Genomic DNA, 114,885 nt, shown 5'->3' on the forward strand with positions numbered 1-114,885 from the left:
TGTGGAGTTTGCGCGTCTTGCCGCTCTTTGCCGTCTCGACGATTTCCGAATCCTCGGTCACCTTGGCCAGCGGGTTGCGGCGCGAGTGGTACATCGTCGTGGCCATCGCCATCGGGGTCGGCGTGAACGTCTGCACCTGGTCGAGCTTGAAGTTGTTTTTCTTCAGCCACAGCGCCAGGTTCAGCATGTCTTCGTCGGTCGAGCCCGGGTGGGCCGCGATGAAGTACGGGATCAGGTACTGCTTCTTGCCGGCTTCGAGCGAGTACTTGTCGAACATGCGCTTGAACTCGTCATAGGCGCCGATGCCCGGCTTCATCATCTTCGACAGCGTGCCCGCTTCGGTGTGCTCCGGTGCGATCTTCAACAGGCCGCCGACGTGGTGCGTGACCAGCTCTTTCACGTATTCGGGCGAGCGCACGGCCAGGTCGTAGCGCAGGCCCGAACCGATCAGGATCTTCTTGATGCCGGGGATCGCGCGCGCCTTGCGGTACAGCGAGATCAGCTTGCTGTGGTCGGTGCCCAGGTTGCTGCAGATGGTCGGGTACACGCACGACAGGCGGCGGCAGCTTTCCTCGATCGTCTTTTCCTTGCACGCCAGGCGGTACATGTTCGCGGTGGGGCCACCGAGGTCGGTGATCGTGCCGGCGAAGTTCTTGGTCGTGTCGCGGATCAGTTCGATTTCGCGCAGGATCGACGGCTCGGAACGGCTCTGGATGATGCGCCCTTCGTGCTCGGTGATCGAGCAGAAGGTGCAGCCGCCGAAGCAGCCGCGCATGATGTTGACCGAGTAGCGGATCATTTCCCAGGCCGGGATGTGCGCCTTGCCGTAGCTCGGGTGCGGCGCGCGGGCGTAGGCCATGTCGTAGACATTGTCCATCTCGTCCATCGCCAGCGGCAGCGGCGGCGGATTCAGCCAGACGTCACGGTCGCCGTGCGCCTGTACCAGCGCACGTGCATTGCCCGGGTTCGATTCGAGGTGGAACACGCGCGACGTGTGCGCGTACATGACCGGGTCGGCGCTGACGGTTTCAAAGCTCGGCAGGCGCACGACGGTCTTGGCCGCTTTTTCGCGGGCCGCGGCCTGGCGCTGCTCGCGCGTCATGATCATGATCGGCTTGACCTCGGGCTCGGGCGCGGCGTTGTCGAGCGCGCAGGCCTTCGGGTCTTCCAGTGCCATCGCGTACGGGTTCGGCTGCTTGTCGATGCGGCCCGGCACGTCCACGCGGGTGGAATTGTGCACGCTCCACTCTTCGTCCGGCAGCCAGCCCAGCGGCACCAGGAAGGCGGTGCCGCGCAGATCGCGGATCGTCTTGATGTTTTCGCCCGCAGCGATGCGGCGCGTCAGGTCGACCAGCGCGCGCTCGGCGTTGCCGAAGATGAGCAGGTCGGCCTTCGATTCGAACAGCACCGAGCGGCGCACTTTATCGGACCAGTAATCGTAGTGGGCGATGCGGCGCAGCGAGGCTTCGATGCTGCCGGCGATCACCGGCACGCCGGGAAATGCTTCACGGGCGCGCTGGCAATACACGGTCACGGCGCGGTCGGGGCGCTTGTTCGGCGCGCCTTCGGGCGTATAGGCATCGTCGGAGCGGATCTTGCGGTCGGCCGTGTAGCGGTTGACCATCGAGTCCATATTGCCGGCGGTGACGCCCCAGTACAGATTGGGTTTGCCCAGTGCGCGGAACGGCTCGACCGAGGTCCAGTCGGGCTGGCTGATGATGCCGACCCGGTACCCCTGCGCTTCGAGCAGCCGGCCGACCAGCGCCATGCCGAAGCTCGGGTGGTCGATGTAGGCGTCACCCGTGATCAGGATGATGTCGCACGAATCCCAGCCCAATGCGTCCATTTCGGCGCGGGACATCGGGAGGAAGGGTGCGGTCGGGGCGCGGCTGGAGCGCTTGGCGACCGTCGCAAAGAGATTGGCAGGGGAGTTCATTGCCCGGCATTGTACCGGAAAACCATTTACGGAGCATGGAAGGCCCCGAAAAATGGCTTAAAATCAATGACTTGTGGCTATTAGCCTACTATTTCAGCAGCGCAGGTCAAATGCCCATGTTCGACAGGATCTGGCCCAGTTCGCGCAAGCCGTGCTCGACGCGCGGGTGGCGGGCGGCAAAACTGGCTGCCAGCTCCTGCGTGCGCGAGCCCAGGCCATAGGTATTTGCATCGAGCTGCTGCTCGGCGCGGCGTTCGAGGACTTTCTCGATGTCGCCATCGAGCTGGCGCAGCAGCGTTTCCAGTTCGACATCGGTGTCACCGGTTTCCTGCAGTTCGCGGTGCAGGGCTTTCAGGCGTGCCTTCAGGTCGGCATCGTGTTCGGGTTGCATCGTGGTCTCCGTGGATTGGTCGATTTCATTGTAAGGCATGGAGGGCGTAGGAGAGAACACGGCCGTGCGGGGAGCGAAATGAACAGGGGCCCCCGCCTGCGCGGGAGCCCCTGTTGTTCGGCAACGCGCGATGCCGTTAATTACCCGTCAACCCACGACGCTCCAGCAGCGGCTTGATATCCGCATCCTTGCCGCGGAAATTACGGTACATCTGCATCGCGTCCAGCGTGCCGCCACGCGACAGCAGCGTCTTGCGGAAATGGTCGCCGTTCTTGCGCGTCAGGCCGCCGTTGGCTTTGAACCACTCGACCGTGTCGGCGTCGAGCTTCTCGGCCCACAGGTAGCCGTAGTAACCGGCCGAGTAACCGCCCGAGAACGTGTGCGAGAAGTACGTGCTGCGATAACGCGGCGGCACCAGGGCGAAGTCAACGCCGGCCTTCTTGAGTGCCTGCGCTTCGAACGCCAGCACGTCGGTCGGGATCTGGTTCGGCGCCAGCTGGTGCCAGGCCTGGTCCAGCAGCGCAGCGGCCAGGTACTCGGTGGTGCGGAAGCCTTCGTTGAACTGCGACGACGCCTGCACCTTGTCCAGCAGTGCTTTCGGCATCGGCTCGCCGGTCTGGTAATGCTTGGCGTAGTTGGCCAGCACTTCCGGCCAGGCCATCCACATCTCGTTGACCTGCGACGGGAACTCGACGTAGTCACGCGGCACGCGCGAACCCGAGAAGCGCGGGTACTGCACGTCCGAGAACATGCCGTGCAGCGCGTGGCCGAATTCGTGGAACGTGGTACGCACTTCGTCGTAGGTCAAGAGCGTCGGCTCGCCGGCGGCCGGCTTCGGGATGTTCAGGTTGTTGGCAATGACAGGTTTGGTGCCCAGCAGCTTGCTCTGGCCGACCCAGGCGTTGGCCCAGGCGCCGCCACGCTTGTTGGAGCGGGCGTACGGGTCGAACGTGAAGATCGCCAGTTGCTTGCCATCGACGTCGAACACGTCGAACACGCGCACGTCTTCGTTGTAGCCCGGCAGGTCCTTGCGTTCCTTGAACGTGATGCCGAATTCCTTGGTCGCGGCAAAGAACACGCCATCGACCAGCACGCGGTTCAGTTCGAAGTACGGACGCAGCTGGCTGGCGTCGAACGCGTAACGCTCGGCGCGTACCTTGTCGCTGTAGAAGCTCCAGTCATACGCGGCGGCCTTGAAGCCACCCTTCTCCGCATCGATCACCTTCTGGATGTCGGCCGCTTCCTTCTTCGCGTTGTTCACGGCAGGCGTGGCCAGTTCGGCCAGCAGGCTGTTGACGGCGTCGGTGGTCTTGGCAGTCTGCTCTTCCAGGTTGTAGGCGGCGTGGTTCGGGAAGCCCAGCAGCACGGCGCGTTCGGCGCGCAGCTTGGCGATCTGCAGCACGGTGTTGCGGGTGTCGAATTCACCGCCACGGCTGCCGCGCGCCATCGAGGCGGCCAGCAGTTTTTCGCGCGTGGCGCGGTTGGTCAGCACCGACAGCGATGCCTGCTGCGTGGTGTTCACGACCGGCAGGACGAACTTGCCATCCATGCCGCGTTTTTTTGCTTCGGCGGCGGCGGCGTCGATGGCCTTGTCGCTCATGCCCGCCAGTTCGGCGCGCGAATCGACCACCAGTGCCGACGCGTTGGCTTCTTTCAGCGTGTCTTGTGCGAACTTGGTCTGCAGGGCGGCCAGCTGGCTGTTGAAGGCCTTCAGCTTTTCCTTGTCGGCGTCCGACAGCTTGGCGCCGGCGCGCTCGAAGTCATTGTTGTAGCGGTCCAGCAGGTAGGCCGATTCGCTGTCGAGCTTCAGGCTGGCGCGCTTGTCGTACAGCGCCTTGATGCGGGCGTACAGCTTGCCGTTCAGGCGGATTGCATCGCTGTGCTGCGACAGCTTCGGCGCGATGTCGCGGCCCAGCGCGATCAGCGTGTCGTTGGTGTAGGAACCCGACAGCGTGCCGAAGGCGGTGCTGACGCGGTTCAGCATGCGGCCCGAGCGCTCCATCGCCACGATGGTGTTCTCGAAGGTTGGCGCAGCCTTGTTGTTGGCGATCTTCTCGATCTCCGCCGCGTGCTGGCGCATCGCTTCGGCGTAGGCCGGGGCGAAATGCTCGTCCTTGATCTTGTCCCAGGCCGGGTAGTTGTATTGCAGGCTGCTCTCTTTGGCGAACGGGTTGCTCGCGTCGAACGGCGCCGCGGCGGTCATGGGTGCGGCAGTCGCCGGCGCAGGCGCGGCCAACGCGACATTGGCAAAGGCAGCGCTGATGGCAGCGGCCAGGATGATATGGGTACGTTTCATGTTCTTGTGCTTTTCACGGTAAGGATTAGGTCCTGCTGGCAGCCGGCGCAGGCCGGCTGCCCCGGCATCAATTCAGGCCACGGCGTTCCAGCAGCGGCTCGATGACCGGATCGCGGCCACGGAAGGCGCGGTACATCTCGACCGCATCGACCGTACCGCCCTTCGACAGCACCATATTGCGGAAGCGGTCGCCGTTCTTGCGTTGCAGGCCGCCGTTTTCCTTGAACCACTCGCCGGCATCGGCGTCGAGGCGCTCGGCCCACAGGTAGCTGTAGTAGCCGGCCGAATAGCCGCCGCCCATCGCGTGCGAGAAGTACGTGCTGCTGTAGCGCGGCGGGACCGGTGCGAAGTCCAGGCCCGCATCCTTGAGTGCCTGCTGCTCGAACGTCTTCACGTCGGTCGGGATGGCCTTGGAGCCAAGCTGGTGCCAGCGCTGGTCGAGCACCGCAGCAGCCAGGTACTCGGTGGTGCGGTAGCCTTCATTGAACTTCTGCGACGCGCGCAGCTTGTCGAGCAGTTCCTTCGGCATCACGGCGCCGGTCTGGTAATGCTTGGCATAGCTGGCCATCACTTCGGGCCAGGCCATCCACATCTCGTAGACCTGCGATGGCAGCTCGACGTAGTCGCGTGGCACGCTGGTGCCCGAGAAGCGCGGGTACTTGACCTTCGAGAACCAGCCGTGGGTTGCGTGGCCAAATTCGTGGAACGTCGTGCGCACTTCGTCCCAGGTCAGCAGGGTCGGCTCGCCTGCGGCCGGCTTGGTCAGGTTCAGGTTGTTGGTGATGACGGGCTTCTTGTCGAGCAGGAAGCTCTGGTCGACCAGCGAACTCATCCATGCGCCGCCGCGCTTGTTCGGGCGCGCATACGGGTCGACCACGAAGATGGCCAGGTGGGCACCGTTTTCTTCGAACACGTCATACACGCGCACATCGGCGTCATAGGTTGGCAGGTCAGTGCGGCGCTTGAAGGTGATGCCCCAGAGTTTGGTCGCAGCGAAGAACGTGCCTTTCTCCAGCACGTTGTCGAATTCGAAGTACGGCTTGAGCTGGTTGGCGTCAAAGGCGTACTTGGCGGTGCGCACCTTGTCGCTGTAGATCGCCCAGTCCTGCGCGGCCAGCTTGAAGCCGCCCTTCTCTGCATCGATCACGGCCTGGATCTCGGCCGCTTCTTTCTTTGCGTTGCGCACGGCCGGCGCGGTCAGGTCGCCCAGCAGCTTGTTGACCGACGTGGTGTTCTTCGCGGTCTGGTCTTCGAGCGAGTAGGCGGCGTAGTTTTCATAGCCCAGCAGCTCGGCGCGTTCGGCGCGCAATTTCGCCAGTTGCAGCACGACGTCGCGGTTGTCGAATTCGCCGCCGCGGCTGCCGCGGATCATCGACGTGGTGAGCAGTTTTTCGCGCGTGGCGCGGTTGGTCAGCACGGCCAGCGGCGCTTGCTGCGTGGTGTTGACAACCGGGATGACGAACTTGCCATCCAGGCCGCGCTTTTTCGCTTCGGCGGCGGCCGCATCGATCGCCTTCTCGGGCAGGCCGGCCAGTTCGGCGCGGGTGTCGACGACGAAGGCCGAGGCGTTGACTTCCTTCAGCACGTTCTGGCTGAACTGGGTCTGCAGTGCGGCCAGCTTGCCGTTGTAGTCCTTCAGCTTGACCTTGTCGGCAGCGGACAGGTTAGCGCCGGCGCGCACGAAGTCCTTGTAGTAGCGCTCGAGCAGGAACGCCGATTCGGCATCCAGGCCAAGCGTGGCGCGCTTGTCGTGCAGCGTCTTGATGCGGGCAAACAGGGCCGGGTTCAGGCGGATCGCGTCGCTGTGGGCGGCGAATTTCGGCGCCAGGTCCTTGTCCAGTGCCTGCAGCGTGTCGTTGGTGTACGAACCGGTCAGCGTGTAGAACACGGCGCGTACGCGGCCCAGCAGCTGGCCCGAACGCTCCATCGCCACGATCGTGTTGTCGAACGTCGGCGCAGCCTTGTTGTTGGCGATCTTGGCGATTTCAGCAGCCTGCTCGCGCATGCCTTCGTCGAACGCCGGCGCGAAGTGCTCGTTCTTGATCTTGTCGAAGGCCGGGTAGCCGTACTGCAGGGTGCTCGGCTTGGCGAACGGATTCGAGGCTGGCAGCGCAGCGCTGGCCGACTTGGAAAACGCGAGGGTGGCAAGGGCAACGCCGGCTGCGATCAGCAGCAGTTTTGGACGGTTCATGGTATCTCTTGTGCGATGGGAGAAAAAGGGTAGGTCAATGGCGCAGCGCGCCGCCTGCACCGCTCGTGACGGCGCAGGCGGCGTGCAGGCATCAGTCGTTCGACGGCGTCGCGGTCAGGCCGCGGCGTTCCAGCAGTGGGCCGATCACCGGATCGCGGCCACGGAAGTTGCGGAACAGGTCCATCGCTTCTTGCGTGCCGCCGCGCGACAGCAGCGTCTTGCGGAAATGGTCGCCGTTCTTGCGCGTCAGGCCACCGCTTTCGGTGAACCACTTGACCGTCTCGGCGTCCAGGCGCTCGCTCCACAGGTAGGCGTAATAGCCGGCCGAATAGCCGCCGCCCATCGAGTGCGAGAAGTACGCGCTGCGGTAGCGCGGCGGCACCGGGGCGTACGCCACGCCTGCATCGGCCAGCGCCTTCGCTTCGAAGCTCAGCACGTCGGTAGGCACCTGGTTTGGCGTGATCTGGTGCCAGCGCTGGTCGAGCAGCGCCGCCGCCAGGTACGCGGTGGTGGTGTAGCCCTGGCCGAACTTCTTCGACGCGACGACCTTGTCCAGCAAGTCCTTCGGCATCGGCGCGCCGGTCTTGTAATGCTTGGCGTAGTTGGCCAGCACTTCAGGCCAGGTCACCCACATTTCGTTGACCTGCGACGGATACTCGACGAAGTCGCGCGGCACGTTCGTGCCCGAGAATTTCGGGTACTTCACGTCCGAGAACATGCCGTGCAGCGCGTGGCCGAATTCGTGGAACGTGGTGACCACTTCGTCGTACGTCAGCAGCGTCGGCTCGCCGGCTGGCGGCTTCGGAATGTTCAGGTGGTTGCCGATGACGGGCTTCTGATTCAGCAGGTGCGACTGGGAAACGTACTCGTTCATCCAGGCGCCGCCCTGCTTGTTGCTGCGTGCGTACGGATCGAAGATGAAGATCGTCAGCAGCTTGCCGTCGACGTCGTACACGTCGAAGGTGCGCACGTCGGGGTCATACGTCGGCAGGTCCTTGCGTTCCTTGAACGTGATGCCGTATTCCTTGGTCGCGGCAAAGAACACGCCATCGACCAGCACGCGGTTCAGTTCAAAATACGGGCGCAGCTGGCTGTCGTCGAAATTGAATTTCTCGGCGCGCACCTTGTCGGCATACAGCGGCCAGTCCCAGCTTGCCACCTCGAATTTGCCGCCGTCTTTATTGATCGCGGCCTGGATCTCGACAGCTTCCTTCTTCGCGTTGTTGACGGCCGGCTTGGCCAGGTCGCCCAGCAGCTTGTTGACAGCGGCCGGATTGCGCGCGGTTTCCAGCTCTTGCGAGTAGGCCGCGAAGTTCGGGTAACCCAGCAGCACGGCGCGTTCGGCGCGCAGCTTGGCCAGGCGCAGCACCTGCTTGGTCGTGTCGAATTCGCCGCTCTTGGTGCCGCGCTCGAGCGAGGCTTTCATCAGGCGCTCGCGCGTGGCGCGGTGCGTCAGCACCGACAGGCCAGGCTGGATCGACGTGTTGACGATCGGGATCGCGAACTTGCCCTTCTGGCCGCGTTTGGTCGCTTCAGCAGCGGCCGCATTGATCTCGGCATCGGACAGGCCCGCCAGTTCAGCGCGGGTATTCACGATCAGGGCGGCGGCATTCGCGCCCTTGAGCACGCGCTGCTGGAAGTCCGACTGCAGCGAAGCGATCTCGCCGTTGTAGGCCTTCAGCTTGGCCTGGTTGGCCGCCGACAGGTTGGCGCCGGCGCGCACGAATTCCTTGTAGTAGCGCTCGAGCAGGTGCGTCGATTCGGCATCCAGGCCGAGCGAAGCGCGCTTGTCGTGCAGCGCCTTGACGCGCGCGAACAGCTTCGCGTTCAGGTGGATTGCATCGGTGTGCGCCGCCAGCTTGGGCGACATCTCGCGATCGACTGCGTCGAGCGTGTCGTTGGTGTTGGCGCCGTGCAGATTGCCGAAGGTCGCGTTTACGCGTGCCAGCAACTGGCCGGATTTTTCCAGCGCCACGATCGTGTTGTCGAACGTCGGCGCCGCCTTGTCATTGGCGATCGCCTCGACTTCGCGCAGTTCTTCGCGCATGCCGGCAGCGAACGCAGGCAGGTAGTGCGCATCCTTGATCTTGTCGAACGCCGGGTATTGCAGCGGCAGGCTGCTGGGCTTGGCGAACGGGTTGGATGCGTCGAGGGCGGGTGCGGCAGGCGCTGCGATGGCGGAACACGCCAGCGCGACGCCGGCTGCCACGATGAGCAGTTGAGGACGGATCATGAGGTCTTTCGCTAACACTGAGGAAGGGCGCTGTCGCCAGTGGCTCGACAGCAGTGCGCTGAAGATCATAGCAGGCTTGCATGGCGCTTGTAACAATTAAAAAGTACCGCAATGTATCAATCCGCGGGTGCTGTATTGACGAAGATTCGTGGCGACCGTGCTAGCATCGGGGCCCCTTTGCCGCCCCCTTTCCATGACCCTTTCTTCCTCTTCCTTCGACGCCATCGTGGTCGGCACCGGCCCGGGCGGGGCCAGCGTCGCGCGTGAACTGGCGCGCGCCGGCAGCCGGGTCCTGCTGCTCGAACAGGGCGGCGCGGCGCCCCTCGCCGGCACGGTCACGCAGATGGCATCGATGGCGGCCGTGCCCGGGCGCGGCGCCTTCATCCACCGCGATGCATCGCTGCTGGTGGCCGGCACGACGCTGGGCGGCAGCTCGGCCGTCAACTTCGCCACTGCGGCCGCGCCGCCGGCGGCCTACTTCGCCGCATTCGGTATCGACCTGGCCCCGAGCCTGGCCGAGCTGCGCGCGGAATTGCCGCTCGCGCCCCTGCCCGATGCGCTGGTCGGCCCGATGGCCACGCGCATCATGACGGCGGCGCATGCGGCCGGCATCGACTGGAAAAAACTCGACAAGATGATCCGGCCGGCGCTGTGCCGCAGCGGTTGCTGGCGCTGCACCTACGGCTGCCCGTTCGGCGCCAAGTGGAGTGCCCGTGATTTCGTCGAACAGGCGGTCGGATTTGGCGCCGTGCTGCAGGCGGCCAGCCGCGTCACGCGCGTGCTGCTGGAGGGAGGCCGGGCCAGCGGTGTCGAGGTGCGGCATGGTGGCCAGCTGCAGACGATCCACGCGCCGCTGGTGATCCTCAGTGGCGGCGGGATCGGCAGCCCGCGCATCCTGCATGCATCAGGGCTGGGGCCGCGCGATGCGCCGTTCTTCAGCGATCCGGTGGTGGCCGTGATGGGCAGCGTGACCGACATCGATGGCGGCGCCGAAGTCCCGATGGCGGCCGGCTGGCACGACCCGGAGGCCGGCATCGCGCTGGCCGACCTGACCTTGCCGCGCCCGATGTACCATGCCTTTGCGACGCAGGTCGGGCGCGTGGACCGCTTGTTCGCACACCGGCGCACCCTGAGCATCATGGTCAAGATTCGTGACGACATCAGCGGGCGCGTCGGACCGCGCTGGGCCGACAAGCGCCTGAGCGCTGGCGACCGCGCGCGCCTGCAAAAGGGCGAACAGATGGCGCGCACGATCCTGCAGGCAGCCGGTGCGCGGCACGTGTTCAAGAGCTGGCATTTCGCGGCGCACCCGGGCGGCAGCGTGCGGATCGGCGCCGGCGTCGACGCCGATCTGCGCACGCGTGCGCCGGGTGTCTATGTGTGCGATGCGTCGGTGATCCCGCAGCCATGGGGCTTGCCGCCGACACTCACCCTGCTGTGCCTGGGCAAGCGCCTGGGGCAGCACCTGGCGCGAGTCGGATGACTCAATAGTGCGGGGGACGTTCGTTGAGTGGCGCCTGGCCGGCGTCGCGCAGGGAGCGCAGGTGGTCGGCCAGCTTGCCGACCATTGCCTCGAGCTCGTCGATGCGGCGCTCCTGGCGGTAGATGGTCTTGTTCAGCTCATCGAGCAGGTCTTCCTGCTGCGAGAGCTTGATTTCAAGATTGACGAAACGTTCTTCCTGGTCCACGGCGCACTCCGGTAAAGCCGGCATTATGCCAGCATGACCGGGTGCGCCGCGCGCCTTGCAGGTCAGGCGTAAGGAATGAAGTCCAGGCCCTTGCCAACCGTCTCGATGACGAGCGCCTGGTTTTCCGGGCTTTCGCTGAACTCGATCACCAGCTGTTCCCGGCCAAGGCGACCGATTTCCGCCGTCCAGTACAGCAGACCGCCGGCATCGGGCTCGCGATTGAGCACGTTGTCGTACAGCTTGTAGATGAATTCTTCGTTGCTTGGCGCGGCGCCATACAGCGTGTCGAATTCGGGCGCTTCCATGAAGCCGGCAGCGATCGTGGTCAGCAGCGTGCCGTTATCGAGGTGCTTGGTCCAGAAGCCCAGGCCACCTTCGTCCGACTCGCGGCCCATGATGGCCTGGTAGAGGCGGAAGATCTTGGCCGAATTGTCGTCGATCGCCTTCCAGCCATCGTTGAACTGGATGCGCTCGACGTTGAACAGGCCGTCGACTTCGCCATTGGCGCCCGTCACCGAGTAACCCCAGGTTTCCTTCTTGACGGCGAAGTCGGCGCGTGCGCCGCCAAACACCACGGTATCGATGCCGACGCCCGCGTCCACGGCAGTGCTGCCCGCATTCATGACGATGGTGTCCGCGTTCGCGGTGCCGGCCTGGTAGCCTGGGTGCGAGATCGATACGGCGGCCGTGACCTGGCCGGCGCGCGCATTGCCGGCCAGGTCCAGCGACGTCACGATCACGTTGTAGTTACCGTTTGGCAGCGGTTGCGACGTCAGCGACCATGCGCCATTCGCGCCGACCACGGCGGTGCCGATCTTGGTGAAGTCGCCGTCGCGGTACAGTTCGATCGTGGTGCCGGCTTCGCCGTTGCCGCTGAAGACCGGCTTGTTGCCGCCTGCTGCCATGGCAATATTCACGGTCGGGATCGTCGGCGGGGTGGCGTCGATGTGGAACGTGACGCCGCTGCTGCCCGTCGAGACGTTGCCGGCCGCATCGGTGGCGGTGGCGTAGGCGCGGTAGTTCAGGCCATCGGCCAGCGCCACGGTCGAACGGGCACTCCACAGGCCATTCGCGTCCGCCGTGGCGGTGGCAATGACCTTCTCGTTGAGATAGACCTTGACCGTCGCATTCGCTTCCGCCGTGCCATTCATGCCCGGCTGGCTGCCACGCGCATACAGGTAGCCATTCTGCGTCACGGCCATCACTGGCGGCGGTGGCGCCACAGTATCGGTCGCCACGTTGGCGCGCTCGACACGCATGTCGGCAAACTGCAGCCATTCGACATTGCGCAGCGTATCGGTGCCATCGGCCCCCGTCACCGCCAGCGCGCCATCGGCCAGTGTGGAAAATGCATACCCACCGCGGTTGCCATTGAAAATTACCGTGTCCATGCCTTCCCCGCCGTCAATCATGTCGTTCCCTCCGTTGCCCTGCAATGTGTCGTTGAATTGGGTGCCGGTCAGGACATCGTCCTTGTAGCTGCCCGTCAGATAGCGTGCGCCCGTCGTGCTGTTGATGCCGAGCTCGCCGCGCAGGCCATCGCCGCCATACAGCCAGTTCAGTGCCGCGATGTCGTAGGGCTGGTAAGTGCTGTGCCAGCCGCCGGCGCTGGTGTACGACATGATCGTATTGCTCGTGTTGTCTTCGCTGTCGGGCAGCACGGCCAGGTTGTCATCACCGGGTTCCGGGAACGGGTGCTTCAGGCCAAGGGCATGGCCCAGTTCGTGCAGCAGGGTCTCGTAACCCTGACCGCCGACCGTCAGGTCCTGGGTCATCGCGCGCCACTCGGTGTTGTCCAGGTAGACGTAGGCATTGGCGTTGTACGCGGTCAGCGTGGTCTCGGTGCCGCTACGCTGCGACAACCAGCTGTTCAGGCCCGTCGTGTAGGCGCCATCCAGGTTTAGATTGGCCAGATGAAACTGGGCGCTCGCGCCGGACATCGTTTCCTGAAACTGGATCCCCGTCACTTGCTGCAGATAATTGAACGCCGTCCGTGCATTGGCTTGCTGGGAGACGCTGAACGTTTCCTGGCCCGTCCGGCCGCTTTCATTGCCCGAAGTGGTCGAGAACGTGTAGAACAGCAAGTTGGCGTTGTTATTGCTGAGAAAGTTCCAGTCGGGTCCCTTGTCCAGCAAGGCGTCGATATGGTTCAGTCCGGTAAGCGGGGTGACGGTAATGTCGGAAGGAGTTGCCATGAATCAGTCAATAATCGTTGCAGCAAGGTAAATGCCGTGGGAATTTAGATATCAAAATCTCGTTATTCCGGCAAGTATTTCTTGCTCGACACTTGAAGTCAAATAGCATTTCAATCGTGCGCACGACTTGCCGATCCATCAAGGCTTGCGCACAACGGTTTACTCCGGAACCGGCCTCGGCGTTGCCAACAAGGCTTTCAAACTTGCCAATCTTGCCTTTGGACTCAGGATTTCCGATTCCATCGGCGCGGCCTCGCCAACGTCCAGCGCCATTTCCTTGATGAAGCGCGACGGGTCGCAATTGACCAGCTCGCCTGCGCGTTTGCGCCGCTTGCACCAGCTCACGTGCAGCGTGCGCTGGGCGCGCGTGATGCCCACGTACATCAGGCGCCGCTCTTCCTGGATACGCGCCGAGATCGTTTCGATGGAGGCGTCCGGGTCGCCCTTGTGCGGCAGGATGCCCTCTTCCACGCCGACCAGGTACACGTGCGGATACTCCAGCCCTTTTGACGCGTGCAGCGTCGACATGCGCACGGCATCCTGCTCCTCGTCCTGGCCTTCGAGCATCGACATCAGCGCCACCATCTGCGTCAGTTCGAGCAGGTTCTTTTCTTCGCCATCGCGGTCACGTCCGCCACGGCCGCGGTCTTTGAGCCAATTGGTAAATTCAAGCACGTTCTGCCACTTGGCCTGGGCTGCGCGGTCGTCGAAGCCCTCGTACAGGTAATGCTCGTAATTCATTTCCTTCATCATGTCGTCGAGCACCTCGGCCGCATGGTCGCCGGCGCCCAGCGGGCCGGGCCGCGTCGCGCGGTCTTCCAGCTCGCTGATGAAGTGGCAAAAGTTGCGCACCGATCCCAGTTGCCGCTCGGCCAGCTTGGCCTCGATGCCGCCCTTGCGCGCTGCCTCGAACAGCGAACAATTCCACTGCTTCGAGAATTCGCCCAGCACTTCCAGCGTGGCCATGCCGACACCGCGTTTGGGCGTCGTGATGGCGCGGATGAAGGCCGGGTCGTCGTCCTGGTTGGCGATCAGACGCAGGTAGGCAATGATGTCCTTGATCTCGGCCTTGTCGAAGAAACTCTGGCCGCCCGACATCGTGTACGGGATGCGCTCCTTGCGCAGCGCCTGCTCCATCACGCGCGCCTGGTGGTTGCCGCGGTACAGGATGGCGAAATCGGACCAGTTGTTCTTGCGCTGAAAGTGCTCGGACGAAATCAGCATCGCGATCTGGTCGGCTTCCTGGTCGTCGTTCTGCATGCCCATCACCTTGATCGGCTCGCCCAGGCCGTGCTCGGACCAGAGCGACTTCTCGAAGATTTTCGGGTTGTTGCCGATCACGGCATTGGCTGCCTGCAGGATGCGGGTAGTGGAGCGGTAGTTCTGCTCGAGCTTGATCACGCGCAGGTCGGGGAAATCGACCTGCAGCGTTTTCAGGTTCTCGACCGAGGCGCCACGCCAGGCATAGATCGCCTGGTCATCGTCGCCCACGGCGGTAAACATCGGCTTCTTGCCCAGGCCCGTCACCAGGAGCTTGACCAGCTCGTACTGGCAGGTATTGGTGTCCTGGTATTCGTCCATCAACAGGTAGCGCAGGCGGCGCTGCCAGCGGTCGCGGATCGGCTCGTTGTTGCGGAACAGTTCCACCGGCAAGCGGATCAGGTCGTCGAAGTCGACCGCCTGGTAGGCCTGCAGCGTGGCCACATAGCTGCGGTACACGCGCCCGGCCTGGGCCTCGTCTTCATCGCGCGCGGCCTTGATCGCGTCTTCCGGGTCGACCAGGCCGTTCTTCCACAGCGAAATCGTGTTCTGGATGCGGCGGATTTCCTGTTTGTCGGTACTCAGCGCCAGGTCGGACACGATCGTGTAGCAGTCGTCGCTGTCCATGATCGAAAACTTGTCTTTCAGCCCCACGCCAGCCGCTTCCTGGCGCAGGATGCGCACGCCCAGCGAGTGGAACGTCGACACGGTCAGTTGCTTGGCCTGCTTCGGCTGCTTGAGCAGCTTGGCGATGCGCTCCTGCATCTCGAGCGCCGCCTTGTTGGTAAAGGTCAGGGCGGCAATCGTGCGTGGATCGTAGCCGCAGTGCTCGATCATGTAGGCGATCTTCTGCGTGATCACGCGCGTCTTGCCGGACCCGGCGCCAGCGAGCACCAGGCAAGGGCCGTCCAGATACAGCGCGGCTTCGCTCTGCGGCCCGTTGAGGCCGAACTTTGGTGCGTTTGACATGGGGAAGTTTTCGGTGGGACAGAGAGCGATTGTAACAATCTGGCGGGCGCAGCGGGCGATGGCGCGTTGCAGGCCAGGCCGGATTGCAACAAGCCGCTGTCCGGCTTTGCTGCCCGGCATCCTCCTGCGAGTCAGCCGGGGATCGGGTACCATGCGACCTTTGCCAGCGAGACGCCAAACGCGACGCTGCAGCCCCATTTTTCTGGAAATCTGCCCTATGAAATTCGAACATCTCGTCGAAATCAACGATCCGATGAACCCGCTGCTCGACACGCTCACCCGCGAGCAGCTCTGGCACGGCCTGGTGCTGCGCGCCGAGCAGCCAAAATTGTTCATTCCGCACCTGGACGCCTGCGACATCCTCGAGCGCGACGCCGGCGTCATGCGCCGCCGCCTGACGTTCGGTCCGCTGGTGATCGAAGACAAGGTCACCCTGACCCCGCTGCAGGAAGTGCATTACGACGTGCCGGCCCAGGGCGACATCGCCGCCTCGACGCTGCGCATGGTGATCGAGGCGCCCACCAGCGCCATGCTGCTGGTGCGCTTCTGCTACGACGACGGCATGGGCGAACACGTCGACCAGGCCAATGCGATGTACGACGAATTCAAGAAGTCGGCGTACGAAGAAGCCGACATCGACACCGTGCGTGTCCTGCGCCAGCTGGCCGGCCAGGGCAAGCTGGCCACCACACTGCTCAACTGATCCGGCGGTCCGGCGATCCGGCGGCGCGGTCTACAGACCCGGCTGGGAGTCGGCTGCGAGGGTGCTGCTCTCGCCCTGCGCCAGGTTGGTGGCCAGGTCGCGCAGTGCAGTGCGTACGCCTTCTTCGATGACCGGATGGTAGAACGGCATCTCCAGCATCTGGTCGACCGTCATGCGCATCTGGCATGCCCATGACAGCAGGTGGGCCAGGTGTTCGGCGCGCGGCGCGATCATCTCGGCGCCCAGGAACAGGCGCGAGCCGTACTCGGCATACACCCGCAGCATCCCCTTGTTCTGCAACATGACGCGGCTGCGGCCCTGGTTCTCGAACGACACGCTGCCCATCGCGAACTTGGGTTGGCCGCTCGCGCACAGGGCCCGGTAACTCTTGCCCAGCGTGGCGATATTCGGCTCGGTGAACGCCACCGCGATCGGCGTGCGGCGCAGGCCCGGGCGCACGTCGGGGTAACGGCCCGCATTGTCGCCGGCGATCTTGCCGTGATCGGCCGCGTCGTGCAGCAGCGGGCGCTCATTGTTGGCGTCGCCCGCGATGAAAATCGGACTGGTGCCGCACTGCATCGTGCGCACGTCGAAGGTCGGGATGCCGTCGGCGCCCCGCTCCAGGCCAGTCAGCTCGAGGCCCAGGTCATGCACGTTCGGCGTGCGCCCGGCCGCCATCAGCACGTACTGGAAGCGTTCGCTGCTTTCCTTGCCCAGCGCGTCGCGCACGCGCAGGACGACCTCGTCGCCCTCCTGCACCGCACCCATGATTTCGCTCTGGAACGCGATGTCGACTTCCTCGCCCAGCACGCGCGCAGCGCAGCGCAGTACTTCGGGGTCGCTGATGTTGGCGATGGAGCCGCCGCGCGCGTAGAAACGCACACGCACGCCGAGGCGGCTCAGCGCCTGACCCAGTTCGAGGCCGATCACGCCGGTGCCGATCACGGCCACCGAAGCGGGCAGGTCGTTCCAGTAGAACACGTCGTCGCTGGTGACGATGCCGGGACCGACGTTCTCGAGCTGCGGCAGGCGCAGCGGCGTCGAACCGGTGGCGATGACGACGCGCCCGGCGTGGATCTCGGTATGGTCGTCGACTTGCAGCGTGCACGGGCCGGTAAACCGCGCGTGGCCTTGCAGGCGGTCCTGGACGGGGATGGCTTCCACGGCCTCGAGCACGAAACCGACGAAGCGGTCGCGTTCGCGCTGGACGCGCGCCATCACGGCCGGGCCATCGATCCGCACCTCGCCGGCATGCACGCCGAACGGACCGGACGTGTGCAGCGCATGCGCCGCCTCTGCCGCGGCAATCAGGAGCTTGCTTGGCATGCAGCCGACCCGGGCGCAGGTGGTGCCGTAATGCGCACCCTCGATGACTACGGTGCGCGCGCCCTGCGCCCTGGCGGCACGATAGGCCGTCATGCCGGCGGTGCCCGTGCCGATGACGGCAACATCCACGTTCAGTTGTTTCATGGTGCTCTTTCGCTGTTGACAGGCAAAACCATACGCTATTTCACGCCACTGGGGGCAGCACGAACCGATTCAGGATGCCATTGAGCACCAGGGTTTTTCACATCCATGCTAAGTATATGTCGATAAATATTACATACTTTGAGTTAACAATTTTACTTCGGAAATTTTAGGTATAAGAATCAACTACCTACAATGATCTGTAAATACGGCACGATACTTGCTGCTCCTTCAGGTTCACCCACCAAGGAGATCCCATGTCACTTGCTTCCTTCAGCAAACTGCTTGTTAGCCTGTCGCTGTTCGCTTGCGCTTCCGTGTTCGCCGCGCCGCTGGTTGTAAATGTTGCCGGAATCCAGAGCCAGGGTGAGATCGGCGATTCCGGCAATACCGTATTGACGTATAACGTTGGCGCCAATTCGGTCATTACCAGCGTCGCCTACTCGTTCAATCTGACGGCGTTCTCGCCGAGCTGGCTCACCGAAATCGGCCTGGCGTTCACCGATTCGGACAGCCTTGACGGCGTCGCCTTCAACCCGGGTCTCGGCAATAACAGTCCTGGCACTGCGAGCTACGCCGGCTTTGGCGATCTGGTCGACCTTGGCCTGGATTTCGCGGTCGGCACCGACGGCATCCTGCGCCTGGAATTCTATGAAGACTTTGATGACTTCGCTGGCGTCGATGGCGTCTGGAACTTCGGCACCATCACGTTTGGCATCGAACCCGTCAACGTGGAAGTGCCGGAACCGGCCAGCGGCCTGCTGCTGGGCGCAGGCCTGGCCATGATGGGCTACGCAAACCGTCGCCGCCAGGCGGCGCGCAAGGCTGCCAGCGCGGCTTAAATATCGAGCGGGTCGACTTCAAGCGACCACTTCACGCGGGCCTTCATGGCCCGCAACGCTTCCATCCACTCGCGCAGGAATGCCTGCAAGGCCGGGCGCGAGCTGGACTCCACCAGCAGCTGGGCGCGGTCCATATTGTGCACGCGCGTCATCGTCATCGGGATCGGGTCGTTGATCAGGATCCCATCGTGCGCCAGGCAGTCGCGCGCGCTTTCCAGAAACGCAATCGCGATCGGCAGCTCGCGCGCTTCGGCCCGCAGCAAGGCCTGGTACATGTACGGCGGCAGGCCCGCTTCGCGCCGTTCATCGAGCAACTGGCCGGCAAAGCGCTCGTAATCGTGGCGCATCACCGCGCCGTACAGCGGATGCTGCACGTAGCGCGTCTGCACCAGCACCTCGGACGGCGCGCCGGCCCGCCCTGCCCGCCCCGCCACCTGCATCAGCTGCGCGAACAGGCGCTCGCTGGCGCGGTAGTCCTGCGAGAACAGCGCCGTATCCGGGTTCAGGATGCCCACCAGCGTGAGCTTCTTGAAGTCGTGGCCCTTGGCGACCATCTGGGTGCCGATCAGGATATCGACCTCGCCCCGGTGCACGCTGTCGAACGCCGCCTGCGCGCTGCCCTTCAGGCGCGTGGAGTCGGCATCGATGCGCAGGATGCGCGCCTCGGGGAACATCGCCCGCAAACCCTCTTCGACACGCTGCGTGCCGCGTCCCAGCGGCTGGATGTCGACGTTGCCGCAGGTGGGGCACGAACGCGGGATGCGCAGCTCCAGGCTGCAGTGGTGGCAGCGCAGCCGGTTCTCGGGCTTGTGCAGCACCATGAAGGCGGTGCAGCGCGTGCAGTCGCTGATCCAGCCGCAGGCGTCGCAGGAGATCACCGGGGCGTAGCCGCGCCGATTCAAAAACAGCAGTGATTGCTCACCGCGCTCCAGACGCAGGCGCAGCGCCGCGACCATCTCGGCGGTGAGGCCGTCGCGCCCGCGGTCGCGCTCCATGTCGATCAGACGCACGCGCGGCAGCACCGCATCCTGCACGGCGCGCTCGCGCAGGTCGAGCCGCGTGTAGCGCCCCGAGCGCGCGTGGTGCCACGATTCGAGCGACGGCGTGGCCGAGCCGAGCACGATCGGAATCCCCAGCTGGTGCGCGCGCCAGACGGCCAGGTCGCGCGCCGAATAGCGCAGGCCTTCCTGCTGCTTGTACGACGGGTCGTGCTCTTCGTCGATCACGATCAGTTGCAAGTGCGGCAGCGACGCCAGCAGCGACAGCCGCGTGCCGAGCACGATGCGCGCCTGGCCCAGGTGCGCGGCCAGCCAGTGCAGCATGCGCTCGCCTTCGGACAGGCTGCTGTGCAGCGTAGCGAGCATCATGCCCGGGAAGCGCGCCCGGATATTGCCTTCGAGCTGCGGCGTGAGGTTGATCTCGGGAACCATGATCAGGATCTGCGCCTGCGGATCGCGCGCCAGGACCTGGGCACAGGCTTGCAGATAGACCTCGGTCTTGCCGCTGCCCGTGACGCCCCACAACAGGAACGGTTTGAAACCGGTGGCGCCGCCGATGGCGTCGGCCGCCTCCTGCTGCGCCGTGTTCAGCACCGGCATGCCCACGGCAGTGGCGTCCTGCCCGGCGTCGAGCTTGGCCAGCTTTTTCAGCGCGCGCCCCAGCGCCACCGTTTTCGGCACCCGCAGGTTCTTCGGCAAGCCGGGCAACGCGACTTCGCCGAGCGGGCGCTGGTAGTACTCGGCGGCAAACCGCGCCAGCGCGAGCCAGCGCGCGGACAGCGGCGCCAGCTCGCTGCGCACGGCCAGCGCATCCTTGAGTTTTTCGGGCGGCACGTCGCTGGTGAACTTGACCGCGACGATCAGGGCCATCACCTCGCGCCGCGCAAACGACACCAGCGCCAGCTGGCCGGGCAGCGGCTCGTCGCCCGGCTGGCAGGGCCAGCGGTAGTCGAAACTGCTGTTGAGCGGCGTATCGATCACGACTTCGAGGAAACAGTGCGGTGTGACCGGTGCTTGGTTGCTGGTTGACAATCTGGACCCTGTGCAAATCTGTGGAGAACTTTGTGAATAGCCGGGGACTTGACCCCATCAAAGGTTTACGTTAGATCAAGTCTGGAACGATAATTCCCCAATTCAAGACAATTTTAGTCTTTGTAATCAATGACTTGAAAAACCGTGCGAAAACCTGTTTACAACCTTGACCCCATTCGGTCGCTTGTGCATAACTCTGCAATTTTCCGTGGAAAACTCGCTGCGTTGCGTCATACAGTTAAGGCAATACATGAAGTTTCACGCTAAGTCCCGGTAAACCAAGTACTTTTCCCCACGCTGGCAGCGCCTGTTGATAACTTTGTGAACAAGGCCCCGAATCGCGCTGAATTCTCTTGAACAACGTTCATAAGCAAGACAGCCAGATTGCATAACGTCGGTAAAAAACGCTTATGAATCATTTACTTACGAGTAAACGTGAAAAGCCGAGATGTCCACAGGAAGGTTTATCGGATTTGCGGAAGTTGTGAACAAGTGATGATGTTGGCTTGCAATCGTGCTCTCGCGAAACGAGTGCAAGCCATGACGGGATTACTGAGCGCGCTGCTTGCGGCTGAAGCTGTGCACCGCCTCGACCATCGCAGTGACCGATTCCGGCGGGGTAAATTGCGAGATGCCATGGCCCAGGTTGAACACGTGACCGTGGCCATTCGATGGCGTGCCATAGGCCGTCAGCGAGCGCTCGACTTCCGCTGCGATCTGCTCCGGGGCGGCAAACAGGATCGCCGGGTCGAGGTTGCCCTGCAGCGCCACGCGGTCGCCGACCAGCGCACGGGCAGTGCCCAGATTCACGGTCCAGTCCAGCCCCAGCGCATCGGCGCCGATATCGGCCATCTGGTCGAGCCAGATGCCGCCACCCTTGGTGAACACGACGGCCGGGATGCGCACGCCATCCTTTTCGCGCTGCAGGCCGGCCAGGATCTGCTGCATGTATTGCAGCGAGAAGGTCTGGTAGGCGCCATCGGCCAGCGCCCCGCCCCACGAATCGAAGATCATCACGGCTTGCGCGCCGGCGTCGATCTGCGCGTTCAGGTAGGCGGTGACGGCCTTGGCATTGATGTCGAGGATGCGGTGCATCAGGTCCGGCCGGCTGTACAGCATCTTTTTGACCGTGTGGAACTCGCGCGAACCGGCGCCTTCGACCATATAGCAGGCCAGCGTCCACGGGCTGCCCGAGAAACCGATCAGCGGCACGCGGCCATTGATGGCACCGCGGATCTGCGTGACGGCCTTGAACACGTAATCGAGCGAGGCCATGTCGGGCACTTCCAGCGCATGGACCTGCTCTTCGGTGCGCAGCGGACGCTCGAACTTCGGCCCCTCGCCATCGGCGAAATACAGGCCCAGGCCCATCGCGTCAGGAACGGTCAGGATGTCCGAGAACAGGATCGACGCGTCCAGCGGGAAGCGGTCGAGCGGCTGCAGCGTGACTTCGGTGGCGTAATCGGGATTTTTTGCCAGGCCCAGGAACGAGCCGGCGCGCGCGCGGGTGGCGCGGTATTCCGGCAGATAGCGGCCCGCCTGGCGCATCAGCCAGACCGGGGTATAGTCGGTCGGCTGGCGCAGCAGCGCACGCAGGAAGGTGTCGTTCTGGAGCGGGGCAAATTGTGGCATGGGTGGCATCGGTTTGATAGGCAGACGCCTATTATCGCATTCTTGGGGGCGCACTATAATGCTCGTCCACCCTTCGAAAAAGCCCCTCTATGACCGTTGCCACCAGCAAACAAGCCACGCCATGCGGCGCCTGGACTTCCCCGATCACTGCTGCCGTCGTTGCTGCCGGCGCCGTGCCACTGGCGCAGCCGATGCCCGACGGCGCCGCCATCGGCTGGCTCGAGGGACGCACCAGCGAAGGCGGGCGGATGACGCTGATGGTGCACGATGCCGACGGCACGCGCGAGCTGACGCCGGCGCCGTTCAACGTGCGCAGCCGCGTGCATGAATACGGTGGCGGCGCGTACCTGCTGAGCGGCGGCGGCGCCTGGTTCTCGCACCATGCGGACAATCGCCTGTACCGGGTCGAGAACGATGGACAGCCGGTCGCCGTCACGGCCGCCGACACCGGCCACCGCTTCGCCGACTTCGTACTCGACGCCGGGCGACGTCGCTTGGTGGCGGTGCGCGAAGACCATTCGCTGGGCGCGACCTACCCCGTCAACACGCTGTGCGCGGTAGGCTTCGATGGCGCCGAGACCGTGCTGGTCGACGGCAGCGACTTCTACGCCGCGCCGCGCCTGTCGCCCGATGGGCGCCAGCTGGCCTGGCTGTGCTGGGAGCTGCCGCACATGCCGTGGGAAGGCACGGCACTGTGGCTGGGCGACGTGGCCGCCGATGGGGCGATCGTCAACCGGCGCCTGATCGCCGGCGGGGCGGATGAAGCGATCTGCCAGCCCGAATGGTCGCCTGGCGGCGTGCTGCACTTCGTGTCCGATCGCAGCGGCTGGTGGAATCTGTACCGTTACGCCGCTGACGTTGTCGACGCCCTGTGCGAACGCGCGGCCGAATTCGGCGTCCCGCAGTGGAACTTTGGCGGGTCGCAGTACGCTTTCCGCTCGGAAGAACAGATCGTCTGCGCGTATATCGAGGCGGGCGTGAGCCACCTGGGCATCGTCTCCACCCACGACGGCAGCCTGACGCCGCTGGAAACGCCGTATGAAGACATCCGCGACGTGAAAATCAGCGGCGACATCGTTACGCTGCTGGGCGGCGCGCCGACCATTGCACCCGAACTGGCCCGCATCGACCTGGCCGGCGCACCGCTTGAAGTGCTGGCGCACTCGATCCCGCAACTGCCGGCCACGTCGTACCTGGCCGTGCCGCTGGCGATCAGCTATCCAAGCGCGAACGGCCGCACCGCGTACGCGTTCTACTACGCACCGGCCAATCCCGACCATGCGCCGTTGCCGGATGAACTGCCACCGCTGATCGTGATCGGCCACGGCGGCCCGACCAGCATGGCGACCAGCACGCTCAAGCTCTCCACCCAATACTGGACCAGCCGCGGTTTCGCGGTGCTGGACGTGAACTATGGCGGCAGCACCGGCTTCGGGCGCGATTACCGCAACCTGCTCCAGCACCAGTGGGGCGTGGTCGATGTCGAGGATTGCGTGGCCGGTGCACGCCACCTGGCGGCCATCGGGGCGGTCGACCCGGAACGCCTGCTCATTCGCGGCAGCAGCGCCGGCGGCCTGACGGTACTGTCGGCACTGGCCTTCCACGACGTGTTCAAGGCCGGCGCCAGCTATTACGGCGTGTCCGACCTGGCCGGGCTGGATGCGGATTCGCACAAGTTCGAGTCGCGCTACAACGCCTACCTGACCGCGCCGCCCGAGCGCGCCCAGGCCGTGTACCGCGAACGCTCGCCGATCCACCACAGCGACAAATTGCGCAGCCCGATGATCTTCTTCCAGGGCCTGGACGACAAGGTCGTGCCGCCGCAGCAGTCCGAAAGCATGGTCGACGCGCTGCGCGCGCAAAAGCTGCCGGTGGCCTACCTGACGCTCGAAGGCGAAGGCCATGGCTTCCGCAAGGCCGACAGCGTGGTGCGCACGCTCGAAGCCGAGCTGTATTTCTACCTGCGCGTGTTCGGCATTGCCGTGCCAGCCGACCTGCCCGCGATCGAGATCGAGAATCTCGACGCATGAAGGGTGGCCTGCTGCTTGATGACGTGCGGGCGCAGCTGGCCGCCTGCAGCGCCGAAGAACACGCGATCCTGACGCTGCTGGCGATCGCCGGCGAGCCGATGGGCCGCCAGCGCATCCTCGAACACATGCGGGCGCTCAATGCCCCGCTGCCGGCCGCGCAGTGGGCCGACGAACTGGCGCGCCTGAAAGGCGAAGGCCTGCTGGTCGACGCGAACGAACGCGGGCTGGCGCTGGCCCCGGTGGCCAGCTGGCCCGTGCTCGACTTTGCCCTCGACAGTGGTTTGTTCGATGTGGTGGCCGGTGCGTATGGCGCGGTATCGACCGTGCGCCGCGACTGGCAGGGCCACCTGATGCTGCGCAGCTACCGCCAGGGCCTGGCCCTGCTGCGCATCGCGCTGCTGACGCGGCAGGACATCGACGTCGTCACGCCGCTGCTCGACGCCTGCCTGGCCTGCCATGAAGCGAGCTACCTGCATCCGCTGGTCGACGTCTGCGCGCGCCCGTTCACGCCGGCGCTGATCGAGCGCATCCACCCGCGCCTGCTTGAGACCGTGCTGCACGTGCTGGTCGTGCATGTGCGCAGCGAGCCGGCGCTGGCCCCGGCGGTGCGCGCCTGCGCTGAGAGCTACATCACGCGCAGCAGCCCGGAAAGCCTGCTGCGCCGCGCGCTGGGCGAGCACTACATCCTGTGCAGCCGCCTGGACGATGCGCTTGAGCTGGTGGCCGAGATGACCGATTCACCGGGCCTGTTCCTGCGCAGCGTCGTGCAGCTCTTGCGCGACGATGTGGACGGCGGCCTGGCGGGCGTCGAAGCGGCCCTGAAGCAGTTGCGGCGTGAGACCGGCAAGCGCAAGGCCACCTTCAGCGGCCACTGCGCGCACATTGCGGTCGCCGCCCTGTTGCGCAGCACCGAACCGGCGCACCGCAAGCTGGCCGATGCCTGGCTCGAGATCGAAACCCGCGCCGTGCAGCGGCCCGACAACGCAGTCTGGTTCCAGCTCGGCATGCTGCACGAAATCCGGCGCGGCACCGTCGACGCCGGGCTGTTTGCCACCCGCAGCTGGGAACTGTCGCTGGAACCGACCGTATTCCGCGCGCTGATCCATTACTGGCTGGCGCTGCCCGCATTGAACAGCCAGCGGGCGCGCCTGGAAGACATGCTGGCGCAATCCGAGCTGGCCGGGTTCGACCTGTGGTCGGCGCAGCTGGCCGGCGTGCTGGCGCAGATGGGCCAGGCCGATTATCTGATTCACGAGGCGCGCGCGGGCGAACTGCGCCAGCGCCACCGCTTGCCCGACATGGCGCTCTGGTTCACGCGCGAAGAGCCGTGGGAGCGCCAGCTCAACGCGCTGATCAACCTGCAGCCCGCCCTCACGGTGGAGCAGGTCAAGGAATCGCGACTGGTCTGGCTGATCCGCCACGACCCGCACCTGGGCGTGCAGGAAATCGAGCCGCGCGAGCAGAAGCGCGATGCGCAAGGCGCCTGGAGCCGCGGCCGCGCGCTGGGCCTGAAACGCCTGGCCGAAGAAGGCGCGCAGCTCGAGTTCCTCACCGCGCAGGACCTGCAGGCGATCAATGCGATTGCCGGGCGCCGTTACTACGCCGGCAGCGGCATCCGCTTCGAGCTCGAAGTGCACAAGGCGCTGGCCGCGCTGGTCGGCCACCCGCTGCTGTTCTGGATGGCCTCGCCCGGCACGCGCGTCGAACTGCTGCCGGGCGAGCCGGAACTGCTGGTGAAAAAACAGGGCGACAAGGTGTCGATTGCGCTGCACCCGCCGATCGACAACGAAGACGGCGACGTGGTCATCACGCTCGAGACGCCCACGCGCCTGCGCCTGGTGCGCATCAATGACGAACACCGCCGCATCGCCGCCATCGTCGGCGCCGGGCTGGACGTGCCGCTGTCGGCCGAGCGGCGCGTGCTGCGCGCCATCGGCGCGGTGGCGTCCAGCGTCACCGTGCAGTCGGACATTGGCGCGAGCAGCGCCGACATCGACACCGTGCCGGCCGACGCGCGCATGCACATTCACCTTCGGCCCTACCAGCAGGGTTTGCGCATGCAGTTGCTGGTGCGCCCGCTGCCCGGCGGCGCCCACTATGGCCCCGGCGAAGGCGCGGCCAGCGTGATCGCCGATGTCGACGGCATCCGCACCGAAGCGCAGCGCGACATGAACGCCGAGCGCGAGGCCGAACGTCAGCTCGTCGGTGCCTGCCTCGTGCTCGAACAGGGCGAGCAGGAACACGGCGAATGGCTGCTCGGGCAGCCGATGCTGGCACTCGAACTGGTTGAAGAACTCAGGGCATTGGACCCGGCCTCGATCGTCGTGGCCTGGCCCGAGGGCGAATCGTTCCGCGTCACCAAAAAAGCGACCTCGAAATCGGTGCGGGTCCAGATCCGGCGCGAGCGCGACTGGTTTGCTGCCAGCGGCGATATCGTCATCGACGAAGGCCGCGTGATGAGCCTGCGCACGCTGCTGGAAAAGCTGCGCGAGAGCGGCAGCCGGTTTGTCGCGCTGGGCGAGAACGATTACCTGGCCCTGTCCGACGAACTGCACCGGCGCCTGATGGAGCTGGGCGCGTATGGCGAACTGCATGGTGACGGCATCCGCACCCACGCGCTGGCCAGCTTCGCGCTGGGCGAACTGGCGAGCGAGGCCGGCAGCGTCGACGGGGACAAGGCCTGGCAGGCGCACCTGACGCGCATGGCCGACAGCGCCGCCTTCACGCCCACGCTGCCCTCGACCTTGCAGGCCGAGTTGCGCGACTATCAGCTCGACGGCTTCGAGTGGCTGGCACGCCTGGCCCACTGGGGCGTGGGCGCCTGCCTGGCCGACGACATGGGCCTGGGTAAAACGCTGCAGGCGCTGGCGCTGCTGCTCACGCGCGCCAAGGACGGCCCGGCGCTGGTGGTCGCGCCGACGACCGTGTGCCTGAACTGGATCGACGAAGCGGCGCGCTTTGCGCCGACCCTGAACCTGAAACTGTTCGGCCCCGGCGAGCGCGCCGCAACCGTGGACGATGCCGGGCCATTCGACGTCGTCATCGTCAGCTACGGCCTGCTGCAGCAGGAGGCGGCGCGCTTCAAGGGCCGCCGCTGGCACAGCATCGTGCTGGACGAGGCACAGGCGATCAAGAATATGCACACCAAGCGCTCGCAGGCCGTGATGGCGCTGCAGGGCGACTTCCGGATGGCGGCCACCGGCACGCCGCTGGAAAACCACCTGGGCGAGTTGTGGAACCTGTTCCGCTTCATCAATCCGGGTTTGTTGGGCAGCGCCGAGCAGTTCCAGCTGCGCTTTGCCGGCCCCATTGAAAAAGCCCAGTCCGAGAAAGTGAAGGACCGGCGGGCCGAAGTCGCCGCCCGCGCGCGCCTGCGGCGCCTGACCGCGCCGTTCATCCTGCGGCGCACGAAGGCGCAGGTGCTGGCCGAACTGCCGCCGCGCACCGAGATCGTGATCCCGGTCGAACTGAGCGCCGAGGAAAGCGCGCTGTACGAATCGTTGCGGCGCCAGGCGCTCGACAAGCTGGCTGCACTGGAAGCGCCGGAAGGTCAGAAGTCGATCGAGATCCTGGCCGAGATGATGCGGCTGCGCCGCGCCTGCTGCAATCCCGAGCTGGTCGCGCCTGGCGCCGGCATCATCAGCAGCAAGCTGGCCGCATTCGCGCGCCTCACGGCCGACCTGATCGAGAACCGCCACAAGGTGCTGGTGTTCAGCCAGTTTGTTGATCACCTGAGCCTGATCCGCCAATATCTCGACGCGCAGGGCGTGCGCTACCAGTACCTCGACGGGTCCACGCCGATGCAGGAGCGCAAGAAGCGGGTCGACGCGTTCCAGGCCGGCGACGGCGACATGTTCCTGATCAGCCTGAAGGCGGGCGGCGTGGGCATCAACCTGACAGCGGCCGACTACGTGATCCACATGGACCCGTGGTGGAACCCGGCGGTGGAAGACCAGGCCTCGGACCGCGCGCACCGCATGGGGCAGCAGCGCCCGGTGACGATCTACCGGCTGGTCGCGCGCGGCACGATCGAAGAAGGCATCGTCGACCTGCACCGCCACAAGCGCGACCTGGCCGACAGCCTGCTGGAAGGCACCGAGATGGCCGCGCGCATGTCACCAGCGGATATGCTCGACATGCTGCGCACGGGACTGGGCAGATAGCGCTGCCTTGATAGAACAGTAATATTGCACTTTGTCCCGTTCGTGTCGGAATGTTTCATCCGTCCGCAAACGGCGGGTTTGGTGCTAACCTGCACGCGATTCGCGCCGTTGCGGATCACGAATTCACACTTGTTACAGGGCCGAATACGATGATAAAAACGAAAATCGCGCTGGCAGCCGTGCTGGCCTGCTTCGCACTGGCGCCGGCCAGCGCCGTCGCTGCCAAGCCAGCCAAGAGCAAGGCCAAATCGACCAAGGTCGTCAAGAAGTCGACCAAGGCCAAGAAGGCCGTCGTTGGCGCCGCCGCCATTGGTGCGACCGCCGCTGTTGCCAGCAAGAGTGCAAGCGCCAGTGACAGCGCCGCGCCGGCGAAGGCCAGCGAAGGCCGCCTCGATCGCCGCATGGCCACGCTGAGCATGCAGTACCTGACCGCGCTGTGGCGCGTCGACCCGGAAGGCGGCATCTATGTCGGCAAGTTCGACCAGGCCGCAAACCTGACGCTGCCCGATCCTGCCACCCGCGCCAGCAAGCTGGCCTTTGCCAACGAATGGCTGGAAAAATTCGGCAAGCTCGATCCGAAGCAGCTCTCGCCGCGCTACCGCACCGACCTGGTGCTGTTGCTCAACAAGCTGGAAAAGGACCGCTGGGCCTTGACCACCTGGCGCGAGTTCGAGTGGAACCCGTCGGCCTACAACATCGCCGCGCCGCTCGACCTGATCCTCAATACCGAGTACGCGGCCAAGCCACAGCGCCTGCGCACGATCCTCAAGCGCCTGACCGACGTGCCGGCCTATTACGCGGCCGCGCAGGCGTCGATCAAGACGCCGACCCGCGAGCACACCCAGCTGGCGATCAGCCAGGCGCCGGGCACGCTGGCGGTGCTGGCCGACCTGGGCAAGGCGGCCCAGGAATCGATCCTGACCACGCAGGAAAAGACCATCTTCGCGCAGCGCATCGCCAACGCCGGGACCGCAGTGCTGGGCTACGTCGACTTCTTGACCGACATGGAAAAGCGCCAGGCTGCCAATGGCCAGGCGCGTCCGTTCCGCATCGGCAAGGCGCTGTACGAGCAGAAGTTCGCGCTCGACATCCAGTCGTCGAGCAGCGCCGAGCAGACCTACCGCAAGGCTCTTGCGACGCGCGAAGAACTGCTCACGCACATGGACAAGATCTCGGATGAACTCTGGCCGCGCTACATGGCCGGCGTGACCAAGCCAGCGGAGCGCTTCCAGAAGATCGGCATGATGATCGACAAGCTGTCCGCCCGGCACGTCAAGCGCCAGGACTTCTTTACCGAGATCCGGCGCCAGATTCCACTGCTGCAGGACTGGGTCATCAAGCATGACCTGCTGACGCTCGACCCGAGCAAACCCCTCGAAGTGCGCGAAACGCCGATGTACCAGCGTGGCGTCGCCGGCGCGAGCATCGATGCGCCGGGTCCGTACCGCTCGAAGGACAAGACGTACTACAACGTCACGCCGATGGACAGCCTGACGGATGCCCAGGCCGAGAGCAGCCTGCGCGAGTACAACGAATGGATCCTGCAGATCCTGAACATCCACGAAGCGATTCCGGGCCACTATGCGCAGCTGGTGCACGCGAACCGCTCGCCGTCGCTGATCAAGTCACTGTTCGGCAATGGCGCAATGGTCGAAGGCTGGGCGGTCTACGGCGAGCGCATGATGCTCGAATCGGGCTATGGCGACAACGCGCCCGAGATGTGGCTGATGTACTCGAAGTGGAACCTGCGCAGCGTGACCAACACGATCCTCGACTACAGCGTGCACGTGAACGGCATGAACCAGGCGCAGGCGATCGACCTGCTGACGCGCCAGGCCTTCCAGACGCGCCAGGAAGCCGATGAAAAATGGCGCCGCGCCACGCTGACATCGGTCCAGCTGACCAGCTACTACAGCGGCTACGAGCAGATCATGGAACTGCGCGAGCGTCGCAAGGCGCAACTGGGCGAGCGTTTCAACCTGAAGGCGTTCCACGATCAGTTCTTGAGCTACGGCAATGCGCCGGTCAAGATGATTTCGGAACTGATGCAGTAAAAGTACGAAGGGGGCGGCACCTCAAGGTGCCGCCCCCCGGATCGGAACGGGCGTTTGTTACGCCGTTTCTTCGGGTGCGCGCGTGGCGCGGGCGAACATCGGTGCGACCATCAGGCCCAGCTCATACAGCAGGCACATCGGGATGGCCAGCGCCAGCTGGCTGACCACGTCCGGCGGCGTCACGATCGCCGAGATGACGAACGCGCCGACGATGACATACGAGCGCACTTCGCGCAGCTTCTCGATCGGCACGATGCCCATGCGCACCAGGATCACGACGACCACCGGCACTTCGAACGAGGCGCCGAACGCCAGGCACATCGACATCACGAAATCGAGGTAGTTTTCAATATCCGGTGTGACGGCAATCGACGTCGGCGCAAACGCGCTGATGAAGTGGAACACACGGCCAAACACGAAGAAGTAACAGAACGCCACGCCGCCGATGAACAGCAGCGACGACGAAATCACGAGCGGCATCACGAGGCGCTTTTCGTGGGCGTACAGGCCGGGCGCAATGAAGGCCCAGGCCTGGTAGAACACCCAGGGCAGCGCCAGGATGAAGGACAGCAGCAGCGTGACCTTCATCGGCACGAGAAACGGCGAAATCACACCGGTGGCGATCATGGTCGAGCCTGGCGGCAGCGACGCGATCATTGGTGCGGCGATCAGGTCGTAGATCTGGGACGGGCCAGGCCACGCCATCAGTGCGGCGCACACGATCGCAATGCCGATCGAGGCCTTGACCAGGCGGTCACGCAGCTCGACAAGGTGCGAGATGAAGGTATCTTCGCCGGCGGCTTGGTCAGTCATCAGCTAGGCGATCAGAAAAAAGAGGAAGTGGAGTTCGTGCCGGCACCGGGACGGTACTTGCGCACGCGGGCCGCGCCCGACATCACATGGCGCTTGGTGCCATGGCGGTTCTTGTACCAGGCCGGCACGCTCGAAGTGCGCACCAGCTTCTTGCGGCGAAAGTCCTTGGCCTTGCGGTCGATGTCGGCCACGGTAGGCGTGATCACGTGCGCAGTCGCATCCGAGCCGCGCTCGTCCCACAATGCCTCGACTTCATCGACGTGGCTGGTCACGGACGAGCCGAATTCGCTCGTTGCCGATTCGACGTCGTTCTTGAACGACTGCGCGCGGTCCTGCACTTCCTTGTGCAGGTTGCGCAGTTCGTCGAGTTCGATTTCACGGCTGACCTCGGACTTGATGTCATGCAGGTAACGCTGGGCACGCCCATAGAGCGTGCCAGCCATGCGCGCCACCTTGGGCAGCTTTTGCGGCCCGATCACGATCAGCGCGACAACGCCGATGATCGCGATTTTCGACAGTCCAAGATCGATCATGAGGACGCCGGATTACAGGCGGGTCTTGTCGCGGGCTTCCACGTCGATGGTCGACTTGTCGGCCACCTGCTGCGTTGCCTGGACACGGGCGGCTTCTGCTTCGGCAGCGCGCTCTTCGTCACCCTTGACGCCATCCTTGAAGCCCTTGACGGCCTTGCCCAGATCAGAACCCATATTGCTGATCTTCTTGGTGCCGAAAATCAGCATCACGACCACCAGCACGATGACCCAGTGCCAAATACTCAATCCACCCATGTTGTTCTCCTGATGGCGCCTGGCGCCTGAAAAATTAGTGATGCGCAAACTGCATATACACCGAGTATATGCGATGCGGGAGCCCATTGCTCCCAATCGAACTTAGGCCAAACTTAGACGCATCTTACAGCCCCAGCCCGCGCCATGGACGCGGCCCGCCGTACATGTGCAGATGCAGGTGATACACCTCTTGCCCGCCATCCGGACCGGCATTGATCAGCGTCTTGAAGCCGCCAACAGGCTTGCCAGCGGCGTCCATCTTGACCGCAATACCATTTTGCTCGGCAAGTTTCGGCGCCAGCGCCAGCATCTTGCCCAGCAACGCCGCATGCTCGTCGGTGCAATCGGACAACGTGGCCACGTGCACCTTCGGAATCACCAGCAAGTGCACGGGCGCTGCCGGATTGATGTCCTTGAACGCCAGCACGTCATCATCTTCATAGACGATGGCAGCCGGAATTTGCTTGGCAACGATCTTGCAAAAAATGCAGTTATCCATTCGGTCTCCAGATGATTACATTGCATGACACGCAAGCGAGCACGGGCATCCTACCAAGGCTCCATGACATCGGCATGACGATGAGGGACTGATTATGACACCGGTTCGATCGGTTGGCACGCCAGCCATGCGCGCGGGCCGGCGTGCAGGCTCAGGCGTCGGTGCGCGCGGCTTTCTCGTCCAGCCCCGAGACGCCTTCGCGCCGCGCCAGCTCGTCGAGTACCTGCTGCGGCGTGAGGTCGAACTTGGCCAGCAGCACCAGCGAGTGGAACCACAGGTCGGCGCATTCATACAGCACCTTGGCGGCATCGCCATCGACGCGGGCGTCCTTGGCGGCCATCACCAGTTCGGTGGCTTCCTCGCCGATCTTTTTCAGGATGGCGTCGTCGCCCTTGGCGAACAGCTTGGCGACATACGATGCGGCCGGGTCGCCGCCATTGGCGGGTTTGCGCGATTCGATCACGGCCGCGACGCGGGCCAGGGTAACGCTCATGGGGTCTTCTTGTCTTTTGAATAAATCGTGTCGGGATCCTGCAGCACCGGCTCGACGCTGTGCCAGTCGCCGTTGTCGTATTTCTGGAAGAAGCACGAGTGGCGTCCGGTATGGCAGGCAATCCCGCCGATCTGCTCGATCTTGAGCAGGACGACGTCTTCGTCGCAGTCCAGGCGGATCTCGCTCACCTTCTGGATGTGGCCGGACTCTTCACCCTTGTGCCACAGCTTCTTGCGCGAGCGGCTCCAGTACACCGCTTCGCCCGATTCGACGGTGCGGGTCAGCGCTTCGCGGTTCATCCAGGCGAACATCAGTACGTCGCCGCTGGTCGCCTCTTGTGCGATGACGGGCACCAGGCCCTGTTCATCCCAGCGCACCTTGTTGAGCCATTTGGCATTCGTTGTCATTGCGTTACTCCAGGCGCATCGGGATGCCGCGGTCATGCATGAAGCGCTTGGCTTCCCCGACCGTGTGCTGCCCATAGTGGAAAATGCTGGCCGCCAGCACCGCGTCGGCGTGGCCCTGCAGGATGCCGTTGGCCAGGTCTTCCAGGCCACCGACGCCGCCCGAGGCAATCACGGGGATGCCCACGGCGTCGGACACGGCGCGCGTCAAACCCAGATCGAAGCCCGACTTGGTGCCGTCGCGGTCCATCGACGTGAGCAGCAGCTCGCCGGCGCCCAGGCTTTCCATCTTGCGCGCCCATTCGACGGCGTCCAGCCCCGTCGCATTGCGCCCGCCGTGGGTAAAGACTTCCCAGCGGCCGGGGGCGATCTGCTTGGCGTCGATCGCCACCACGATGCACTGCGAACCGTGCTTGTGGGCGCAGTCGAACACCAGTTGCGGGTTGGTGACGGCCGACGTGTTCATGCTGACCTTGTCGGCGCCGGCATTGAGCAGCCGGCGCACGTCTTCCACCTTGCGCACGCCGCCACCGACGGTGAGCGGAATGAACACGGTCGAGGCAACGGCTTCGATGATCGGCAGGATCAGGTCGCGGCCATCGCTCGAGGCGGTGATGTCGAGGAACGTGATTTCGTCGGCGCCTTGCGCGTCATAGCGGCGCGCGATTTCGACCGGGTCGCCGGCGTCGCGCAACTCGTTGAAGTTGACGCCCTTGACGACCCGGCCGCCGGTGACGTCCAGGCAGGGGATGATGCGTTTTGCGAGCATGGAATCAGGCGCCAGCGCCTTCGGTCAGTTCATCGGCGCGATCCTGGGCCGAGGCCAGGTCGAGCGTGCCTTCATAGATCGAGCGGCCGCAGATCACGCCCTCGATGCCTTCATCCTGCACCGCGCACAGCGCTTCGACGTCGGCCAGCACGTGCACGCCGCCCGAGGCGATCACGGGGATCTTCACCGCGCGCGCCAGCTTGACGGTCGCGTCGATGTTCACGCCGCCCATCATGCCGTCGCGGCCGATGTCGGTGTAGACGATCGATTCGACGCCGTAGCCTTCGAATTTCTTGGCCAGGTCGATCACTTCGTGGCCCGACATCTTGCTCCAGCCGTCAGTAGCGACCTTGCCGTCGCGCGCGTCCAGGCCAACGATGATGTGGCCCGGGAAGGCGCCGCAGGCATCGTGCAGGAAGCCCGGGTTCTTCACCGCGGCAGTGCCGACGATGATGTAGCTGATGCCGTCATCCAGGTAGCGCTCGATCGTGTCGAGGTCGCGGATGCCGCCGCCCAGCTGGACCGGGATCTCGTCGATGCCGTTGTCTTCAGCGTATTCCTGCACGATCTGCAGGATCGACTTGATGGCCGATTCGTTCTTCGGTTTGCCCGCGAATGCGCCGTTCAGGTCGACCAGGTGCAGGCGCCGCGCGCCTTGCTTCAACCAATGCAGCGCCATTTCGGCAGGATCTTCGGAAAACACGGTGGCGAGTTCCATATCGCCTTGTTGGAGGCGAACGCAGTGACCGTCTTTCAGGTCGATGGCGGGGATCAGCAGCATGGTCGTTGTCGGTAGAGTTAACGGGGGGTTGAACAGAACGAATTTAACGCAAATGCGTCAAGGATTCCAGTGAATGAAATTGCGGTACAGGCGCAAGCCCGCTGCCGCACTTTTCTCCGGGTGGAACTGGGTGGCGACGATATTATCGCGGCCGACAGCGCAGCAGAACGGGCCGCCGTAATCGGCTTCGCCGATCACATCATGCGCGTTTTCGGGCGCTGCGTAATAACTGTGCACGAAATAGAAGTAGCTGTTGTCATCGACGCCGTCCCACAGCGGGTGGGCGCGCGACTGGCGCACGCGGTTCCAGCCCATTTGCGGGACCTTGAAGCGCGAGCCGTCGTTCTGCAGCTTGCCATCGAGCTGAAACCGGACGACCTTGCCCGGCAACAGGCCCAGGCCGGGCGTGCCGCCGTTTTCTTCGCTGGCGTCGAACAGCATCTGCTCGCCCACGCACACGCCCATGATCGGGCGCGTTTTGGCGGCGCGCAGCAATGCGTCTTCGAGGCCCGATTCGCGCAGGCTGCTCATGCAGTCGCGCATGGCGCCCTGCCCCGGCAGCACGATACGGTCGGCCGCATCGAGGTCGGCGGCCGAGCTGGAAACGAGGACGTCGGCTTCAGGCGCGGCGGCGCGCAGCGCCTGAACGACCGAGCGCAGGTTGCCCAGTCCATCGACCACAACAATTTTATTGGCCATGTCGCGTCTCGCCTTACAGGCTGCCCTTGGTCGACGGGATGATGCCGGCGGCGCGTTCATCGAGCTCGCTGGCCATGCGCAGCGCGCGGCCGAAGGCCTTGAACACGGTTTCGCACTGGTGGTGCGCGTTCACGCCGCGCAGGTTATCGATGTGCAGCGTCACGCCGGCGTGGTTGACGAAACCGCGGAAGAATTCGCCGGTCAGGTCGACGTCGAACGTGCCGATCATGGCGCGCGTGAACGGGATGTGCATTTCCAGGCCCGGGCGGCCCGAGAAGTCGATCACGACGCGCGACAGCGCTTCGTCCAACGGCACGTAGGCGTGGCCATAGCGGCGGATGCCCTTGCGGTCGCCAATGGCCTTGGCCACGGCCATGCCGAGCGTGATGCCGGTGTCTTCGACCGTGTGGTGCGCGTCGATGTGCAGGTCGCCCACGGCCTCGACTTCGAGGTCGAACATGCCGTGACGTGCGATCTGGTCGAGCATGTGGTCGAGGAACGGCACGCCCGTGTTGAGCTTCTGGCGGCCGGTGCCGTCCAGGTTGATCGAGACGCGGATCTGCGTTTCGTTGGTATTGCGGGTAATGTCGGCGGTACGGGTCATTGCTCGGGCGCTTTTCAAGGTACGTAACTACGGGACGCTACTACAGGGAAGCCTTCAGGGCGGTCAGGAACTGGTCGTTTTCTTGCGGCGTGCTGACCGTGACGCGGATGCAGTTGGCCAGCAATGTATGCATTTTACTCAAATTTTTGATCAGGACCTTCTCGCCGTGGAGAAGCTTGCAGGCGCGCTCGGCATCGGGCACGCGCAGCGCGATGAAATTGGCGGCCGACGGGAACACTTCCACGCCCGGCAGGCCAGCCAGTTCCGCGGCCAGGCGGGTGCGCTCGACGTTGAGCAGCTCGGCCTGGCGATCCAGCACATCCAGATGCTCGAGGGCGAATTCAGCCGCCACCTGGGTCAGGATATTCACATTGTACGGTGGACGCACCTTCTCGAATTCGGCCAGCAGCGGCGCGGCCGCCGTCATGTACCCAAGGCGGATGCCGGCCAGGCCGAGCTTTGACAGCGTGCGCATCACGACCAGGTTCGGGTGCTGCGGCAGGCGGTCCATGAAGCTGACCTTGGCGAACGGCTGGTAGGCTTCGTCGACCACGACTACGCCCGATTCGCCGAGCGCGTTAATGATCGCTTCCATGTCGGCCGCGTCGTACAGGTTGCCGGTCGGGTTGTTCGGGTAGGCGAGGAAGACCAGCGACGGCTTGTGCTCGTCGATGGCTGCCAGCATCGCCGGCAGGTCCAGCGAAAAGTCGGGCTTGATCGGCACGCCGACAAAATCGGCACCAGCAAACTGCGCCGAACGCGAAAACATCACGAACGCCGGCACCGGCGCCATGACAACGGCACGCTTCGAACCGTCGCGTTCCTGACGCGCGATGGTGGTCGCCAGGATCGTGATCAGCTCATCCGAGCCATTGCCGAGCAGGACGTCGTAGCCGGCCGGGATGCCCAGCTTGGCGCAGATGGCGTCTTTCAGCGTGCGGTACGACGGCACCGGATAACGGTTCAGCGCCGCGTCGGCCAGACGCGCGCCGAGTTGCGTGCGCAGCGCGTCCGGCAGCTGGTACGGGTTTTCCATCGCATCGAGCTTGACGTAGCCGATCGAGTCCGGCACGTGGTACCCCCCCACGGCGCGCACGTCGGCGCGAATGGTGTTCTCGATCAGTTTGGCGATGTCGGTCATGAAGTTTCTTCCGTGGAGAGTGTGGCCATGGCGGCCTTGGCCGCCTTGCGTTTTTTTGCCCCGGTCAGCGGTACCTCGGGCGCCGCCAGGCGCTCGTGGATGATGGCGCAATACGCGGGATTGAGTTCGAAGCCGGTGAACTGGCGCCCCAGGCGCTTGGCGGCGATGGCCGTCGTGCCGCTGCCCATGAACGGGTCGAGCACGATGCCGCCCGGCGGGCACGAGGCCTTGACCATGCGCTCGATGATCTCGAGGGGCTTTTGCGTCGGGTGGTCGGCGCGCTCCGGATGCTCGCGGTGCAGGCGCGACACGCTCCAGACGTCCTTCGGGTTGTAGCCCACTTCGAGCCACTTGGCGCCGATAAAGATCGAGCGCGAGCGGGCCTTCTTGGTCGCGGCGTCATACGGGATGCGCACGGCGTCCAGGTCGAAGTAGTAGTCCTTGCGATTGGCGAAAAAGCCGATCGTGTCGTGCACCGACGAGAAGCTGCGCACGCTGCCGCCCATCGACGGCACGCGGCGGTCCCAGATGATCTCGTTCATCATCGTCATGCGCTTTTTGAGCATCACGAAGATCTCGGGCGTGAAGCGCCACGTCAGAAAAATGTACAGGCTGCCGTTGGGCTTGAGCTTCGGCACCGCCGCGTCGATCCACTGCTCGGTCCAGGCCAGGTAGGCCTCGACGCTTTGCTGGTCCGACGCGTTGCCGTAGTCCTTGCCCAGGTTGTACGGCGGGTCAGTCAGGATCAGGTCGATGGACCCGTCCGGGATGCGCGCCAATCCTGACAGCGCATCCTCGCAGAATACCTGGTTGACCCAGTCGCTCATGATGCCTGGGGTGGGACTGGATCGAGCCGTAGTTCCGCGCTGCGCGCGTGCGCCTGCAGGCCTTCGCCATACGCCAGCGTGGCCGCAACCTTGCCCAGCGTTTGCGCGCCCGCTTCGCTGACCTGGATGATCGACGAGCGTTTCTGGAAATCGTACACGCCCAGCGGCGACGAGAAGCGCGCCGTGCGCGAGGTCGGCAGCACGTGGTTCGGACCGCAGCAATAGTCGCCCAACGACTCGGACGAATAACGGCCAAGGAACATCGCACCGGCGTGGCGGATTTTATCGGCCCACTGTTGTGGATCTTCAGCCGAGATCTCGAGGTGTTCAGCAGCGATGCTGCTCGCGATCTCGCATGCCTCATCCATGCTGCGCACCTTGATCAACGCGCCGCGGTCGCCCAGCGACGTGGTGATGGTGGCCGCGCGCGGCATCGTCGGCAGCAGCTTCTGGATGCTGGCTTCGACCCTGGCGATATAGTCGGCGTCGGGGCACAGCAGGATGGCCTGCGCCAGTTCGTCGTGCTCGGCCTGCGAAAACAGGTCCATCGCGATCCAGTCCGGATCGGTCGTGCCGTCGCACAGCACGAGGATTTCGGACGGGCCCGCGATCATGTCGATGCCGACCGTGCCGAACACACGGCGCTTGGCGGCGGCGACATACGCGTTGCCGGGGCCGACGATCTTGTCGACGGCCTGGATGGTCTCGGTGCCATACGCCAGCGCACCGACGGCCTGCGCGCCGCCAATGGTGATCACGCGCGTGACGCCGGCGATTGCCGCCGCGGCCAGCACCATCTGGTTCTTCACGCCGTCCGGGGTCGGCACGACCATGATGATTTCCTTGACGCCCGCCACGTGGGCTGGAATCGCGTTCATCAGGACCGACGACGGATACGCCGCCTTGCCGCCCGGGACATAGATGCCGACCCGGTCCAGGGGCGTCACGCGCTGGCCCAGCACGGTGCCGTCAGGCTCGGTGAAGGTGAAGCCCGTCGACGATTCTTTCTGGCGCTCGTGGTACACGCGCACGCGGTCGGCCGCCACCTGCAGCGCAGCGCGCTGGTCGTCGGGCAGCGCAGCCAGCGCTGCTTCGAGCTCGGCCTGGCCAATGTCGAACTGCGCCATCGAGGTCGCGCCGCCGTTCGGGATGCGGTCGAATTTGTTCGTGTATTCCAGCACGGCGGCGTCGCCCCGCGCTTTTACATCGCGCAGGATGCCGGCCACGGCCAGTTCGATGGCATCGTCGGTTTCGGCTTCAAACGCGAGCAGCGCGCTCAGCGTGGTGGCGAAGTCGGGTGCGGTCGAATCGAGCTTGCGGATTTGTACTGCCATTTTGCGTCTAGCCTTTTGCTTTGGAGGCGCGTTCGAACGCGTCCAGGATCGGTTGCAGGCGCTCGCGCTTGAGCTTGAGCGCAGCCTGGTTGACCACCAGGCGCGAGGAGATGTCCATGATCTTTTCGACTTCGACCAGGTTGTTGGCGCGCAGCGTGCCGCCGGTCGAGACCACGTCGACGATGGCGTCGGACAGGCCCACCAGCGGCGCCAGTTCCATCGAGCCATACAGCTTGATCAGGTCGACGTGCACGCCCTTGCGGGCAAAGTGCTCGCGCGCCGTATTGACGAACTTGGTCGCCACGCGCAGGCGCGCGCCCTGGCGCACGGCGCTTTCGTAGTCGAAGCCCGCGTTGACGGCCACTGACATGCGGCATTCGGCGATGCGCAGGTCGATCGGCTGGTACAGCCCTTCGCCGCCATGCTCGAGCAGCACGTCCTTGCCGGCCACGCCGAAATCGGCGGCGCCGTACTGGACATAGGTCGGCACGTCGGAGGCGCGCACGATCAGCACGCGCACGCCCGGGTCATTGGTCGGCAGGATCAGCTTGCGCGAGGTCTCGGGGTTTTCCAGCACCTCGATCCCGGCCGCCGACAACAGCGGCAGGGTGTCTTCGAAGATGCGGCCCTTGGACAGCGCCAGGATCAGCTGGGTCTCGTCCGTATTGCTGGTAAAAGTCATTATGAGTCGATGTAATTACTTGATGCGGACGATGTCGGCGCCCACCGCCGACAGCTTCACTTCCATGCGGTCGTAGCCGCGATCGAGGTGGTAGATGCGGTCGATCAGCGTGGTGCCTTCGGCGGCCATGCCGGCAATGACGAGCGAAGCCGAGGCGCGCAGGTCGGTTGCCATGACCGGTGCACCGATCAGGCGCGTGACGCCGTCGATGAACGCGGTATTGCCGTCGGTCGTGATCTGCGCGCCGAGACGGTTCATCTCTTGCACGTGCATGAAGCGGTTCTCGAAGATCGTCTCGGTCACGCGCGAGGCGCCGCCGGCGATCGTGTTGACGGCCATGAACTGCGCCTGCATGTCGGTCGGGAAGCCCGGATACTCGGTCGTGCGGAACGACACCGGCTGCGGGCGACCGTCCATCTTCGCGCGGATGGTATCCGCGCCGACGGTCAGTTGCAGCCCGATTTCGCGCAGTTTGTCGAGCGCCACGTCGAAGATGTCGGTGCGGGTGTTGGTCAGCTGGACGTCGCCGCCGGTGGCCGCAACGGCGCACAGGAAGGTCGCCGCTTCGATGCGGTCCGAGATCACCGCGTGGCTGGCGCCATGCAGTTCCGGCACGCCCTGGATCACCAGGCGGTCGGTGCCGATGCCCTCGATCTTCGCGCCCATGGCCACCAGCAGATTGGCCAGGTCGGTCACTTCCGGCTCGCGCGCGGCGTTTTCCAGCACCGTCTCGCCGTCGGCCAGCGTTGCGGCCATGAGCAGGTTCTCGGTGCCGGTCACGGTGATCATGTCGGTGCGGATGCGTGCGCCCTTGAGCTTCGTGGCCTTGGCGTGGATGTAGCCGCCTTCGATCGTGATCTCGGCGCCCATCGCGCGCAGGCCCTGGATGTGCTGATCGACCGGGCGCGAGCCGATGGCGCAGCCGCCCGGCAGCGAGACCTTGGCTTCGCCGAAGCGCGCCAGCAGAGGGCCCAGCACCAGGATCGAGGCGCGCATGGTTTTCACCAGTTCGTACGGCGCGACCAGATTGTTGATCGCGCTGCCGTTCATGGTGACGTTTTCGTCGTCCAGATCGATTTTGAGGCCAGTGGTTTCCAGCAGCTTGAGCATCGTGCGCACGTCATGCAGGCGCGGCACGTTGGACAGGTGCAGGTCACCTGCGGTGAGCAGGCCAGCGCACAGGATGGGCAGCGCCGCATTCTTGGCGCCGGAAATCGCGATGTCACCTTGCAGGCGTTTGCCGCCGACGATCTGGAGCTTGTCCATGATTAGCCTTTGAATTCTTCAGGGGTCAGTGTTTTCATCGACAGCGCGTGGATTTCCTCGCGCATGCGGTCGCCCAGCGCGGCGTACACGATCTGGTGGCGCTGGATCGAGCGCTTGCCGACAAACGCCGGCGAGACGATCACCGCCTCGAAGTGCTGGCCGTCGCCGTTGACGGTCAGGTGGGTGCATTCAAGGCCGGCGCTGAGATAGCCGTGTATCAGTTCGGGTGTGGTGGCCACGATAACTCCAAAAATTTTTAGTGGCGCAGCTTGTAGCCGCGCTTGAGCAGGTTGATCGCCATGGCCGTCAGCACCGCGAAGAACACGGACACGATGGCCAGGCTGGTCCACGGCGACACGTCGGACTGGCCGAAGAACCCGTAACGGAACCCGTCAATCATATAAAAGAACGGGTTGAAATGCGAGACGGCCAGCCAGAATGGCGGCAGTTTTTGTACCGAATAGAACACCCCGGCCAGGAACGTGGCCGGCATGATCAGGAAGTTCTGGAACGCGGCCAGCTGGTCGAATTTTTCGGCCCAGATACCGGCGATGACGCCCATCGTGCCGAGAATCGCGGCGCCCAGAATCGCGAATACGACGATCCACACGGGTGCCACGAACGTCAGGTGCGCAAACCAGGCGGTAATCGCAAACACGCCGGCGCCGACCGCGATCCCGCGCAGCACCGCCGCGCCGACATACGCCGCCAGGATCTCGGCGTGCGACAGCGGCGCGAGCAGAATGAAGACCAGGTTGCCACTGATCTTGGACTGGATCAGCGACGACGACGAATTGGCGAACGCGTTTTGCAGCACGCTCATCATGACCAGGCCAGGAATCAGGAACGACGTGTAGGCCACGCCTTCGAGCATCTCGACCCGGCCATCGAGCACGTGGCCGAAGATGACGAGGTACAGCATGGCGGTGACGACCGGCGCGGCGACGGTCTGCGTGGCTACCTTCCAGAAGCGCAGCGACTCTTTGTAGAACAGGGTGCGGAACCCGATGGAGAACAGATTCATTGCTTACCCTCTTCCATGATCTGGATGAAGATGTCTTCCAGGTCGGCCTGCTGCAGCTGCATCTCGTCGATCACGGCGCCCGCTTCGCGCAGGCGCGCCAGGATCGGTTCGACGTCGGCGTAGTCGTTCACGCGCAGCGTGTATTTGTTGTTGTTGGCAGGTTCGTCGTGCGACACGAGCGGGCGCAGTTCGGCCGGCAGTGCGCCGGACTTCAGATGCACGACCAGCTGCGAGCCCGAGACGCGGCGCAGCAGAGTGCTCATCGTGTCGAGCGCCACCACATTGCCCTGCTTGAGCATCGCCACGCGCTGGCACATGGCCTGCGCTTCTTCGAGATAGTGGGTGGTGAGCACCACCGTGTGACCGCCTTCGCGGTTCAGGCGCGCGATGAACTTCCACAGCGTCTGGCGCAGTTCGACGTCGACGCCGGCGGTCGGCTCGTCCAGCACGATCACCGGCGGGCGGTGCACGAGGGCCTGCGCCACCAGCACGCGCCGCTTCATGCCGCCCGACAGCGCGCGCATGTTGACGTCGGCCTTGTCGGTCAGATCGAGGTTGTGCATCACTTCGTCGATCCAGCCATCGTTGTTGCGGATGTCGAAATAGCCCGACTGCAGGCGCAGCGTTTCGCGCACCGTGAAGAACGGATCGAACACCAGCTCCTGCGGCACGACGCCCAGGCGCTTGCGCGCTTCGCGAAAATCGGTGACGACATCGTGGCCGTGGATTTTCACGCTGCCGGCGTCGGGCCGGATCAGGCCCGCGATGGTGGAAATGAGGGTGGTCTTACCGGCGCCATTCGGGCCCAGCAGGCCAAAGAACTCGCCCTCTTCGATGGAAAGGGACACGCCCTTGAGCGCCTTGAAGCCTTTGTAGCTCTTCTCGACACGGTCAATCTGGATTGCAGTCATGCGAAATGGGAGGCGCGACGCGCGATAGTCAAAACAAAACGGAGGCCGGCTGGGGAACGCACCAGGACCGTGCAGGGAAACAGTCCATTATAGGTGAAATTGCCATGTCAAGCGGGCCAGGCGGAGAAACCCGGCGGACGCCGTGGGAGCAGATGTGAAACGCGGAAGAAAAAAAACGGGCAGCCGAAGCTGCCCGTATTCATGCTGGTGCGACCAGCGTGTCGACCCCGTACAGGGCCGCCAGCTTGCGCACGTTGTCCGGCACGTTGATGAACGTGAGCCGGTGCCCGGCGCTCAGCGCGCGGCGCTGCCAGGCCAGCAGCAGGGCCACACCCGACGAATCGGCCGACTTCACGCCGGCCAGGTCGAACACGGTCTCACCAAGACCGATCGCCGCCTCACCCTGCGCCAGTGCCAGGCGGGCGCTGTCGAAGGTCATGGCGTCGATCGTCAGCATGGGATTTGCCTCAGCCATTACTTGCCCGGCGCTGCCAGCGGCTTGGACGCCAGTTGCGCATTGCGGTCGGCCAGGCGCTTGATCAGGCCATCGACGCCGCTCTTGCTGATCTCGCTGTTGAAGGTGCTCTTGTAGGTCTCGACCAGCCAGGCGCCCAGGATGTTCACGTCATAGATCTTCCAGCCATTGCCGTTCTTGGCCAGGCGGTAGTTCAGCGTGATCGGCTCACCGCGCGCGACGTTGACCTGCGAGCGCACTTCGACATCGGTATCGGTGGCGGCGGCGCGCATCGGTTTGAACTCGACGGTTTCGTTCTTGATGGTCGACAGCGCACCGGAGTACGTGTAGACCAGCAGGTTACGGAACTCGGTGGTCAGGCGTTTTTGCTGATCCGGCGTGGCGGTGCGCCAGTGACGGCCAGCGGCTTGCTGGGTCATTTTCTCGGCATCGACGTACGGCAGGATCTTGGTATTGACCAGACCCATGATCTTGCTGCGGTCGCCCGACTGGATCGCCGTGTCGTTCTTGACACTGTCGATCACTTCGGCGCTGATGCGCTTGACCAGCACGTCCGGCGCTTCGGCGCTGGCGGCAGGCTGGGCGATCACGCTCGTGGAAAAGGCAGCGGTAACTGCGGCGGCGGCGATCAGGTGCATGAATGGCTTCATCGTATTCCTTTCAACTTACTTCGTTTCGGAAGGTGCTGGCTCGGCGACGTCATCGGCCTGACGCGGCACATTGCCGTCGTAGACCTGGCTCTGGCGGCGCTGCAGATAGCCGTCGCGAAGGAACTCATAGCGGTCCAGTGCGGCGTCTTCCATCAGGCCCGAGGCGTCGAGCAGCGTGGCGCGCTTGTCGATCAGGTTGACACCGGTGCCGACGTTGCGCCAGTTGACCGGCGTCTTGTAGCGCCAGATGTTGCCGGCACTGTCGGCCGGCAGCGCTGCGGTGTCACGCACCGTAGATGGGCCCAGTAGCGGCAACATCAAGTACGGACCGCTCGGTACGCCCCATTTGCCCAGCGTCTGGCCGAAATCTTCGTTGTGCTTCTGCATGCCGGCTTCGGATGCGATGTCCAGCAGACCGAAAATGCCGAAGGTCGAATTGACCGCCACGCGGCCGAAATCGGTCGCGCCGGCTTCGCCCTTGCCCTGCAGGAAGTTATTGATCGAGCTCCAGGCATCCGACAGGTTGCCAAAGAAATTGTTCACGCCCGTTTGGGCAAAGCCCGGTACGACCTTCTTGTAGGCGGTCGCGGTGGGCTTGAGCACGGTGCGGTCAACGGCATCGTTGAACGAATAGACGGCGCGGTTATAGCCTTCGAGCGGATCCTGCGGATTGTTCGCGGTCGTCGCGCAACCGGTCAGGACCAGGACAGCAGCGGCGGCGGCACAGAGACGCACGTGCGAAAGCGAGTTGGTGTAGTTCATTAACTACCTTCCTTTCCATCAGCAGCCTTGCTGTAGATAAATTGATTGATCAAGTCTTCGAGGACTGTCGCCGACTGGGTGCGAATGATGCGATCACCCTCGGCCAGATTGTTCGTGTCGCCACCGGCTTCAATGCCGATGTATTGCTCGCCAAGCAGGCCCGCGGTCAGGATCTTCAACGAACTATCTTTTGGGAATTTATAGTCGGTGTCCAAATCGAGGCGCACAGATGCCTGGAAACTCTTGTCATCAAAGGCAATCTCGCCCACGCGACCGACCACCACACCGGCGCTCTTGACGGGTGCCTGCGGCTTGAGGCCGCCGATATTGTCAAAGCGGCCGCTGACGGAATACGTCTGCCCGAACGACATGGACTTCAAATTGCCGGCCTGGAAAGCCAGGAACAGCAGTGCAGCCAAGCCCAGCAGCACGAACAGGCCAACCCAGACGTCGATAGTTTTGCGATGCATTTTATTACCCTAAAACCGTGTTAGTTATTTATTGAACATCAGGGCGGTCATGACGAAGTTCAGCCCCCAGACCAGCAGCGATGCAATCACGACAGTACGCGTGGTCGCACGCGAGACGTCTTCCGGCGTCGGCTGGGCCTGGTACCCCTGGAACAGGGCAGTAAAGGTCACGGCGATGCCAAAGATAAAGCTTTTAATCACGCCGTTCAGTACGTCAGCGCGCACATCGACGCCAGATTGCATCTGGGCCCAGAAAGAACCTTCGTCCACGCCAATTAATTTCACGCCGACAAGGTAGCCGCCCATCACGCCAACGGCCGAAAACACCGTCGCCAGCACTGGCATGGCGATCACGCCTGCCCAAAAACGCGGCGCCAGCACCCGTTGGACCGGATTAATCGCCATCATTTCCATGGCCGACAATTGCTCGCCTGCTTTCATGAGGCCGATCTGCGCCGTCAGCGACGTACCGGCGCGGCCAGCAAACAGCAGCGCGGTGACGACCGGACCCAGTTCGCGCACGAGCGACAGCGCAACGACCTGGCCCAGCATCTGCTCGGCGCCGTACTGGTTCAGCGTGTAATAGCCCTGCAGGCCCAGCACCATGCCGACGAACAGGCCGGACACGGCAATGATCACCAGCGAGTAGTTACCGATGAAGTGGATCTGCTCGGAAATCAAACCCGGGCGGCGGAATGCGCCTGGCGACACGCGCAGGATGCTGAGGAACGAGCGGATGGCAAAGCCGAGACCGGCCAGCCCTTCGCGCACGGTACAACCGATGTAACCGAGGAAACGGGCGATCATGTGCGCGCTCCCAGGCCCAGGTCGTCGGCCAGCGTCTTGCCGGGATAATGGAACGGCACCGGACCGTCCGGTTCGGCGTTGACGAACTGGCGCACGTACGGGTCAGTCGACACGCGCAGTTCGGTCGGCGTGCCTTCTGCAACGATCTTGCCAGCGGACATGAAGTAGACGTAATCGGCAATCGCGAAGCACTCTTTCACATCGTGCGAGACGAGGATCGAGGTCGAGCCGAGGGCGTCGTTCAGGTTGCGGATCAGATTGGCGGTCACGCCCATCGAGATCGGGTCGAGGCCGGCGAACGGCTCGTCGTACATGATCAGTTCAGGGTCGAGCGCCACCGCGCGCGCCACGGCCACGCGACGCGCCATGCCGCCCGAAATCTCGGCCGGCTTGAGGCGGTGCGCATTGCGCAGGCCCACGGCGTTGAGCTTCATGAGCACGAGGTCGCGGATGAGTTCTTCGGGCAGGTCGGTGTGCTCGCGCAGCGGAAACGCCACGTTATCGAACACCGACAGGTCGGTAAACAGTGCGCCAAACTGGAACAGCATGCCCATGCGCCGGCGCAGGCGGTACAGCCCCTGCGTATCGAGGCTGTGCACGACTTCGCCGCCAATGCGGACTTCGCCACGCTGGGGGCGAATCTGGCCACCGATGAGGCGCAACACCGTCGTCTTGCCGCAACCGGACCCGCCCATGACAGCAATGAGCTTGCCACGTGGGAAATCCATGCGCAGATTCGACAGAATGGAACGCTCACCGTAAGCAAAATGCAGATCGCGGATTTCGACTAGGTTCGACACAGCATCATTTGAGGTTAGGGAATCCGGTATTGTAGTGCAGAAAGCTATTTACCCGCTTGAGGGACCCGATTTTACCCCCGGCTGGCGACGTGACATTACAACACTAATAACTGTTCAGTCAGCTATTTAACGTTGTAAGCGATTGTTTTCATTGGATTATGCATACATGACAATATTGCGATTCCTTGTTAGGAATCAATATAATTGAAACATATTTACATAAACCGTACGATGCAGCCCGCTTCATCTGGCAACAGCGTGCCAGGCTATTTTGCATCGCAGCATCAATTGGGGCTGGCTTTGCGAATTAGCAAGTGACAGTTTATAAATAGTTTGTCATGCATTTGTCGCCAGGCTATTTGCAAGCTGGCGAACATGGCGGTCGCATTGCACGACCGCCATTCAACCTATGTCTTAGCGCGGCAAGACAGACGAGCCCATCAGGAACTCATCGACCGCGCGCGCGCATTGACGGCCTTCGCGGATCGCCCACACCACCAGCGACTGGCCACGCCGCATGTCGCCCGCCGTAAATACTTTCGGGTTCGACGTCTGGTAAGCCAGGTCGCCCTCGGTGGTGGCACGCGCATTGCCGCGCGGGTCTTTCTGCACGCCGAACGCATCGAGCACCTGCTGCACCGGCGAAACAAAGCCCATCGCCAGCAGCACCAGGTCGGCTTTCAGTTCGAATTCCGAATCCGGCACTTCTGTCATCTTGCCGTCCTTCCATTCGACGCGGCAGGCGATCAGCTTCTCGACTTTGCCGCCCTTGCCTTCCAGGCGCTTGGTCGCCACCGCCCAGTCGCGCTCGCAACCTTCTTCGTGCGACGACGAGGTGCGCAGGCGCGTTGGCCAGTAGGGCCAGACCAGTGGCTTGTTTTCGTGCTCCGGTGGTTGCGGCAGCAGTTCGAATTGCGTCACCGACGCCGCGCCGTGGCGGTTCGAGGTGCCGACGCAGTCCGAGCCGGTGTCGCCGCCGCCGATGACGATCACGTGCTTGCCGGTGGCTTTCAGCTGGTCCTTCAGCTTGTCGCCGGCATTGACGCGGTTTTGCTGCGGCAGGAAGTCCATCGCGAAGTGCACACCCTTGAGCTGGCGGCCCGGCACCGGCAGGTCACGCGGCTGCTCGGCGCCGCCAGCCATGATGACGGCGTCGAATTCTTTTTCCAGGTCTTCCGGGAAGATGGTGTCGCGCGCCATATTGCTCACGCTCGCCGGGAAGTCCTTGCCGATCAGGACACCGGTGCGGAACGTGACGCCCTCGGCCTGCATCTGTTCGACGCGGCGGTCGATCAGGTCCTTCTCCATCTTGAAGTCGGGGATTCCGTAGCGCAGCAGGCCGCCCAGGCGATCGCTCTTTTCAAACACCGTCACATCGTGGCCGACGCGCGCCAGTTGCTGGGCCGCGGCCAGGCCGGCAGGCCCGGAACCGACGACGGCGACCTTGCGGCCCGTGCGCTGTTCGGGCGGCTGCGGCACCACCCAGCCGTGCTCCCAGCCCGTATCGATGATCTTGCGCTCGATCGACTTGATGCCGACCGGGTCGTCATTGATCCCGAGCGTGCAGGCCGACTCGCACGGCGCCGGGCAGATGCGACCGGTGAACTCGGGGAAGTTGTTCGTCGAGTGCAGGTTTTCCAGCGCGTGGCGGTAATCGCCATGGAAGACCAGGTCGTTCCAGTCCGGGATGATGTTGTTGACCGGGCAGCCCGTATTACAGAACGGGATGCCGCAATCCATGCAGCGCGCGCCCTGCACCTTCGCCTGCGCGTCGGTCAGCGTGATGACGAATTCCTTGTAGTTCTTCAGACGCGCGACCGGTTCGAGATGATCCTCTTCCTGCCGTTCGAATTCCATGAAGCCGGTAATTTTGCCCACAATATTTTCCTTGGTCGTTGGTCCGCGGCTGCTTACGCGGCCTGATCGATCTTGTCGTTCGCTTCTTCCATGCTCGAGAAATGCATTTCTTCGAGCGCGCGCTTGTAGTCGGTCGGGAACACCTTGACGAACTTGCTGCGGCTGTTGGCCCAGTCGTCGAGCAGGTTGCGCGCACGCGTGCTGCCGGTGTACTTGAAGTGGCGCTCGATCAGGCGGCGCAGGATCGCTTCGTCCGACTCGCGCTCGCTGGTGCGCGACTGGCTGTGCCAGGCTGCCGGGTCGGTCTGGTCTTTCGAGGCCAGCACGCGCTCGAGATTGACCATCGTTGTGTTGCAGCGCGCTTCGAATTCGCCCTTCGGGTCGTACACGAAGGCCACACCGCCCGACATGCCGGCGGCGAAGTTGCGGCCGGTGTCGCCCAGCACCGCCACCGTCCCGCCGGTCATGTATTCGCAACCGTGGTCGCCGCAGCCTTCGACGACGGCCGTGGCGCCCGAGTTGCGCACGGCGAAGCGTTCGCCGGCCACGCCGTTGAAGAAGGCTTCGCCCGAGATCGCGCCATACAGGACGGTGTTACCGACGATGATGTTGTCGACCGCCCAGCCACGGAACTCGGTGTTCGGCCGCACGATGATGCGCCCGCCCGACAGGCCCTTGCCAACGTAGTCGTTGCCTTCGCCGACCAGGTCCATCGTGATGCCGCCGGCCAGGAAGGCAGCAGCGGACTGGCCCGCCGTGCCTTGCAGCTGGATGTGGATCGTGTCGTCCGGCAGGCCGGCATGGCCGTAGCGCGTGGCGACTTCGCCCGACAGCATGGCGCCGACGGTGCGGTTCAGGTTCTTGACCGGCGAGATGAAGGAGACGCGCTCGCCCTTCTCAAGGGCCGCCTTGGCTTGCGCGATCAGCTTGTGGTCGAGCGCTTTATCCAGGCCATGGTCCTGGCCTTCGGTGTGGAACAGCGCGCGCTGGCTCTCGACTTTCGGCTGGTAGAAGATGTTCGAGAAGTCCAGGCCCTGCGCCTTCCAGTGGCCGATCGCCCTGGATTTGTCGAGCAGGTCGGCGCGGCCAATCAGTTCGTCATAGGTGCGGATGCCCAGCTGCGCCATGATCTGGCGCGCTTCTTCGGCGACGAAGAAGAAGTAGTTCACCACGTGCTCTGGTTTGCCCTGGAATTTTGCGCGCAGCACCGGGTCTTGCGTGGCCACGCCCACCGGGCAGGTATTGAGGTGGCACTTGCGCATCATGATGCAACCCTCGACCACCAGCGGCGCGGTGGCAAAGCCCACTTCATCGGCGCCCAGCATCGCCGCGATGACGACGTCGCGGCCGGTGCGCATCTGGCCATCCGCTTGCAGCCTGATACGGCTACGCAGGCCATTGAGCACCAGCGTTTGCTGGGTCTCGGCCAGGCCCAGTTCCCACGGCGTGCCGGCGTGCTTGACCGACGACAGGGGCGATGCGCCCGTGCCGCCATCGTGGCCGGCGACGACGATGTGATCCGCCTTGGCTTTCGAGACGCCGGCAGCGACCGTGCCGATGCCCACTTCCGAGACCAGCTTGACCGAGATCGAGGCGCGCGGGTTCACGTTTTTGAGGTCGTGAATCAGCTGGGCCAGGTCTTCGATCGAATAGATGTCGTGGTGCGGCGGCGGCGAAATCAGGCCGACACCCGGCACCGAGAAGCGCAGGGACGCGATGTACTCGGACACCTTATGGCCCGGCAGCTGGCCGCCTTCGCCCGGCTTGGCGCCCTGCGCCATCTTGATCTGGATCTGATCGGCCGAGTTCAGGTATTCGGCGGTGACGCCAAAGCGGCCCGACGCCACCTGCTTGATTTTGGAGCGCAGCGAGTCGCCGTCTTCGAGCGGGATGTCGACCACGACACGGCCATCGCCCAGGCGCGACGCCAGCGACTCGCCCTTCTTGATCGCAATGCCCTTGAATTCGTTCATGTAGCGCGCCGGATCTTCGCCGCCCTCGCCCGTGTTGCTCTTGCCGCCGATGCGGTTCATCGCGATGGCCAGCGTGGCGTGGGCTTCGGTGCTGATCGAGCCGAGCGACATGGCGCCGGTGGCAAAGCGCTTGACGATGTCCTTGGCGGATTCGACTTCTTCGATCGGGATCGCCTTGTCGCGGTCGATCTTGAATTCGAACAGGCCGCGCAGCGTCAGGTGACGGCGCGTCTGGTCGTTGATCAGCTGCGCGTATTCCTTATAGGTCGAGAAGTTGTTGGCGCGCGTCGCGTGCTGCAGCTTGGCGATCGTGTCCGGCGTCCACAGGTGGTCTTCGCCACGCACGCGGAACGCGTACTCGCCGCCGACGTCCAGCGCATTGGCCAGCACCGGATCGGCGCCGAAGGCCAGCGCGTGCAGGCGCAGCGCTTCTTCTGCCACTTCAAACAGGCCAATGCCTTCGATGTTCGACGAGGTGCCCTTGAAGTACTTGTCGACCAGCGACTTGTTCAGGCCCACGGCCTCGAAGATCTGCGCGCCGCAGTACGACATGTAGGTGGAGATGCCCATTTTGGACATCACCTTCATCAGGCCCTTGCCGACGGCCTTGATGTAGTTGTAGCTGACCGTCTCGGCCGACAGTTCCTGCGGCAGGCCATGCGCCAGTTCGGCCAGCGTTTCGAGGGCCAGGTACGGGTGCACGGCTTCGGCGCCGTAGCCGGCCAGCAGCGCAAAGTGGTGCGTCTCGCGCGCCGAGCCGGTTTCGATCACGAGGCCGGCGGAGGCGCGCAGGCCGCGCGCCACCAGGTGCTGGTGCACGCTCGACGTGGCCAGCAGCGCAGGGATCGCGACCAGATCGGGCGACATGCGGCGATCCGACACGATCAGGATGTTGTGGCCCGACTTGACCGCATCGACCGCTTCGGCGCACAGCGAGGCCAGCGACGCTTCAATGCCTTCCTTGCCCCAGGCGACCGGGTAGCAGATGTTCAGCTCATAGGCCTTGAACTTGCCGCCGGTGTGCTGGCCGATATTGCGCAGGCGCGCCATGTCGTCGAAGTTCAGGATCGGCTGCGCGACTTCAAGGCGCATCGGCGGGTTGACGTTGTTGGTATCGAGGATGTTCGGCTTGGGGCCAATGAACGAGACCAGCGACATGACCATGCTTTCGCGGATCGGATCGATCGGCGGATTGGTCACTTGCGCGAACAGCTGCTTGAAGTAGTTATACAGCGGCTTGAGTTTGTTGGACGTGACGGCCAGCGGCGAGTCGTTGCCCATCGAGCCGGTGGCTTCTTCGCCCAGCACGGCCATCGGCGCCATCAGGAACTTCAGGTCTTCCTGCGTGTAGCCGAACGCCTGCTGGCGGTCGAGCAGCGTCAGCGCCGGCTTTTCGCCCTGCGCATCCTTCGCGCGGCCGGCGGCCAGCTGCGACTCGGTCAGCTTGATTTCATTGAGTTTGATGCGCACCGACTTGATCCACGCCTTGTACGGCTTGGCGTTGGCATAGGTGTCTTTCAACTCTTTGTCGTCGATGATGCGACCCGCTTCGAGGTCGATCAGGAACATCTTGCCCGGCTGGAGGCGCCACTTCTTGACGATGCGCGATTCGGGAATCGGCAGTACGCCCGATTCGGATGCCATGACGACCAGATCGTCCTCGGTGATGACGTAGCGCGCCGGGCGCAGGCCGTTGCGGTCGAGCGTACCGCCGATGTGGCGGCCATCGGTGAAGGCCATCGCGGCCGGGCCGTCCCACGGCTCCATCATCGCGGCGTGGTATTCGTAGAAGGCGCGGCGGTTGTCGTCCATCGACGCGTGATTTTCCCAGGCTTCCGGGATCATCATCATCATCGCCTGGGCGATCGGGTAGCCGGCCATGATCAGCAGTTCGAGCGCGTTGTCGAAGCAGGCGGTATCCGACTGGCCTTCATAGATCAGCGGGAACAGCTTGTTCAGATCGTCGCCCAGGACGGCCGACTTGAGGATGCCTTCGCGCGCGCGGGTCCAGTTGAAGTTGCCCTTGACGGTATTGATCTCGCCGTTGTGGGCGATCAGGCGGTACGGGTGGGCCAGCGGCCACTCGGGGAAGGTGTTGGTCGAGAAGCGCTGGTGGACCAGGGCCAGGGCCGAGATGCAGCGCGGATCCTGCAGATCCTTGTAGAACACGCCCACCTGGTCGGCCAGCAGCAGGCCTTTATAGACGACGGTGCGGGCCGACATCGACGGCACGAAGAATTCCTTGCCGTGCAGGAGTTTGAGGGCCTGGATCGCGTGGCCGGACGATTTGCGGATGACGTACAGCTTGCGTTCGAGTGCATCGGTGACCATGATGTCCGGGCCGCGGCCGATGAAGATCTGGCGGATCACCGGCTCCTTGGCACGCACGAACGGCGACATCGGCATCGTCGCATCGACCGGCACGTTGCGCCAGCCGAGAACGACCTGGCCTTCGATGCGCACGGCGCGTTCGATCTCCTGCTCGCAGGCGATGCGCGACGCATGCTCTTTCGGCAGGAACACCATGCCGACGCCGTACTCGCCAGGCGGCGGCAACTCGACGCCCTGACGCGCCATCTCGTCGCGGTAGTACTGATCCGGGATCTGGATCAGAATCCCCGCCCCGTCGCCCATCAGCGCATCGGCGCCCACAGCGCCCCGGTGGTCGAGGTTCTTCAGAATCAACAGACCCTGTTCAACAATCGAATGACTCTTGTTGCCCTTGATATGGGCGATGAAGCCAACACCGCAAGCATCGTGTTCATTGGCGGGATCATACAAACCTTGGGCAATCATGCGACATTCTCCACATCTTTACGGGATCGAATGCCGAGAATAGTGCAATGCAAAATCCCCCGTCAACCTCAATAATTAGGGTCAGAGTCGAATTGTTTGACAACTTTTTGAGAAAGACGATAATTGGGGACAGAGTCATTCTGGTTTGTAGGGGTGCTCGTCGCTGCAACCTAAGCTATTGATTTTAAATAGGTTTTCGCAATAAAAAACGGCACGAATAACCGTGCCGTTGTGTCGGGAATTGCGCTGTTTCAGGCTTGTGCGAACGGTGGAAGCGGTGGATTAAAAGGTCGGCCACGCTTGGCTGGCAAGATCTGGCGTTGTGTTTTTTGCTCGAGCTGGCTCTTGAACGAGTCCGATCCCAATGGCTTGTTTCGCAGAATCGAGGTGGTGATGAAATCCACCTCTTCGGATGACAAACCTTGCTGCACCATGTCGATATACGCCGCCTCGCGCTGGAATGGGGTGTTGCCCAATGCCCAGAACAGGCTGTGGTCGCTGACGAGCGTATCCAGACGCGCACCGGCATGGTGGGCATAGCTCGACCATGGATAGTCGCCGGGGCTGACGGAAAGTTGCGCGCGCACCGGATTGAGCTCGATGTAGCGGCTGCAGGTCATGAAATACCGGTCCGAGTCGATCAGCGAGGTGCGGAAACGTCCCTCGAACAAGCCACCGCTGCGCTCGTACTTGTGGTTAAACCATGGAACATAGAGTCGGCCAACCTTCTGCATCATCAGTGCCAGGCCGGTGGCGTCGCTCGGTGTTGCCAGCAGGTGAACATGGTTCGGCATCAAGACGTATGAATGGATTGCCACGTCATAAAACCGCGCGCCTTCCTTGAGCCAGACGAGAAATCGCTGGTAGTCCGCCTCGTCCCTGTAAATGATCTGGCGGTTATTGCCGCGCTGAATTACGTGGTGCGGTTGCTCGGGAACGATGAGTCGAGGTTGGCGTGCCATGGCGTCGGATGTGCGTGAGGAATCCGAATTCTACAATGGAAAATGACTCTGTCCCTAATTAAACGCAAGAGCTCGCGAAATACTGCCGACTCTGTCCCCAATTATTTGAGAATAAGTACAGACGCAATTTATCGCCCGACTTTTCAGCCGCAATTGTGTAATCCAGCCAATTTCCCAAAGAAAATTGGCCAATAATTCGACTCTGACCCTAATTGTCTGAGTGGAAATTGGCCAATAATTCGACTCTGACCCTCATTGTTGGAGAGTCGAGGCGGGTCAGGAGAGGGTGAAGCCGGCGGAGAGGCTGTAGCCTTCGCCGTAGGCGCTGCGCAGGGGGAGGTCCTGGCCGAGGCCGGAGCGGGCTTTCTTGCGCAGGCGGTAGACCAGCATGTCGACGCGGCGGCTGGCGTCGGGGTCGTCGCCCCCCATGCCGGCGACGATCACGTGGCGCGGTACCGGGCGCGTATTGATCGTCAACAGGTGCAGGAAGTTGCACTCTTTTTCGGTCAGGTCGACCACCTTGCCCATCAGCTCGAGCTGGCGCGCGCTCACGCGCAGCATCCATTTGCTCGGGGCCGGTGCCGGATCCTGCGGGCGTACCCGGCGGTCCAGTGCCTCGATGTGGGCGGCCAGTTCCGGGAACTTGATCGGCTTGGTCAGGTAATGGTCGGCGCCCAGGCGCAGGCCCAGGATGCGGTGGTCGAACGCCACCCGGCCCGTGAGTACCAGTAACCCGATTTCCGGATACAGCTGGCGCATGCGCGGGATGACATTGAAGCCATCTTCGTCTGGCAGCCCGAGGTCGAGCACCACGACCGCAGCCGGCGTGCGCGTCAGCGCCGCCCACATTTCACTGGCGGTCCGGGCGATCGTGACGTCGTGGTCCAGCTCCTTCAGGAACTCGGCCATGTCGTCGGCGTATTCGCCATTGTCTTCAACAATCAGTATCTGCGTCATGCCCTTGCCATATTAGTCACCTGCCCGTCGTTGATACCGATGGTAGCGTTATCCACGCCGAAGCGCGGTCCCGATTATCACTGCTGAGGCTACCTGAAGCAAGGAGTTATTCCTCTATAACCTCTATAAGACCAGCGCCGGCATCCAGAGCCGGAACTCGGCGCCGGCGCCCTGTTGCCCTGGTGCCAGACTCAGCACGCCACCATGGACTTCGATGATCGACCGCGCCATATACAGCCCCAGACCGCTGCCTGGCAGGCCAGCGGCGTTGCGGCCGCGATACCCTTTGTCGAAAACGCGCGACGCATCGTCCGGTGGCACGCCGGCACCGCCATCCAGTACGGCGATCTCGACGCCGCCACCGCTGCGCCGCACGCGCACCGTCACATCGGCAGCGGGCGGCGAAAACGCGAGCGCGTTGTCGATCATCACCTTCAGCGCCAGCCGCAAGCCTTCCGGTTCGCCGCGCAGGATCGAGGCGACATCGTCAAGCTGCAGTACGGCAGCGCGCCCGGCGCTGCGGATCTGGGCAGCACCCGTCTCGACCAGCTCCCCGACGGTGATGGTGTTGGGCTGGCGGGTGCGCCCGAGCGTGGCCATGCGATCCGGCGACAGGTATTCGTCGAGCATCCCGATCAGGCGGTCGACCGCGGCGCCGATCTTGCGATAGCGAACACGCACCGATTCCTCGGCATGCGTGGATGTGGCTTCCAGCCGCTGGATTGCGCCATCGATCGTCGCCAGCGGCGTACGGAACTCGTGATTGAGCATGCTGGCAAACCGTTTGTATTCGCTGTCGTGGCCGCGCCGCGCCGACAGGTCGCGCAGCAGGCCGACCAGGGCCGATTTGTCATCGGCCGGCACGATGGCCAGCGCTTCCAGCGCCAGCGGGCGCCGCTCGGCATCGAACAGATCAAATTCGCGCCGGTTGCGTACCCCCGGCTTGCCAGTGGCCATCGCGCGCAACCACGCTGCCAACGGCGCCAGCGGCGAGGCGCTGTCGCCATCGAGCGCGTTCTGCAGCGTGGCGGCGTCATAGCCGCTCAGGGCCGCAAACGCCGGACTCAGATAACGCACGCTCCCCACAGGCAGTGCAATGGCAAAGGCCACGTCGTCTCCCAGTTCGGCGATCGTGCGCAGTTGCCGGCCGGTGAGCATCTCGGCATCGCCGGCGGGAACCGGAATGGCAGACGCGGTGGCGGCAATCGGACTGGACTTCATTGGACCTCTTTCTTCACCAACAGTTACGGGCAATGTATCGACCAGCTAGTATACCGCGACCATCACTTGTCTGTGACATATTGCTTTGCAAAATGCAAAATATGGTTTCATGAGGGAATGAAAGAAGGCAATCCGGCATGGAATCCACGTGGCAAACGAAACAATTGCGCCATACCGGCAGGGTTTGGGCGATAATTTCACCACTATGAACGATACCGCTACCCGCCCCCCGCTCCCAGACCGGCTCTCGATCGATCCGAGCAGCCCATTTCACAACCGTGACGTCTTCCAGCACGACGTCGGCATCCGCTTCAACGACAAGGACCGTACCGACGTCGAAGAGTATTGCATCAGCGAAGGCTGGATCAAGGTCGCCGCCGGCAAAACCCTCGACCGCAAAGGCCGCCCGATGCTGATCAAGCTGAAAGGCAAGGTCGAAGCGTATTACGCGTAAACCTTTGGTCGATACAACAATGGCGGGCTCGCGAGCCCGCCATTTTTCTATATATACCAGCGCCAGCTTGCGCGGCGCTTACTAGCCCTCCCGAATGGATTACTCTGCCAGCGGTGCGAAGATCGCCTGCAGGTCTTCCTGCGTCAGCGCCATCTTCTGCGACTCGCCTTCGGACAGGATCGAGTGCGCCAGCTCCGACTTCTTCTGCTGCAGCAGCTGGATCTTTTCTTCCAGCGTGCCCTTGGCAATCAGTTTGTAGACGAACACCGGCTTGTCCTGTCCGATGCGCCAGGCGCGGTCGGTTGCCTGATTCTCGGCCGCCGGATTCCACCACGGATCGTAGTGGATCACGGTATCGGCCGCCGTCAGGTTCAACCCGACGCCGCCCGCTTTCAGGCTGATCAAAAAGATCGGCACCGCACCCTGCTGGAATGCCGCCACCTGCGCCGAACGGTCGCGCGTCTCGCCGGTGAGCAGCGCATACGGGATCTTGCGCAGCGTGAGTTCTTCTTCGATCAGCGCCAGCATGCTGGTGAACTGCGAGAACACAAGGATCTTGCGGCCTTCGCCCAGCAGGTCTTCGACCATCTGCATCAGGTCGGTCAATTTGGCCGATACCGCCGCCGTGTTCTTTTTGGATGGCATCGACTTGACCAGGCGCGGATCGCAGCACACCTGACGCAGCTTGAGCAGCGCCTCGAGGATCACGATCTGGCTACGCGCCACGCCCTTGCGGTCGATCTCGTCGCGCACTTTCTTGTCCATCGCCAGGCGCACCGTTTCGTACAGGTCGCGCTGCGGGCCGGACAGCTCGATGCGGCGCACCATCTCGGTCTTTTGCGGCAGCTCTTTGGCCACATTGTCCTTCGTGCGGCGCAGCAGGAACGGCCGGATGCGGCGATTGAGCAGCGTGCGGCGCACCGGATCGTCCTGGCGCTCGATCGGATGACGGAACTGGGTATTGAAGGTTTTCTCGTCGCCCAGCAGGCCCGGAATCAGGAAGTGAAACTGCGACCACAGCTCGCCCAGGTGATTCTCGAGCGGCGTACCGGACAGGCACAGGCGGTGGCTGGCGTCGAGCGAGCCGGCCGTCTGCGCTGCCTTGGAGCGGGTGTTCTTGATGTAGTGCGATTCGTCCAGGATCACCAGGTGATAGTGGTGCTTGCGCAGTTCTTCCTCGTCGCGCGGCAGCAGCGCGTAGGTGGTTAGCACGATGTCGGCGCCGTCGATCTGGTCGAACGACTCCATGCGCTCCTTGCCCTGCAAGAGCAGCACTTTCAGACTCGGGGCAAAACGCGCGGCTTCGTCGAACCAGTTGGCCATCAGGCTCGTTGGCGCGATCACCAGCGCCGGGCTGGTCAAGCGGCCCGCTTCTTTTTCGACCAGGATGTGCGCCAGCGTCTGCACCGTCTTGCCCAGACCCATATCGTCGGCCAGGATGCCGCCCAGGTCATACTCGCGCAGGAACTGCATCCACGCCAGGCCATCGAGCTGGTAGTCGCGCAAGGTGGCTTGCAAGCCGGCCGGCGCCTCGACTTTTTTCACGGCGCCGAACTGGCTCAGTTTGCGGCCGGTCTCGCGCAGGCGCTCGCCGCCGGTCCATTGCAACTCGACGCCGCGCGCCAGTTCTTCGAGCCGCGCTGCGTCGAGCGTCGACAGGCGCAGGCGCGCCTTGATCTTGTCATTGAAATACAGCTCGCCCAGCGTGGCCAGGATGGGCTTGAGGCGCCCCCACGGCAGCGCCACGCGCTCGCCATCGGGCAGCACGGCGAGCATCTGGTCGGACTCGGCGTGCGCGGCCAGCACGCTCGGATCGAATTCGAGCGGCGCGCTGCGAATCAGCTGCACCAGCACCGGCAGCAGCGGCACGCGCTTCTTGGCCACCACGATGCCCAGCTCCAGTTCGAACCAGGCATTGGCTGCTTCCGCTGGTTCGTCGATGTCGGCATACCAGCCTTCGACCGGCACCACGTCGTAGCGGTACTTGGGCGATTTTTGCAGGTGCCAGCCAGCGTCGGACAGCGCGTCGACCGACTGCTCGGCAAAGCGCAGCCAGTGCGCCTGGCTCTCGAGCTGCAATGCGCCGGCCATCACGTTCAGTGGCGCCGTGGCCGGCTTGCGGAAACCGATCTCGCCCAGCTTGTCGAGCGCATCGCTTTCAAGCTTGGGGTCGCGCTCGATGATTTCGGTGAGGTCACCCACCTGGCGCACGACGCGCTGGGACGGGTCGAACGAGACGCGCTGGCCGTCGTAATCAAACGCCAGCACGGCGAAGTCCTGCCAGCGCGCGGCGCTGCCGTCAGCCAGCTGCACCGCATCGAGCAGCAGGTGCGGAATCGGTTTGACGTCATTGCGCAGGCGCTGCGTGAGCGGCTGCGGCAGCGGCATCAGCTGCTGCAGGCCGTGCGCGAGCAGCAGTTGCGAGACGCGTTTCTTGTCGGTGCCGGTGAGCGTGGGCGCCTGCGCCACGAGCGCCTGCAGTTCGGCCAGCGAGATGTCGATGCCGCCGCGATTGAGCTCGAGCGGCCCGCACGACAGATTGTCGATGTACCACGGCGGATCGGTTGGCAGCATGTAGTCGATCTGGTCGGCGGCGCTGTGCGCGGCCGCGCCGCCCACGGGTTCGACTGACCAGCCGAGCTTTGCGACGCGGCCTTCGTCGCGCCATGCCAGGCTGGCCAGGCGGGTCGGGCCGCCCTGCAGCGGGTAGACCAGGCCACCGGCCATGTCGGCCCACGAGTTCGCCCACAGCAGCTTGCCCTGTTCGAGCAGCATCTGCAGCAGGATCGCGCCGACCTTGCCTTTCGGTTCAGTGGCGCTGGTGCCTTGCGCCGACCCGCTGCGCATGGCGATGAAAAAGCGCACCAGGTCGATATCATCGCCTTCGAGATAAGCGGGCGGCGCCGACAGGAGCGAAAAGACTTCGCTGACGGGACTGGCCGCAGCCACGTCGCCGTTCGGTCGCAGGCGCGCCTTGCACAGGCACAGCGCCACGTGGCGCCCGCCGCTGGTGGGCGCCATCACATAGACGAACTTGTACTGCGCGGCCTTGGGGTCGACCACTTCGTCGGTCAGCTTCGGCTGCGGATGCGCCGCTGCTTCGACCCGCTGCAACCAGCTCACGACCGGCGCCGGCAAGGCCGGAGAACGTGCGGGCGTGCGGGCTGCGGGTGCGTCGCTGGCTTTATCGCGAAGATAATCGACTGTTGTCATTGGGTCTCGTGGCAGGGTATTAAAAACGGCAATAACGACTATTATCTCGCATACGAACACTTCCGATTTGTTCGTAATCGCACCTTGCAGACAAATGGTGCGCGCACGCAACGCGTGTGTCTTCTGCCAACCGACTGTTCTCTCATGTTCGTCTGACGCTGTCAAGACTGGCGTATCGGCGCTGTTTGCGTATCATTGGCCGCTTGGTCCACGATCCTCGCTTCATCACTGCCTATGCTGCCCTCCATCGAACAACGCCTCGCCAAAGAACTGGCCGCCAGGCCAGCCCAGGTGGCTGCCGCCATCGCCCTGCTGGACGAAGGCGCCACCGTGCCGTTCATCGCGCGCTACCGCAAGGAAGCCACCGGCGGCCTGGACGACATCCAGCTGCGCCTTCTCGAAGAGCGCCTGCGCTATCTGCGCGAGCTGGAAGACCGGCGCGCATCGATCATCGCGTCGATCACGGAGCAGAACAAGATGACGCCGGCGCTGCTCGAATCGATCGCACTGGCCGAAGATAAAACGCGTCTCGAAGACCTGTACCTGCCGTACAAGCAGAAGCGCCGCACGAAGGCGCAGATCGCGATCGAGGCCGGCCTCGCGCCGCTGGCCGAGACCCTGCTGGCCGACCCGCAGCAGGATCCCGAGGCCATCGCGAAGGACTATCTGCGCGACGCGTTTACCAATGCCGACGGCGGCGCCAATCCCGGCGTGCTTGATACCAAAGCGGCGCTCGATGGCGCGCGCCAGATCCTGATGGAGCGCTTTGCCGAAGACGCCGCGCTGCTGCAGACGCTGCGCGAGTACGTGCAGGAACACGGCGTCGTCGAATCGAAGGTCGTCGCCGGCAAACAGGACGAAGGCGAAAAATTCGCCGACTATTTCGACTACAGCGAGCCACTGGCCGCGGTACCGTCGCACCGCGCGCTGGCGCTCCTGCGCGGTCGCCGCGAAGGCATGCTGGACGTGGCGCTGCGCCTGGATTCCGAGCCCGAAAAGCCGAAGTGGGACGCACCGCTCAATCCGTGCGAAGGCCGCATCGCGGCGCGCTTCGGCATCAAGGCGCAGGGCCGCCCGGCCGATAAATGGCTGCTCGATACGGCGCGCTGGACCTGGCGCGTGAAAAGCTTCATGCACCTGGATACCGAGTTGATGGGCGCGCTGCGTGACAAGGCCGAACTCGATGCGATCGGCGTCTTTGCGCGCAACCTGAAGGCGCTGCTGCTGGCCGCGCCGGCCGGTCCGCGCGCGACGATGGGCCTGGACCCTGGCCTGCGCACCGGCGTGAAGGTCGCGGTGGTCGACGCCACCGGCAAGGTGGTCGATACCGCCACGGTCTACCCGCACCAGCCGCGCAACGACTGGGATGGCGCGCTGCACACGCTGGGCCTCCTGGCTGCGAAACACAATGTGTCGCTGGTCTCGATCGGCAATGGCACCGGCTCGCGCGAGACCGACAAGCTGGCGCAGGATCTGATCAAGCAGCAGCCCGACCTGAAGCTCACAAAAATCGTCGTCTCGGAAGCCGGCGCATCGGTCTATTCGGCGTCCGAATTCGCCTCGCGCGAGCTGCCCGACATGGACGTGTCGCTGCGCGGCGCCGTCTCGATTGCGCGCCGCCTGCAAGACCCGCTGGCCGAACTGGTCAAGATCGATCCGAAGTCGATCGGCGTGGGCCAGTACCAGCACGACGTGTCGCAGAGCCAGCTGGCGCGCTCGCTCGACGCCGTGGTCGAGGATTGCGTGAATGCCGTTGGCGTGGACGTGAACACCGCGTCGGCGCCGCTGCTGGCGCGCGTGTCCGGCCTGTCGTCCACGGTCGCGCAGGGCATCGTGGCATACCGCGACACGCATGGTGCATTCGCCTCGCGTGCGGCGCTGAAAAAAGTGCCGCGCCTGGGCGAGAAAACCTTCGAGCAGGCAGCGGGCTTTTTGCGCGTGATGAACAGCGCCAACCCGCTGGATGCATCGGCCGTGCACCCGGAGTCGTACCCGCTCGTCGAAAAAATCCTGCTCGACGTCAAGCGCGACATGAAAGCCGTGATCGGCGACGGCGCACTCATTAAAAGCCTGAACCCGGCCAGGTATGCGGACGACAAGTTCGGCGTGCCGACCATCACTGACATCCTGAAAGAGCTGGAAAAACCGGGCCGCGATCCACGGCCCGAGTTCACGACGGCCACCTTCAAGGATGGCGTCGAGCAGATCTCGGACCTGCGCCCCGACATGATCCTGGAAGGCGTGGTCACCAACGTCGCCGCCTTTGGCGCATTCGTCGACATCGGCGTGCACCAGGACGGCCTGGTGCACATCTCGGCGCTGTCGAACACGTTCGTCAAAGACCCGCACACGGTCGTCAAGGCCGGCCAGGTGGTGAAGGTCAAGGTGCTGGAAGTGGACCCGAAGCGCAAGCGCATCGCGCTGACGATGCGCCTGACGGACAGCGCGCCGCAGCCGGGCGCGCAGCCTGCACAGCGCCCCGACCGCAACGACGCCAGACGCGTGCAGCAGCACCAGCGCCAGGAACGCACGGCGGCGCCGGCCGGCGGCGCGATGGCCGATGCGTTTGCCAAGCTGCGCAAATAACGGGCAGCCGATGCTGCGCCTCGCCAACGTCGATCCCGGCCACGCCAATGCCCTGCGCGTTGTTGCAGAACTCGATGCGGCGCTGGCGGCGATCACGGGCGAAACCGGCGCGGCCTCGTTCGATCCACAGGATTGTCGGGGCGCGGGCGCCTGCTTCGTGCTGGCCTACGACGCCGATGGCAGCGCAGTCGGCTGCGGCGCCATGCGCGCGCTCGCGGGCGATATCGGGGAACTCAAGCGGATGTATGCGCGGCCCGGCAGCGGGGCCGGCGCGCACGTGCTGGCAGAACTTGAGCGGCACGCCGCGGCATGCGGCTACCGCCAGTTGTGGCTGTCGACGCGGCGCGTGAATACGCGCGCGGTGGCGTTCTACGAGCGCCACGGTTACGCGCCGGTGGCGCCGTACGGCCGGTATGTCGGCCGCGCGGCATCGGTCTGTCTTGGCCGGCGCCTGCCCTGACGCCGTTGCTTCAGCTGTGCTTGATCAGGATGCCGATCAGGTACACGCCCAGGCAGCCGAACCCGATCAGCAGCATCTTGTGCTGCGGGATCGCCGGCGCGCCCGTCTTCTTGATGTGCATTGCATCGCGCACCAGCAGCAGCGCGTAGATCAGCGCGGCGAGTCCCGACAGGATGTCGCCGGGACTCGGGCGCGTGAACCCCGTGTAGATATTCAGGATGCCGGGAATGCCCAGCAGGGCGGCGATCACGAGGTTCGCGTTCGGCGATGGTACGCGGCGGCGGGGTTGCTGCATCGGGTGCTCCGGTGGATGGTGACAAACGGCGCGATCATACCGCAATGCCGGGCGCAGGCACTGACGCATGCCTTGACGCAGCGGCCAGGGGCTCAGGCGAACAGGGTCGTGTTGCGCAGCACGAGCTTGATCAGGAAGCACCCGGCGAAGGCGCCAAAACAGATGAAGCCGATCAGCGTGACGCGTGGCGAGGTCAGCAGCGCCAGCCGGCCGGCGCGCCGCTGCAGCGCGCACCAGGCCAGGAACAGCGCCATCATCAACGGGCCAATCTGGACGAAGACGTCGACCGCGCGGCCGCTTCTCAAGGCATTGGCGCCGTCATACAGTGCCGGCAAGCCCAGCAGCGCGGCAAAAACCCACAGGGCCGCGATGGGCAAGGTAGCAAACGTGTTCTTCATCGTGTTTCCCGTCATCTTGAACCGGGCATGATACCGCAGCGCCGTGATGGTCACCGATGCCGTCCACGTCGAATTCTTATAGAATGGCGCCATCTACCCATTCCTCTCCAAAAGGCACACATCAAATGAGCGACGTTCAAACCTGGATCAAAGACACCGTGACCTCGACCCCGGTCGTGCTGTTCATGAAAGGCACCGCCCAGTTCCCGCAGTGCGGCTTTTCCGGCCGTGCCATCCAGCTGCTGAAAGCGTGTGGCGTCGACAACGTCGCCACCGTGAACGTGCTGGACGACGCTGAAGTGCGTCAGGGCATCAAGGACTACTCGAACTGGCCAACCGTGCCGCAGCTGTACGTGAACGGCGAGTTCATCGGCGGCACCGATATCATGAACGAGATGTACGAATCGGGCGAACTGCAGACCCTGCTGAAAAACGGCTGATTGCATGACTGAGCGCCCGCGCCGTATTGTTGTCGCCCTCACCGGCGCGACCGGCGCAACCTATGGCGTGCAGCTGCTCAAGCGGCTGCACGCAACGCCTGGCATCGAAAGCCACCTGATCATTTCCGACGCCGCCACGCTGACCCTGCACCAGGAACTCGGCCTGCAGCGCCGGGACGTCGAAGCGCTGGCCCACGTCGTGCACCGCAACCGCGATATTGGCGCGTCCATTGCCAGCGGGTCGTACCAGGTCGACGCCATGGTCGTCGCGCCCTGCTCGATGAAAACCCTGGCTGCCGTGGCCCACGGTTTCTCGGACAACCTCGTCACCCGCGCTGCCGACGTCATCCTCAAGGAACGCCGGCGCCTGGTGCTGATGGTGCGCGAAACCCCGTTCAACCTGGCCCACTTGCGTAATATGACGTCGGTGACCGAAATGGGCGGCATCATCTTCCCGCCCTTGCCGAGTTTTTACCACCGGCCTGCGACGATCGCGGACATGGTCGAGCACACGGTGGACCGTGTCGTGGACTTGCTGGGGATAGAAAATTCCCATGCCGCGCGCTGGGGTGGCATGAAAGCAGAGCAGAACGACATGGCAGGATGAACCGGCATGCCGGCTTGCGCCGGCATGGGTTGTCTCAGCGTTTGTCGTCGTAACGGTTGTCTTCCGACTTTTTCAAGTCACGCGCTTCTTCGAGCATTCGCCGCCGGGCGTTGCGTTCTCGCATCAGTTCAGCATGACGCGCTGCCGTCATCGGCGGCACCGTCATCAAATCCTTGAGCTGGGCGGTATTGGCGTAGTTGTTTCGCATGCGTCAGCTGCTCCTGGGTGAACCTGAAACGGTGGCGGAAACTGCTACCACCTGATCAGATTATGGACCAGACCAGCCCATTTGTACTGTTCTGCACGACAAAAGTGCAAACCAGCAATAACGCTACTGCGATCGACGTTTACTTCGCGTCCGGCTTCGTATGATTCACACGCACCAGCATGCGAATGAATTCGCGCGCCAGCTGGCGGTGGTGCTCATCGAGGCGCTGCAGGTCGGCGATCAGCTTGACGTCGGCCGATTCAAAGCGCGCGCTGGCAGCACCAGCCTCGCCGGCAGCCTGCTCGGCGCCGCCAAAACGCAACCAGTCGGCAGGCACGCCCAGCCACTGGGCGATCATGCGCAATTTTTCCTGGGTTGGAATGGCTTCACCGACCAGCCACTTGCGGGCGGCATGGACCGTGATCGGGCGGCCTTCAAAGCGGATATTAAATTCTCGCGCCAGACGCGTAGGGCTGTCAGGGGAGTAGTGAGCGTTCTTCAGAGCATGCTGGAGGCGTTCGCTGAAGCTCTCCCGTTCGTTGGTTGAATTCATTGCGGTACTTGTTGTTGGACAAAGGAAGGCTCTTCCAGACGAGAAACCTTATGTTTACACTATACAACTAAAAAGTAACAAACATGTGGTTTTTCAATAGTTTTTACATGCGATTTGCCGTATTCCCCACAGCAATCCTCACAAGAATGCCTGGCATGTAAAATCGTCTGATCGGGAATGAAACAACTACGTACCATTACTTAGAACAGTCCTGGAGAATGCCTGTCCTGTTCAAAATGTATCCGATGGTGACATATCGGATGTTAATTTCGCGTGAAAACTAACACCCCATCGGCATTTGTCGCCCGGGTCAATTGGCCGTCATACCAGAGCTTGTGCAAGTGCGCGAGCGCTTCACCCAGTGCAAAACTGAGCTGGTGCGCATCAAGGGCGCGGCGGAACATGATGGGCACGATCTCGGCGGCCGAGCGGGGAACGGCGCAGGCCGCGAGCACCTCGGCCAGCCGTTCCACGTGGTGCTCGCGCAACTGCCGGATGCGCGTGTGCAGCCCGCGAAACGGCTTGCCGTGGGATGGCAGCACCAGTACATCGTCGGGCAGGTCGGCGAACTTGCCCAGCGAGTCCAGATACAGTTGCAACGGGTTGCCATCAGGCTCCACGGCAAACACCGAGACGTTCGTCGAAATACGCGGCAAGACCATGTCGCCCGACACCAGGATGTTGCGGCTCTCACAGTACAACGCGGCGTGTTCGGGCGAGTGACCGAAGCCGGTGATCACGCGCCACAATTGACCCCCAACTGTGACATCTTGCTTGTCTTGCAACCGGGTATAGGCCAGCGGCACGCTCGGCACCAGTGACGGATAGTAGTTGCGACGGCTGCCCATCTGATCCAGCATCGCCGCGTCGCGCAAGCCGTGGCGCGCGAAATGCGGGATGGCGGACGGGCCATCCACACCCGGCAGCGCCGCTGCCATCATGCGCATGAAACCGAATTCGCCGGTCGTGGTCCAGAACGGCGCAGCGAAGCGCTCGCACAGCCAGCCCGCGAGTCCCACATGATCGGGGTGGCAGTGCGTGGCGATGACCCGTACCAGCGGCTGCCCGGCCAGCCCGTCGGCCAGCAGCTGTTCCCAGGCGGCGCGGGTAGCGTCGGTTCCGGCGCCGGTGTCGATCAGGCTCCAGCCAGTGCGCAGCGCCCCGCCCTCTTCCACGTCGTCCTGCAGCAGCCACAGATTGACGTGGTCCAGCGCAAATGGCAGCGGCATGCGGGCCCAGCGCAGGCCGGGGACGATGTCGACCACGGCCCCCGGTGCAGGGATCGTCTCACCAAACGCATACGACAGTTGGGACTCAAGCGCATTCATGCAAATCTTTCCTTTTCAGGCGGAACGGCGGGCGCGCTACAATACGACGCAACGACAATTTACGTTAACGGAAGTTACTGCTTGTTTCGATTTTACGCGATTTTTGGTCGTTTCCCAACCGCTACAGAACCTCATGCCGACTACCTATACCATCGCCGAACTGGCGCGCGAATTCGATATCACTGCACGGGCCATCCGTTTCTATGAAGACCAGGGCTTGCTCAGTCCAAAACGCGAAGGCGTGGGCGGCCGCAACCGTGTGTATACGCCACGCGACAGGACCCGCCTGAAACTGACCCTGCGCGGCAAGCGTCTGGGTTTGACGCTGTCCGAGATCAAAAGCATCGTCGACATGTACGAGTCGCCAAAAGACACGCAGGCGCAGATCGACCGCTTCCTTGCCGTGCTGGGCCAGCAGCGCGTCACGCTCGAACAGCAGCGCGCCGATATCGAGATGGCGCTGGAAGAAATCGTCGCCCACGAAGAAGAATGCCGTCGCCTGCTCGGCGGCAATCGTGCCGACGGTGAAGCCGGCCGCGACGCTGCCTGAGTCCAGGTGAACCGGGCGCTGACAATTGTCGGCGCCTTTTTTTTGCCTGCTGTTTGACGTTTACGTTAACGTAACACGCGAGTATGATTGTCGCGCACCCTTTCTCAATTCACCACCCACCACTGTTCACCGCGAGGACGACATGCTGCACCTTCCAGGCCTGACTTTTGACCATGGCGACGATATCGCCGCGCTGCGCGAAGCCGTCCAGCAATTCGCCGCCAGCGAAATCGCGCCGCGCGCGGCCGAGATCGACCGCAGCGACCAGTTCCCGATGGATTTGTGGAAGAAGATGGGCGAACTCGGCCTGCTGGGCATCACAGTGAGCGAGGAATACGGCGGCGCAAACATGGGCTACCTGGCCCACATCGTGGCGATGGAAGAAATCTCGCGTGCTTCGGCCTCGGTCGGCCTGTCGTACGGCGCCCACTCCAACCTGTGCGTGAACCAGATCAAGCGCAACGGCACCGAAGCGCAGAAGCAGCGCTACCTGCCCAAGCTGATCTCGGGCGAGCACATCGGCGCACTGGCGATGTCAGAGCCGAACGCCGGGTCGGACGTGGTCAGCATGCGCCTGCGCGCCGAACTCAAGGGCGACCGCTACGTGCTCAATGGCACCAAGATGTGGATTACCAACGGCCCCGATGCCGACACGCTGGTGGTCTACGCCAAGACCGATCCCGAAGCAGGCGCGCGCGGCATGACCGCCTTCCTGATCGAAAAAGGTTTCAAAGGGTTCTCGATCGCGCAAAAGCTCGACAAGCTGGGCATGCGCGGTTCGCACACGGGCGAGCTGGTATTCCAGGATTGCGAGGTACCCGTCGAGAACGTGCTGGGCGGCGTCGGGAAGGGCGTCAATGTCCTGATGTCGGGCCTGGACTTCGAGCGCACCGTGCTGTCAGGCGGCCCGCTGGGCATCATGTCGGCCTGCATGGACGTGGTGGTGCCGTACATCCACGACCGCAAGCAGTTCGGCCAGGCCATTGGCGAATTCCAGCTCATGCAGGGCAAGATCGCCGACATGTACTCGACCATGATGGCTTGCCGCGCCTATGTGTACGCGGTCGGCCAGGCCTGCGACCGCGCCACGGGCCCGGAGCAGATCCGCGCCCTGCGCAAGGACGCCGCCGGCGCCATCCTGTACAGCGCCGAAAAAGCCACCTGGATGGCCGGCGAAGCGATCCAGACGCTGGGTGGCAACGGCTACATCAATGAATACCCGGTCGGCCGCCTGTGGCGCGACGCCAAGCTGTACGAAATCGGCGCCGGCACCAGCGAGATCCGCCGCATGCTGATCGGCCGCGAGCTGTTCGGCGAGACCATGTAATCCCTTCAGATCCGGAGACCCACACCATGAACGATCCAGTCGTTATCGTCGGCGCCGCGCGCACCCCGATGGGCGCCTTCCAGGGCGATTTTTCCAGCAAGACCGCCAGTGACCTGGGCGCCGTCGCGATCCAGGCCGCCGTGCAGCGCGCCGGCGTCGATCCTGCCGCCGTCGAACACGTCTACTTCGGCAATTGCCTGATGGCGGGCCAGGGCCAGGCCCCGGCGCGCCAGGCGCTGATCAAGGCCGGCCTGCCGATGTCCACCGGCGCCGTGACGCTCTCCAAGATGTGCGGCTCGGCGATGCAGGCGGCGATCTTCGCGCACGACCAGCTGGTGGCCGGTAGCGCCGACGTCGTCGTCGCCGGCGGCATGGAATCGATGACCGGTGCGCCCTACCTGATCCCGAAGGCGCGCGGCGGCTACCGCATCGGCCACGCGCCGATGTTCGACCACATGATGCTCGATGGCCTCGAAGACGCCTACTCGCGCAACGAGAAAACCGGTGAAGGCCGCTCGATGGGCACCTTCGCCGAAGAGTGCGTGGCCAGCTACGGCTTCACGCGCGAAGAGCAGGACAACTTCGCGATTGCCTCGGTCAAGCGCGCGCAGGCGGCCGCTACCGACGGCGGCTTCGACTGGGAAATCGCGCCCGTCACCGTCACCAGCCGCGCTGGCGACACCGTCATCGACAAGGACGAAGGCCCGCTCAAGGCCAAGGTCGACAAGATCCCGTCATTGAAGCCCGCCTTCAAGAAGGATGGCACCGTCACGGCCGCCTCGTCGTCGTCGATCAACGACGGCGCCGCCGCCCTCGTGATGATGCGCGAATCGACCGCCAAAGAACTGGGCCTGACGCCGATCGCGCGCGTGCTCGGTCACGCCACGCATGCGCAGGAACCGAACCTGTTTACCACCGCCCCGATCGGCGCGATGCAAAAGCTGTTCAAAAAAACCGGCTGGACGGCGGGCGACGTCGACCTGTACGAGATCAACGAAGCCTTTGCTGCGGTGCCGATGGCGGCGATGCGCGACCTGGCCATCCCGCACGAGAAGGTCAATGTGCACGGCGGCGCCTGCGCGCTGGGCCACCCGATCGGCGCCTCGGGCGCGCGCATCGTCGTCACGCTGCTTGGCGCGCTCAAGCGCACCGGAGGCAAGCGCGGTGTGGCGGCGCTGTGCATCGGCGGCGGCGAGGCCACGGCGATGGCGATCGAGCTGGTGTAAGCCCGCCCGCGATGCGCTGCAACGATGAACAAAGCATGCGACTATTGAAGGTCTATCGTTACCAACCCTTCACAAGGAGTACCGCATGCCCACAGTATTGATCGTCGGCGCCTCGCGCGGCATTGGCCATGAAATGGCCGCCCAATATCGCCAGGACGGCTGGCGCGTCATCGCCACCGCACGCAAGCAGGAAGACTGCGATGGCCTCGTCGCGCTGGGCGCCGAAGCGCACCAGCTCGACGTGCTCGATGCCGCGTCGATCGCCGCGCTGGCCTGGCGCCTGGACGACGAAAAGATCGACAGCGCCTGGCTGGTGGCCGGCGTGTATGGCCCGAGTCAGGGGAGCTTTCCGACCGGCCCCGAGTTCGACACCGTCATGCACACCAATGTGCTCTCGGCGATGCGCCTGATCCCGGTGGTCGCGCCCCTGCTGGCCGATTCGAAGGGCAAGCTGGCGGTGCTGTCGTCGCGCATGGGCTCCATCGGCGAGCGCTCGGGCGCCAACGGCACGCTGTACCGCGCCAGCAAGGCCGCGCTTAATTCGGTGCTCAAGGATGCGGCGATCACCTACGGTGCGCAAGGCGTGACCTGCATCGCCTTCCATCCGGGCTGGGTCCAGACCGACATGGGTGGCAGCGGCGCAGCGCTCACCGTGCAGGACAGCGTGCGCGATCTGCGCGCCACGCTGGCCAAAGTCGATGCGGGCGCCAATGGCAGTTTCCTGAACCACGACGGCGAGCCGATCGCCTGGTAACACACGATAACGAGACCCCATGATCCTGTCCGACGAACACCAGATGATCCGCGACGCCCTGCGCAGCTTTGCCCAGGAGCGCCTGGCCCCCAACGCTGCGCGCTGGGACCGTGAGCACCATTTCCCGCGCGAAGAGCTGGACGAACTGGCGGCGCTGGGGGCCTTCGGCGTGGCGGTGCCGGAGCAGTACGGCGGCGCCGGCCTGGATTATGTGGCGCTCGCGCTGGTACTCGAAGAAATCGCGGCCGGCGATGGTGGCATCTCCACCATCATCTCGGTCAACAACTGCCCCGTGTGCAGCATCGCGATGATGTATGCGAGCGAAGCGCAGAAACAGCAGTGGCTGCGGCCCTTGGCGCAGGGCGAGCTGCTGGGCGCATTCGCGCTGACCGAGCCGCACACCGGCAGCGACGCTGCGGCACTGCGCACGACCGCCGTGCGCGATGGCGCGCATTACGTCATCAACGGCACCAAGCAGTTCATCACCAGCGGCAAGTACGGCGACGTGGCAATCGTCATGGCCGTCACCGACAAGGCGGCCGGCAAGAAGGGCATCAGCGCGTTCTGGGTGCCGACCGACACGCCCGGCTACATCGTGGCCGGCGTCGAACACAAGATGGGCCAGCACTCGTCGGACACGGCGCAGATCGTGTTCGACAATTGCCGCATCCCGCAGGAAAACCTGATCGGCGAAGAAGGCATGGGCTACAAGATCGCGCTGTCGGGCCTGGAGGGTGGGCGCATCGGCATCGCGTCGCAGGCAGTGGGCATGGCGCGCGCCGCGTACGAGGCCGCGCTGGCGTATGCAAAGGACCGTGAGAGCTTCGGCAAGGCGATCTTCGAGCACCAGGCGGTGCAGTTCCGCCTGGCCGAGATGGCGATGAAGATCGAAGCTGCGCGCCAGCTGATCCTGCATGCGGCGTCGATGAAGGATGCCGGCCTGCCCTGCCTGAAGGAAGCCGCGATGGCCAAGCTGTTCGCGTCCGAAATGGCCGAGCGCGTGGTGTCCGATGCGATGCAGGTCTTCGGCGGCTACGGCTACGTGGCCGACTTCCCCGTCGAGCGCATCTACCGCGATGTGCGCGTGTGCCAGATCTACGAAGGCACCAGCGACATCCAGAAGATCCTGATCGCCCGCGCATTGTGAACGGGCCCTTGACGCTGCAGGCGTTGGTGCCGGAACAGCTGCCGCAGCTGTTCATGTACCTCGACGACCAACTGCAGGAAAACGGCCGCGGCGCCGTGCCGCTGTTCCAGCCCATCTCGCGCGGGCAGTCGCGCCTTCCGCCCGACAAGGCGGCGTCGTTCGCCGCCAGCTTTACGGTGCCGTTCGGCCAGCCGCGCTGGCGCCGCATGTGGCTTGCGCTCGATGCCCGTGGCGCGATCGCCGGGCACGTCGACCTGCGCGCGCGGCCCGAAATCGCGGCCGGGCACCGCGCGCTGCTGGGCATGGGCGTCCACCGCGATCACCGTGGGGCAGGACTGGGCCGTCAGCTGGTCGAGCACGCGCTGGCGTGGGCCAGCGTCACGCCGCCACTCGAATGGGTCGACCTGGATGTCCTGTCGGGCAATCTGGCGGCGCGCCGGCTGTACGAGCGCGCCGGGTTCGTCGTCACCGGTGAGGTGCACGACCTGTACCGGATCGATGGCGAGTCGCACGGCTCGGTGACGATGAGCCGGCGCCTTGCGCCACACCCGAGGTACGGTGGGTAGGTTTCCCGCCCACGCGTTCAATCCACCTGTCACAAGCCCGCACGCTCAACAGCATTGCCAGAACATTCTCAGGACACCGCCGCTTCCAGCAGCGTGATCGTCTGCGCCTGCGTATCGAGCCTCGCCCGCACACCCATGGGCAGCGTGCACTGGTTGCGGATATGTCCAATGGAATAGCCGCTCACTGCCGGAATGACCAGCGGATGCAGGTGCAATGCCAGCGTGCGCTCGAGCGTCAGCGATACGTCTTCGTGTTCCGGCCCGCAGTTCTGGCAAATCCCCACCACCAGCGCGGCCGCATTGGCAAAGCCTCCGGCCAGGTCCAATTGCGTCATCCAGCGGTCGATCCGGTACGGCGCCTCGTTGACGTCTTCCAGGAACAGGATGCTGCTGCCGATATCGGCCGCATACGGCGTGCCGGCCAGCGCCGCGACCATCGACAGGTTGCCGCCCATGAGCGGCCCCGTGGCCACGCCATGCGTGAAGGTATGAATGCCGAAGTGCGGCTCCTGCGCGGCGCGTTCGGCGTTTTCTGGCGACATCGCAATCGTGTAGGTCGCCTGCGGTTCGGTCAGCACTGCCATCATGTGCTGCGTCGCATAGTCGGTCAGCGTCGACGAGGCCACTGGCCCATGGAACGTCACGAGGCCGGTCTGCTTGAAGATCGCCAGGTGCAGCGCCGTAATGTCCGAATACCCGATCAGGACTTTCGGATTGCGGCGGATCAGCGCGACATCCAGCCCGGACAACAGCGAGATACAGCCCGAGCCACCGCGGATCGGCCAGATCGCCTTGACCTCGGGATCGGCGAACATCGCATGCAGGTCGGCCAGGCGCTGCTGGCTTGATCCCGCGTAGTTGCCGAACACCTCGCGCAGATAGGCGCCAGGCTTGACCCTGAAACCCAGCCCCTCGATATTGCGCACGGCTTTCTCGATGGCGGCATCGTTCGTGTAGCCGCCCGGCGCGATCAGGCCGACGACGTCGCCCCGGCGCAGGCGTGGAGGTTTGATCAGCTTGGGCATGGAACGCGAAGGCACGCGCGCAGCGGCAGCGCCGGACGCGATAGTGGACATGGCAGCGGCGATGGCACCAAAACTGCGGCGGTTGATCTTCATGCGCGGTAGGCAATCCTGAATGAAAAAGGCCCGGGCACAGCTGGGGTCACAGCTGGGGTCAGGTCTGACATTCAGACACGACCTCAGCCTTAGCCACTTCCAAGGCACAGCTGGGGTCAGGTCTGACATTCAGACACGACCTCAGCCTTAGCCACTTCCAATGGTGTCTTGCACAGTATTAGCTTGGCCCGGTTCCAGCTGGTGCTGACTACCCGATTGTCGAGCTCGTGTCCGAATGTCAGACCTGACCCCCGCTTTTCTCTGCGATTGTCGAGCTCGTGTCCGAATGTCAGACCTGACCCCCGCTTTTCGCTCAGAAGAATTTGTAGGTTGCCATCATCGTGAATGAACGGCCGCGCGGGTCGGCTACGCGTGGCTCCCAGCTGCTGCCGGCACCCGTGTTGCTGTCGTAGGTGATCGCGAACGGTGGATCTTCGTCCAGGATGTTCTTGATGCCGGCGGTGAGCGTCAGGTTCTTGAAGCCCGTGTAATTTGCGGTCAGGTGGAAGATCGAATAGTCGTCCACCTTGCTGTTGTACTCGGACGGCTTGATGCGGCCGCTGGCCACGCCTGGCAGCACCTGGTCGGTGTAACCCGAGCGGAAGATATTCTGCAGCATGCCGCTCCAGTTGCCGTATTTGTAGGTCACGTAGGCGCTGTGCTTCCACTTCAGGCCCAGGTCGCCGGTGAACAGGAAGCGGCCGATTTCGCTCTCGCCGAATTCGGCGTTCTTCGTGGCGCGCGACTTCTTCTCGAGCAGGCGCGAACCGTCGATGCCGATGCCCCAGATCGAACCGGTGCTGAACTTGCCGGTCATGCGGGCGCCCACTTCGAGGCCGCGCGTGATGCGTTCGCCGGCGTTGAGCCAGCGCTGGTCGATCTCGGTCAGGTTGCCGGCGGCGTCGCGGATGAACTGGTCCTGAAACAGGCTGTAGTTCGCGATCATGGTCACCGCATTGAACGAGTCGATCGTGTTTTCCTTGCGGATTTCCCACAGGTCGGCATTGGCCGAGAAGCCGCCGGCTGGCTCGAACACCAAACCCAGACTGGCCTGCTTGGCCGTTTCCGGACCCAGCGTGTTCTTGCCGCCGGTGAGAACAACCGGATTGACGGCCTGGCAACCGGCGACTGCGGTGTCGACACGGCCGCTCGGGCAGGTAGCCGGATCGGCCAGGTCCTTGCCGACATACTGGCTCTCGGTCACGCCGTTGAACAGCTGGTTGAACGACGGCGCGCGGAAGCCCTCGTTGTACGAACCGCGGAACATCAGTTGCGGAATCGGCTGGTAGCGGAACGAGACCTTCGGATTGGTCGTCGCGCCAAAGCCCGTGTAATCGTCGCGGCGGATGGCGAACGTCAGCTCCAGCGCCTGCGTGACCGGCACCAGCATCTCGGCATACACGGCCTTGATGTCGCGGCTCACCTTCGGCAGCGCATTGACGTCATCGAACGGCGCATTCAGGATCGCCGGGCGCGCACTGACGGCGCGCAGGTCGCCATTGAACTTGTATTCTTCGCGGCGCAGGTCGGTGCCCAGCGCCATCATCACGGCGCCGGCCGGCAGCTTGAAGATTTCGCCCGACAGCGCGGCGTCGAACTGGGTCAGCGTCGTTTTACCGCCGTACATGACGACGCCGGCGGCCGAGGTAGCGCGGATCGCATCGATCGCGGCCTGGCTCTGGGTCTGGCCCGGCAGCAGGAACGGGTTGACGATGCCCGAGCCGAGCACATCGCGCAGCGCCACCGTGTAGTTGTAGCCGGTACCCAGCAGCGATTCCGATTCGCTGTAGGCGCGCGACAGGCCGACGCGGTAATCGTAGCGGTTGCCGAACAGGGTCAGCGGCCCATCGGCGCCCACCAGCACGCGGCTGGCCTTGGTCTCGGTGGTGATCTCGCGATTGCCGCACTCCATGCAGCGCCAGCGGTACGCGATCGGCAAGCCGTAGTTGGCCGAGATGCCGGGGAAGGTCTTGACCAGTGCGTTGTAGACGTCGTTGTAAGCCGCGCCCGTGCTTGGGTAGAACGAGCTCGGACCGAAGGTCGACGCCGATGGCGAAATCTGGTTCGGCGAGAAGCGTTTGGAGACTTCGACGCGCGACGCGACGCCTTCGGCGAACAGCTCGTGCTCGCCGATGCGGAAGGTGGCGCGGCCCAGCGCGTTGGTGTTCTTGACCGGCTGCTGCAGCACCGCTGCGCGGCCCGTATCCCAGGCGCAGCCATAGGCGGCGCCCGGCGTGTCCCACAGTTTTTCGTCGTACGCGCCCATGCCGTCGATGCTGTCGCACCCGGCGCCGCCTGGCAGGTCGAGCAGGCTGATGCCGTTGTAGGCAACGCTGCTGCCCGGCAGGGTCGGACCGGTGCCGGTACGCGAGAGCAGCGTTGGCGCCAGCGTCGTGGCGAAGATATTGCCGCTCGGCGTACCGCGCGTATCGACCGACACGCCGCGGTTCGGCTGGAAGGTGTTGACGAAATCACGCTGGTTGCCGCGCAGCGCCTTGTTCTCGCTGTGCGACAGGGTCGCCAGCACGTTCCAGCCCTGCGTATCGAGGTCGCCCCAGCCGCCGGTGAGGCTGGCGCGGCCGATTTCGCCGCCGCTTGCCTCGGCCACGTCGGTGAAGGCTTGCGCTTCCAGGCCCTTGTAGTTCTTGCGCAGGATGAAGTTGATCACGCCGCCGATGGCATCGGTGCCGTACACGGCCGACGCGCCATCCTTGAGCACTTCGACGCGCTCGACCGCCGCCATCGGGATCGAATTCAGGTCGACCGCCGAGCCTTTCATGCCGTGCGTGGCAACGCGCCGGCCATTGAGCAGCACCAGCGTCGAATCGGAACCCTGGCCGCGCAGGTTGGCGCTGGACGCGCCGTTGTTGCCGCGCTGGGCGCCCGACGTGACGTCGGCATTCGAGGCCAGATTGTCCGAGCCATTGCCATTGATGTTCAGCGTGGCGATGAGTTGCTCGGCCGTGACGATGCCCTGGTCTTCGATCTGCTTGCGCGAAATGATTTCAACCGGCAGCGCGCCCTCCTTGGCGATACGCTTGATGCTCGAGCCGGTGATTTCCACCCGCTGCATCGACGTGTCGGTTTGCGCTTGCGCCACGAGCGGCATGGCAGCAGGGGCGACCGCCCCCATCAAGGCGATTAGCTGGGCCAGTTTCTTCAATTTCACGATGTTTCTCCTTGCGTTCCGGGGCGGTCGTCGGCCGGCGCGTGCATTGCATCGCGCCGGCCTGCGTGTCGCATGCCAAGTTGATTCTTGGCATTACGTTATGTTTTCAATTCAGAGTACGCTCACAATTTTGTGACAAGCCAATGAATTATCCGGAGGGGAGTATAACCAGCGGGAATATTTTCTTGCGGAAAAACTAACGGAATCTATCGCTTGCCCCTGACCGAGCGTGCCCTTTGCGCAACATCGATATCGAGGTAGCGCCAGTTCGTGAATTCGACGGGATGGCGTTTGTAGTTTTTCAACCACGGATGCCGCAGATCGCCCGATAAAACATGGGTCAAAGGCACCCATGGGTTGTACGCGTGCAGCAGCTGGTTCATCTCAAAATAGAGTGTGTTCCGCTCTGCACCATCCTGCAGCAAGCGTGCTTTTTCATAGCGCACATTGTATTGAGGCAGGTTGAAACGCGCGTAGTTCGCGCGGCCTGCATTCGGCCCGTACAACAGCTGATAAAAGTTGTCGCCGTCGGGGAAATCGGCGATCCAGTTACTCTCGAACATTTGCACCGTTCCGAGGCGCGAGGCCTTGATGATCTCGGTTTTCTTGTCGGACTTGAAAACGACGCGCACACCGATGGCATTCAGGCATTTTCGCCACAGTTCATCGCGCAGGCGCCCGCCCACGGTCGCTTCGCTGTGCATCGTCAAGGTCAGCGGTTTGCCATCGGGGGCGCGTCGAAAACCGTCCGGGTCGCGCCCGTCGTAGCCATGCCGATCGAGCAAGGCATTGGCCAGCGCCGGGTTGTACGGCACCGGACTGCGGTAGCGCGGATCGTAACCGCGCACATTCGGCGGCAGCGGCGACTCGGCCTTGATCGCAAACCCTTTCTTCAGTAGCGCAATGTCTTCGGCGCTGTTGTACGCCATCGAAATCGCACGCCGCAGCGCAATGCGGTCCTTGCTGTAGCCACCCACGACCGGGTCGGTCATGTTCATCCACATATAGTAGGTCTGCAATACCGGAAAGCGCGACAGCACGATCCCGCGCGCCGCCAGGTCGGGCTTCAAGGCGCCGTCCTGCACGACCATCTCGGTCATCGATTCGGGAATCTGCTCCAGGTAATCGTAGTCGGCATTCAAAAAGCCCAGCATGCGGCCCTGGAATTCCTCGGCAATGCGCACCTCGACCCGGTCTACGCGTGGCAGGCGCTTGCCTTCCAGTGCGGCGGCAATCGCCCGGTCTTGCGGGTCGTCGCCCGGCGTGGCCGCGAACACGGCGGTGGAATCCGGATTGGCCAGCAGCACGATGCGGTCGCTGCGCTTCCACTGCCCCAGCATGAATGGTCCGGTGCCGATCGGGTGATTGCCCGCCTGCCCCGGATAGGCTTCGATCACTTCGCGCGCCACCACGCTGCTGGCCGCCGTCGCCAGATAGAACAGGAAGTTGTTGTCAGGCGCGGCCAGCTGGATACGCAGCGTGTAGCGGTCCGGCGCCTGCAGGCCGGCCACCGGCACATCCGGGCCGAAGCGCGCGCGCAGCGCGGCGTCGCCTGCGATCTTGCCTTCGAACATATAGGCCCAGGGCGACTTGAGCGCCGGATCATATAAACGCTTGAGGCTGTAGACATAGTCGGCCGCCGTGACTTCGCGCTTGCGGCCCTTGAACGCGGGGTCGGGCGTGAAGTGGATGCCGGGGCGGATGCGGAAGGTGTAGGTCAGGCCGTCGCTGCTGACGGTCGGCATGGCCGTGGCCGTGTTGGGGCGCAGCGTGGCCGGGCGCGCCAGGTAGTCGTAGCGCAGCAGCGGATCGAACAGGTTTTCCAGCAGCGACAGCGTGGCGTTGTCGGACGCGACCGCCGGGTCGAGTCCGGTCTCGCTGGTGGAGAGGAACATGTGCAGGACCTTGTCCTGTGTCTGCGTCTGCGCCTGAGCACCGGAATACGGCACGAGCAGGAACGACAGCGACAGCAGCGTAGCAGCGGCGGAGCGAAATTTCATGACGGCAGATCCTTTGGGGCATCTCATACAGCGTGCCGTATCATAGGCGCGCCGCGCCCTGGCAAGCAACGCTCATAACTTTTGCGCATGGCGCGGCTGCATTCTTTCATCCACGCGGCTTGCCCTTGGCCCCTGGGCGCTGCACAATCGTCCGAACCCGGCGGCAACGCTTCGATCAGCACCGATCAGCACCTCTCAGCATTTACTGGTTATCGATGGCACTCAATTACATCTGGACAGGCTTCTTCCTCGTCGGCTTCCTCGCAGCAATGGCGCAGTGGCTCTTCCTCGGCGACACCGAAATCTTCAAGCGCATCATCGACGGCACCTTCGACTCGGCCAAGATGGCCGTGATGGACATCGCCCTGCCGCTGGCCGGTGTCATGACGTTCTGGCTCGGGATCATGAATGTCGGTGAAAAGGCGGGCGCCATCAACCTGTTCGCGCGCGTGATCGGCCCGTTCTTTTCGCGCATATTTCCCGGCGTGCCGCGCAACCACCCGGCCAACGGCCACATGGTGATGAACTTCTCGGCCAATATGCTGGGGCTCGACAACGCGGCCACGCCGTTCGGCCTGAAAGCCATGGAAAGCCTGCAGTCGCTCAATCCGAACAAGGATGAAGCGACCGATGCGCAGCTGATGTTCCTGGTGATCCAGACCTCGGGCCTGACGATCATTCCGCTGGCCGTGATGGCCCAGCGCGCGGTGCTGGGCGCGGCCAACCCGGCCGACATCTTCATCCCGACCCTGATCGCGACCTACACCGCCACCATCTTCAGCATCATCATGGTCGGCCTGCGCCAGCGCATCAACCTGTTCGACCCGGTGATCTTCGCCTGGATCGGCGGCACCGCGGCGCTGATCGCGTCGATGGTCCTCTCCTTCACCTACTTCCTCGACAAGACGCAGATCCAGCTGGTGTCGTCGGTTGCCGCCAACCTGGTGCTGTTCGGCGTCATTGCCGCGTTCATGACCGGAGCGCTGCGCAAGAAGGTCAATGTGTTCGAAGCCTTCATCGAAGGCGCCAAGGGCGGCGTCGAAACGTCCATCAAGATCATCCCCTACCTGGTCGGCATGATCGTGGCAATCAGCGTGGTGCGCAACTCGGGCATCCTGGGCATGGTCACGAGCGGCTTCGCGTGGGTGTTTGCCGCACTGGGCCTGCAGACCGATTTCGTCGGCGCGCTGCCGACCGCGCTCATGAAATCGCTCTCGGGCAGCGGCGCGCGCGCCATGATGATCGATGCGATCAAGACCTATGGCGTGGACTCGTTCGTCGGCCGCCTGGCCAGCATCATGCAGGGCGCGTCGGACACCACGTTCTACATCATCGCGCTGTATTTCGGCTCGGTCGGCATCCGCAAGACGCGCTATGCGGTCAGCTATGGCCTGCTGGCCGATCTGGTCGGCATCATCGCCGCGATCTTCGTGGCCTATCTCTTCTTCGGTTAAGGATTCACGCATGTTCAAACGCGCCACCCTCGTCCTGTCGCTGCTGTGCGCCACGTCGCTCGCCCAGGCCCAGCTACCGGCGCCGGTGGCGCAACTGATGCAGCAAAGCGGCATCGCACCAGGCGAAGTGGGCCTGCTGGTGCTGCGCGGCGACGCGGCCGTGCTGTCGCACCAGGCAGCGCTGCCGATGCAGCCGGCGTCCACGATCAAGCTGGTGACGACGCTGATCGGTCTTGAGCGGCTTGGCCCCACGTTCCGCGGCCGCACCGAACTGCGGACGACCGGGGATGTGAAAGACGGTGTGCTGCGCGGCAGCCTGTACGTCAAGGGCGGCGCCGATGCGGACCTGGCTGGCGAACACCTCGAAGCCATGCTGCGCGCGCTGCGCTACCAGGGCATCGAGCGCATCGAGGGCGACCTGGTGCTCGATCGCAGCCTGTTCCAGCCGGCGCGGCCGGATGTCGGCCTGCCGCCGTTCGACGAGTCGCCCGACGCGTATTACAACGTGATTCCCGACGCCCTCCTCCTCAACAAGAACATGCTGCAGCTCGACATGCGCGCGACCGGCGCCACCCTGCAACTGCGCATGTACCCGGAGCTCGAACGTGTCTCGGTCACGTCGGCGATGACGCTGGTCGAGCGCGATTGCGCGAAGTGGGAAGACGGCTGGCAGCTGCCCGAGACGCGGCGCGCGCCGGATGGCCGCATCGAGGTGGTCTTGCGCGGCACCTTCCCGAAGAACTGCAACCGCAGCTACAGCGTCAATGTGCTCGACCGCGACGATTACGTGGGCCGCTTCGTGCGCCGCGCCTGGACCGATCTGGGCGGCACGCTCAGTGGCCGCACGATCACCGGCGCCACGCCGCTGGATGCGCGCGTGCTGGCAGCGCACGCCGCGCGCGCCTTGCCGGAAGTGGTCCGCGACATCAACAAGACATCCGACAACACGCTGGCGCGCCTGCTGTTTCTGAGCCTGGGCAGCCTGCAGGGCGATCCGGTCGACGGCAGCCTGGCGCTGCCGGGCGGCGAAGTCACCACCTTTGCGCGCGCCGACGGCGCGGTGCGCGACTGGCTGCGCGCGCAGCGCATCGACGACACCGGGTTCGTGATCGACAATGGTTCGGGCCTGTCGCGCGTGGAGCGCATCAGCGCGCAGCAGATGGGCAGCCTGCTGCAGGCGGGCTTGAAGAGCCCATGGGCGCCCGAATTCCAGGCCAGCCTGCCGATCGGCGCGGTCGATGGCACCATGCGCCGGCGCCTGGCCGGCACGCCGGCGGCCGGGCGCGCGCGCCTGAAAACGGGCACGCTGCGCAACGTCACCGCCGTGGCCGGCTACGTGCCGGATGCGAATGGCAACCTGTGCGTGGTGGTGGCGATGGTCAACAGCGAACGTGCTGGCGACGGGCGCGGCCGCGCCGTGCTCGATGCGCTGGTTGACTGGGTGGCGCGCTCGGGTACGACGCAGGCAGCAGCGATGCAACGTTAAGCAAATTGTCACGGGATTGAACCGGGTTATCTTGCAAAACTAACAAAGTAATTAATGAACTGATACATTTTGTTAGTTTCAAGTAAGAAAACCTTGCCACAATAGTCACGTGCCCGGTGCCGCTGCCGGTGATCGGCCTGGCCGGCGCCGGCGCCGACGCATCCCGTCCTGTCCGACTATCGCCGAATGTGATCGTGTGTCGCAGGCATTGCCACCTGCCGCACTGTTGATCGTATGCATATTCATTACCTGACCGGCGAATTCGCGCGCAGCGCCAGCGAAATTGCGTTCCTTTCCAACCAGATCGAACGCACACGCGCCATGCTCGGCTTCACGCTGGTGTTCTGCGTCGTGTTCTTCCTGTGCTTTTTTGTGACGGATATCGCGGTGCTGGGCCTGGATGCAGCAGTGCGCGACACGCTGCCGGCACGCCTGCTGGTCGCGGCCAGCGCCGGCACCTGCGCCTGGCTGGCCTACCGCCGCCCCCTGTCGATCCGGGCCATGCGCCTGGCGGCGTCGCTGTCCGAAGGCATTGCGCTGTGCTGCTTCATGGTGGTGGCGCTGGCGCGGCCGTACGAGGTGCACTGGCATGCGATGTCGATGCTGATCATCCTGGTGGTGATCTACCTGTACATCCCGAACCGCCTTGTCTACTCGACCGCGCTCGGTACCGGCGCCACGATCGTCTTTCTGGCGCTGGTCACGTTCGTGCTGCCGCCAAGGCCCGTGTCGGACCTGCTCACGATGGGCATGCTGCTCACGATGATCAACACGTTCGGCATTCTGGCGGCGCGCCGCTACAACCGGGTGGCGCGCGAACAGTTCCGGCTGGAGCTGACACTCAAGCAGATCGCCCAGCGCGACCAGCTCACCTGCTGCTACAACCGCCACTACCTGCACGATCATCTGCTGGGGCATGAACTGGAACAGGCCCGCCGGCACAGGCATCCGGTGTCGGTCATCCTGTGCGACATCGATCACTTCAAGCGCATCAACGATACCTTCGGCCACCACGAGGGCGATGTCGTGATCCGCACCTTTGCCGGCCTGCTGCACAAGATGGCGCGCAGCGGCGTCGATGCCGTGGTGCGCTACGGCGGCGAAGAATTTTTGCTGGTCCTGCCCGCCACCGACCTGGCGCAAGGGGCGAAGCTGGCCGAGGACCTGCGCGCGGCGTTTGCGGCCAACCGGGTCGCGCCGGATGCCGATGGCCCCGGGTTGCAGACCACCGCCAGCTTCGGCCTGGCCACGTACGATTTCGCCCGCGACGACGGCCACATCACGTTGCCCGACCTGATCCTGACCGCCGACAAGCTGCTGTACGCGGCCAAGCACAATGGCCGCAACCGGGTCGAAGCAATCGCGATGAACTGACGGCTACAGCACGCGCTGAAAGGTGCGCCGCACCCGATCGCGGTCGCCGCAATCGAAGTGCCACCATTCGGTTTTGATGGCCAAAAAGCCCGCTGCCAGCATCGCCTCGCGCAGCAGTCGCCGGTTGGCCACCTGCGCTTCGGTGAGGCGTCCGGCCAGCACAAACCCTTCTTCGAGCGCCGGATGCGACAGCTCGGTCATGTCGTCGAAACCGGTGCCCATGTCCAGCTCATGGCCGGCCGCGTCGATCAGTGTGAGGTCCAGCGCCATGCCGTACGAGTGGATCGAGCCGCGCGCCGGATCGGCCAGGTACAGGCGCAGATCGGTGCCCTCGAGCGCATCCCACAACTGCTGCTGGACGCGCTGCGGCCGCAGTGCATCGAGCACCAGCACCGTCAGGTCGGGCCGGCGTTCAGCCAGCCACGCCACCACGCGCTCGAGCGCTGCGGCTGCCTGCACATGCAGCCAGGCGCAATCGAACGGCGAATACAGATCGCGTCCAACGAAGTTATTGGCGGTGGCGTAGCGCAGGTCGACCCGGATGCCGGCGATGGAATCCAGATGCCGGAACGCCGGGCTGGCGGCAATGTCTTCGCTGGCGATGAACGCGTGCATGGTCTGAAAAATCCTAGGCTGCTTCGAGACAGGCGCGCGCGGTCGCGCCGATGCAGTTGGCCAGCTCGCGCGCGCCGTGCGACAGCGGCGAGTGGCTGGCCGTGAGCAGGTACAGGTGCACGGGAATCGACGGCGACCACTGGCGGCACTGCACCTGGTTCGCCGCGGCCGATGCGGCCGTGAACGGATCGACCACCGCCGTGCCGGCGCCGGCTTCGACCAGCGAGCGGGCGATCTGGTACGTCTGCACCACGGTGCGAAACACCGGTTGCACGCCCTGCGCTTCGCAGGCTGCCATCACCATCTCGCCCAGCGGATCGCGGTCGGCCATGCCGATCAGTTCACCGGTCAAACCGTCGGCCGCGATCGGCGTGCGGCATTCGGCGTCACTCCAGGTGCCGCGCGGCGCCATCACCGTCAGCAGGCCATGCGCGATCGGCTCGGCCACGATTCCGGGATGGCGCGGATCCTGCAACGACAGGCCGACATCGGCTTCGCCCAGGCGCAGTGCATTGACGATTTCGCTCGTGTGGTGCGTGGCCAGCTCGCACCGTGTTTCGGGAAAGGCACGGCGCCAGGCGGTCATCCCGGCCGGCAGCACGCTGACGGCAATGGTCGGCGTGGACACCAGGCGCACGGTTTCCACCGCGCGGCCCTTCAGGCTCGCGGCCAGGCGGCGGATGCCCTGCAGGTCGCGATGAAGCTTTTCGGTTTCGATGAACAGGCGGTGCGCTTCCGGCTTGGGATACAGCTTGCCGCGCACGCGCTCGAACAGCGGCATGCCCAGTTGCAGCTCGGCGTGCTGCAGCACCTTGGTCACGGCCGGCTGCGAGATATGCAGCACCTGGGCGGCGCCACTGATGGTGCCGACCTGCATGATGGCGTGGAATACTTCGATATGGCGCAGACGCATCGCTTATCCCCCAATTGCCGCCATCATGGCGTAGTGATGACCGGCGTGGCCGGGGCCGGAGCGGTTTCCGGCGTCGGTTCGACCGGCAGCACCGGCGTCGGCTCGGGCAAGGTCGGCGTCGGCGTCGGCGTCGGCGTCGGCGTCGGCGTCGGCATTGGCATCGGTGCTGGTGCTGGTGCCGGTGCTGGCATCGGCATCGTGGTCGGCGCCATGGGCGCCAGTGCTGCCGCCACTACCGGCGGCGGCGTGTTCGCTGGCGTCGTCAGCACTTCCAGCAGCGCGGCTGTTTCGGCATCGGCAACGCCCGAGATATCGCGCGGACGGTACTTCATCTGAAACGCCGCCAGCGTGGTGCGGGTCGCTTCATCGTACATGCCGCTCTGCACCAGGCCAAAGCCGTGCGTGGCCAGCTTGCGCTGGAACCAGGCGACGTCCGGCAGCAGGGCCTCGAAGGCCGGACGCACCGCGGCGACGCGGTTCGCATCCGGCCACAGTATCAGGCCTTCCTGCGCCAGGCGCTGCCACGGGAACTGCGGCCCCGGATCTTGCTTCCTCAGCGGCGCGATATCGCTGTGACCGAGCACGTTCTCGGGCGCGATGCCGTGGCGCGCGACGATGTCCTTCACCAGCGGCAGCAGCGCATCCATCTGCGCCTGCGGGAACGGCGCGTAGATGCGGCCCTGCGGCGTGTCCTTCCAGCCGGCGTTGACGATCTCGATACCGATCGAGCTGTTGTTCAGTTGCGTGAAGTTCTTCCAGCTCGAATTGCCCGCATGCCAGGCGGCGCGGTTCTCGTCGACCAGGCGGTAGATCTTCGGCTGCGCTTCGTCGGTCAACAGGTAGTGCGAGCTGACCTGCTGCTGCGTCAGGATCTTGATCGAGGCAGGCGTGTTGGCCACCGTGTAGTGCAGCACCAGAAAACGCGCGCGGCTCGACTGGCCGACTGCATCGTAGGTGGTGTCGTACTTCGGCGTGGTCGGGGCGGTCGTGGTACAACCGGCCAGCACGGCCAGGGCGAGAGCGGCAAAGATCGATTTCATGGGGATTCCTCGTTGATGTTCTTGTGGGTTGGGCGCGCGGGCGGCATGGCGGCCGGTTGCAATGCCAGCCGCGCGGCGCCGTGATGGGCGCGCAGGCCGGTCTGCGTCAGCACCAGCCCGGCCGGCAGCGCGGCGCGCATCGTCTCGATGATCAGGGGGTGCAGTTCGCTCGCACGGCCGGCCAGCACCACCGGGCGCGGACCGAAGCGGCGCGTGAGTGCCAGTGCCAGGCGCGCCAGTTCCAGGCCGGCTTCGCTCAGGATCGTGGCGGCGGCCGGATCGCGCTCCGCGCTGGCGGCAACGGCCAGCGCCAGCTTGCCGATCGCGCCGCGCTCGCCGTGATAGATGAACTGGCGCGACACATTCCAGTCGGCGCCGCCGATGTGCTCGAACACGGCCTGCGCCAGCGGCGAATCGCGCCAGCAGCCAGGTTGCTCGTCTTCGTTGCGCCAGATGTGGCGCAGCGCTTCACGCGCGATCCAGAAGCCCCCGCCGCCATCGTCGAGCAGCACGCCGCGCCCGCCGGCGCGGTGGAACACGTGGTCGGCGTCGATGTAGGCGCCGATCGAGCCGGTGCCCGCATACACGAGGTAGCCGGCGCCGGGCGCGAAGTTGGCGCGATACGCCAGTTCGATATCGTTCGACAGTGTGACCGCGCTGGGCGCAACGCCCAGCAACTGGGCCAGCCACGATTGCAGCAATTCGTCGTCGCCGCCAAACCCCGTCAGACCGGCCTGGATGCGCAGCGGACTGGCATGCGCGAGCACGGCCGCCGCCAGTTCTTCCAGGCTCGCGCGCACCGCTGCGCGTCCGTCCGACGTGGCCATCTGCAGCGCCGACAGGCCCGCGACCACGCCGTCGGCCAGGATGGCGCCGCCGGGGGCCGCGAGCGCCCAGCGCGTCTCGGTGCCGCCGGCGTCGATCCCCAGGCCAAACCCGCTCAGGTTGTCACGATCAGATGACATCACAAAATCCGCCTCTAAAACCCGATGCTACCTGCATTACGCTTTGCCCCATACGCGCACCCGTGCGCCCTCGTTGCCCAGGCGGTCGACGGCGCTGACCACCACGATCTCGGCTGCGCCCAGCGTCGCATCATCCGGCACCGACCAGGCCACGCGCACCGCCGGGACCACGGCGAAACGCCATTGCCCGCCGTGGCGCGACCAGACCGCGTACAACGCATTGGCCTTGCCCGCCTTGAGCGTCAGGTCGACCGAGCGCGCGCGGCGCGAGGCTCCCACCAGCGGCGTACCGGGCCGCTCGTTGCCCAGCCACGTCGTGGCCGGCACCAGTGCCTGCCCGGCGTAGCGGGTCGTGCGCAGCTGGTCGGCGATGCCCTTGCGGTTCTGCATCAGGGCCACCATGCTGAAGTGGACGTGGCCGGTGGCCAGCGGCCGCGTACGGGTCACGTCGACCTGGGCCAGCACCTCCTGCGGCTCGTAGCCCTTGGTCGCCGCGCCGATGCGGCTGGTGAACAGGCCCGGCCAGATGTGGCGGCGCTGCGGATTTTGCCTGATCCAGTAATCGAGCAGCACGTCGTAGGCCTGGCCCGGCGGCTTGATCGGCCAGTACAGCTGCGGCACGAAGTAATCGACCCAGCCTTTTTCGAGCCACAGCTCGGCGTCGGCATACAGCTTGTCGTACTGCGAAAAACCAACGATGCCGGGCGGGCGACGGTCCGGGCGGCCCAGGCCGAAGGGGCTGATGCCAAAGCGCACCCAGCTCTTTTCGGCGTGGATCCCCTTGTACATCGCTTCGATCAGGCGGTTGACGTTGTCGCGGCGCCAGTTGGCGCGATCGAGCTGGCCGCCGCCGGCCAGGTAGCGGTGCCAGGCCGGATCGTCCGGGAAGTCCAGTTCGCGGCTGCCGGCACGGCCGTCGAGGGCCGCCGCGTTGCCGGCCATCTGCGGCGCGGCATCGATCGGGTACGGATAAAAGTAATCGTCGATGTGCACGCCATCGATGTCGTAGCGGCGCACGACGTCGAGGATCACGTCGAGCGTCTGCTTGACGGCCGCTGGCTCGCCCGGGTCCATCCACATGAATTTGCCGTAGCGTTTGACGACGGCCGGGTTGGTGTTGGTGATGTGGTTTGGCGCCGACTGGCCGCGCGAAGCGTCCATGCGCGCGCGGTAGGGATTGAACCAGGCGTGCAGCTCGATGCCGCGCGCATGCGCCTCGGTGATCCAGTACGCGAGCGGATCGTAGAACGGTTGCGGCGCCTTGCCCTGGATCCCGCTCAGGTATTCGGTCCAGGGCTCGAGGTTCGACGGATAGATGGTGTCGGCGGCCGGCCGCACCTGCAGCACGATCGCGTTCAGGTTCATGGCCTGGGCGCGGTCGAGGATGGCCAGGACTTCCTGCTGCTGCTTGGCGGCGCTCAGGTTCGGTCGGCTGGGCCAGTCGATATTGGCGACCGTGGACACCCAGGCGGCGCGAAACTCGCGCGGCGCGGCCGGCGGCTCATTGCCGCCGATGAAAGTCGTGGCGCCAGGCTTGGTGGGCTTGGTGCCGCAGGCCGCCAGGCCCAGGGCGACGGCGCTGGCCATGCCGAGCGTGAAAGTGCGTTTGTTCAGGTTGGGAAGCAAAAAAGAACTCCTTGATGTTGCTGTACCGGAGGTTGACGCTTCGCGCCGGCGCCACGTCGGGCGCGGCAGCGCGGGCGTCAGCCGTCCGCTTATTTTTTTCCGAATTCCGGATCGATCTTGACGAGCGCCGCCACGATAAAGGCGGGAATGGTCGCAAGACAGGTCCAGATGAAGAAGTGCTGGTAGCCGAGGTATTCCTGCAGGTCGCCGCTCCACATGCCGGGCACCATCATCCCGAGCGCCATCAGGCCCGTGCAGATCGCGTAATGCGCGGTCTTGTTCGGGCCATCGGCCACCATGATCATGTACATCATCATTGCCGTAAAGCCGAAACCGTAGCCGAACTGCTCGAGCGCGAGGAAGGCGGACACGATCATCAGATCGGTCGGCTGGGTTTGCGACAGGTAGACGAAGACCAGGTCAGGCACGTGGATCGCGAACACCATGACCCACAGGCAGCGTTTCAGGCCCACGCGTGAAATCAGCCAGCCTCCGGCCAGGCCGCCCAGCGTCAGGGCGATGATGCCGACCGTGCCATAGGCGATGCCGTATTCGGCGGTCGTCAAACCCAGACCGCCGGCGCTGATGGGGTCCTTCAAAAATGGCGCGACGAGTTTGAGCAGCTGCGCTTCACCGAGGCGGAACGTGAGGATGAACGCAACGATCATCCAGATATCGCGCTTCTTGAAAAAGGCGACGAAGGTGCCGATGAAGTCGCGCAGCGGATTGTCGCTCTTGGCGACGGCGTGGTCGTCGGCCGGCACCGGCAGCGCCCACTGGTGCCACGCAAAGGCGGCGAAGAACAGGCCGGCCAGCACGTAGAACACGATCGACCAGGCCTGGCGCACGTCGCCCAGGCTCACGGCCAGATAACCGGCCAGCACCACGAGCGGGCCTTGCCCGAACAGCGTGGCCAGGCGGTAGAAGGTGCTGCGCACGCCGACGAACGCCGCCTGCTGCTTCTGGCGCAGGCCCAGCATGTAGAAGCCGTCGGCCGAGATATCGTGCGTGGCCGAGCTGAACGCCATGATCCACAGGACCGCCAGGCTGACGACGAAGAAGGTGGGCAGATGCAGCACGGTGCCCACCGCAATGAGCGAGGCGCCGACGGCCAGTTGCAGCAGCACGGTCCAGCGCCGCTTGGTGCCGAACATGTCGACGATCGGGGACCACAGCGGCTTGATCACCCACGGCAGGTACAGCAGGCTCGTATAGAAGGCGATGTCGGAGTTCGAAATCCCCATGTCCTTGTACATGATGACCGACAGGCTCATCACGACGACATATGGAATCGCCTGGGCAAAGTACAGGGACGGCACCCACAGCCACGGGCTGTTCGCTTGCGGTTTTTGCATGACTCTTTCGTGCGCCGTGCAGGCCGGTGCTGCTGAAAGGGCGCGTGCTTACGCGAGCGCCTGGCGCACGCTGCCGTGCGCCGCTTCCAGCAGCGCTTGCGCCTGCTCGACACTGGTTTGTTTGGACAAGGCCACGATCGCGGTCTTGACGTGGAAGCCGCATTGTTCCAGCACCGCCTGCGCGGCCGCCTCGTCGGCGCCGGTGGCAAAGCTCGTCAGGCGGATCGCACGTCGTACCAGTTTGGCATTGGTGGCCTTCAAGTCTACCATCAGGTTGCCGTAAACCTTGTTCAAACGCACCATCAGGGCGCTGGAAAAGGTGTTCAACGCGATCTTTTGCGAAGTGCCCGCTTTCAGGCGCGTGCTGCCCGAAATGACTTCGGCGCCCGTGTCGAGCGTGATGCCGATCTCGGCCTGCGTGGCCACCGGTGCGTCCGGGTTGTTGGCAAAGCCCACCGTCAGCGCGCCGGCGGCGCGCGCGGCGCGGATCGCGCCCAGCACGTACGGCGTGGCGCCCGACGCCGCCAGCGCCAGCACGACATCGTTCGGCCCCACGTCCACACCCTGGATATCCGCCGCGCCCTGCTCCAGATCGTCTTCGGCGCCTTCGACCGCAGCGAACATCGCGCCATGGCCGCCGGCCAGCAGCGCCACCGCGCGTTCGGCGGGCCAGGAAAAGGTCGGGTACAGCTCGACGCTGTCGAGCACGCCGAGGCGGCCCGAGGTGCCGGCGCCGACATAGACCAGGCGCCCGCCCGCTTCCATGCGCGGCACTGCGGCTGCCACAGCGGCGGCGATGCGCGGCCCGGCCTTGCGTACGGCGTCCACCGCATGGAACTGGTCATCGACGAGGGCATTGACCAGTTCCGTCGTCGGGTACTGGTCGAGCGCGGTGTGCGCCAGGGAGGGGGTTTCGGTATTGAGCATCGCTGTCTCGCACCTGCACAGTTTGGTTAAAACCAGTGTAATACCACTTTGACAAGCGCTTCCATGAAAGGATCGGGCGCCGTCATGCCGCCAGGTTATGCATTCAGGCTTGCCGGCGCAGCTCGGCCACGAAATCGTAATGGTCGCTGCGGCAGTAGGAATGGGTCAATTCAACCGGTTGGCCCGATTCGAGGTACCCCACGCGGGTGATGAACAGCACCGCGCGGCCTTCGGGCACCTCGAGCCGCGTGGCCAGTTCGAGGTCGGCATTCATCGCGCGGATGTGCTGCAGCGCGCGCACCGGCAGGTGGCCCGACTTGGACAGGTGCGCGTACAGTGACGCCGCCACCAGTTCAGGACGCGGCAGCACGGCGGCCGGGATCACGCTCACTTCATAGGCCATGACGATGTCGTCGGCAAAGCGCAGGCGCTCCAGGCGGGCGATGCGCGCACCGGGCGACAGGCCGAGCGAGAGCTGCTCGTCGGCGTCGGCCAGCATCGTGTCGCGCCGCAGCCATTGCGAGCGCGGGGTGTAGCCGCGCTGCTGCAGTTGCTCGGAAAAGCTCGACAGCGTCGACAGCGGCTGCTCGATGCGCGGCGCGATGTAGTTGCCCGAGCCGCGCCGGCGCACCACCAGGCCCTGGTCGACCAGCTGGTCGATCGCCTTGCGCGCAGTGACGCGCGAGACGTCGAGCTGCTCGGACAGCATGCGCTCGGACGGCAGCGCCTGATCGGCCTGGTACCGGCCGTCACGCACGTCCTGCGCCAGCTTGCGCGCAAGCTGCTTGTAGAGCGGCGAATTGTCGTCGTGGTCGACCTGGAATCCGGGGCTGGGGCTGTTCATGGCGTCGTGGCGAAGGGGGCTGGCATACCATCGAAGCATACCACTTGCGACCAATACAAAACGGTTATGCCCTGCGCACGGCTATTCATTGGTCAAGGGTTTCGGGCAGTCCGTATGCTGGACCGACAGTCACAATCACGCAACGCCAAGGGACGAACATGAATCACGGCAGGCGCACCCTCCTCGGCATGGCCATGCTGGGGACGATGGGACCATTATTTGCAGCGATGCCGGCCGGCGGTGGCGCGGCGGGCACGGGCGGCGCCCTGCAGCGCCAGCTCGACGCCGAACTGGCGGCCAGCGCCGACGATCCGGCCTGCCCGCTGGCCAGCCTGTCGGTGCTGGCGCTGCGCGCCGGACAGCCGGTGTACGAAGGCGCGTTCGGGCGGCGCACGATCGGCAACGGCGTGTTCCCCGACCGCCCGGCCACGCCGGCGACGCTGTACCGGATTGCGTCGATCTCGAAACTCGTCACCACGCTCGGGTTGATGCGGCTGCTGGAAGCCGGCCGCGTCGACCTGGACGCCGACGTCTCGGGTTACCTCGGCTTCACGCTGCGCAATCCGCATTTCCCGACGCAGGCCATCACGCTGCGCCAGCTGCTCGTGCACACGTCGTCGCTGCGCGACGACGCCGGCTACTTCTGGCCGGCCACGACGGCGCTGAAGGACGTCGTCACGCCGGCTGCACAGCCGATGTGGTCAAGCCTGGCCGGGCCGGGCGCCTACTACACCTACTGTAACCTGGGGTTCGGCATCATCGGCACGATCATGGAGCGCGTCACCGGCGAACGGTTCGACCTGCTGATGACGCGCCTGGTGCTGCAGCCGCTCGGGCTGCAGGCTGGCTACAACCCGGCCGGGTTGCCGAAGACCGCGCAAGACAATATCGCGACCATCTACCGCAAACGCGCCGTCGACAGCGAGGTCTGGGCGCCGAACGGGCCGTGGATCGCGCAGGCCGACGATGTCGGCGCGCGGCCACCGGTGCCGCCCCCTGGCCTGGACGGCTACGTCCCCGGCACCAACGCAACGCCCTTCAGCCCGACCGGCGGCTTGCGCATCGCCGCGCGCGACCTGGGCGTCATCATGCGCATGCTGATGGCCGGCGGCGTGCATGGCGGCGCGCGCCTGCTGCAGAGCGTGACGCTCGAACGCATGTTCGCGCGCCACTGGTCGTACGATGGCGTGGGCGGCAACGGCAATCCGCTGGGCAGCATCCTCAGTCCGCGCGGATTCGGCAACGCGCACTATCCGGACCGCCCCGGCCTGCGGCTGGCGCCGGGTTTCGATGCGGTGGGCCACCTGGGCGACGCCTACGGGTTGCGCTCCGTGTTCGCCATGGACCGCGCACGGGGCCACGGCGTGGTCGTGCTGGCCGGCGGCACCGGAACCGACCCGGCCGCCACGCCGGGTCGCGCGACGGCATTGGCGCGCTATGAAGAGCGCATCGTGGCGGCCTTGCACCGCCGCGCGATCCTCGGCCTGGCCGATTGACCGGCATGCGGGTGCGTACATATATCCCGGTTATGAGCGCGCGCGCTAGATTCATTGGCAGTGCGTGCCGGCTGCCCCTAAGCTCCCTGTCCCCACCCGAAAAAAAGAGTCCGGCATGCAGCACATAATCGTCATTGGCGGCGGCGTCGTCGGCCTGGCCTCCGCCTGGTGGCTGCTCGAGGCGGGCCACGAGGTCACGCTGCTCGAGCGCGCGCCGGACGTGGGCAGCGGCGCCAGCTACGGCAATGGCGGGCAGCTCAGCTACCGGTACGTGGCGCCGCTGGCCGACGCCGGCATCCCGCTCAAGGCCTTCAAATGGCTGTTCCAGGCCGACGGCCCGCTGCGCTTCAGACCCGAAGCCGACCTGCGCCAGTACCGCTGGCTGGCCAGCTTCCTGGCCCACTGCCGCGCCGACGTCAACCGCCGCACCACGGCCAAGCTGCTCGAGCTGGGCGAGCTATCGCGCCGGGCGATGGCCTCGCTCTCCCTAGTCGTGCCGCCAGAGCGTTTTGGCTGGCGCGATGCCGGCAAACTGGTGGTGTTTCGCACGCGCGCCGCGTTCGATGTCGCCGCATCAAAGCCGGGTGCGGGCCAGATCTGGTCGCCCGAGGAATGCACGGCGCATGAACCCGCGCTGGGCGCGGCCCAGCACCTGCTGGCCGGCGGCATCTACAACCCGGGCGAAGCGGTGGCCGACTGCCACGCCTTCTGCGTGGCGCTGGCCGAACGGCTGGGCGAGCATCCGCGCTTTCGCGGGGTCGTCAACAGTACCGCGCTGGGACTGCGTGCAGAGCGGGGCCGCATCACCGGCATCGACACCGTCGGTGGCCTGCTCACGGCCGACGCCTACGTGCTGGCCGCCGGCATCCAAAGCCGCTCGCTGGCCGACACGGTGGGCATCTACCTGCCGCTGTACCCGCTCAAGGGCTACAGCCTGAGCGCGCCGATCCGCCAGGACGACATCGCGCCCGAGATCAGCGTGACCGACTTCGAGCGCAAGGTGCTGTATGCGCGCATCGGCGACCGCTTGCGCGTGGCGGCAATGGTCGACATGGTGGGCGAGGATGTCTCGCTCGACGCCAAACGCGTTGCGGGGCTGACGCGCCTGGTGCGCGAGACGATGCCGCGTGCGGCGGATTATTCGCAGGTGTCGGCGTGGGCCGGATTGCGGCCAGCCACGCCCGGCAGCGCGCCGATCATCGGCGCCACGCGCTACGACAATCTGTGGCTCAACGTCGGACACGGGCCGCTGGGCTTCACGTTTGCGTGCGGCAGCGCGGCCGTGCTGGCAGATCTGGTGCAGGGGAAGGCGCCGCCGTTTGCGCTGGATGGCTTGACGCTGCGCGGTTAGTACTATATTTAGTACGCAATTTAGACCTGCGGTGCTATGATCAGTGATCGACCAGCGGAGGCACCATGAACTTTTCCAATATCCAACCCATCAGTTATTTGAAAACGAATACCAGCGATGTGGTCAAGTTGGTTCAGGAGACCCATGACCCTGTGGCCATTACTGTCAATGGCCGGGTGCAGGCAATTGTCCAGGATCCGGTGAGCTATCAGAAGACGCAGGATCAATTGACGATGCTACGGCTGCTTGCCCATGGCAGGAAGCAAATTGAAGACGGCAAGGTCACCGGTCATGATGATTTTTTTGCGCAGCTGGATGCGCAAGACAACGTACCCTGACAGATCATGAAGATCATCTGGACCGAATCTGCCCAGGACGACCTGCTCACGATCCGCCAATACCTGAAGCAGTCCGAATCACCGGACTACGCCAGAAAGGTGACGCAGCAAATCCGCGATGAAGTGGCATCCCTGATGCAATGGCCCAATAAAGGGACGCTCGTAGGCGAGCTGGAAGAGCTCAACCTCTCCCGATACCGTCAGCTTCTGGCCGGTCAACACCGCATTATTTTTGAGCGTGGCGATCGTGAATGCTTTTATATTTACATCGTTTGCCATACGAGCCGCGATCTGGCAGCACTGTTACGTCGACGAATCCTGTCGAGTTAGGCGGCTGGTCTCGCGAGGCCTTCCCGAAGCACCCGCCTGACCATCGTTGGTGAAATCGCGGATAATTACCGCCATGCCTCCCCGCCCCACCTCTCCCTGCCCCTGCGGCGGCCCCTCGTTCGATAACTGCTGCGGCCCGTTCCTGGCCGGCGCGGCCCTGCCGCCGACGGCCGAGCACCTGATGCGCTCGCGCTATACCGCCTTCACGCTGGGCAACGAGGCGTACCTGCGCGCTACCTGGCACCCGAGTACCCGGCCGCAGGAGCCGATCGTCGACAACGAGCCCGTCCGCTGGCTTGGCCTGGAGATAAAAACTGCTTTACGTTTACGTCAACGTAAAGCAGAATTGCCGGACGTTCCAGGCGACCAGGACCACCCCCGCGACGAAGACCACGTCGAATTCGTCGCCCGCTTCAAGGTGGGCGGGCGCGCGCACCGTCTCCACGAGCGCAGCCGCTTCGTGCGCGAAGCCGGCCCCGATGGTGCGCCACGCTGGTTTTACCTGGACGGCAGTTTCCCCGACAAGAAGTAAAGCGCTGCCAGACACCCAGGGCGGCGACAGACCAGAGGACGGCACATGCCCCAGATCGAAAGCAAACTGAATCCGCGCAGCGAGGATTTCAAGGCCAATGCCACCGCCATGCAGGCCGTGGTGGACGACTTGCGCGCGCGCGTGGCGCAACTGGCGCAGGGCGGCGGCGCCGAAGCCAGCGCGCGTCACCTGGCGCGCGGCAAGCTGCTGCCGCGCGAGCGTGTCGAACATCTGCTCGATCCGGGTACGCCCTTCCTCGAATTTTCGCAACTGGCCGCCTACGAGATGTATGACGGCGCCGCGCCCAGCGCCGGCATCATCACCGGCATCGGCCGCGTTTCCGGCCACGAATGCGTGATCGTCTGCAATGACGCCACCGTCAAGGGCGGCACCTATTACCCGATGACGGTCAAGAAGCACCTGCGCGCGCAGGAGATCGCCGAGCAGAACAACCTGCCCTGCATCTACCTGGTCGACTCGGGCGGCGCCAACCTGCCGAACCAGGACGACGTGTTCCCCGACCGCGACCACTTCGGCCGCATCTTCTACAACCAGGCGAACCTGTCGGCCAAGGGTGTCCCGCAGATCGCCGTGGTAATGGGCTCATGCACCGCCGGCGGCGCCTACGTGCCGGCGATGAGCGACGAATCGATCATCGTCAAGGATCAAGGCACGATTTTCCTGGGCGGCCCGCCCTTGGTGAAAGCGGCGACCGGTGAAGTCGTCAGCGCCGAAGACCTGGGCGGCGGCGACGTGCACACGCGCCTGTCGGGCGTGGCCGACCACCTGGCACAGAACGATCCGCATGCGCTGTCGCTGGCGCGCACGATCGTGTCGAACCTGAACCGCGTCAAGCCGCAGCAGGGCGAACGGCGCGCGAGCGTCGAGCCGCATTATCCGGCGTCGGAGCTGTACGGCGTCATCCCGGTCGATACGCGCAAACCGTTCGACGTGCGCGAAGTGATCGCGCGCGTGGTCGACGGCAGCGTGTTCGACGAATTCAAGGCGCGCTACGGCACGACGCTGGTGTGCGGCTTCGCCCACATCCACGGCATGAAAGTCGGCATCATCGCCAACAACGGCATCCTGTTTTCCGAGTCGGCGCTGAAGGGCGCACACTTCATCGAGCTGTGCTGCCAGCGCAAGATCCCGCTCGTGTTCTTGCAGAACATCACCGGCTTCATGGTCGGGCGCAAATACGAAAACGAGGGCATCGCGCGCAACGGCGCCAAGATGGTCACCGCCGTGGCCACGGCTGCCGTGCCGAAGTTCACCGTCATCATCGGCGGCTCGTTCGGTGCCGGCAACTACGGCATGTGCGGCCGCGCGTTCTCGCCGCGCTTCCTGTGGATGTGGCCCAATGCGCGCATCTCGGTAATGGGCGGCGACCAGGCCGCGTCGGTGCTGGCCACCGTCAAGCGCGACGGCATCGAAGGCCGCGGCGGCCAGTGGTCGCCGGAAGAAGAAGCCGCGTTCAAGCAGCCGATCCGCGACCAGTACGAGCACCAGGGCCACCCGTATTACGCTTCGGCGCGGCTGTGGGACGATGGCGTGATCGACCCGGCCGATACCCGCACGGTGCTGGGCCTGGGCCTGTCCGCCGCCATGAATCAGCCGATCGGCGACACGACGTTCGGCGTGTTCCGCATGTAAGGGGATGACGATGACCTATGACACCCTGCTTGTGACCGTCGCCGACAAGGTCGCCACCGTCACGCTGAACCGCCCCGACCTGCGCAACGCGTTCAACGAACAGGCAATTGCCGAACTGGCGCGCGTGTTCGATGAACTCGGCCGCAACGACGCCGTGCGCGCGATCGTGCTGGCCGCCAACGGCCCGTCGTTCTGCGCCGGTGCGGACCTGAACTGGATGAAAAAGATGGCCGGCTACTCGCATGACGAGAACGAGGCCGATGCGATGCGCCTGGCCGACATGCTGCGCACGATCTACCTGTGCCCCAAGCCGACGGTCGCGCGCGTGCAGGGCGATTGCTACGCCGGCGGCATGGGCCTGGTGGCGGCCTGCGACATCGTCGTTGCGAGCGAGACGGCCGGTTTTTGCCTGTCCGAAGTGAAGCTCGGGCTGATTCCGGCTACCATCTCGCCTTACGTGATCAAGGCGATGGGTGAACAGGCGGCGCGCCGCTACTTCTTGACGGCCGAGCGCTTCGACGCGGCCGAGGCGCAGCGCATCGGTGTTGCGCATGCCGTCGTGGCGCCGGAAGCGCTCGACGCCACTGTCGCCGGTATCGTCAAGGCGCTGGTGAACAACAGCCCGCACGCCGTCCGGCAGGCCAAGACGCTGGTGCGCGAGATCGTCGGCCAGCCGGTCGACGACGCGCTGCTGCGTGACACGGCGAGCCGCATCGCCGCGATCCGCGCATCGACCGAAGGCCGCGAAGGCGTGGCCTCGTTCCTTGAAAAGCGCAAGCCGACATGGATTAACTAGTATTGGAACTTTATAGTGAAGCAGCAAACCACCTCCTCCGACTGGATCGCGCGCAGCCTGCGCAGCGTCTGGCATCCCTGCACCCAGATGCAGCATCACGAAGAGGTGCCGCTGATCGCGGTCAGCCACGGCAAGGGGCCGTGGCTGTACGACTATGACGGCAAGCGCTACCTGGACGGCATCAGCTCGTGGTGGGTCAACCTGTTCGGCCACGCGAACCCGCGCATCAATGCCGCGCTGAAGGACCAGCTGGACAAGCTCGAACACGCGATGCTGGCCGGCTTCACGCATGCGCCCGTGGTCGAGCTGGCCGAACGCCTGACCGCCCTCACCGGCCACGCGCTGGGCCACGCCACGTTCGCCTCCGACGGCGCATCGGCCGTGGAAATCGCGATGAAGATGAGCTTTCACGCGTGGCGCAATGCCGACCAGTCGTCCAAGCAGGAATTCGTCTGCCTGCAGGGCAGCTACCACGGCGAGACAATCGGCGCGCTGTCGGTCACCGACGTACCGCTGTTCAAGGACGCCTACGGTCCGCTGCTGCGCGCCTCGCACGTGGTGAGCGCGCCCGATGCCCGCAACGCCTTCGAGGGCGAGACGGCGCAGGACGTCGCGCGGCGCGCGATCCTTGAAGTGAAAGCGCTGTTCGAAGAACGGGGCGACAAGATCGCCGCCATCATCGTCGAGCCGCTGGTGCAGTGCGCCACCGGCATGGCGATGTACGACCCGCTCTATCTCAAGCTGCTGCGCGACCTGTGCGACCAGCACCGCGTGCACCTGATCGCCGACGAGATCGCAGTCGGCTGCGGACGCACCGGCACCTTCTTCGCCTGCGAGCAGGCCGGCATCTGGCCGGACTTCCTGTGCCTGTCGAAAGGCATCAGCGGCGGCTACCTGCCGCTCTCGCTCGTGCTCACGCGCGACGATATCTACCAGGCCTTCTACAGCACCGACATCACGCGCGGCTTTTTGCACTCGCACTCGTACACCGGCAATCCGCTGGCCTGCCGCGCGGCGCTGGCCACGCTCGACATTTTTGAAGAAGACGATGTGTTGAACCGTAACCGCGAGCTGGCCACCAGGATGACGGTGGCGCTCGCGCCGCTGGCCGACCATCCGCGCACGCGCCACTTCCGCCAGCGCGGCATGATCTTCGCGTTCGACGCCATCGAACCGGATACCGATCTTGCCGCGACCTTTGCGCGCCGCTTCTTTTCGACGGCGGCCGAGAACGAACTGCTGCTGCGCCCCATCGGCCGCACCGTGTACCTGATGCCGCCGTACGTGCTGGACGAAGAAGAAGTCGCGGGCCTGGCGGCGCGCACGATCAAGACGTTCGAATCCGTCATCGCGGGATGATGTGATAGATCTCATCGCCACCATCGACCGCCAGCTAGACACGCTGGCCGCGCGCAGCCTGACGCGCCGTCGCCGCATCACCGATGGCGCCTGCGCGCCGCGCCAAATGGTCGACGGCCGTGACCTGCTGGCCTTTTGCAGCAACGATTACCTGGGCCTGGCCGCGCATCCGCAAGTCATCGAAGCGCTGCGCGAAGGCGCCCAGCTGTATGGCGCCGGCAGCGGCGCCTCGCACCTGGTGTCGGGCCACAGCCGCGCGCATCATCTTCTTGAGGAGCGTTTGGCCGAGTGGATGGCGCCGCACCTCGAGCAGGCGCGCGCGCTGACGCTGTGCACCGGCTACATGGCCAACCTTGCGATCCTCAGTGCCCTGGGCGTCGATGCCGATGCAATGATCTTTTCCGAAGCGCTGAACCACGCCTCGCTGATCGACGGCGCCCGGCTCGCGAAAGCGGGCGTCACGGTCTACCCGCATGGCGACGTCGAAACGCTGACGCAACTGCTGGCAGCGAGCAGCGCCAGCACGAAGATCGTCGTCACCGACAGCGTGTTCAGCATGGATGGCGACCTGGCGCCGCTGCCGGCGCTGCTGGCCGCATGCGAGCGCCACGGCGCCTGGCTGGTGGTCGACGATGCCCACGGCTTCGGCGTACTGGGCCAGAACGGGCGCGGCGCACTGGAACACTTCGGCCTGCGCTCGACCAACCTGATCTACATGGGCACGCTGGGCAAGGCCGCCGGCGTCGGCGGCGCGTTCGTCGCCGCGCATGCCAGCGTGATCGAATTGCTCATCCAGCGCGCGCGCCCGTATATCTACACGACGGCCTGCCCGCCGGCGCTTGCACACGCCTTGCTCGCCAGCCTTGCTATCATGGGCGGTGACGAGGGCGCCGAACGGCGTGCGCACCTGGCACGACTGGTCGCGCAGCTGCGCGGTGCACTGCGTCTGGAACGCTGGGAACTGGCGGCGTCGACCACCCCGATCCAGCCCGTCATCATCGGCAGCAACGACGCTGCGCTGCACGCCGCCAGCCGCCTGCATGACCAGGGCTTGTGGGTGCCGGCAATCCGCCCGCCGACCGTGGCGCCCGGCACCGCGCGCCTGCGCGTGACCTTGTCCGCCGCCCATGCCACGGATGACGTGGCGCGGCTGGCGCAGGCGCTCAACGAACTGGAAAAGGCCGCACCATGAACAATCTGAATGACACCGATGCACCGGTCATCGCGCAACCCGCGCTGGACCCCGAGGTCGACCTGACCGAGTTCGATGAACCCGTGCTGGAGCCTGAACTCGAACTGCGCGCCGACGACTTGCCAATGCGCTTTGCGTGCTTTGTCACCGGCACCGACACCGAGATCGGCAAGACGCTGATCTCGGCCGCGATCCTGCACAAGCTCGTGGCCACGGGCCAGCGCGCCTGCGGCATGAAGCCGGTCGCGGCCGGCGCTGAAGAGAAGGACGGCGCGCTGCACAACGACGACGCCGATCAGCTGATCGCCGCCGGCAACGTGCACCTGCCGGGGTCGCTGACCACGCCCTACCTGCTGCGCGAACCGGCCGCGCCGCACATCGCCGCCGCGCTCGAGGGCGTGACGATCGAGCTGGTGCCGATCCTGGCTGCCTTTGCCGAGATCCAGGCAGCGTCCGACGCGGTCGTGGTCGAAGGCGTGGGGGGCTTTCGCGTGCCCTTCAACGACGACTTCGACAGCGCCGACCTGGCCGCGCAACTGAACCTGCCCGTGATCCTCGTCGTCGGCGTGCGCCTGGGCTGCATCAGCCATGCGCTGCTGACGGTCGAAGCGATCGTGGCGCGCGGCCTGGTGCTGGCCGGCTGGGTCGCCAACACGGTCGACACGGACATGCGCTTTGCGCAAGAGAACATCGAGGCGCTGACCCAGCGTATCCCGGCGCCGCTGCTGGGCCACGTGCCACGCCTGAACGAACCGACGGCTGCTGCGGCAGCCGAATTTATCGACCTCGCCGGACTGCCAGGCTGGCCGTCCACGCGGGTCTAGTTTTTGAAGGAACCGAAATGACCAATATGAACACTGTCGCCCTGCACCGCCCAACGGCAGCCATCAAGCCGCCCGAGAATGCAACCTGGCCGCTGGCCGACGTGCTCGCGCTGTTCGACCTGCCGTTCACCGAACTGATGCACCGCGCGTCGACCGCGCACCGCCTGAACTTCCCGGATGGCGACGTCGAACTGGCGACGCTGCTGTCGATCAAGACCGGCGGCTGCGAAGAAGACTGTGGCTACTGCCCGCAGGCGGCGCGCTACGACACGGGCGTGGAAGCCAAGAAGCTGCTCGACATCGACACGGTGCTCGACGCGGCGCGCGCGGCCAAGGCCAGCGGCGCGACGCGCTTCTGCATGGGCGCGGCCTGGCGCAGCCCGAAAGAGCGCGACATGGACAAAGTCGAAACGATGGTGCGTGAAGTGAAAGCACTGGGCATGGAAACCTGCGCCACGCTGGGCATGCTCGAAGCCGGCCAGGCCGAACAGCTCAAGCGCGCTGGCCTGGACTACTACAACCACAATATCGACACGGCGCCGGACTTCTACAACAACGTCATTTCGACCCGCGAATACCAGGACCGCCTGGACACGCTGGGCCGCGTGCGCGAAGCGGGCCTGAAAGTCTGCTGCGGCGGCATCGTTGGCATGGGCGAGACGCGTGAGCAGCGCGCCGGCCTGATCGCGCAACTGGCGAACCTGAACCCGTATCCGGAATCGGTGCCGGTCAACCACCTGGTGCAGGTGGCAGGCACGCCGCTGCACGGCATGGACAAGCTCGACCCGATCGAATTCGTGCGCACCATTGCGGTCGCGCGCATCACGATGCCGCAAGCGCGCGTGCGCCTGTCGGCGGGCCGCCGCGAAATGGGCGAAGCGGTGCAGGCGATGTGCTTCATGGCCGGCGCCAACTCGATCTTCTACGGCGACAAGCTGCTGACTACGGAAAATCCCGAGGCCGATGACGACCGCGTGCTGCTGGAAAAACTGGGTCTGAAAACCCGCGCCGCGACGCTGGACTCGGCGCCGAAGGAAGCCTGCGGCTGCTGAATGTCGTATTAAGTGCAGTATCCGCGCGGCCGGGGAGACACGGCCGCGCAAGCATCACCCGAACAACCATAAGCGAAAGATAACGCGCATGTTCACCAAACTCCTCATCGCCAATCGTGGCGAGATCGCCTGCCGTGTGGCCGCCACCGCGCGCCGCATGGGTATTCGCACCGTGGCCGTGTATTCCGAAGCCGACGCCGGCGCCAAGCACGTCGCGGTCTGCGATGAGGCCATCCTGATCGGCCCCGCCGCCGCGCGCGACAGTTATCTGCGCGGCCAGAAAATCATCGAGGTCGCCAAGGCCACCGGCGCGCAGGCGATCCACCCCGGCTACGGCTTCCTGTCCGAAAACGCGGAGTTTGCCGACGCCGTGCACGCCGCCGGCCTCGTGTTCGTCGGCCCACCCGCGGCATCGATGCGCGCGATGGGTTCGAAGTCGGCCGCCAAGCAGCTGATGGAAAGCGCCAACGTGCCACTGGTGCCGGGCTACCACGGCGACGAGCAGGAGCCCGCCTTCCTGCGCGAGCAGGCCGACCGCATCGGCTACCCGGTGCTGCTCAAGGCCAGCGCCGGCGGCGGCGGCAAGGGCATGCGCGTGGTCGAGCGCTCCGAAGACTTCGAGGGCGCGCTGGCCTCGTGCAAGCGCGAAGCGATTTCGAGCTTCGGCGACGACAAGGTGCTGGTCGAGAAGTATCTGATCCGTCCACGCCACATTGAAATCCAGGTGTTTGCCGACAGCCTGGGCAACTGCGTCTACCTGCACGAGCGCGATTGCTCGGTGCAGCGCCGGCACCAGAAGGTGCTGGAAGAAGCGCCCGCCCCCGGCATGCCGCCGGAGCGCCGCGCCGCGATGGGCGAGGCAGCTGTGAGCGCCGCGCGCGCCGTCGGCTATGTCGGCGCCGGCACCGTTGAATTCATTGCCAACCAGGACGGCTCGTTCTACTTCATGGAGATGAACACGCGCCTGCAGGTCGAGCATCCGGTGACCGAAATGATCACCGGGACCGACCTGGTGGAATGGCAGTTGCGGGTCGCCTTTGGCGAAGCGCTGCCGAAACAGCAGCATGAACTGGGCATCCACGGCCACGCGATCGAAGCGCGCGTGTATGCCGAAAATCCCGAGAAGGGTTTCCTGCCGTCGATCGGCACCTTGCGCCATATGGACGTGCCGCGCGCGGTCGCGTTCGAGCTGGGCAGCGACGGCGCCAATCCGGCCGCCGTGCGCGTCGATTCCGGCGTGCGCGAAGGCGATGCGATTTCGCCGTTCTACGATCCGATGATCGCCAAACTGATCGTCTGGGGCGCGGACCGCACCCAGGCGCTGGCGCGCATGTCGCAAGCGCTGAGCGAGTTCCGCATCGTCGGGCTGGCCACCAATATCGCGTTCCTGAAACGCCTGGTCGAGGGCGAGGCGTTTGCCACGGCCGACCTGGACACGGGCCTGATCGAGCGCCATGGCGCGACGCTGTTCCCGCCTGCCACGCCGGCGCCACTGGGCGCACTCGCGCTGGCCGTGTTCGCGCTGCGTGAGAACGCCGCCAACGACGCTGACCCGTGGAGCCAGGCGAGCGGCTGGCGCATGAACGGCGACTACCGCCGCGTGCTGTCGTGGTCCGACGAATTCGGTGCCTACCGCGTCGGCCTGACCTACCGCCGCGACGGGCTCGAGATCGACCTCGATGGCCAGACGCAGCGCGTGGAGCGTGTCGGTCACACTGGCGACGAACTGGCGCTGCGCCTCGGCGAGACGGCCGTCCAGGGCGTCGTGCGCCGCGACGGCGACGTGTTCCACGTATTTACCGGCGGTCAGCATTTCACGCTGACGTACAATGATCCGATGGCCCACGCCGGCGAAGTCGAAACACTCGGCGGTCGCCTGACGGCGCCGATGCCGGGCAAGGTGGTGGCGGTGCTCGTCCAGGCCGGCGCCACCGTGGTGAAGGGCGAACCGCTCGTCATCATGGAAGCGATGAAGATGGAGCACACGATTGCAGCGCCGGGTGATGGCGTGGTCGAGGACGTGCTGTACGAGGTGGGCGACCAGGTTGCCGATGGCGCACCGCTGCTGGCCTTCAAGGCGGTGTAAGCAACACCCATAAAAACCACCCTACACGATGAGGGGGAGACATGCGGATTGTCCTGTACCGGGGCGATGGCGTCAGCGAGCCTTGGGAACACGCGTTTGCCAGCGTGCTGCCGGGGATCGAGACCGTCATCTGGAAAGAAGGCGAGCAACTGGCGCACTGCGATTACGCGGTGCTGTGGAACCCGGCGCCGGCCCTGCTGGCGCAGCTGGCTCAGATGGGGACCGTCAAAGCGATCTTCCTGATGGGCGCCGGCGTCGACGCACTGCTCAAGTTTGGCGACGCCTTGCCCGACGTGCCGCTGGTGCGCCTGGGCGACGCCGGCATGGGCGTGCAGATGGCCGAGTATGTGGCGCATGCAGTGCTGCGCTACTTCCGCCGCTTCGACGAATATGAACAGCAGGCCAGGCACGGCGCCTGGAATCCGCTGCCGCAGCATCCGAAAGAATCATTCACGATCGGCGTCATGGGCCTGGGCCGGCTGGGCATGCCGGTGGTCGAGGCAATGCGCCATTTCGGCTTTCCCGTGCGCGGCTGGAGCCGCAGCCCGAAAGACATCCCGGGCGTGCCAACCTATGCCGGCATGGCGCAATTCGGCGACTTCTTGCACGGCACGCGCGTGCTGGTCTGCCTGCTGCCGCTGACGCCGGACACCGCCAACCTGCTCGACCGCCACAACCTGGGCAAGCTGGCGCCTGGCGCGTACCTGATCAACGTCTCGCGCGGCGCGATCCTGGCCGAGCCCGACCTGATGACGCTGATCCGTTCCGGGCACATTGCCGGCGCCACGCTCGACGTGTTCCGCCACGAGCCGCTGCCGGCCCAGCACCCGTTCTGGAACGAGCCGCGCATCGCCCTCACCCCGCATATTTCGGCGCTCACCATGCGCCAGGACGCCGTGCGCCAGATCGTCGACAAGATCGACGCCCTGGAACGCGGCCAACCGGTCGACGACCTCGTCGACCGCCAACGTGGATATTAAGAAATGACACCCCTGCCAACGAAGGTCAAGATTGTCGAAGTCGGCCCCCGCGACGGCCTGCAGAATGAGAAAGAAGCGCTCGGCGCTGACGTGAAAATCGAACTGGTTGAGCGCCTGGCGCGCGCCGGTTTCGTCAATGTCGAGGCGGCAGCGTTCGTCTCGCCCAAGTGGGTGCCGCAGATGGCAACCTCCGCCGAAGTGCTGGCCCGCATCGAACGCCGGCCCGGCACGATCTATTCGGCGCTGGTGCCGAACATGCAGGGCTTCGAGGCCGCGCTGGCCGGCAAGGCTGACGAGGTCGTGGTGTTCGGCGCAGCGTCCGAGGCGTTCTCGCAAAAGAACATCAACTGTTCGATTGCCGAGTCGATCGCGCGCTTCGAGCCGGTCGCGCGCGCTGCCAAGGAACACGGCCTGCGCCTGCGCGGCTCGATCAGCACGGCGTTCGGCTGCCCGTACCAGGGCGCCGTGTCGCTCGACGCCGTGGGCGACGTGGTGGCGCGCATGCGTGACCTGGGCTGTGACGAGATCGATATCGCCGACACGATCGGCGTGGCAACCGCGCGCCAGACGCAGGCCGTGATGCTGCGCGCAGCGCAAGAATTCCCGATGGGCCAGCTCGCTGGCCACTTCCACGACACGTATGGTCAGGCGCTGGCGAACATCTACGCGGCGCTGGAAGTGGGCGTGGCGATTTTCCACTCGTCAGTGGCGGGCCTGGGCGGCTGCCCGTATGCCAAGGGCGCGACCGGCAATGTCGCGACCGAGGACGTGCTGTATCTGATGCAGGGGCTGGGGATCGAGACGGGCGTGGATCTCGACCAGGTGGTCGATGCCGGGCTGTTCATCTCGGCACAGCTGGGCCGCAAGAGCATCAGCCGCGCCGGCAATGCGCTGGCGGCCAAACGGGCCGGTTGACCTGCAGGCCCCCGGTATGCCGGGGGCTGTTTCAAGGAAACCGGCCGCACAACGAAAAAAGCCGACAACTCACGTTGTCGGCTTTTCTCTTAATGCTGGTCGGAGTACAAGGATTCGAACCTTGGACCCCCTGGTCCCAAACCAGGTGCGCTACCGGGCTGCGCTACACTCCGAAGAAGCAAGATAATACCGGCTTGCCGTCACTTGGTCAAGGATTTCATGCCAAAATCCTTACTCACCCCGGATCTGCAGCGCCCGCTCATACAAGGCATTCTTCTTGCGCCCCGTGATCTGCGCCGCCAGATTGGCTGCCTGCTTGACGCTGCATTCGGTCAGCAGGATCTGCAGCACGCGCTCGGCCTCGATGTCTTCGGCGTCGCTGGCTTCCACTGCCCCCTCGACCAGCACGACAAATTCGCCCTTCTCGCGGTGCGCGTCGGCCTTGACCCAGGCCAGCGCCTCGCCCAGCGTGCAGCGGTGGATTTCCTCGAACATCTTGCTCAGTTCGCGGGCAAACACGACCTGGCGGGTCGGCTCGAACGCGGCCACCAGGGCTTCGACGCAATCGACGATCCGGTGCGGCGCCTCGTAGAACACGAGCGTCGACGTTTCGCGCGTCAGGGGCGCCAGCGCCGTTTCGCGCCCCTTGGCCTTGGCCGGCAGAAAGCCGACAAAGTGGAAGCGATCATTGACCAAGCCGCTGGCCGACAGCGCCGTGATCGCCGCCGACGGGCCCGGCAGCGGCACAACGTTCAGGCCGGCGGCGCGGACGGCGTCAACGATGCGCGCGCCCGGATCGGACACGCCCGGCGTGCCGGCGTCGGACACCAGCGCCACCCGCTGGCCGGCGCGCAGGCGCTCGACAATCTTGTCGGCCACTTCGCGCTCATTGTGCTGGTGCGCCGCGATCGTGCTCTTGGAGAGACCAAAGCGTTGCAATAACGCGCCAGTCTTGCGCGTGTCTTCACAGGCGACGACGTCGGCCAGGGCCAGCAGGTGTAAAGCACGCAGGGTGATGTCGGTGACGTTGCCAATCGGAGTAGCCACGACATACAGCGTTGCGGTAGGATAGGACTGCTGGGCCGCCTCGCCCATGACGGGAAGTCGGGCGATGTCGATGGTCTGCTGTTCTGTCATATAGGGTTCCGATGCTGAAGAAAAAAAATCTCACGGGCTTGATTGCCGCTTCTCTCACGACACTGCTGGCCGCGTGCGGCAGTACGCCCCTGCCACCCGATACCGGTTGTGGCATGCCAGGCGGATTGTGCGGCCCAGGCGCGTCAGTGACAAGTGGTGCGCCTGTCGCACCTGCCGAATCTGCTTATACACCACCTGCGCCGCGTTCCGATAGCGGTGTCCAGACCAGTCCGGTCGAATTGCCACCGAGCGCCGACGGCAGCACGCCAAGTGCGGCGGCGGCGCCAAGCGGCCCCACGGTCCGCGTCGCGCTGCTGCTACCCCTCGAATCGCAGGCGCTGGCCCAGCCAGCCGAAGCGGTACGCGCCGGCTTCATGGCCGCGTACGACCAGCAACGCGGCAACGTCACCGTCAACCTCGTGCCTACCGGCGACTCGTCGCAAGCCGCACTTGACGCCTACCGCATGGCGGCCGCAGAGAACGACATCGTGGTAGGCCCGCTCGCGCGTCCTGCTGTGGCGGCCCTGGCCACGAGCGGCGCCGTCACCAAGCCGACCATCGCGCTGAACCACCCGCAGGTGGCGTCCGCGCTGCCCTCCAAGATGCTCGTCATCGGCTTGTCGCTCGAAGAGGAAGCGCGCCAGGTAGCCGACTGGGCTGCCGGCGAGCAACCGTCCGGCCAGGCACTGGTGCTGACCGGCCGCGCTACCTGGCAGCAACGCCTGTCTGGCGCCTTCAGCGCGCGCTGGTCCGAGCTGGGCCGCACCCAGACCACGGTCGAGCTGCCCAATGCGGGCGGCTATGTCGACGGCAATGCGCTGGCCGACCTGCGCGCGCGCCTGCAATCGCAGCCGCCGCAACTGGTCTACGCGGCGCTCGACGCCAACAGCCTGCGCCAGGTCCGCAGCGCGCTCGGCACCTCGATGCCTACGTATGGCACGGCCTCGGTCAACCCGGGTCGCGACCCGGCCAGCATCCCGCCTGAGCTGGTCGGCGTGCGCATCCTCGACCTGCCATGGACCGTCCAGGCCGATCACCCGGCCGTGGCAAGCTACCCGAGCTGGAGCAGCGGCGGCCAGGGCCTCGACCTGCAACGCCTGTACGCGCTGGGCATCGACGCCTACCGCATCGCGCGCGAACTGTCGCTGCGCCCGTCCGGCGCATTCGAGCTCGACGGCGCCACGGGCCGCCTGTCGATCGACATGGGGCAAGGCGCACGCGCGTTCCGCCGCGTCGAAACCGGCGTCGTCGTGCGGGATGCGATGCCTGGCGCCGATGGCGCCGCCGTGACCGGCCGCGTCTTCGAAGCGGTCTCCACCGGCCAGTAATATGTGGCCCGGGCGCCTGTCTCAACGGCAGGCCCAGGGCCACCAGTATGAACTTGCCGCCAGCGCCTACCTGCGCCGCCACAGGCTGGCGCCGGTGGAAGAAAACTTTCGCTGCAAGGGCGGCGAAATCGACCTGATCATGCGCGACGGCGCCACCCTCGTGTTCGTCGAAGTGCGCCAGCGCGCCAGCAGCGCACAAGGTGGCGCCGCGGCCAGCATCACGCCCGCCAAGATCCGGCGCCTGGTCTGCGCGGCCCAGGTGTACCTGCTGCGCTTTCCCGTCACCCCGCCCTGCCGCTTCGACGTCATCGCCATCGACGGCGAACACATCGAGTGGCTGCAGAACGTGATTGAAGTGTAAGCAATTTTTACCGACCTTGCCCAGTGCCGCTTGCTACTACACTATAATCCTCGGCTATGAATACACAACGCATCCTCGCTCACTTCCAGGAGAGCGCTGACCTGAAGATGAGGTCGGCTGCAACCCTGGCTCCCCATATTTCGCAGGCGGTCGAACTCATGTTCGGCGCCCTGTCCAATGGCAACAAGATCCTGGCCTGCGGTAACGGCGGTTCGGCCGCCGACTGCCAGCACTTTGCTGCCGAGCTGGTCGGGCGCTTCGAACGCGAGCGCTTCCCGCTTCCGGCCATCGCGCTGACCACCGACACGTCGATCCTGACCGCCGTTGGCAACGACTACAGCTTCCGCGAAATCTATTCCAAGCAGGTGCAGGCCTTCGGTCAGGCCGGCGACATCCTGCTGGCCATTTCCACTTCGGGCAACTCGGGCAATGTGCTCGCTGCGGTCGAAGCGGCGCTCGAGCGCGAAATGCGCATCGTGGCGTTTACAGGCAAGGACGGCGGCCAGTTGGCCAAGCTGCTGACCGACGCCGACGTCCACGTCAACGTCCCGCATTCGCGCACCGCGCGGATCCAGGAAGTTCACCTGTGCGCCATTCACTGCATCTGCGACGGTATCGACGTCGCGCTGTTCGGAGGAGACGAGAATGCGTAATACCCGCCGGCCCATGGCCGTGCTGTTGACGAAAGTCGTTCTGGGCTCGGCCCTTTTGGCATCGCTGTCGGGCTGCTTTGGCCTGATCGTCGGCGCCGGCATCGGCAGCGCCGTCTCGGCGGTCGACCGCCGCACGCTGGGCGCCCAGACCGAAGACAAGTCGGTCACGGTCAAGGCCGAGCTCAAGATGCGCGAAGTCACGAATGGCAACGGCAACATCAACGTCACGAGCTTCAACCGCAAGGTGCTGCTCACCGGCGAAGTACGCGACGAGGCCATGAAGGCCGCGGCCGAGCGCGAAGTGCGCAAGATCGAGAACGTGGTGTCGGTCATCAACGAGCTCAAGATTTCGGGTTCGTCGAGCTACACGTCGCGCTCGAACGATGCGCTCATCACCACCAAGGTCAAGGCCAGCCTGGTCGACATGAAGACCGTGTCGGCGATCTCGTTCAAGGTCACGACCGAACGCGGCGTGGTCTACCTGATGGGTCTTGTCACCCCGCGCGAAGGCAATATCGCTGCCGATGTCGCCAAGGGCGTCTCGGGCGTAACGAGCGTGGTAAAGATCTTCGAATACATCAGCGAAGAAGACGCACGCGCCAAGCAGACCAACGCACAGAACGCACCGCAGGGTTCCTGAACTCCGGGTGCATCCGCACCATGCAAAAAAGCGGCAGGGCTATAATGGCCCTGCCGCTTTTTTTATACGATCGCCGACCATGACCGCATCCCCCGCGTCCACCGCGTCCACCTCTTCCCGCTCCTGGATCAAGCCTGCTGCCATCGGCGCCGTCGTGCTGGCGCTGGCCGGCATCGGCTACGCCTCGCTGGCCAGCAGCACGCCGGCCCCGGACGTCACGTTCATCAGCATCGCCGGCGACAAGGTGTCGACGCAGTCGCTGCGCGGCAAGGTCGTGATGGTCAACTTCTGGGCCACGTCGTGCGTCACCTGCGTCAAGGAGATGCCCGAGATGGTCGCGACCTACAACAAGTACAAGGCCCAGGGCCTGGAATTCGTCGCCGTCGCGATGCAGTACGACCGGCCCGACTACGTGCTGAATTTCGCCGAGCAGCGCAAGCTGCCATTTACCGTGGCGCTTGATTCGGCGGGCGACATTGCGCGCCAGTTCGGCGACGTCACGCTCACGCCCACTACCTTCCTGATCGACAAAGAGGGCCGCATCATCAAGACCTATGTCGGCGCGCCGGACTTCGGCGCGGTGCACAAGCTGATCGAGAAAGAGCTGGCCGGCTGATCCTGGTTATGCTTTCGGATACAGGATCATCTGCGTGCAGCGAAACAGCGCGATGGTCTTGCCGCTGGTCTTGTCCGTGACGGTGGCATCCCAGATCTGCGTCGTGCGGCCCAGGTGCACGGCGGTGGCGACGCAGGCGATGGTGCCTTCGCGCGCGGTGCCCAGGTGGTTCGATTTCAATTCGATCGTCGTGAAGTTCTGCGCGCCTTCCGGCAGGTTGCTGATGCAGCCATAACCGGCGCAGGTATCGGCCAGCGTGACCACGCTGCCAGCGTGCAGGTAGCCGTTCGGCGCCAGCAGGTGCGGCGCGACAGGCATCTCGGCGGCCAGCTTGCCGGGGCTGACCTCCGTAATCTGGATGCCCAGGTGACCAGGCAGGTAGGTCGCGCCGAAGGTGTTGAAGGCGTCAGGGGTATGCGGAATGCTCATGGGGTTGTCTCGGTGTTTTTATGAAAGCGGCATCGTACACCGAGACCATGCTTGGCGTCAGCGGCGCCGCCCCTCATGGTGCTTGCCACCCTTGCCGCCCTGCTTGCCGCCGTGCCGCTGCCGGGCCGCCGCGTTCTGCTGCTGCAGCAGCGCGTCGACCCGCTCGGACGCTTCGCGTGCCAGCTCCTGCGCCAGCGCGATGCTCGGGAAGTACTCCGGCGCCCGGTACCCCAGCCACGCATAGGCCGAATACACGCGGCACTGGTCCTCGACCTCTTGCAGGTTCATGTAGAACAGCTGCTGCGGATTGCTGTGCCCATGCAGCTTGACGACGATCTTCTTGGCCAGCGACAGGCACCAGTGCTCCCACGCCTTCTGCAGCGCCGGCACGCGGCTCGAGATCGGCACCAGGGAGAGCATGAACTTCTCGGCCACCGACAGCGGCAGTGTATCGAGCCACTCGGCGCGCTCGTTCTGGTCTTCGGTGATGCGCGGGTAGAAGAAGCCGTCCGGCACGTCGATATTGTGGACAAACCGCTTGAGCAGCTTGACCAGCGAGGTCTCGCCAGTCACCGCTGAAATACGATGCAGCTGCTCGAGCGACGGCGCCACGGCAAAGCCGCTGGTGGCCACCGCAGGGATTTTTTCCTTCATCAGCGAGCGCATGACCTGGTGCGTCTCGTCGTCGTAGCCGACGACGAAGCCTTCGTCGTGCACGCCGTAGCGCCCTGCCCGGCCCGCGATCTGCTTGGCCAGCGCAGCGGAGATTTCTTCTTCCTCCACGCCGTTGTACTTGACCGTGGTCGTCATCACGATGCGCGCGATCGGCATGTTCAGCCCCATCGCCAGCGCATCGGTGCCGACCACGATATCGGCCTGGCCGTCGCGGAAGCGCTCGGCCTGCGCACGGCGCACCTCGGGCGACAGGTTGCCGTAGACGGTGGCCACCGACAGCCCCTTGTCGGTGATCATGTCGCGCCACTTGAGCACCTCGCGGCGCGAGAACGCGATCACGGCGTCGCCGCGGCGCAGGTTCGACAGCTTGCGCACCGCCATCGGTTCCATCTCCAGAGGCCCCATCCGCTTGAGCACATGCACTTCGAGCGGCACATCGAGCCGCTCGGCCAGCGCCTCGATCGCGCGCCGCGCTTCCGGCGCGCCGACCAGGTACACGACCGCCGCCGGTGCACCGCACACGGCGGCGGTCCAGGCAGCGCCGCGGTCGCGGTCGGCCAGCATCTGGATTTCGTCGATCACGGCCACGTCGATCGGCGTTTTCGAGTCGAGCATTTCGACGGTGCTGGCGACGTGCGTCGCGCCCTCCACCAGGCGCCGTTCTTCGCCCGTGATCAGGCTGACCTTGATCGCCTCGCCGTGCGGGCGCGCAGCCTGCAGGCGCTCGTAGTTTTCCAGGGCCAGCAGGCGCAGTGGCGCGAGGTACACGCCGCTCGGCGCCTTGGCCAGCGCTTCCATCGCGCGGTGCGTCTTGCCCGAGTTGGTGGGGCCCAAGAGCGCGATGAACTTGCGGCCCATGCGGCTGGCGACGTCGAACGAGCGCGGGTACTCGGCCAGGTTGATGCTTTCCTTGGTGCGCGCCGCGTGGCGCTCTTCGGCGTCGCGCTCGATCGCGTGGGTCAGGCGCTGCGAAATCCGCTGGAACACGTACTCGGCCGGCTCGGACGTTTGCAGCTCGTCCAGCACATCGAGAAACAGCATCGGGTCGTAGCCGGCATCGTCGGCGTCGCCCGCCAGATCGCGCACAAATTCCTCCGCGTCCTGGTGCAGGCGCGCGAGATCGGCGTCACCGGTGCGCTCTTCGATCAGCGCGCGCCGCCCGGCCGCGTCCAGCTTGCGCCACTTGCTCGGCTTGGCCAGCACGCCGCGCGACGGCACCAGGCGGTACGGCACGTGCAAGCCTTCGTAGCGCACCACGCCCGAGAAGCGCAGGAACACGCGGCCTTCCATCTTGACCAGTTCGATGCCGCGCGCGGCCAGGTCAAGTGTGCGCTCGAGCGCGGCGTCGTCTTCGGGAATATCGGCGGGGGTGTCGTTCGGGAGAATGCTCATGGCTGGCTGCGCAAAAATCGGTTGCCGCTACTATATCGCGGATGCGAATTGCGCACGAATTGCGCACGGCCGCTGGCCAATTTCCTGTCGCGCTACCAGCCGCCGTCGCGTTACAGCAGCGCCGTGTAGATGGTTTTGCCAGCCAGACCCATCATGAACAACCCAAATCCCCGGCGCAGCACCAATGTCGGCAGTGCCGCCGCCGCCCACACGCCGAACCTGGACGCCACCACCGCACACACGCTCATCACCAGTAGCGCATGCAGGTCGATATAGCCCCAGCGCCAGTCGTGCGGTGCGCCGGCAGTCACGCCGAAGCCGATCATCGCGCCCAGCGAGATGGGCAGGATGACGCCGGTGGCGGTGCCGATCGCACGGCGAATCGGTAATCCGACGTGGGTCAGGAAGAACGTGATGACCGAAGCGCCCCCCATTCCCGCCAACGAATACGCCACGCCTGACACTACGCCAGCGGCCACCCGGAAGCGCACGAAGGCCACCGACACCGTCCTGTCATGCTCGCGCTGGATCAGCAGCTTGAACCCGAAATAGGCCAGCATCAGCGCCAGGCCAAGCGCAAGCCAGACGCCCGGTATGCGCGTTGCCACCAGGGCGCCTGCCGTCGCCCCCAGGCCTGCCGGAATGAACAGTTTCTTCAGCCAGACAAAATCGACATTGCCACGTTCGCAGTGACTCAGAAATGACGCCATGCCGGTGAATGCCATGGTAGCGAGTGAAGTACCGAATGCGAGGCGAATTGCCTCGTTATTGTCCATGCCGCCACTTTGATACAGATACATCAGCACTGGAATAACAATCGCGCCACCGCCAATGCCGAATATCCCTGCCATAAAACCTGCGGCAACGCCCGCTGCGATCAGATTGAATAACATGGGCACTTTTCATT

Annotated in this window: 100 protein-coding genes and 1 tRNA gene (1 of these 101 running past the window's edge); 39 read left to right on the top strand and 62 right to left on the bottom strand. The window is 64.6% G+C overall.

Annotated elements, in window-relative coordinates:
- From AC56LW_RS12265 to AC56LW_RS12285, 5 genes are all read right to left on the bottom strand, one after another.
- On the bottom strand, positions 1-1,936 hold the 5' portion of the coding sequence (locus AC56LW_RS12265) for a YgiQ family radical SAM protein (RefSeq protein WP_499634638.1). Its footprint begins 344 nt before the window's first position; 1,936 of the gene's 2,280 nt are visible here — the first part of the coding sequence; the start codon lies at positions 1,934-1,936; its stop codon lies off the left edge, out of view.
- A gap of 106 nt (positions 1,937-2,042) precedes the next feature.
- Positions 2,043-2,327 (bottom strand): DUF4404 family protein, encoded by a 285-nt coding sequence (locus AC56LW_RS12270; RefSeq protein WP_332531298.1) that lies wholly within the window; start codon positions 2,325-2,327, stop codon positions 2,043-2,045.
- Positions 2,328-2,463: 136 nt separating this feature from the next.
- Positions 2,464-4,623: a M3 family metallopeptidase gene (locus AC56LW_RS12275; protein ID WP_499634640.1), complete on the bottom strand. Its 2,160-nt coding sequence runs from the start codon at positions 4,621-4,623 to the stop codon at positions 2,464-2,466.
- A 67-nt stretch (positions 4,624-4,690) separates the two neighbouring features.
- Positions 4,691-6,814: a M3 family metallopeptidase gene (locus tag AC56LW_RS12280; RefSeq protein ID WP_499634643.1), complete on the bottom strand. Its 2,124-nt coding sequence runs from the start codon at positions 6,812-6,814 to the stop codon at positions 4,691-4,693.
- A gap of 91 nt (positions 6,815-6,905) precedes the next feature.
- Positions 6,906-9,047, bottom strand: a complete 2,142-nt coding sequence (locus AC56LW_RS12285; RefSeq protein ID WP_499634646.1) for a M3 family metallopeptidase — start codon at positions 9,045-9,047, stop codon at positions 6,906-6,908.
- Positions 9,048-9,240: 193 nt separating this feature from the next.
- Between AC56LW_RS12285 and AC56LW_RS12290 the strand changes: the two genes are divergently transcribed.
- Positions 9,241-10,530: a GMC family oxidoreductase N-terminal domain-containing protein gene (locus AC56LW_RS12290; protein WP_499634648.1), complete on the top strand. Its 1,290-nt coding sequence runs from the start codon at positions 9,241-9,243 to the stop codon at positions 10,528-10,530.
- 1 nt (position 10,531) lies between these two features.
- Here the strand turns inward: AC56LW_RS12290 and AC56LW_RS12295 are convergent, their stop codons facing one another.
- From AC56LW_RS12295 to AC56LW_RS12305, 3 genes are all read right to left on the bottom strand, one after another.
- On the bottom strand, positions 10,532-10,735 hold the full coding sequence (locus AC56LW_RS12295) for a SlyX family protein (RefSeq protein WP_183555154.1): 204 nt from the start codon (positions 10,733-10,735) through the stop codon (positions 10,532-10,534).
- Between the two features lie 62 nt (positions 10,736-10,797).
- On the bottom strand, positions 10,798-12,930 hold the full coding sequence (locus AC56LW_RS12300; protein ID WP_499634651.1) for a DUF4214 domain-containing protein: 2,133 nt from the start codon (positions 12,928-12,930) through the stop codon (positions 10,798-10,800).
- A 159-nt stretch (positions 12,931-13,089) separates the two neighbouring features.
- Positions 13,090-15,159, bottom strand: a complete 2,070-nt coding sequence (locus AC56LW_RS12305) for a UvrD-helicase domain-containing protein (RefSeq protein ID WP_183555152.1) — start codon at positions 15,157-15,159, stop codon at positions 13,090-13,092.
- A gap of 217 nt (positions 15,160-15,376) precedes the next feature.
- On the opposite strand from AC56LW_RS12305, the gene AC56LW_RS12310 reads away from it, so the two are divergent.
- Complete coding sequence (locus tag AC56LW_RS12310; RefSeq protein ID WP_332531292.1) at positions 15,377-15,862, top strand: SRPBCC family protein; 486 nt, start codon at positions 15,377-15,379, stop codon at positions 15,860-15,862.
- 30 nt (positions 15,863-15,892) lie between these two features.
- Here the strand turns inward: AC56LW_RS12310 and AC56LW_RS12315 are convergent, their stop codons facing one another.
- Positions 15,893-17,332 carry a dihydrolipoyl dehydrogenase gene (locus tag AC56LW_RS12315; RefSeq protein WP_499634654.1) on the bottom strand — a complete coding sequence of 480 codons (1,440 nt, stop codon included), beginning with the start codon at positions 17,330-17,332 and terminating at the stop codon, positions 15,893-15,895.
- 254 nt (positions 17,333-17,586) lie between these two features.
- On the opposite strand from AC56LW_RS12315, the gene AC56LW_RS12320 reads away from it, so the two are divergent.
- Positions 17,587-18,171: a PEP-CTERM sorting domain-containing protein gene (locus tag AC56LW_RS12320; RefSeq protein WP_499634657.1), complete on the top strand. Its 585-nt coding sequence runs from the start codon at positions 17,587-17,589 to the stop codon at positions 18,169-18,171.
- On the opposite strand, the gene AC56LW_RS12325 is transcribed toward AC56LW_RS12320, so the two are convergent.
- Entirely contained in the window at positions 18,168-20,201 is a 2,034-nt protein-coding gene (locus AC56LW_RS12325) for a primosomal protein N' (RefSeq protein ID WP_499634660.1), read from the bottom strand. The genes AC56LW_RS12320 and AC56LW_RS12325 overlap by 4 nt on opposite strands.
- A 549-nt stretch (positions 20,202-20,750) precedes the next feature.
- Positions 20,751-21,833 carry a uroporphyrinogen decarboxylase gene (gene hemE / locus AC56LW_RS12330; protein WP_183555148.1) on the bottom strand — a complete coding sequence of 361 codons (1,083 nt, stop codon included), beginning with the start codon at positions 21,831-21,833 and terminating at the stop codon, positions 20,751-20,753.
- A gap of 89 nt (positions 21,834-21,922) precedes the next feature.
- Between hemE and AC56LW_RS12335 the strand changes: the two genes are divergently transcribed.
- From AC56LW_RS12335 to AC56LW_RS12345, 3 genes are all read left to right on the top strand, one after another.
- Positions 21,923-23,863, top strand: coding sequence for a dipeptidyl-peptidase 5 (locus tag AC56LW_RS12335; RefSeq protein ID WP_499634663.1), 1,941 nt, complete (start codon positions 21,923-21,925; stop codon positions 23,861-23,863).
- Positions 23,860-28,026, top strand: a complete 4,167-nt coding sequence (locus tag AC56LW_RS12340; RefSeq protein WP_499634666.1) for an SNF2-related protein — start codon at positions 23,860-23,862, stop codon at positions 28,024-28,026. Before AC56LW_RS12335 ends, AC56LW_RS12340 begins: the two co-directional genes overlap by 4 nt.
- Positions 28,027-28,175: 149 nt before the next feature.
- A complete protein-coding gene (locus tag AC56LW_RS12345; RefSeq protein WP_499634669.1) occupies positions 28,176-30,080 on the top strand; it encodes a DUF885 domain-containing protein in 1,905 nt (634 codons plus the stop codon).
- A gap of 57 nt (positions 30,081-30,137) precedes the next feature.
- Here AC56LW_RS12345 and tatC read toward each other — a convergent pair whose 3' ends face one another.
- The 29 genes from tatC to AC56LW_RS12490 form a co-directional block, all read right to left on the bottom strand.
- The gene (tatC, locus tag AC56LW_RS12350) at positions 30,138-30,893 is read right to left on the bottom strand and encodes a twin-arginine translocase subunit TatC (protein WP_482896631.1); all 756 of its coding nucleotides are present in this window, start codon (positions 30,891-30,893) and stop codon (positions 30,138-30,140) included.
- 11 nt (positions 30,894-30,904) lie between these two features.
- A complete protein-coding gene (gene tatB / locus AC56LW_RS12355; protein WP_332531284.1) occupies positions 30,905-31,426 on the bottom strand; it encodes a Sec-independent protein translocase protein TatB in 522 nt (173 codons plus the stop codon).
- Positions 31,427-31,438: 12 nt separating this feature from the next.
- The gene (gene tatA, locus AC56LW_RS12360; protein ID WP_183555135.1) at positions 31,439-31,681 is read right to left on the bottom strand and encodes a Sec-independent protein translocase subunit TatA; all 243 of its coding nucleotides are present in this window, start codon (positions 31,679-31,681) and stop codon (positions 31,439-31,441) included.
- A gap of 124 nt (positions 31,682-31,805) precedes the next feature.
- Positions 31,806-32,180, bottom strand: a complete 375-nt coding sequence (locus tag AC56LW_RS12365; protein WP_499582289.1) for a histidine triad nucleotide-binding protein — start codon at positions 32,178-32,180, stop codon at positions 31,806-31,808.
- 151 nt (positions 32,181-32,331) lie between these two features.
- Entirely contained in the window at positions 32,332-32,673 is a 342-nt protein-coding gene (locus AC56LW_RS12370; RefSeq protein ID WP_258836813.1) for a phosphoribosyl-ATP diphosphatase, read from the bottom strand.
- The gene (gene hisI / locus AC56LW_RS12375) at positions 32,670-33,080 is read right to left on the bottom strand and encodes a phosphoribosyl-AMP cyclohydrolase (protein WP_332531282.1); all 411 of its coding nucleotides are present in this window, start codon (positions 33,078-33,080) and stop codon (positions 32,670-32,672) included. The genes AC56LW_RS12370 and hisI overlap by 4 nt, the downstream gene beginning before the upstream one ends.
- Positions 33,081-33,084: 4 nt before the next feature.
- On the bottom strand, positions 33,085-33,846 hold the full coding sequence (gene hisF / locus AC56LW_RS12380; protein WP_183555127.1) for an imidazole glycerol phosphate synthase subunit HisF: 762 nt from the start codon (positions 33,844-33,846) through the stop codon (positions 33,085-33,087).
- A 4-nt stretch (positions 33,847-33,850) separates the two neighbouring features.
- Positions 33,851-34,627, bottom strand: a complete 777-nt coding sequence (gene hisA, locus AC56LW_RS12385) for a 1-(5-phosphoribosyl)-5-[(5-phosphoribosylamino)methylideneamino]imidazole-4-carboxamide isomerase (RefSeq protein ID WP_258836814.1) — start codon at positions 34,625-34,627, stop codon at positions 33,851-33,853.
- A 57-nt stretch (positions 34,628-34,684) separates the two neighbouring features.
- Positions 34,685-35,326: an imidazole glycerol phosphate synthase subunit HisH gene (gene hisH / locus AC56LW_RS12390; protein ID WP_183555123.1), complete on the bottom strand. Its 642-nt coding sequence runs from the start codon at positions 35,324-35,326 to the stop codon at positions 34,685-34,687.
- Between the two features lie 13 nt (positions 35,327-35,339).
- Positions 35,340-35,930, bottom strand: a complete 591-nt coding sequence (hisB, locus tag AC56LW_RS12395; RefSeq protein WP_183555121.1) for an imidazoleglycerol-phosphate dehydratase HisB — start codon at positions 35,928-35,930, stop codon at positions 35,340-35,342.
- 40 nt (positions 35,931-35,970) lie between these two features.
- Positions 35,971-37,071 (bottom strand): histidinol-phosphate transaminase, encoded by a 1,101-nt coding sequence (gene hisC, locus AC56LW_RS12400; protein WP_499634673.1) that lies wholly within the window; start codon positions 37,069-37,071, stop codon positions 35,971-35,973.
- Positions 37,068-37,898, bottom strand: coding sequence for a DNA-methyltransferase (locus tag AC56LW_RS12405; RefSeq protein ID WP_499582293.1), 831 nt, complete (start codon positions 37,896-37,898; stop codon positions 37,068-37,070). Before AC56LW_RS12405 ends, hisC begins: the two co-directional genes overlap by 4 nt.
- Entirely contained in the window at positions 37,895-39,232 is a 1,338-nt protein-coding gene (gene hisD / locus AC56LW_RS12410) for a histidinol dehydrogenase (RefSeq protein ID WP_332531278.1), read from the bottom strand. The genes AC56LW_RS12405 and hisD overlap by 4 nt, the downstream gene beginning before the upstream one ends.
- A 7-nt stretch (positions 39,233-39,239) precedes the next feature.
- On the bottom strand, positions 39,240-39,914 hold the full coding sequence (gene hisG, locus AC56LW_RS12415; protein ID WP_183555113.1) for an ATP phosphoribosyltransferase: 675 nt from the start codon (positions 39,912-39,914) through the stop codon (positions 39,240-39,242).
- A 15-nt stretch (positions 39,915-39,929) separates the two neighbouring features.
- The gene (murA, locus tag AC56LW_RS12420) at positions 39,930-41,180 is read right to left on the bottom strand and encodes a UDP-N-acetylglucosamine 1-carboxyvinyltransferase (RefSeq protein ID WP_499634676.1); all 1,251 of its coding nucleotides are present in this window, start codon (positions 41,178-41,180) and stop codon (positions 39,930-39,932) included.
- Positions 41,181-41,182: 2 nt separating this feature from the next.
- Positions 41,183-41,419: a BolA family protein gene (locus tag AC56LW_RS12425; RefSeq protein WP_183555109.1), complete on the bottom strand. Its 237-nt coding sequence runs from the start codon at positions 41,417-41,419 to the stop codon at positions 41,183-41,185.
- Positions 41,420-41,436: 17 nt separating this feature from the next.
- Positions 41,437-42,204 (bottom strand): ABC transporter permease, encoded by a 768-nt coding sequence (locus AC56LW_RS12430; protein ID WP_183555107.1) that lies wholly within the window; start codon positions 42,202-42,204, stop codon positions 41,437-41,439.
- Complete coding sequence (locus AC56LW_RS12435; protein WP_332531274.1) at positions 42,201-43,115, bottom strand: ABC transporter ATP-binding protein; 915 nt, start codon at positions 43,113-43,115, stop codon at positions 42,201-42,203. The genes AC56LW_RS12430 and AC56LW_RS12435 overlap by 4 nt, the downstream gene beginning before the upstream one ends.
- A 199-nt stretch (positions 43,116-43,314) precedes the next feature.
- Positions 43,315-43,572, bottom strand: a complete 258-nt coding sequence (locus tag AC56LW_RS12440) for an STAS domain-containing protein (RefSeq protein WP_332531273.1) — start codon at positions 43,570-43,572, stop codon at positions 43,315-43,317.
- Between the two features lie 17 nt (positions 43,573-43,589).
- The gene (locus AC56LW_RS12445) at positions 43,590-44,240 is read right to left on the bottom strand and encodes an MlaC/ttg2D family ABC transporter substrate-binding protein (RefSeq protein WP_332531272.1); all 651 of its coding nucleotides are present in this window, start codon (positions 44,238-44,240) and stop codon (positions 43,590-43,592) included.
- A 15-nt stretch (positions 44,241-44,255) separates the two neighbouring features.
- A complete protein-coding gene (locus AC56LW_RS12450) occupies positions 44,256-45,002 on the bottom strand; it encodes an MlaA family lipoprotein (protein ID WP_332531271.1) in 747 nt (248 codons plus the stop codon).
- Positions 45,002-45,472: an outer membrane lipid asymmetry maintenance protein MlaD gene (gene mlaD / locus AC56LW_RS12455; RefSeq protein ID WP_332531270.1), complete on the bottom strand. Its 471-nt coding sequence runs from the start codon at positions 45,470-45,472 to the stop codon at positions 45,002-45,004. The genes AC56LW_RS12450 and mlaD overlap by 1 nt, the downstream gene beginning before the upstream one ends.
- A 24-nt stretch (positions 45,473-45,496) precedes the next feature.
- Positions 45,497-46,279 carry a lipid asymmetry maintenance ABC transporter permease subunit MlaE gene (gene mlaE, locus AC56LW_RS12460; RefSeq protein ID WP_332531269.1) on the bottom strand — a complete coding sequence of 261 codons (783 nt, stop codon included), beginning with the start codon at positions 46,277-46,279 and terminating at the stop codon, positions 45,497-45,499.
- Positions 46,276-47,079 (bottom strand): ABC transporter ATP-binding protein, encoded by an 804-nt coding sequence (locus AC56LW_RS12465; RefSeq protein WP_332531268.1) that lies wholly within the window; start codon positions 47,077-47,079, stop codon positions 46,276-46,278. The genes mlaE and AC56LW_RS12465 overlap by 4 nt, the downstream gene beginning before the upstream one ends.
- 414 nt (positions 47,080-47,493) lie before the next feature.
- Complete coding sequence (locus AC56LW_RS12470) at positions 47,494-48,957, bottom strand: glutamate synthase subunit beta (protein WP_332531267.1); 1,464 nt, start codon at positions 48,955-48,957, stop codon at positions 47,494-47,496.
- Between the two features lie 32 nt (positions 48,958-48,989).
- Positions 48,990-53,705: a glutamate synthase-related protein gene (locus tag AC56LW_RS12475; protein WP_332531266.1), complete on the bottom strand. Its 4,716-nt coding sequence runs from the start codon at positions 53,703-53,705 to the stop codon at positions 48,990-48,992.
- A gap of 251 nt (positions 53,706-53,956) precedes the next feature.
- A complete protein-coding gene (locus tag AC56LW_RS12480; RefSeq protein ID WP_499634682.1) occupies positions 53,957-54,667 on the bottom strand; it encodes a transposase in 711 nt (236 codons plus the stop codon).
- Between the two features lie 276 nt (positions 54,668-54,943).
- Positions 54,944-55,624, bottom strand: a complete 681-nt coding sequence (locus AC56LW_RS12485; RefSeq protein WP_183555085.1) for a response regulator transcription factor — start codon at positions 55,622-55,624, stop codon at positions 54,944-54,946.
- A 123-nt stretch (positions 55,625-55,747) separates the two neighbouring features.
- Positions 55,748-56,845: a PAS domain-containing sensor histidine kinase gene (locus AC56LW_RS12490; RefSeq protein WP_499634685.1), complete on the bottom strand. Its 1,098-nt coding sequence runs from the start codon at positions 56,843-56,845 to the stop codon at positions 55,748-55,750.
- A 205-nt stretch (positions 56,846-57,050) separates the two neighbouring features.
- On the opposite strand from AC56LW_RS12490, the gene AC56LW_RS12495 reads away from it, so the two are divergent.
- Entirely contained in the window at positions 57,051-57,299 is a 249-nt protein-coding gene (locus tag AC56LW_RS12495) for a DUF3297 family protein (protein ID WP_183555080.1), read from the top strand.
- Positions 57,300-57,398: 99 nt separating this feature from the next.
- Here the strand turns inward: AC56LW_RS12495 and AC56LW_RS12500 are convergent, their stop codons facing one another.
- A complete protein-coding gene (locus AC56LW_RS12500; RefSeq protein ID WP_499634688.1) occupies positions 57,399-60,512 on the bottom strand; it encodes a DEAD/DEAH box helicase in 3,114 nt (1,037 codons plus the stop codon).
- Between the two features lie 234 nt (positions 60,513-60,746).
- Between AC56LW_RS12500 and AC56LW_RS12505 the strand changes: the two genes are divergently transcribed.
- Both AC56LW_RS12505 and AC56LW_RS12510 read left to right on the top strand, forming a co-directional pair.
- Positions 60,747-63,098, top strand: coding sequence for a Tex family protein (locus tag AC56LW_RS12505; RefSeq protein WP_499634691.1), 2,352 nt, complete (start codon positions 60,747-60,749; stop codon positions 63,096-63,098).
- 10 nt (positions 63,099-63,108) lie between these two features.
- Positions 63,109-63,558 carry a GNAT family N-acetyltransferase gene (locus AC56LW_RS12510; RefSeq protein WP_499634694.1) on the top strand — a complete coding sequence of 150 codons (450 nt, stop codon included), beginning with the start codon at positions 63,109-63,111 and terminating at the stop codon, positions 63,556-63,558.
- A 10-nt stretch (positions 63,559-63,568) separates the two neighbouring features.
- Here AC56LW_RS12510 and AC56LW_RS12515 read toward each other — a convergent pair whose 3' ends face one another.
- Positions 63,569-63,853: a hypothetical protein gene (locus tag AC56LW_RS12515; RefSeq protein WP_258836832.1), complete on the bottom strand. Its 285-nt coding sequence runs from the start codon at positions 63,851-63,853 to the stop codon at positions 63,569-63,571.
- 92 nt (positions 63,854-63,945) lie between these two features.
- Entirely contained in the window at positions 63,946-64,344 is a 399-nt protein-coding gene (locus AC56LW_RS12520; RefSeq protein ID WP_332531259.1) for a hypothetical protein, read from the bottom strand.
- Between the two features lie 32 nt (positions 64,345-64,376).
- Between AC56LW_RS12520 and grxD the strand changes: the two genes are divergently transcribed.
- Together grxD and AC56LW_RS12530 are read left to right on the top strand one after the other, a co-directional pair.
- The gene (grxD, locus tag AC56LW_RS12525) at positions 64,377-64,691 is read left to right on the top strand and encodes a Grx4 family monothiol glutaredoxin (protein ID WP_183555074.1); all 315 of its coding nucleotides are present in this window, start codon (positions 64,377-64,379) and stop codon (positions 64,689-64,691) included.
- Between the two features lie 4 nt (positions 64,692-64,695).
- A complete protein-coding gene (locus tag AC56LW_RS12530) occupies positions 64,696-65,298 on the top strand; it encodes a UbiX family flavin prenyltransferase (protein WP_332531258.1) in 603 nt (200 codons plus the stop codon).
- Positions 65,299-65,332: 34 nt separating this feature from the next.
- Here the strand turns inward: AC56LW_RS12530 and AC56LW_RS12535 are convergent, their stop codons facing one another.
- The 3 genes from AC56LW_RS12535 to AC56LW_RS12545 all read right to left on the bottom strand — a co-directional run bounded on the left by AC56LW_RS12535 (position 65,333) and on the right by AC56LW_RS12545 (position 67,387).
- A complete protein-coding gene (locus AC56LW_RS12535; protein WP_183555071.1) occupies positions 65,333-65,506 on the bottom strand; it encodes a hypothetical protein in 174 nt (57 codons plus the stop codon).
- Positions 65,507-65,645: 139 nt separating this feature from the next.
- On the bottom strand, positions 65,646-66,059 hold the full coding sequence (locus AC56LW_RS12540) for a hypothetical protein (RefSeq protein WP_258836835.1): 414 nt from the start codon (positions 66,057-66,059) through the stop codon (positions 65,646-65,648).
- A 263-nt stretch (positions 66,060-66,322) separates the two neighbouring features.
- Complete coding sequence (locus AC56LW_RS12545) at positions 66,323-67,387, bottom strand: MBL fold metallo-hydrolase (protein ID WP_499634699.1); 1,065 nt, start codon at positions 67,385-67,387, stop codon at positions 66,323-66,325.
- Between the two features lie 133 nt (positions 67,388-67,520).
- Between AC56LW_RS12545 and AC56LW_RS12550 the strand changes: the two genes are divergently transcribed.
- From AC56LW_RS12550 to AC56LW_RS12575, 6 genes are all read left to right on the top strand, one after another.
- Positions 67,521-67,937 (top strand): MerR family transcriptional regulator, encoded by a 417-nt coding sequence (locus tag AC56LW_RS12550; protein ID WP_332531256.1) that lies wholly within the window; start codon positions 67,521-67,523, stop codon positions 67,935-67,937.
- Positions 67,938-68,079: 142 nt separating this feature from the next.
- A complete protein-coding gene (locus tag AC56LW_RS12555; protein ID WP_499582338.1) occupies positions 68,080-69,264 on the top strand; it encodes an isovaleryl-CoA dehydrogenase in 1,185 nt (394 codons plus the stop codon).
- 26 nt (positions 69,265-69,290) lie between these two features.
- Positions 69,291-70,490 (top strand): acetyl-CoA C-acyltransferase, encoded by a 1,200-nt coding sequence (locus AC56LW_RS12560; protein WP_332531255.1) that lies wholly within the window; start codon positions 69,291-69,293, stop codon positions 70,488-70,490.
- Between the two features lie 85 nt (positions 70,491-70,575).
- On the top strand, positions 70,576-71,244 hold the full coding sequence (locus AC56LW_RS12565; RefSeq protein ID WP_499634701.1) for an SDR family oxidoreductase: 669 nt from the start codon (positions 70,576-70,578) through the stop codon (positions 71,242-71,244).
- A 19-nt stretch (positions 71,245-71,263) separates the two neighbouring features.
- Entirely contained in the window at positions 71,264-72,391 is a 1,128-nt protein-coding gene (locus AC56LW_RS12570) for an acyl-CoA dehydrogenase family protein (protein WP_499634703.1), read from the top strand.
- Positions 72,388-72,957, top strand: a complete 570-nt coding sequence (locus AC56LW_RS12575) for a GNAT family N-acetyltransferase (RefSeq protein ID WP_499634705.1) — start codon at positions 72,388-72,390, stop codon at positions 72,955-72,957. Before AC56LW_RS12570 ends, AC56LW_RS12575 begins: the two co-directional genes overlap by 4 nt.
- Positions 72,958-73,025: 68 nt before the next feature.
- On the opposite strand, the gene AC56LW_RS12580 is transcribed toward AC56LW_RS12575, so the two are convergent.
- The 3 genes from AC56LW_RS12580 to AC56LW_RS12590 form a co-directional block, all read right to left on the bottom strand.
- Positions 73,026-74,075 (bottom strand): S66 peptidase family protein, encoded by a 1,050-nt coding sequence (locus AC56LW_RS12580; RefSeq protein ID WP_499634709.1) that lies wholly within the window; start codon positions 74,073-74,075, stop codon positions 73,026-73,028.
- A gap of 313 nt (positions 74,076-74,388) precedes the next feature.
- Entirely contained in the window at positions 74,389-77,244 is a 2,856-nt protein-coding gene (locus AC56LW_RS12585; protein ID WP_499634712.1) for a TonB-dependent receptor domain-containing protein, read from the bottom strand.
- Positions 77,245-77,450: 206 nt separating this feature from the next.
- Positions 77,451-79,244 carry an ABC transporter substrate-binding protein gene (locus AC56LW_RS12590; RefSeq protein WP_499634715.1) on the bottom strand — a complete coding sequence of 598 codons (1,794 nt, stop codon included), beginning with the start codon at positions 79,242-79,244 and terminating at the stop codon, positions 77,451-77,453.
- Positions 79,245-79,459: 215 nt separating this feature from the next.
- Between AC56LW_RS12590 and AC56LW_RS12595 the strand changes: the two genes are divergently transcribed.
- The 3 genes from AC56LW_RS12595 to AC56LW_RS12605 all read left to right on the top strand — a co-directional run bounded on the left by AC56LW_RS12595 (position 79,460) and on the right by AC56LW_RS12605 (position 83,558).
- Positions 79,460-80,698, top strand: coding sequence for a nucleoside recognition domain-containing protein (locus tag AC56LW_RS12595; RefSeq protein ID WP_482896669.1), 1,239 nt, complete (start codon positions 79,460-79,462; stop codon positions 80,696-80,698).
- 10 nt (positions 80,699-80,708) lie between these two features.
- Positions 80,709-82,184: a D-alanyl-D-alanine carboxypeptidase/D-alanyl-D-alanine endopeptidase gene (gene dacB / locus AC56LW_RS12600; RefSeq protein WP_499634718.1), complete on the top strand. Its 1,476-nt coding sequence runs from the start codon at positions 80,709-80,711 to the stop codon at positions 82,182-82,184.
- A 234-nt stretch (positions 82,185-82,418) separates the two neighbouring features.
- Positions 82,419-83,558 carry a GGDEF domain-containing protein gene (locus tag AC56LW_RS12605; RefSeq protein WP_499634721.1) on the top strand — a complete coding sequence of 380 codons (1,140 nt, stop codon included), beginning with the start codon at positions 82,419-82,421 and terminating at the stop codon, positions 83,556-83,558.
- Between the two features lie 3 nt (positions 83,559-83,561).
- On the opposite strand, the gene AC56LW_RS12610 is transcribed toward AC56LW_RS12605, so the two are convergent.
- The 8 genes from AC56LW_RS12610 to AC56LW_RS12645 form a co-directional block, all read right to left on the bottom strand.
- A complete protein-coding gene (locus AC56LW_RS12610) occupies positions 83,562-84,173 on the bottom strand; it encodes a M15 family metallopeptidase (protein ID WP_499634724.1) in 612 nt (203 codons plus the stop codon).
- Positions 84,174-84,186: 13 nt separating this feature from the next.
- Complete coding sequence (locus AC56LW_RS12615) at positions 84,187-85,086, bottom strand: LysR family transcriptional regulator (protein ID WP_332531244.1); 900 nt, start codon at positions 85,084-85,086, stop codon at positions 84,187-84,189.
- Between the two features lie 23 nt (positions 85,087-85,109).
- Positions 85,110-86,126 (bottom strand): N-acetylmuramoyl-L-alanine amidase, encoded by a 1,017-nt coding sequence (locus AC56LW_RS12620; protein WP_499634727.1) that lies wholly within the window; start codon positions 86,124-86,126, stop codon positions 85,110-85,112.
- Positions 86,123-87,091 (bottom strand): N-acetylglucosamine kinase, encoded by a 969-nt coding sequence (locus AC56LW_RS12625; RefSeq protein ID WP_499634729.1) that lies wholly within the window; start codon positions 87,089-87,091, stop codon positions 86,123-86,125. Before AC56LW_RS12625 ends, AC56LW_RS12620 begins: the two co-directional genes overlap by 4 nt.
- A 36-nt stretch (positions 87,092-87,127) precedes the next feature.
- The gene (locus AC56LW_RS12630; RefSeq protein ID WP_332531241.1) at positions 87,128-88,717 is read right to left on the bottom strand and encodes a glycoside hydrolase family 10-like protein; all 1,590 of its coding nucleotides are present in this window, start codon (positions 88,715-88,717) and stop codon (positions 87,128-87,130) included.
- Between the two features lie 89 nt (positions 88,718-88,806).
- Positions 88,807-90,072, bottom strand: a complete 1,266-nt coding sequence (locus AC56LW_RS12635; protein ID WP_499570989.1) for an AmpG family muropeptide MFS transporter — start codon at positions 90,070-90,072, stop codon at positions 88,807-88,809.
- 48 nt (positions 90,073-90,120) lie between these two features.
- Entirely contained in the window at positions 90,121-91,020 is a 900-nt protein-coding gene (gene murQ / locus AC56LW_RS12640) for an N-acetylmuramic acid 6-phosphate etherase (protein ID WP_499635284.1), read from the bottom strand.
- 82 nt (positions 91,021-91,102) lie between these two features.
- Positions 91,103-91,843 (bottom strand): GntR family transcriptional regulator, encoded by a 741-nt coding sequence (locus AC56LW_RS12645; protein WP_332531239.1) that lies wholly within the window; start codon positions 91,841-91,843, stop codon positions 91,103-91,105.
- A gap of 158 nt (positions 91,844-92,001) precedes the next feature.
- Here AC56LW_RS12645 and AC56LW_RS12650 point away from each other — a divergent pair, with 158 nt between their 5' ends.
- From AC56LW_RS12650 to AC56LW_RS12715, 14 genes are all read left to right on the top strand, one after another.
- Entirely contained in the window at positions 92,002-93,339 is a 1,338-nt protein-coding gene (locus tag AC56LW_RS12650; protein WP_499634733.1) for a serine hydrolase domain-containing protein, read from the top strand.
- A 115-nt stretch (positions 93,340-93,454) separates the two neighbouring features.
- Positions 93,455-94,690, top strand: coding sequence for a D-amino acid dehydrogenase (locus AC56LW_RS12655; protein ID WP_332531237.1), 1,236 nt, complete (start codon positions 93,455-93,457; stop codon positions 94,688-94,690).
- Between the two features lie 65 nt (positions 94,691-94,755).
- The gene (locus AC56LW_RS12660) at positions 94,756-95,028 is read left to right on the top strand and encodes a type II toxin-antitoxin system Phd/YefM family antitoxin (protein ID WP_499634736.1); all 273 of its coding nucleotides are present in this window, start codon (positions 94,756-94,758) and stop codon (positions 95,026-95,028) included.
- A gap of 6 nt (positions 95,029-95,034) precedes the next feature.
- Complete coding sequence (locus tag AC56LW_RS12665; RefSeq protein WP_332531236.1) at positions 95,035-95,358, top strand: type II toxin-antitoxin system RelE/ParE family toxin; 324 nt, start codon at positions 95,035-95,037, stop codon at positions 95,356-95,358.
- Between the two features lie 73 nt (positions 95,359-95,431).
- On the top strand, positions 95,432-95,890 hold the full coding sequence (locus AC56LW_RS12670; RefSeq protein WP_499634739.1) for a YchJ family protein: 459 nt from the start codon (positions 95,432-95,434) through the stop codon (positions 95,888-95,890).
- 45 nt (positions 95,891-95,935) lie between these two features.
- Entirely contained in the window at positions 95,936-97,543 is a 1,608-nt protein-coding gene (locus AC56LW_RS12675; RefSeq protein WP_499558687.1) for a carboxyl transferase domain-containing protein, read from the top strand.
- 10 nt (positions 97,544-97,553) lie between these two features.
- The gene (locus AC56LW_RS12680) at positions 97,554-98,339 is read left to right on the top strand and encodes an enoyl-CoA hydratase/isomerase family protein (RefSeq protein WP_499634742.1); all 786 of its coding nucleotides are present in this window, start codon (positions 97,554-97,556) and stop codon (positions 98,337-98,339) included.
- 15 nt (positions 98,340-98,354) lie between these two features.
- A complete protein-coding gene (gene bioA, locus AC56LW_RS12685; protein ID WP_499634745.1) occupies positions 98,355-99,698 on the top strand; it encodes an adenosylmethionine--8-amino-7-oxononanoate transaminase in 1,344 nt (447 codons plus the stop codon).
- A gap of 4 nt (positions 99,699-99,702) precedes the next feature.
- Positions 99,703-100,890 (top strand): 8-amino-7-oxononanoate synthase, encoded by a 1,188-nt coding sequence (gene bioF / locus AC56LW_RS12690; RefSeq protein WP_499635286.1) that lies wholly within the window; start codon positions 99,703-99,705, stop codon positions 100,888-100,890.
- Positions 100,887-101,714 carry a dethiobiotin synthase gene (gene bioD, locus AC56LW_RS12695; protein WP_499634747.1) on the top strand — a complete coding sequence of 276 codons (828 nt, stop codon included), beginning with the start codon at positions 100,887-100,889 and terminating at the stop codon, positions 101,712-101,714. Before bioF ends, bioD begins: the two co-directional genes overlap by 4 nt.
- 26 nt (positions 101,715-101,740) lie before the next feature.
- A complete protein-coding gene (gene bioB, locus AC56LW_RS12700; RefSeq protein ID WP_258837398.1) occupies positions 101,741-102,766 on the top strand; it encodes a biotin synthase BioB in 1,026 nt (341 codons plus the stop codon).
- An 88-nt stretch (positions 102,767-102,854) separates the two neighbouring features.
- Positions 102,855-104,852 carry an acetyl/propionyl/methylcrotonyl-CoA carboxylase subunit alpha gene (locus AC56LW_RS12705; protein ID WP_499634750.1) on the top strand — a complete coding sequence of 666 codons (1,998 nt, stop codon included), beginning with the start codon at positions 102,855-102,857 and terminating at the stop codon, positions 104,850-104,852.
- Between the two features lie 41 nt (positions 104,853-104,893).
- Entirely contained in the window at positions 104,894-105,832 is a 939-nt protein-coding gene (locus AC56LW_RS12710; RefSeq protein ID WP_499634753.1) for a 2-hydroxyacid dehydrogenase, read from the top strand.
- A 3-nt stretch (positions 105,833-105,835) separates the two neighbouring features.
- Positions 105,836-106,747, top strand: a complete 912-nt coding sequence (locus AC56LW_RS12715) for a hydroxymethylglutaryl-CoA lyase (RefSeq protein WP_482896691.1) — start codon at positions 105,836-105,838, stop codon at positions 106,745-106,747.
- Positions 106,748-106,843: 96 nt separating this feature from the next.
- Here the strand turns inward: AC56LW_RS12715 and AC56LW_RS12720 are convergent.
- Positions 106,844-106,920 (bottom strand) — tRNA-Pro (locus tag AC56LW_RS12720).
- Positions 106,921-106,978: 58 nt separating this feature from the next.
- Positions 106,979-107,884 carry a 16S rRNA (cytidine(1402)-2'-O)-methyltransferase gene (gene rsmI / locus AC56LW_RS12725; RefSeq protein WP_332531226.1) on the bottom strand — a complete coding sequence of 302 codons (906 nt, stop codon included), beginning with the start codon at positions 107,882-107,884 and terminating at the stop codon, positions 106,979-106,981.
- A gap of 11 nt (positions 107,885-107,895) precedes the next feature.
- On the opposite strand from rsmI, the gene AC56LW_RS12730 reads away from it, so the two are divergent.
- From AC56LW_RS12730 to AC56LW_RS12750, 5 genes are all read left to right on the top strand, one after another.
- Complete coding sequence (locus tag AC56LW_RS12730; protein ID WP_499634757.1) at positions 107,896-109,212, top strand: penicillin-binding protein activator; 1,317 nt, start codon at positions 107,896-107,898, stop codon at positions 109,210-109,212.
- A gap of 1 nt (position 109,213) precedes the next feature.
- On the top strand, positions 109,214-109,573 hold the full coding sequence (locus AC56LW_RS12735; protein ID WP_332531224.1) for a YraN family protein: 360 nt from the start codon (positions 109,214-109,216) through the stop codon (positions 109,571-109,573).
- Positions 109,574-109,629: 56 nt separating this feature from the next.
- The gene (locus AC56LW_RS12740; RefSeq protein ID WP_183555000.1) at positions 109,630-110,226 is read left to right on the top strand and encodes a phosphoheptose isomerase; all 597 of its coding nucleotides are present in this window, start codon (positions 109,630-109,632) and stop codon (positions 110,224-110,226) included.
- The gene (locus tag AC56LW_RS12745) at positions 110,219-110,866 is read left to right on the top strand and encodes a BON domain-containing protein (protein WP_499634760.1); all 648 of its coding nucleotides are present in this window, start codon (positions 110,219-110,221) and stop codon (positions 110,864-110,866) included. Before AC56LW_RS12740 ends, AC56LW_RS12745 begins: the two co-directional genes overlap by 8 nt.
- Positions 110,867-110,945: 79 nt before the next feature.
- Positions 110,946-111,482 (top strand): peroxiredoxin family protein, encoded by a 537-nt coding sequence (locus AC56LW_RS12750; RefSeq protein WP_499634762.1) that lies wholly within the window; start codon positions 110,946-110,948, stop codon positions 111,480-111,482.
- Positions 111,483-111,488: 6 nt separating this feature from the next.
- Here AC56LW_RS12750 and AC56LW_RS12755 read toward each other — a convergent pair whose 3' ends face one another.
- The 3 genes from AC56LW_RS12755 to AC56LW_RS12765 all read right to left on the bottom strand — a co-directional run bounded on the left by AC56LW_RS12755 (position 111,489) and on the right by AC56LW_RS12765 (position 114,871).
- A complete protein-coding gene (locus AC56LW_RS12755; RefSeq protein WP_499634765.1) occupies positions 111,489-111,911 on the bottom strand; it encodes a PaaI family thioesterase in 423 nt (140 codons plus the stop codon).
- Positions 111,912-111,968: 57 nt separating this feature from the next.
- Positions 111,969-113,978, bottom strand: a complete 2,010-nt coding sequence (locus AC56LW_RS12760; RefSeq protein ID WP_499634768.1) for a helicase-related protein — start codon at positions 113,976-113,978, stop codon at positions 111,969-111,971.
- Between the two features lie 110 nt (positions 113,979-114,088).
- A complete protein-coding gene (locus AC56LW_RS12765) occupies positions 114,089-114,871 on the bottom strand; it encodes a sulfite exporter TauE/SafE family protein (protein WP_499634771.1) in 783 nt (260 codons plus the stop codon).
- Between the last annotated feature and the right edge of the window lie 14 nt (positions 114,872-114,885).

This window comes from Telluria sp. LT2P80, assembly GCF_059685955.1.

What these genes read in the sequence shown, in the direction of transcription:
- mlaE (WP_332531269.1), bottom strand. Translation starts at nt 46,279, where the DNA reads ATGATCGCCCGTTTCCTCGGTTACATCGGTTGTACCGTGCGCGAAGGG.
- AC56LW_RS12620 (WP_499634727.1), bottom strand. Translation starts at nt 86,126, where the DNA reads ATGAAATCGATCTTTGCCGCTCTCGCCCTGGCCGTGCTGGCCGGTTGT.
- AC56LW_RS12490 (WP_499634685.1), bottom strand. Translation starts at nt 56,845, where the DNA reads ATGAAGTCCAGTCCGATTGCCGCCACCGCGTCTGCCATTCCGGTTCCC.
- hisD (WP_332531278.1), bottom strand. Translation starts at nt 39,232, where the DNA reads ATGGCAGTACAAATCCGCAAGCTCGATTCGACCGCACCCGACTTCGCC.
- AC56LW_RS12605 (WP_499634721.1), top strand. Translation starts at nt 82,419, where the DNA reads ATGCATATTCATTACCTGACCGGCGAATTCGCGCGCAGCGCCAGCGAA.
- AC56LW_RS12445 (WP_332531272.1), bottom strand. Translation starts at nt 44,240, where the DNA reads ATGAAGCCATTCATGCACCTGATCGCCGCCGCCGCAGTTACCGCTGCC.
- AC56LW_RS12480 (WP_499634682.1), bottom strand. Translation starts at nt 54,667, where the DNA reads ATGGCACGCCAACCTCGACTCATCGTTCCCGAGCAACCGCACCACGTA.
- AC56LW_RS12500 (WP_499634688.1), bottom strand. Translation starts at nt 60,512, where the DNA reads ATGACAACAGTCGATTATCTTCGCGATAAAGCCAGCGACGCACCCGCA.
- AC56LW_RS12625 (WP_499634729.1), bottom strand. Translation starts at nt 87,091, where the DNA reads ATGTCATCTGATCGTGACAACCTGAGCGGGTTTGGCCTGGGGATCGAC.
- AC56LW_RS12320 (WP_499634657.1), top strand. Translation starts at nt 17,587, where the DNA reads ATGTCACTTGCTTCCTTCAGCAAACTGCTTGTTAGCCTGTCGCTGTTC.
- AC56LW_RS12335 (WP_499634663.1), top strand. Translation starts at nt 21,923, where the DNA reads ATGACCGTTGCCACCAGCAAACAAGCCACGCCATGCGGCGCCTGGACT.
- bioB (WP_258837398.1), top strand. Translation starts at nt 101,741, where the DNA reads ATGAACACTGTCGCCCTGCACCGCCCAACGGCAGCCATCAAGCCGCCC.
- AC56LW_RS12290 (WP_499634648.1), top strand. Translation starts at nt 9,241, where the DNA reads ATGACCCTTTCTTCCTCTTCCTTCGACGCCATCGTGGTCGGCACCGGC.
- AC56LW_RS12340 (WP_499634666.1), top strand. Translation starts at nt 23,860, where the DNA reads ATGAAGGGTGGCCTGCTGCTTGATGACGTGCGGGCGCAGCTGGCCGCC.
- AC56LW_RS12565 (WP_499634701.1), top strand. Translation starts at nt 70,576, where the DNA reads ATGCCCACAGTATTGATCGTCGGCGCCTCGCGCGGCATTGGCCATGAA.
- murA (WP_499634676.1), bottom strand. Translation starts at nt 41,180, where the DNA reads ATGGACAAGCTCCAGATCGTCGGCGGCAAACGCCTGCAAGGTGACATC.
- AC56LW_RS12665 (WP_332531236.1), top strand. Translation starts at nt 95,035, where the DNA reads ATGAAGATCATCTGGACCGAATCTGCCCAGGACGACCTGCTCACGATC.
- AC56LW_RS12555 (WP_499582338.1), top strand. Translation starts at nt 68,080, where the DNA reads ATGCTGCACCTTCCAGGCCTGACTTTTGACCATGGCGACGATATCGCC.
- hisA (WP_258836814.1), bottom strand. Translation starts at nt 34,627, where the DNA reads ATGCTGCTGATCCCCGCCATCGACCTGAAAGACGGTCACTGCGTTCGC.
- rsmI (WP_332531226.1), bottom strand. Translation starts at nt 107,884, where the DNA reads ATGACAGAACAGCAGACCATCGACATCGCCCGACTTCCCGTCATGGGC.
- hisG (WP_183555113.1), bottom strand. Translation starts at nt 39,914, where the DNA reads ATGACTTTTACCAGCAATACGGACGAGACCCAGCTGATCCTGGCGCTG.
- AC56LW_RS12750 (WP_499634762.1), top strand. Translation starts at nt 110,946, where the DNA reads ATGACCGCATCCCCCGCGTCCACCGCGTCCACCTCTTCCCGCTCCTGG.
- AC56LW_RS12705 (WP_499634750.1), top strand. Translation starts at nt 102,855, where the DNA reads ATGTTCACCAAACTCCTCATCGCCAATCGTGGCGAGATCGCCTGCCGT.
- AC56LW_RS12615 (WP_332531244.1), bottom strand. Translation starts at nt 85,086, where the DNA reads ATGCGTCTGCGCCATATCGAAGTATTCCACGCCATCATGCAGGTCGGC.
- AC56LW_RS12570 (WP_499634703.1), top strand. Translation starts at nt 71,264, where the DNA reads ATGATCCTGTCCGACGAACACCAGATGATCCGCGACGCCCTGCGCAGC.
- grxD (WP_183555074.1), top strand. Translation starts at nt 64,377, where the DNA reads ATGAGCGACGTTCAAACCTGGATCAAAGACACCGTGACCTCGACCCCG.
- AC56LW_RS12745 (WP_499634760.1), top strand. Translation starts at nt 110,219, where the DNA reads ATGCGTAATACCCGCCGGCCCATGGCCGTGCTGTTGACGAAAGTCGTT.
- AC56LW_RS12280 (WP_499634643.1), bottom strand. Translation starts at nt 6,814, where the DNA reads ATGAACCGTCCAAAACTGCTGCTGATCGCAGCCGGCGTTGCCCTTGCC.
- AC56LW_RS12435 (WP_332531274.1), bottom strand. Translation starts at nt 43,115, where the DNA reads ATGACTGCAATCCAGATTGACCGTGTCGAGAAGAGCTACAAAGGCTTC.
- AC56LW_RS12735 (WP_332531224.1), top strand. Translation starts at nt 109,214, where the DNA reads ATGTGGCCCGGGCGCCTGTCTCAACGGCAGGCCCAGGGCCACCAGTAT.
- AC56LW_RS12520 (WP_332531259.1), bottom strand. Translation starts at nt 64,344, where the DNA reads ATGGCGCCATTCTATAAGAATTCGACGTGGACGGCATCGGTGACCATC.
- AC56LW_RS12505 (WP_499634691.1), top strand. Translation starts at nt 60,747, where the DNA reads ATGCTGCCCTCCATCGAACAACGCCTCGCCAAAGAACTGGCCGCCAGG.
- AC56LW_RS12430 (WP_183555107.1), bottom strand. Translation starts at nt 42,204, where the DNA reads ATGAATCTGTTCTCCATCGGGTTCCGCACCCTGTTCTACAAAGAGTCG.
- AC56LW_RS12675 (WP_499558687.1), top strand. Translation starts at nt 95,936, where the DNA reads ATGCCCCAGATCGAAAGCAAACTGAATCCGCGCAGCGAGGATTTCAAG.
- AC56LW_RS12560 (WP_332531255.1), top strand. Translation starts at nt 69,291, where the DNA reads ATGAACGATCCAGTCGTTATCGTCGGCGCCGCGCGCACCCCGATGGGC.
- AC56LW_RS12595 (WP_482896669.1), top strand. Translation starts at nt 79,460, where the DNA reads ATGGCACTCAATTACATCTGGACAGGCTTCTTCCTCGTCGGCTTCCTC.
- AC56LW_RS12315 (WP_499634654.1), bottom strand. Translation starts at nt 17,332, where the DNA reads ATGAAACAACTGAACGTGGATGTTGCCGTCATCGGCACGGGCACCGCC.
- AC56LW_RS12635 (WP_499570989.1), bottom strand. Translation starts at nt 90,072, where the DNA reads ATGCAAAAACCGCAAGCGAACAGCCCGTGGCTGTGGGTGCCGTCCCTG.
- AC56LW_RS12370 (WP_258836813.1), bottom strand. Translation starts at nt 32,673, where the DNA reads ATGAGCGTTACCCTGGCCCGCGTCGCGGCCGTGATCGAATCGCGCAAA.
- AC56LW_RS12760 (WP_499634768.1), bottom strand. Translation starts at nt 113,978, where the DNA reads ATGAGCATTCTCCCGAACGACACCCCCGCCGATATTCCCGAAGACGAC.
- AC56LW_RS12345 (WP_499634669.1), top strand. Translation starts at nt 28,176, where the DNA reads ATGATAAAAACGAAAATCGCGCTGGCAGCCGTGCTGGCCTGCTTCGCA.
- AC56LW_RS12755 (WP_499634765.1), bottom strand. Translation starts at nt 111,911, where the DNA reads ATGAGCATTCCGCATACCCCTGACGCCTTCAACACCTTCGGCGCGACC.
- hisH (WP_183555123.1), bottom strand. Translation starts at nt 35,326, where the DNA reads ATGGCCAATAAAATTGTTGTGGTCGATGGACTGGGCAACCTGCGCTCG.
- hisI (WP_332531282.1), bottom strand. Translation starts at nt 33,080, where the DNA reads ATGACAACGAATGCCAAATGGCTCAACAAGGTGCGCTGGGATGAACAG.
- tatC (WP_482896631.1), bottom strand. Translation starts at nt 30,893, where the DNA reads ATGACTGACCAAGCCGCCGGCGAAGATACCTTCATCTCGCACCTTGTC.
- AC56LW_RS12365 (WP_499582289.1), bottom strand. Translation starts at nt 32,180, where the DNA reads ATGGATAACTGCATTTTTTGCAAGATCGTTGCCAAGCAAATTCCGGCT.
- AC56LW_RS12285 (WP_499634646.1), bottom strand. Translation starts at nt 9,047, where the DNA reads ATGATCCGTCCTCAACTGCTCATCGTGGCAGCCGGCGTCGCGCTGGCG.
- hisC (WP_499634673.1), bottom strand. Translation starts at nt 37,071, where the DNA reads ATGACCGACATCGCCAAACTGATCGAGAACACCATTCGCGCCGACGTG.
- AC56LW_RS12540 (WP_258836835.1), bottom strand. Translation starts at nt 66,059, where the DNA reads ATGAATTCAACCAACGAACGGGAGAGCTTCAGCGAACGCCTCCAGCAT.
- AC56LW_RS12765 (WP_499634771.1), bottom strand. Translation starts at nt 114,871, where the DNA reads ATGTTATTCAATCTGATCGCAGCGGGCGTTGCCGCAGGTTTTATGGCA.
- AC56LW_RS12610 (WP_499634724.1), bottom strand. Translation starts at nt 84,173, where the DNA reads ATGCACGCGTTCATCGCCAGCGAAGACATTGCCGCCAGCCCGGCGTTC.
- AC56LW_RS12515 (WP_258836832.1), bottom strand. Translation starts at nt 63,853, where the DNA reads ATGCAGCAACCCCGCCGCCGCGTACCATCGCCGAACGCGAACCTCGTG.
- AC56LW_RS12275 (WP_499634640.1), bottom strand. Translation starts at nt 4,623, where the DNA reads ATGAAACGTACCCATATCATCCTGGCCGCTGCCATCAGCGCTGCCTTT.
- AC56LW_RS12715 (WP_482896691.1), top strand. Translation starts at nt 105,836, where the DNA reads ATGACACCCCTGCCAACGAAGGTCAAGATTGTCGAAGTCGGCCCCCGC.
- AC56LW_RS12305 (WP_183555152.1), bottom strand. Translation starts at nt 15,159, where the DNA reads ATGTCAAACGCACCAAAGTTCGGCCTCAACGGGCCGCAGAGCGAAGCC.
- AC56LW_RS12300 (WP_499634651.1), bottom strand. Translation starts at nt 12,930, where the DNA reads ATGGCAACTCCTTCCGACATTACCGTCACCCCGCTTACCGGACTGAAC.
- hemE (WP_183555148.1), bottom strand. Translation starts at nt 21,833, where the DNA reads ATGCCACAATTTGCCCCGCTCCAGAACGACACCTTCCTGCGTGCGCTG.
- AC56LW_RS12475 (WP_332531266.1), bottom strand. Translation starts at nt 53,705, where the DNA reads ATGATTGCCCAAGGTTTGTATGATCCCGCCAATGAACACGATGCTTGC.
- AC56LW_RS12670 (WP_499634739.1), top strand. Translation starts at nt 95,432, where the DNA reads ATGCCTCCCCGCCCCACCTCTCCCTGCCCCTGCGGCGGCCCCTCGTTC.
- tatA (WP_183555135.1), bottom strand. Translation starts at nt 31,681, where the DNA reads ATGGGTGGATTGAGTATTTGGCACTGGGTCATCGTGCTGGTGGTCGTG.
- AC56LW_RS12740 (WP_183555000.1), top strand. Translation starts at nt 109,630, where the DNA reads ATGAATACACAACGCATCCTCGCTCACTTCCAGGAGAGCGCTGACCTG.
- AC56LW_RS12730 (WP_499634757.1), top strand. Translation starts at nt 107,896, where the DNA reads ATGCTGAAGAAAAAAAATCTCACGGGCTTGATTGCCGCTTCTCTCACG.
- tatB (WP_332531284.1), bottom strand. Translation starts at nt 31,426, where the DNA reads ATGATCGATCTTGGACTGTCGAAAATCGCGATCATCGGCGTTGTCGCG.
- AC56LW_RS12545 (WP_499634699.1), bottom strand. Translation starts at nt 67,387, where the DNA reads ATGAATGCGCTTGAGTCCCAACTGTCGTATGCGTTTGGTGAGACGATC.
- AC56LW_RS12440 (WP_332531273.1), bottom strand. Translation starts at nt 43,572, where the DNA reads ATGCTGACGATCGACGCCATGACCTTCGACAGCGCCCGCCTGGCACTG.
- AC56LW_RS12645 (WP_332531239.1), bottom strand. Translation starts at nt 91,843, where the DNA reads ATGAACAGCCCCAGCCCCGGATTCCAGGTCGACCACGACGACAATTCG.
- AC56LW_RS12550 (WP_332531256.1), top strand. Translation starts at nt 67,521, where the DNA reads ATGCCGACTACCTATACCATCGCCGAACTGGCGCGCGAATTCGATATC.
- hisF (WP_183555127.1), bottom strand. Translation starts at nt 33,846, where the DNA reads ATGCTCGCAAAACGCATCATCCCCTGCCTGGACGTCACCGGCGGCCGG.
- bioD (WP_499634747.1), top strand. Translation starts at nt 100,887, where the DNA reads ATGAACAATCTGAATGACACCGATGCACCGGTCATCGCGCAACCCGCG.
- AC56LW_RS12580 (WP_499634709.1), bottom strand. Translation starts at nt 74,075, where the DNA reads ATGAAGATCAACCGCCGCAGTTTTGGTGCCATCGCCGCTGCCATGTCC.
- AC56LW_RS12710 (WP_499634753.1), top strand. Translation starts at nt 104,894, where the DNA reads ATGCGGATTGTCCTGTACCGGGGCGATGGCGTCAGCGAGCCTTGGGAA.
- AC56LW_RS12270 (WP_332531298.1), bottom strand. Translation starts at nt 2,327, where the DNA reads ATGCAACCCGAACACGATGCCGACCTGAAGGCACGCCTGAAAGCCCTG.
- AC56LW_RS12450 (WP_332531271.1), bottom strand. Translation starts at nt 45,002, where the DNA reads ATGAACTACACCAACTCGCTTTCGCACGTGCGTCTCTGTGCCGCCGCC.
- AC56LW_RS12310 (WP_332531292.1), top strand. Translation starts at nt 15,377, where the DNA reads ATGAAATTCGAACATCTCGTCGAAATCAACGATCCGATGAACCCGCTG.
- AC56LW_RS12405 (WP_499582293.1), bottom strand. Translation starts at nt 37,898, where the DNA reads ATGAGCGACTGGGTCAACCAGGTATTCTGCGAGGATGCGCTGTCAGGA.
- AC56LW_RS12530 (WP_332531258.1), top strand. Translation starts at nt 64,696, where the DNA reads ATGACTGAGCGCCCGCGCCGTATTGTTGTCGCCCTCACCGGCGCGACC.
- AC56LW_RS12590 (WP_499634715.1), bottom strand. Translation starts at nt 79,244, where the DNA reads ATGAAATTTCGCTCCGCCGCTGCTACGCTGCTGTCGCTGTCGTTCCTG.
- AC56LW_RS12680 (WP_499634742.1), top strand. Translation starts at nt 97,554, where the DNA reads ATGACCTATGACACCCTGCTTGTGACCGTCGCCGACAAGGTCGCCACC.
- AC56LW_RS12535 (WP_183555071.1), bottom strand. Translation starts at nt 65,506, where the DNA reads ATGCGAAACAACTACGCCAATACCGCCCAGCTCAAGGATTTGATGACG.
- hisB (WP_183555121.1), bottom strand. Translation starts at nt 35,930, where the DNA reads ATGACCCGTACCGCCGACATTACCCGCAATACCAACGAAACGCAGATC.
- AC56LW_RS12660 (WP_499634736.1), top strand. Translation starts at nt 94,756, where the DNA reads ATGAACTTTTCCAATATCCAACCCATCAGTTATTTGAAAACGAATACC.
- AC56LW_RS12650 (WP_499634733.1), top strand. Translation starts at nt 92,002, where the DNA reads ATGAATCACGGCAGGCGCACCCTCCTCGGCATGGCCATGCTGGGGACG.
- AC56LW_RS12485 (WP_183555085.1), bottom strand. Translation starts at nt 55,624, where the DNA reads ATGACGCAGATACTGATTGTTGAAGACAATGGCGAATACGCCGACGAC.
- AC56LW_RS12510 (WP_499634694.1), top strand. Translation starts at nt 63,109, where the DNA reads ATGCTGCGCCTCGCCAACGTCGATCCCGGCCACGCCAATGCCCTGCGC.
- AC56LW_RS12655 (WP_332531237.1), top strand. Translation starts at nt 93,455, where the DNA reads ATGCAGCACATAATCGTCATTGGCGGCGGCGTCGTCGGCCTGGCCTCC.
- AC56LW_RS12495 (WP_183555080.1), top strand. Translation starts at nt 57,051, where the DNA reads ATGAACGATACCGCTACCCGCCCCCCGCTCCCAGACCGGCTCTCGATC.
- dacB (WP_499634718.1), top strand. Translation starts at nt 80,709, where the DNA reads ATGTTCAAACGCGCCACCCTCGTCCTGTCGCTGCTGTGCGCCACGTCG.
- mlaD (WP_332531270.1), bottom strand. Translation starts at nt 45,472, where the DNA reads ATGCATCGCAAAACTATCGACGTCTGGGTTGGCCTGTTCGTGCTGCTG.